Genomic DNA, 114,667 nt, shown 5'->3' with positions numbered 1-114,667 from the left:
ACATTCTTGATGTGGGTGTTGACTGTATGGATGCTCAGGTTGCAGGCCGAAGCTACCATCTTACGCGTATAACCTTTTACCAGCAGGTTGAGGATTTCCTTTTCCCTGCCCGTAAGCTCCACCTCCTCATTGTTTTCAAAGAAGACATTCTTTTGAAAAGCAGTCAGCACTTTTTTGGCAATAGAAGCAGTCATAGCTGCGTCCCCATTATATACATCTTCAATAGCCTGAAGCAACTGGGCCGGAGGCGATTTTTTTAAAATATAGCCGGATGCCCCGGCGCAAATGGATGCAAAGATCTTATTATCGTCTTCATAAACGGTTTGCATCAGCACCTGGATCTTTGGAAAATTAACCTTAATGATTTTTACCCCTTCAATGCCATTCACATTGGGCATATCAATATCCATCAATACCACGTCCGGATCTGCCTTTCTTACATCCGTGATCACATTGCTGCAATCAAAAAAAGTACCTGTGCAGATCATATGGGGTGATGCATTGATGAGCATACATAAACTATCCCTCCGGTACGCGTTATCATCAAAAACAGCCACGCGTATGGTTGTCATATTCATATTATAAAATTACGGTATTAAAAATTGCAGCGTATCGCCAATTTGTGTGATATTTTTCGGAGAATGAAGCTCCCGGATTTCAGAATCGGGCATTGAGCGTCCAGAGGCGGGCATTTAGCAGTCAGTGTTATGCGTTTGGCCTTACGGTCGGCTATCGGCAAAAAGCTGAATGCTGAACGCTAAGCCCTCAAATCTCCGGTCAGAACGTAGAAGTTTACATTTTTTTACCGTACTTTGCCGTACCTTTTAAAAAGCGGTTTTTTTATGGCAATTGATATAAAAGTTCCCACGGTAGGGGAATCGATTAGTGAAGTAACCTTATTGAAATGGGTGAAAAATACAGGGGAATATGTGGAGCGGGACGAAGTGATCGCGGAACTGGAAAGTGAGAAGGCAACCTTTGAAGTGAATGCGGAAAAATCAGGCGTGCTTACCACCAATGCAGCCGAGGGCGATACATTGAACATCGGTGATATCATTGCCTCTATTGATGATACTGCTGTAAAACCCGAGTCTGCCCCCGGAGCGGAACAGGCTCCGGCAGATAAAGTACCCGTTGAAGCTAAAAAACCGGCACCCGATCCTGAAAAAGAAAAGCCGGTGGCAACTTCCGGGAACAGCACTGCTGCTGTAAAAGCCACACCGGTAGCTTCGGCCATTATTGCGGACAAAGGTGTGAATCCTAAAGATGTAACCCCTTCCGGATTTTCTGGTAAAATTGTAAAGGAAGACGTACTGGCGGCCCTGGCAAACCCGGGACGGAAAGCGTTCTCCGGCGGTGAATTATATAGCCGCAACGAACGGCCCCAGAAAATGACCAGCCTTCGTAAAACCATCAGCCGCCGGTTGGTGGAGGCAAAAAACACCACGGCCATGCTGACCACTTTTAACGAAGTGAACATGAAGCCGATCATGGATATCCGGGCTAAATACAAAGACAAGTTTAAAGAAATACATGGCGTGGGACTGGGCTTTATGAGCTTTTTTGCAAAGGCCTGTGCCATCGCCCTTGCTGAATGGCCTTCAGTAAACGCCTATATCGATGGTGACCAGATCCTGTTTCACGATTATGCCGATATCAGCATTGCGGTAAGCACCCCTCGCGGACTTACTGTTCCGGTGATCCGTAATGTGGAAAGCCTGAGCATGGCCGGTGTAGAGAAAGCCGTACTGGATCTGGCTAAAAAAGCACGTGACAGTAAGTTAACAGCAGAAGATCTTACCGGGGGAACCTTTACCATCACCAATGGAGGTGTATTCGGCTCCCTGATCAGTACACCGATCATCAACCTGCCGCAGAGTGCCATCCTGGGTATGCACAATATTGTGGAGCGCCCCATCGCAGAAAACGGGCAGGTGGTAATCCGGCCGATGATGTATATCGCGTTAAGTTATGATCACCGGATCGTGGACGGACGCGAGTCAGTAAGCTTCCTTGTGCGTGTAAAAGAATTACTGGAAAACCCAACCCTGCTGCTGATACAGCAGGATCCGATTAAAACGTTACTGGAATTATAAAAACCTGCTAACCTGTGAGGTCTTAAGATCTCATAGGTATAGTTATGTTATACGAACCTCCAAAAGGGTTAGGGCGCTTTTACTCTTACCTGAACAGCGCTGTAAAGATTATTGTCGAATATAAAGGCAATGAGCCCTTATCGCATTTCCTTAAAAACTATTTTTCCCGGGAAAAAAAATATGGTAGCAAAGACCGGAAAGAAGTAACACAATTGTGCTATGCGTATTACCGGCTGGGCAAGTCCTTTGCGGATCTTTCTTTTGAACAACGGATTTTATTAGGACTGCGCTGCTCTGCAAAAGAAATGGCAGCGCCCTGGAAGGAGTTGTTTGCCATTTATAAAGTACCGGAAACCTTTCCTGGTGCTGTCTTTCCCTGGAAGGACCGGCTCAGTGCGCACATGGATCCCATAGCCTTTGAACGCTCTTTTTGGGTGCAGCCCGACCTGTTTTTACGCATCCGTCCGGGAAATGAGACACAGGTGATCAAGAAACTGGAACAGGCTGCGCTTCCTTTTGAAAGGGAAGGGAATGCGTTGCGATTGTCTAATACGGCAAAGGTTAGCGAACTGCTTTCCATAAATTCGGAAGTGGTGATCCAGGACCTGAGTTCGCAAAAAATAGGAAGCTTTTTTGGCAGGTTAAAATCCCTAAACGGCGGGCAAACACCGGTGCGTACGATTTGGGATTGCTGTGCCGCCAGCGGCGGTAAATCGATTCTGACGGCCGACGAGCTGGGAGACATTGCCCTGACGGTTTCGGATATCCGTTCTTCCATTATTGCCAACTTAAAAAAGCGTTTTCATGAAGCCGGCATCAAAAATTTCCGCGCCCTGGTTGCGGATGCCGCTAATCCGAACGAACCGATTGTCCGCGAACGATTTGATCTGGTAATAGCCGATGTACCTTGTTCGGGAAGCGGAACCTGGAGCCGTACACCGGAACGGTTGCATTTTTTCAATACGGAAGAAATAAAGACCTATGCCACCTTACAGCGCAGGATCTTAAAAAATATAACACCGTCTGTAAAACCCGGAGGCTTCCTGCTTTATATTACCTGTTCCGTATTTAAAGCCGAGAATGAAGACCAGGTAAGCTGGCTGCAGCAGCAGGGATGGGATACGACGGAGCAGCAACTGCTGAAAGGATATGAATTGAAAGCAGACACGATGTTTGGGGCATTGCTGCAGAAAAAGAAAGCACTCTAAAATAGGTACCATCTATCAAAAAACAGGACAATGCATCAAGCCTTGAAATGGACCGTTCCCTGCCTTTTGTGCCTGCTGATTACAGTAGTAGCATCGGGTCAGCAAATGATTGTTTCAACCGTCATTTTCGACAGCAGTGCTGCCGTACGTATACGAGCACATCTGAACAACCTTTCAGACACCGGCTATCAAAAGAAAATATATACTAAAGACCAAGCCCGGCTGCCCTACCGGCTGCTGAAACCATTGCGCCCTGAGGTGCATCAAAAATATCCACTGGTGATTACACTGCATAATTCCAGCAGGATCGGTAGCGATAATGAAAAACAACTGGAACCCCTGGCGCGTATATGGCTGCGGAAGGAGATCCGGGAAAAATACCCAGCATTTGTGGTGGCACCGCAATTTGCCGTTCGCTCGTCCAATTATTCCATCGACTCATCAAAAGGAGCTCTGGCCGCCGCTCCTTCCGCGGATGTAGCCCTGGTGCTGAGCCTGGTGAAGGACCTGATAAAAGACCATCCAGAAATTGACCGCCGGTGCATCTATATTGTAGGGTATTCCATGGGCGCTTCAACCGGGCAGCATCTGTTCAGCATGGAGCCGGATCTGTTTGCAGCCCTGGTTTCCATCGCTGGTGTACCGGATCTTTCAAACATCCGGGGAGTGGCCCACAAACCAATCTGGTTGATCCATGGTGAAGCAGATGATGAAAATCCTTATTCCGGAAGCGTGCTGCTGTTTAACCTGCTGAAGAAAAACCAGCGGCTTTTGTTTACAACATACCGTCATTTCAATCACAACTCCATTCCGGTTCCTTTTCTTTGCAATGACGCTATACCTGAATGGCTGTTTAAGCAAAAGCGATAGGCTGCGATATCATCACATTTTTTAAAACAGATGCATCTGTTTCTATTCGCGGAACAGCGCGTGTGCTTCATCTGAAAAATGTTATGCACCACCCAAAAACAGCGGCAGCACAACTATCACTATTTTCCCTTAATTTCAATTAATAAAACAGCAACCTCATGGGATTATTTGACTTTATTAAGAATGAATTTATTGAAGTTATTGAATGGGTAGATACCTCCAGTAACACCCTGGTTTGGAAATTCCAGGATAAAGGAAACAATATAAAAAGCGGAGCAAAGCTGACCGTCCGGGAAAGTCAGCTGGTGGTATTAATGAATGAAGGCGAATTCGGTGATGTATATCAGCCGGGCCTGCATACGCTGTCTACCAGCAATATGCCCATCACCACCACGTTAAAATCCTGGAAGTACGGCTTCGAATCGCCGTTTAAAGTAGATATCTATTTTGTCAATACCCGCCAGTTTACCGATCTGAAATGGGGTACATCCGGTCCGGTGCTGATAAGGGATGCGGAGCTGGGACAGGTGCGCCTGAAGGCTTTTGGTAATTTTGCCATCCGCATCAGCGATGCCAAAAAGTTTATTACCGAGTTTGCCGGAACCAATCCCTTTGTACGCGTGGATGGCGTGGAAGAAGTGTTGCAGGGCATTCTTTCCAGTCATTTTGCTGAAGTGCTGGCGAAGGCAAAGATCTCTGTGCTGGAACTGGCTGCCAATTACCAGGCGCTGGGCGCTCAGCTAAAACCGGAATTTCAGAAAGAGTTGGATAGCTATGGACTTTCTCTTGAAAAATTTTTCATCGAAAATATTTCATTGCCGGAAGAAGTAGAAAAGATCCTGGATAAGAAAACGGAACTGAATATCCTGAAAGGAAACCTGAACGAATTTAACCAGATGCAGGGCGGCATTGCATTGGAAAACCTTTCAAACAATGACGCTGCAGGTAATATGGGCGGTGTGGGGGCTGGTGTGGTGCTCACCAACCTGATGGCGCAGGCCGGTCAGCCGCAACAACCTGCTGCGGCAGCAAGCAAAACGGATCTGATGGATGTTTTAAAACAACTGGGCGAACTGAAAAGCCAGGGCATCATCACGGAAGAAGAGTTTGCAGAAAAGAAAAAAGAAATCCTGGCCCGGTTGTAATGAACATATTTTATGCAGGCATTTGAAGAATATCCCTGTCCGAATTGCGGATCAGAGCTGAATTATGATGCGTCCAAAAGCGCCCTGAAATGTCTCCATTGCGGAACGGCCTTTGCCATTCAGCAAAGCACGGAGGTGATCGAAGAACGAAAGATCAGCATTTTTAAAGACGCGGAACGCATTCCAATAGCGCCGGTACGGGTAGTGGTTTACCGCTGTAGTAAGTGCGGACAGGAAACCCCGGAAGAGGGAGACGTAGCATTTTTTGAATGCCGGAGCTGCGGCAACAATGTAGTAAACCCGGCGGCCTACGCTACACGCAATATCAGCCCTGCGGGCATCATTCCCTTTAAGCTCTCCAAGCAGGAAGCGCTGGACCGCTTTGCCAGCTGGATCGGCAAAGGATTCTGGAACGACAGTGATTTGAAAAAACTTTCACTAACGGATAAGCTGGAAGGGCATTATGTGCCTTTCTGGACCTTTGACTGTTGTACGGAAAACGATTGGAGCGGATACTCCGGGCGCTATTATTATGAAACCGTGCGCCGGCGAAACGCCAACGGCGAGGAGGTAACGGAGCAGGTACGGCATACAGACTGGAACTGGCGTTCGGGATCTTTCGAACGCTTTTTTGATGATGTACTGGTATGCGGAAATAAAGCCATTCCCCAGGACCGTATTAATGATATATATCCCTACCTGTTAAAGGATGTGGTGGTGTTTGATGAGGAATACCTGCTGGGGTGGAATGCCCGGGCTTATGATAAAGATCTTTCCGAAACCTACCGGGTGGCCCGCTCCGTTATGGACCGGAAGATTGAGGAAGACGCTATTTCCCGGCTGGTTGAAGATACCTATCGTGATCTCCGGGTAGAAACGCGGTACACAGGAGAAACATTTAAGCAGATCATCCTGCCGGTATGGCTATGTCAATACGTGTTCAAGGGAAAGACCTATCATTTCATCATCAACGGGCAAACGGGAGCTATCAGTGGTAGTAAACCCTTATCGGTATCGAAAATAGCAACGGCCGTTATTATCGGGATTCTGGTGCTGATTGCTTTATACTTTCTTTCAAAGCCGGGATAACAGCAGGAGAAAATTCCAGATTTGAGGTTTAAAGTTCTGGCTTCTCATTTCTGCTTCCAGAATTCCATAAGGATACGTAGCACCGAACAGGAATAAGGACTCTATTTCCACATTTTCAAATTTGCACAATCCCACTATTACACTTAATATTTTTCATTCGCTATTTTAAAATCCCGATTTGAATTGGGGAAGGTCACCGGTGCTGATAACCGGATGCTGACCGCAGGCTTATTCCGCTACAATGCGCACCGTCTTACTGTATTGCTTAACTCCGTTCTTATCTACCTGGGCAATCCGGATAAAGCGCGGCTGATCTCCGGCTTCGGTATCAGTTATCTCGTGTTTGTTACAGGTGATAAATAGACAAAGGAGCACGGCACTCACTACAAACAGCCATTTCCTGCGGTTGTGGCCGGGCTGTACCGAAAGGAGGAGGGCTATCAATCCAAATGCCAGTGCCAGTTGACCATTCCCCTCAACTGAAATATGGTATTGCAGCGAATGATCAGAGCTGCCGTTCCGGGCCTTACTTGCCACCCGGGCCAGGGGAAGAAAGTTAGTTCCGTCGGCAGAGGCTTCAATGATAAAATGGTCATTGTTGGTTTCTGTACTGGTATTCCATTCTACTTCCAGTAGCTGGTTCCGTATCCGGGCGTCAATCCGTTCAAAAACAACCGGCAGGGCCTGATCGATGTTTACCCAGAAATCTTCTGTTTGCCCATAGAATAACTGACTGCCGGCCGTAAAGTCATTATTAAAGGCCACATCTGCCATTACGCGCATGCGCAGTAGCGTGTTTTTAGCTGCACCATAGAGAAGGTCGACTGGTATGACAGTAGTGTGCGTATAGTTGGGGCTGGTAGCCGTACTGTTCAGAACCAGCTCGTCATTGCTGAACTGCCCATCATTGTTGGCGTCGATCCATGCCTTACAAACCTGGGTATTGGTTTGTGTGGTAACGCTGAGGTATTGGTTGGAAGCTACAAAGAGATTGGTTCCTATATTGCAGCTGTTGTCGGAATAATAATTGTAACCATCCTGGTTGTATCCGTAAGAGGCATAGGACATATTGCCAAGGGTAATGGTACAAGGCCCAATATTGTTGGTGTTGTTGATGTTCCGGATGTTGGGCGGTATTTGTATCGCAGCCTTTACCGGTGTTGGCGGCGGCGGCACTGTTGCCAGGGAATTAATAAGGCCACCTCTTGCTGTTAGAAGCGTGGCCATCATCCGGTCGCTCTGCCCCTGCGTAAACCGGTTCAGGCAGGCACCGTAGCCCATAATATTGTTTTGAGCGGTTCCGTATGGGGTATTGGTGCAGGGGTTGATATCTGTTGCGGCAGGGCAGGGAATGCTTAACAGATTCTTCACGGGATCTGTATCACACACTTTATCGCCGTCTTCACTACAGCTCCCGTTTACAGGGCAGGAAACTTCGTTGCCTCCTTCAAATGTATGATACAATCCAAATGCATGTCCCATTTCATGGGTGAGTGTAGGAGCGCCCGGGCTCATCTGTTGCCCGAGGATCACCATCCCTTCCGCAGGGAAAATATGGTAGTCGTCACCAATATAGGGCAAACTGGCATAGCCGGCCACAAAGCCCGATCCCGTTACATTGGAGCTGATCTTCCATACCACCCAGATATTATAATAAGACTTTTCGGACCAGGTGCTAAGGTTTTTTACCGCCGTTTCATTGGCCCCGGATGCACCCGATCCCGGAGCAGAAACCCCGTTTGCATCATATCCGCTGATGGAACCGCCGTTGATCCGCTCAATACCGCTGGTACTGCCACAATCCGGCCTTCTTTTAGCAAGGGCAAACCTTATGGGTATACTGGCCCCGATATTCCCCGAATTGGCGGCCGCAGCAAAGTTGGCGTTCAAGCGGTCGATAGCCGCCTGTATTTGCGCGTCTGTGGGATTGGATGATGATCCTGGAATGCCATCCCCGGTTTTATAAATAACATGTACTACTACCGGAATCTCGTAAAGCGCGCCGGCCAGTACATTCATGTTCCGCATCGCTTGTCGGTTTGCAGCAATCTCTGCTACCTTTTGCCGGATCTTGCTTTCCGTTAGCGTAATGCCGCTTAGGTATTCCGCATTTTGTTTTAAGCGCTGATTGATGCCGTCAAACCCGCAAATGGCTTTTTGCGCACTGGCGCTGATGCTGGACAGGATCAGGAAGGCAAACAGGAACAATAGTCTGGGGCTCATAATACAATAATTTGGTCTAAGGCTTATAGTATGGAGGCTGTATAAAGATAATGATAATTGCTATTCGTAAAAGGCCTTTTAAGGAGGAATTGTGTTGTTTAAAGCAGGTATATGAAAATTAAACGGCATCAATCAGGCAGGTATCCTGCCTAATGCATGAACCGGTACAAACGCCTTTTAATAGCAGGCAGCTATTTGGAGGAAGGGCGGTTAGGCCGTTCAGGATTCCGGTACCGATACTATATTAGAAACGTAATAATTCCAGCAGTCCGTTTTGGAAGGTATCATAATAGAGTTCCCAGAACATAATACCTCCCAGCTGCTGCTGCCGTATATAATCCAGTTTATATTGAAACGATTGTTGGTCGTCGCCGGTAACAAAAAGATTCCGTGCTGCATTGAACCAATAAGGAGCTTTTGCACGGTCATCCCAATAACGGACAAAACCATTGGCAACTGTCAGGGAATCCAGGTTACGCCGGTACCCGCGCATGTAGAGGAATCTGCCGGGCTGGAAAAGCCCGTTGTTATGGTTACTGGTTACTTCAAAGACCCGGATGTAAAACGGAACACCAACCACCACTTTCTGTAATGGGAACTGTATTTTTTTAAAGAACTGCACACAGCGGTCAACCGACGCTTCGTTAGCTGCTGCAGTGTAAAGGGAAGACTGGTGACCGGTCCTCTCAGAATAGCCATGCACCAGGTCATAAGTCATCAGGTTGACGAAGTCGACGTTTTTTTCGATCTTCTTCCATTCGACGGACTGATCCAGGTATTGCTGAAAGCCGCCGGCTGCAAAAGTGATCAGTTTCTTTGCGCCCAGTTTTTGCCGGAGGCGAAGGAGCAGGCGGGTAAAATTGGGACGGTCGCTTGCTGCAAAAGGGTGGCCGGGAACTCCCGGAATGGCAGGGTATTCCCAATCGAGATCAATGCCGTCAAGACGGAAACGCTGGAGAAATGTTTTTACAGAAGCTGCAAATGCATCGATGCTATCCGGGTGACTAAAGGTGCCGGAGCACGACCTGCAACCGCCCCATCCTCCCAGAGCGATAAGGGTTCGGATGTGCGGATATTGCTTCCGGATATCGTCAAAGGCTTTTAAAACGGCGGTGTCTTTAGCACGGAATACGGCCAGTTTTCCCAAACTGTCTATATGTGCAAAGCCGTAGATCAGGTGTGTAATATTTTTAAAATCGTATTGCAGCAGGCTGGCGCTGTCTCCGGAATAATACGCAACCACTTTATAATTGCTTTGCTGGGCGCTGATGGAGGCAGACGCCAAAACCATAAACAGGAGGAACAGCCAATTTTTCAAAATAGATGAATTGTTTGATCCTAAGTTAACGAATATCGGCAGAACCAATAAGCTGGTCTTGTTTCAACCGCTCGAAAAGTTGCAGGACACCCGGTACCTGGGCCGGTTGTTGTTTGTAAGATGGTTCATCAAAATAAGCCACAGCATCGATCTCACTGCCGGGTTCTATGGGCGCAGCAACCTGGTAAAGAAAGCATTCCTGTTCCATAAGAATATTTGCGGCCTCCCCGTAGGCGGGTGCTGTAATGTGGCCGTAATAGGTAAGCTCGGCCGGTTGAATATCGAGGTTCAGTTCTTCCTTTATTTCCCGTATCAGCGAGTGCACCGGAGTTTCGCCGGCCTCTATTTTTCCGCCGGGCAAATACCATGCGTGTTTATTTTTACTGTAGGCCAGTAATAATTTTCCTTCGCTGATAACCACCAAACCGGCCGTGGATAATTGTTTTATTTGCATGCCTATATTCTTCTGGTACTGTCAAAAATAATACATCCGGACCGGGCAGCACGACGGATTTTTTTTACAGTGCAACTGAATGGATAAAGTTTTTTTGCGAAGCTCTTACCGGATCTTTTCCCACCAGGGTTCAAAAGGAACAGCAGTGTGATTGAGATTCACCAACTCCCCGATAACCGGTGTGATGAGCGGAAGGGGATGTTCTTTGTTGAGCCGGGTGATCTCTTTCAGCGGCTCATCCCAGGGATGCTGTGCCAGCATGAATTTGGAGGAATGTACCGGGAATATCTGCCGGGCTTTCAGGTCTCTTCCTGCCTGTAACACTTCCGGGGGTAGCATATGGATCGCCTGCCAGGCTTTGTTGTACTGTCCGTTTTCAAGAATGGCAAGATCGATGGAATCGAATTTTTTTCCAATTTCGAAAAAATGTGAATCATAGCCGCTGTCTCCGCCCAGGTAAATGGTTTTGGATGGCGTTTGAAGAATATAAGACAGCCACAATGTATTGTTGCGGGTGAACCCTCTTCCGGAAAAATGCCGGGCGCAAGCTGAGTGCAGCAGGAAACCGCTGTCGAGCGGCAGGGCTTCATCCCAATCCATTTCCGTGATTCTTGATGTATCATAACCCCAATGTTCCAAATGAGCACCTACACCCAATCCACAAATCACCAATTTTACTTTATTGCGCAGGGCGGTGATGGTTTCGTAATCGAGATGATCATAATGATCGTGAGTGATCAACAGGTAATCAACAGGCGGAAAATCGTCGGCGGTGTAGGCATCGCTTCCCCTGAACGCCGTATTGGTACCGGGGATGGGTGATGCATTGCCACTAAATACGGGGTCGATGAGCAGCCGCTTCCCGTCGACCTGGATCCAATAGGAAGAGTGTCCGAACCAAACCAGCACATTACTATCTGCCGGCAGCTGCAGCAGGTCGGTTTTAATCGAGGGGATAGGGTCAACCGGCCTTCTGCGGGGTAATTTTTTAAACAACTGTTCTCTGAGGACGCCCACCATGCTATACCCTTCGGTAAGGGTAGGGGTAAAATGGCGGTTCTGGAATTTGCCGTCTTTATAATGCGGCGACTTCAGGATGCGCTCCAGGCGGGCTCCTGAGGGGGCTTTGCCAAATTTAGGTAACTGCATGTAGCAATAAATACTTAGGCTTAGCAGCAGCAAAAAGCTTAAAAGGAAGATCATAACCCGTTTGACTATTTTTAAAAAAGACCGCATAGAAATTGAACCGGCTGTTTAGTATTCGGACTGCCGGGGTTGTGTAACCTGTTTGACTGTCGGAATATTTGTATAAATCATGCGGCTGTTTTTGAAAAAACATTAATGATTACAACACCGGCAATGATCAGCAGGATGCCAATGATTGCGGGCAGATCGGGAACCTGTTTAAATACCAGGATGCCCACCAGTGTGATAAGTACGATGCCCACGGCCGACCAAAGCGCATATGCGATACCAACCGGAATGGTTTTTAAAGTGAGACTGAGAAAATAAAAAGCACCGGCATAGCAGGCAACCGTAATAATGCTGGGGACCGGCCGGGTAAACTGCTCGGAAGTTTTAAGCATGGATGTGGCAATGGTTTCAAAAATAATGGCCAGGAACAGGAAGATATAATTTTTCATTGCGAACTGTTTGCTTAACGAAACCCGGGTGCTTCAATCGTTTGCAGGATCATGATCATTTAAACGGTTTGCCAGATACCCGTTCCGGGCTTTAATTATGATCGATCATCCACATGGTAATACCAAAGCCGGCATAGGTTCCCTGCGGAACGCCCTGGTTTGGCGGCTGGAAATCATAGATCTGATAATTCCGGTAAACCAGGCCAATGCCCTTTGAATATTTTTCAGAAGATACTTCCATTGAACCGTATCCGGGGTTGGATGCCGGGGGCGGAAGGTTGCGTACCGTATTGGCCTGTTCAATGGTCCATACGTTTGTATACTGCTGCCCTTCGATGGTTTCATTACCCAGGCCCTTGTGCGTAAATTCCCAGGCATTCATTTCCGCACCTGCCTGTGTCCCAAATGCCGCTTCATAAGGCGATAGCGGCAGGTAGGTATTGCCTTTCCAGGTGCTGCCCACAAGCATTGGCCCCGCAATTTTAATAACGCGCAGGTTGTCTTCAATGACCTCCACTTTATGATCAAGCGGTGTGATATAATAGCGGCCATTATCGGTCCAGCTGCCACTGCCGTCTGCATTCCGGATCATGCGCTGTACAATATAAGTTAACCGTTTCTGATTATCCCTGGTGGTATCGGTAATGCTGTGCTTCACCTGGTACCGGTGTTTTTCCATTACGCTTCCGCTCCTGACAAATACAGTCGAATCAAGACGATAGGTGATCGATTTTCCGATCTGCACAGGGAAATAATCTTTTACCTGGGCTTCTGGAGAAAAAGCATCATTCTTTTCACCACAGGAAAACAGCAACAGGGTAGCCAGCAGCAAGGGAAGTTGGTTAAACAGTTTGTGCATCGATGGTTGAATTGTAAGTATTAGTTAAAGGAAGGATGTTTTCTTCCGGAGCGGATGATGCCGCCTCCGATCACATCATCTCCTTCATAAAATACTGCACTTTGCCCCGGAGCAATGCCCTTGGCATCCTGGTAGAACGCTACTTTTACATCATCCTCTTCCATATACAGGTTAGACAGTGTGCCACTGTCCTTGTAACGGATTTTTGTAACAGCTTCCATACCGGGTGTTATGGTGTCATATTTATATAGTTGATCCGCGTAACCAGCATTTCATTTTTTTCCAGGTCTTCTTCATCACCTAAAACAACCGTATTATTGTCCGGGTTGATTTCCGTTACAAAAACGGGACGCCCCAGCGCAATGTCGAGACCTTTCCGTTGCCCAATCGTATAAAACGGATAGCCTTTATGCTGGCCCAGCACTTTTCCGTTTTTGTCAATAAAGTTACCCCCGTTTACCCGCTCTTCCAAACCTTCAACCCTTCTTTTTAAAAAGCCCCGATAGTCGTTATCCGGAACAAAGCAGATCTCATAACTTTCGCTCTTTTTGGCCAGTTCGGGATAGCCATAGTCCATGGCCATTTGCCGGATCTCCGTCTTATGATAACCGCCCAGGGGTAAAATAGTGCGGGCCAGCAGCGCCTGGTCTACTCCCCAAAGCACATAGCTTTGATCCTTGGTATGGTCTACCGCTTTGCTGATCACAAACCGGTCGTTATCATGACGACGCACTTTGGCGTAATGCCCGGTTGCAATGAAATCACAACCCAACGCATCAGCCCGCTTCAGCAGCGCCTTCCATTTTATATGGGTATTGCAAAGCACACAGGGGTTGGGGGTACGCCCGGCCAGGTATTCTTCTACAAAATCGTTCACTACAAAATCACCAAATTCCTCCCGGATATCCAGGATGAAATGGGGAAAACCATGCTGCACCGCTGCCATGCGGGCATCATTAAAGCTGTCTACATTACAGCAGCCGGTTTCCTTTTTACCACCGCCGCTTCCGGTATAATCCCATGTTTTCATGGTAATGCCAATCACTTCATAGCCCTGGTCATTCAGCATCAGTGCCGCCACTGTGCTGTCGATACCACCGCTCATCGCCACTAAAACTTTTCCTTTCTTGCTCATAATTATAAGCTGCAAAGATAAACTAAGATTCCAGAATTGGGGAGCCTGGCAGAAGAGGGCTGTTTCTGTAACTCTTTTCCTGGGTATAAATGGGGGTAATGTGCTGTAAATCAGCGGTTGGTGCGATTATCACGGTTTCGTAAAATTTTAGGTGATTCTGCCCGAAAACATTATCTTGCTAAATTATTTTTTATAAATCAAAATTTGAGCACTATGTTAAAGATGCAGATCATTGGGAACCTGGGCCGGGATTGTGTGGTAAATAATGTGAACGGGAAAAGCGTTATCAATTTTACGGTAGCGCATACGGAACGTTTCCGGGATGCTCAGGGCAATAACCAGGAAAAAACAACCTGGGTGGATTGTGCCTGGTGGACAGACCGTACTGCAATATCACAATACCTGACAAAAGGAAAACAGGTGTATGCGGAAGGTACACCCGAGGTAAGAAGTTTTACCCGTACCGATGGAACCAATGGCGCCGTTTTATCATTGAGGGTAAGAGAGGTGCAATTACTGGGCGGACGCGGAGAAGGCGGGGTGCCTGTTGCGGGGGGCGGCTATAATGCCGGAACGACCGGTACAGCACCATCCGGGACCGGCAATGATGATACCGCCGATGATCTTCCGTTTTAAAATGTAGCATTATCTGAAAAAAAGCCCCATATACTGGGGCTTTTTTGAAACCTGTCAAAAGCCAAAACCAATGCGCCTGATTTTCTTTTTTTTATTTTTATGTTTGATGACCCGATGCGGGCCGGTAGTTACGGCACCGGGCGATATTAAAGCGCTTTCTCCAAACCAGATTGAAAAAAAAATACAGGGAAGCTGGCTGATCTATAAAGTAGGCACTAAGGAAGCTTCCGAAAAGCAGCTGGAGCCCTTGCTGGATACGCTTACCCGGCTAAAGAATCGTTTTGAACTGACAGCGCTTACCATTTTGCCGCATCAGCTGTTCCTGGAAGATAGTCTGGGCCGGCAGCAAAAACGAACCTGGAAATTGTTACCGCCCGATATGATCGGCATGCAGGAAGAAGATCTGGTATGGGAGATCGTTGGTTTATCTGACAGCATTCTTACGCTTTCAGTGAGGGTCGACTATAAGAAAAAGCATACCGATGCCTTACTGGCCTGTTACCGGGTAAATGCAGACCAGTATGAAGGTGTGGATCTTGGACATGCATCGCTGAACCAATGGCGGCAACCGCCACAGGGGCCTGAAACAAGGACGCAGGTAGCAGCGCGGGTTGCCAGCCTGCTGCGGTATGACGGAGTATACCTTCAGGCGCTTAGTAATTCCAGCAGTGATTACTTCGATACCCGCAAGTTCCACCTGCCTTTTTCTTATTACAATGGCGGCATCGGTTTAAAAGCTTTTGATCCGTCGTCTGCTTTTGCTGCTTTATTTTATAATGCCGGAGATGCAGAAACAGCATATTCCCTGCTGAAGGAGTATTTGAATACCCGTCCGTATCCCAATGAAAAAAATTATATGCTGGCCTATGCCGGGTTTATGAAAAATCTGGCTGAGGTTATTGAGTTAAATGTGGGGAAAGATGTTCACGATGCAGGCGTTAAAAAATAAAACAGGGTTGTATTCATCAATTCCTTGGTCCATCTATGATGCACGCTATGCAGTCTTACGCCATACCAGGCGTAAAGGGTACGCTCGGAAACATTTATAAAATAATTTAAGCCTTTATTGTTATTTTGTGCGTATGCAGGAAATAAATTATGCGTATCAGCAGTTACTTGATTTTACCATTCAGATTTTTAGAAAGATAGGCTGCCCGCAAACCGATGCGGTTACTGCGGCGGAAGTATTGCTTTCCGCAGACCTGCGGGGCGTCGATTCACACGGTGTGGCCCGGCTGGCGGGTTATGTGCGGCTTTGGGAGGCGAAGCGCGTCAATGCAACCCCTCAGATAAAGATCATTCATGAAACACCGTCAACTGCGGTCGTGGATGGTGACGGTGGATTAGGGCTTGTAGTAGCGCCCTTTGCCATGCAGCTGGCAATTGAAAAAGCCCGGCAGGTAGGTACCGGCTGGGTAAGCGTGCAGCACAGCAACCATTATGGTATTGCGGCTGCGCACGCCATGAAGGCATTAGCGCATGATATGATCGGTATTTCCATGACCAATGCCAGTCCGCTGGTGGCGCCTACCTTTTCCACGTCAAAAATGTTAGGCACCAATCCCATTTGTGTAGCAGCTCCTGCCGGTAGCGAACCGGCCTTTGTAGCAGACCTCGCCACAACCACTGCCGCAAATGGGAAGCTCGAAATATTGCAGCGTAAAAATGAAGCAGCTCCCCGCGGATGGGTGCAGGATGCCGAAGGAAATAGTAGCACCGATGCCAATATTCTTAAAAAAGGCGGCGCCTTGTTACCACTGGGCGGCGACCGGGAACATGGCAGTCATAAGGGCTATGCATTGGGAGCCGTGGTGGATATTTTTTCAGCCCTATTGAGCGGCGCCAATTATGCGCCCTGGGTTCCGCCTTTTCCAGCCTATGTAGCCATGCCTGAACGCCAGCCCGGAAAAGGGATCGGCCATTTCTTCGGTGCCCTGCGTGTGGATGCATTTCGTACAGTGGGGGATTACAAACGGGATATGGACGACTGGATCGGAGGGTTTCGCAAGGCCGCTCCTATACCCGGGCAGGAACGGGTGCTGGTACCGGGAGATCCGGAACGGGAAATGGAAGCCGAAAGAAGGCGTAACGGTATTCCGTTGCTGCCGGCTGTGGCAGAGGATTTGAAAACACTGGGAGCGAAGCTGGGAGTGCTATTTTAAAAAGGATGCTGTTTACTGGCAAATTTTTGCGAAATTCGCGGCCGGGCTGAACCCGGCTGCAGCATGTAAGCACAAACAGGGTTGGCCCGGATGCGTAATGAAAGAACTGCCGTAGTCCATTAGAGCGGAGAGGCCGGCAACCGATTGCAGACAATAAACTAAATAGTAAAAAGAAATAAATAAGAAGAGTCATGAAGGTAATGAAATTTGGAGGTACCAGTGTTGGTAAACCAGAACGGATGAAACATATTGCTTCGCTTTTGCAGAAAGAAGAGGAAACCGCTGTTGTGGTACTTTCCGCTCTTTCCGGTACTACAAATGCCCTGGTAGAAATCGGAAACGCCATTGCGCGCGGCGACCGTCATTCGGCACAGCAATCGATCAACAATCTGCAGGAACATTACAATACATTCCTTAAAGAACTTTTTACGAAAGAAACAGCCCTGGCAAAGGCACAGGCCATTGTAGATGAACATTTCGAATTCTTAAATATTATTTTGAAGATCTCCTTTTCCGAGGCGCTGAGCAAGGACATTCTTGCCCAGGGTGAACTGCTGTCCACTAAAATATTCGCTACCTATCTGGAAGAACAAGGTGAATCTTATGCCCTGCTCCCGGCGCTGGAGTTTATGAGCATCGATGAAAATGAGGAGCCGCAGATCGGTAGCATCCGCATCAAATTAACACAGCTGCTGGCCCAGCATGCAGATAAAAAAATACTGGTTACACAGGGATATATTTGCCGCAATGCAAGAGGGGAGGTAGATAACCTTAAGCGTGGAGGCAGTGATTATTCTGCGTCTCTGATTGCGGCAGCGATCAGCGCTTCCGTTTGCGAAATATGGACCGATATAGACGGTATGCATAACAACGATCCAAGGGTTGTAGGTACTACCCGTCCGGTGGAACAGCTTAGTTTTGAAGAAGCTGCCGAGCTGGCCTATTTTGGAGCAAAGATCCTGCACCCGGCATCGATATGGCCGGCCCAGCAATATAAGATACCGGTAAAGCTGCTCAATACCATGGAGCCAGAGGCTAAAGGAACGCTAATTACGCAGGAGGCTTCCGGCACCGGCGTGAAGGCCGTGGCTGCCAAAGACCATATTTATGCCATTCGCATAAAAAGCAGCCGCATGTTGCTGGCGTATGGATTCCTTCGGAAAGTATTTGAGGTGTTTGAAAAATACAAAACCTCTATCGATATGATCACGACATCGGAAGTGGCGGTGTCTTTGACCATCGACAATGCAGATCACCTGGAACAAATCATAAAAGAACTGGAGGTGCTGGGAACCGTAACGGTCGACACCGATCAAACTATTGTTTCCGTGGTAGGGTACCGTATCAGCGAAACGGAAGAGATCATCAAGAAACTGTTCGGTTCCATCCGCAATGTACCCATTCGCATGGTATCCTATGGAGGAAGTCCGCATAATATATCGTTGCTGGTAAGCGCCGACGAAAAAGTGCACCTGCTGAAGCAACTGAATAAGGGAATGTTTGGGCTGGATTAGCAGGGGGATTGTGAGCGGTGAGTTGTTGGGGATGGATAGTGAGAAGTGAATTGTGAATGGGAGATACTTTCTGGTGCCTGTGGTTTTTGGACTTCGGTTTTAGTGTTTAGTATTTAGCGTTTGGTCATTAAAGCTTAGTCTTTATATTTTATGATTTATTAAAGGGACAGGAACGCGCGCTGTTTATATCTTGAAATTTTAGAATTTAGGACTTAGTACTTAAAAGTGAACCTTTACTGCATACCGGGATTTGGGGTAGACGAGCGCATCTATAGTAACCTGGTTATTGATAAGGCTGAGCTATGCTTTCTAAACTGGCTTGATCCTGATCCGAAGGAGTCATTCAATGCTTATGCGCGGCGTATGGCAGCAGGCATTAAGGATGAAGATGCCATTTTGATGGGAATTTCATTTGGAGGAATGGTGGCGCTGGAAATTGCCGGCTTCCGGAATATTAAACAGGTGATCCTGATTTCCAGTATCAAGCAACGAGCTGAAATGCCGCTGGAAATGCGGCTTGCAGGGGCGCTTCGGTTGAACCGGATCTTTCCCGTAAGAAAGATCCAGCAAAGCGAGGCGGCATACCGGATTGCTAACCGGAGACTGGGCGCTTATACGCCCGAAGAACAGGAATTTGCAAATACCTATCGGAAAACAGCAAAGCTTAGTTATGTAAACTGGTCGTTTGATAAGATCCTCAACTGGAGAAACACCAATGGCTTTAAAAATGTTGTCCACATTCACGGTGACCGCGATCGGATCTTCCCCATAAAGTATATTACACCGGATTATGTCATCAAAGAGGGCACACATATGATGGTTTGGAACCGTGCCCCGGAGATCAGTGCCATTATCAACCGGGTATTGCCGTCTTAACCAGCAAATGTTTATCCTTTCAACCGCAGTATGGGTATCCTGGTATGCCAGGCGATTTGTTTACCGATACTTTTATGAAACAACTGTCCCAAAAAACTGCGTTCGTGATGAAGAAATACCAGCAGGGAAATCTGATGTTGGATAACAAACTCCTCCAGCCCGGCTTCCACGTTTGAAGCTTGCTGAAGATGCGTTACCACATTCAATCGATGCAATTGTGCTTTAATGGCGCTGACCCTTTCCTGGTTCACAGGGTCGGCAGGATTCATATTCACATTAATGACCTGCAGCTCATTTGCCGGTAAGCGCATTACAAACTGTTCCAGCTGCCGGATATTGGTATCGCTTAGTATTTCAAGATCAGATGCCAGCGCTATCTTTTTCGGAACGTTATCTGTCGCCTGTTCTGGTACGATCAGCAATGGGCCATCAATGCCTTCGATGGCTTTGATGGCATTGCTGCCGATGAGTACCTTCTCGAGTCCTGATTTTTCTCCGATCCCCATTACCACCAGGTCTGAACCAGTCGATTGGAGCCGCTCGTTTACCACATCGCCCAGTAGCCCTTCCACCACTTCTGCAGTGATGGAAATAGAGGAGTAGCGGGTCGAAAGCTGCTCCCTAAATGCGTTGATTTGCTGTCGGCTATTTGCTGCAAGTGCTTCGGATTGCTCGGCGATCAGGGCATAGTTAACCAAGCCTGGCGCGCCGTCTGGACTCATGCCGCCGGAGGGGTCTGGCTGAAAAATAACAGGTGCTTCATATACATGCAACAGGGTTAGGACTTCTGTTTGCCAAAGCGGTGCCAGGCTTAATGCATACTCAATAGCATGTGCTGCGTTTTTTGAAAAATCGGTAAGCGCCAGGATCTTTTTCATGTGCTTGTTTTTAGAAGCCACTACCGGTACTGTCTGCGCTTTTAATATTCGCTCGCAAACAAGGTAAAAGGACAGCCGGTTGAGATGGCGGGTTGTGCAGCATAAATATACAAAAAAAAGGCCGCCTGGGAAAGGAGATGCGGATTCGGAGGAATGACATAACTGTTTTGTAAAGAAGTGCTGAACCCAGCAGTTCCGGAACGACTGTTTCAAAAAAAGCGGCGGTCTCTGCTATTAAGACCGCCGCTTTTTTTGGGGATATATAAGAATATTTGCTAGAACGCACCGGAGTCATCATCCCCGTCCAGATTGATCTGGTAAGAATACAGTCCGCTGTAGCCGGGATAGATACCTTCCAGTTCCACTTTGCTGCTCCGGCTGCTGCTCAGGACCTTTGCCAGTTCTTCAATTGATTTTACCCGCTGACCGTTAGCCGCAGTGATGATAAAGCCTTTGTCGATTCTGCTCTTGCTCAGCAATCCATTGGGACGGATGTTTTTAATCTCAACACCCCCACCATTGATGCGCAATTGCTCAGCGCGTTTTGCCTCTACATTTGCCAGTTCCACACCCAACTGGTCGGCAATCTGATCGGCACTGGTCAGCTTGCTCACACTCGGCTTGTCGGAAAGCGTTACATCAGCATTCGCTTCTTTTCCACCCCTCAGGTAGGTGAGCCTTACCTTATCTCCCGGTTGTGCACTGGCAATGATTCCCGACATTTGCAGGCCCGAAGCAACCGGCGTACCATTCACCTTGGTGATGATGTCGCCTTTTTTGACACCGGCTTTGGACGCACCGCCGCCATCGGGAGCCTCTAGTACATACACTCCATCTCCGCCTTGCAGGCCGGCCTGTTTCAGACGGCGCTCATTTTCACCCGGGGTCTTTTGCTCATCAAAATAGCTGATGCCTAAGTAGCCACGCTTTACATCGCCATATTTGATGATGTCATTTACCACTTTTTTTACAATATTTACGGGAATCGCAAAGGAATAGCCAGCATAAGTACCGCTTGGTGCCAGTATGGCAGAGTTAATACCTACCAGCTGCCCGTTGGTATTGATCAGCGCACCACCACTGTTGCCCTGGTTTACCGCCGCATCTGTTTGTATAAATGATTCAACAGGCGACATGCTTTGTTGTCCGTTAATACCGATGCTGCGCCCTTTGGCACTAATGATACCGGCAGTAACCGTTGCTTCCAGGTTAAATGGATAACCTACTGCCAGCACCCATTGCCCCAGTTTTACGTCATCTACGTTACCATAGATCATATATGGAAGGTTATTTGCCTCAACTTTTAAAACAGCGATATCGCTGCTGGGGTCGCGTCCAACCACTTTTGCGGTATAGGTCTTGCGCCCTTCGTTCAGGGTTACTTTTATTTCCGAGGCCACTCCATCAGCGCCATCAGAAACCACGTGGTTATTGGTAACAATATAGCCGTCCTGGCTGATGATTACACCACTGCCGGATGCGCGTTGTTCCGGGCGAATCTGCGGGCCCAGGCCAAACATGTCGCCAAAAAAGTCTTCAAAAGGATCCCCCGTTCGGCCTCTGTTAGGCAGGTTATTATCGAGCTTTTTTGCGGGGATCTTTGTTTTGATATGCACCACAGCAGGAATCGCTGATTCCGCTGCTTTTGTAAAATCCGTAGGTTCCGCCGCATTGCCTTTATTGTCAAAGAAACTGGCATAGTTGGCCGGCAATTTTCCATCTACCGGTAACCCGGTAGTGCTGGCGCCATTGCGTGCAAATTTTCCATAAAGAAAAACGCCTGCAAAGGCAGAGAGCATACTTACCACAATCACCAAAAGAATTTGTTTCAATTTCATTTTACGATTCATTTAAAAATTTCGTTTTCAAAAATTATGCCTTGCAGGTACAAAGTAACAAACTGTGCCGCATATTCGGAAGTTCTGTCAGTCAGTTTAACAAACTTTTACTAAAGTCTTCGTACTTTGAAAATTCCCCGGGCACGCACTGTTGCCGGCAACTGCGTTGCCGTTGATCATCCGTTCAAAGAAAAGCAGGAATGCAAGCGTGTCTTCACCATCTGCATACTGGTTAATGGCCGGGCACTGGGCCTGTCCGAAGGGCATACAATCGTGGCCAACGATGCATTGAACAGATGGATTATTGACAAGCTCCCCAACCAGGTTGGACTTATTGCTGTAAAACGCATAGTTGAGCTGGCTTACGGGAGAAAACAATCCGGCGTCTTCTACCAGCAACAATGCCGGCGTGCTCATATAAAAACGCTTGTTAAGCAAGTGCAGGGCAAGGTTATAATCGTAGTTGTTCTTGTACTTATGCACTTCCGCCAGGTAATCGTATTTTAAACACCTGCAGCAGTGGCTCAAAGTCGTATTGCTCGGGCACATAGATCTTGGTTACGTTCCGGCATCCCATGCCGAAGTAAAGAAATACATCGTCTGCCAATGCATTCAGTTCTTCCGGTGTTTCCCTGCCTGTAAGTACCGCTGCAGAAGTGCGGTTACGACGGATGAGGTGCGGGTATTTTGCAAAGTAATAATCAAAATAGCCGGCTGTATTATCACTCCCTGTGGCAATATAGGCGTCGCAGCCTTTAGCAAGGTTCGAACCGGATCCATGAAGTCAGTTCCGGCTCCCAGCAATCATTTTTGCCACCAGGTGCTGAATAAGAATTTTCTTTTGAGGAGGCCTTGATCAGGCATTTGTGTCGGCAATAAACACACACAAAAGATCATGAAAGCCTACCAGGGGGATATTACCGGCCATTACCAAACCTACAAGCCTGGGAGTGTGCTGATCTGTTCCAGCTTCGGATAGCTGTTTGTCCATTTTTTAATACCGGCTCCTGTAAAAAAGCTACTGTAATATTTTGTACCGCCCGTCAATAAACTCCGGTAAAAACCAGCCGTTGTTGCGGAAGGCCCGTTCTTTTACCGCCTGCCATTCGTCGCTGTCCTCCTGCATATAAACACCCAATTTGGTTAATAAACGGATGCGTTGCAATAATGTCATCTTCAATGATTAATTTTGTACAAAATAAAGCGTTACAGCATACGTTCATTCAAATTATAATTATTCGAATATGGCTATAAAAATAACAGAAGAGTGCATTAATTGTGGAGCCTGTGAACCGGAGTGTCCGAACAATGCTATTTATGAGGGCGGGGTGGAATGGACCATCTCTGATGGAAAATACAGTTACAGGTGAATTTAAACTGTTAATGGGAATGTGGTGGATGCGCACTTTAAAAATGCACCCATCAGCGACGATACCTACTATATTGTTCCGGATAAATGTACCGAGTGCCAGGGGTTTCATGAAGAGCCGCAGTGCGCCTCGGTTTGCCCGGTAGACTGCTGTGTTCCCGATGAAATGTACCAGGAAACGGTAGAAGAGTTACTGGCTAAAAAAGAAAAATTACATTTATAATCTCCAAAAGAATGATACAGCAGGAGCGTTTGGCGTATCCTGTTCTTTAACGGATAATATGAAGAAAACGATCGCGTTGGTAACAGGAGGGCTTTCCGGGGAGTCGGTGATTTCCTATAAAAGCGCCGCTACGATTGAAAAGCACCTTGACCGTGAAAAGTACGAGGTGTATGTGATAGACATTAATCCGGAAGGATGGTTTTATACAGATCAGGCCGGACAAAAATCTGCCGTTGCAAAAGATGATTTTTCCATTGTGGAGAATGATCAAAAGATCCGGTTCGACGCCGTACTGATCGGAATGCATGGAACGCCCGGAGAAGACGGGAAACTCCAGGGGTACTTTGATATGCTGGGCATTCCTTATACAGGCTGTGATGCCGCCAGCTCTGCCATTACCTTTAATAAGCGGTATGCCGTAGCGGTGGCCAAAATGGCGGGAATTGGTGTGGCCAATTCCATGCACCTGTTTGCCCATACACCGGTACCGGCTGCCACGATACTGGAACAGCTAAAGCTGCCGGTGTTTGTAAAACCCAATAACGGGGGATCCAGTATCGGGATGAGTAAAGTACAGGAGGCTGCTGAACTGGAAGCCGCTGTTGCAAAAGCGTTCAGGGAAGACAGCCAGGTGCTGATAGAGCAAATGATCTCGGGGCGGGAATTTACCGTAGGCGTTTATAAGGCAAACGGCGCTATCCATGTACTTCCGCTGACGGAAGTAAAGGCGCATGACGGCCAGTCATTTTTCGATTTTGAAGCCAAGTATGAAGGTAAATCTACCGAGGTGACTCCGGCATTAGTCGATGAAGCGATTGCCGAAAAAGTACGGGCTGCTGCGAGGAAAGTATACGAGGTCTTTAACTGCCGGGGAGTGGTCCGGATCGATTTTATCTATAATGAAGCAGAAGCCCGGCCCTATATGCTGGAGGTAAATACCATTCCCGGTCAAAGCGCGGCCAGCATCGTACCGCAGCAGGTGGCCGCTGCGGGGGGAAGTCTTACCGATTTTTACAGTCTTCTGGTGGAGGAGTGTTTTTAAAGTCTGGATGATTCGGTTTCTCAGTCATCCCACATTTTCAAATTTCAAAGCCGATAGCCGAATTATCCTATATTTACCGAGAATAATCAACACATGTTTCGTTTTATAACAAGAAGACCACTTTGGATAAACATACTGGCGGGGATTGTTCTGGCGCTGGCGGTTTTTCAATCGTAATTCTTTCACTGGGATGGCTTACCCATCACAATGATGCTAAAACCGTTCCCCCGTTGCTGGGCAAAACCCTTGCCCAGGCGGAAAAAATACTGGCTGATGCGGGCTTTGAACTGGTGGTACAGGACAGCATCTTTAATGATACCTTAAAGCCATTGCAGATCGTGCGCCAGGTGCCCGATGAATATGAGGTAGTGAAGTCCAATAGAACCGTATACCTCACCATTAACCGGGCGGAACCTCCGTTAGTAGAAATGCCCAATATTGTTGGTTATAGCCTGAGAAGCGCTGAATTTACCCTGAATAATATGGGGCTGAAACTGGGCGATACTACTTTTAAACCTGATTTTGCAAAAAATACCGTGTTGCAACAGCTTTATAACGGTGTGGCCATCCAGCCGGGGGCCAAAATAAGACAGGGGTCAAGGGTTGACCTGGTGATCGGCAGCGGGCTGGGGGCCTCCTTCCTGGTGCCCAACCTGGTAGGGCTTACTTATGCGGACGCAAAAGCGCTGCTGGATGGCAAAGGGATCGGGGTTGGATCTGTGATTACCTCCGGGGGGATAACGGATACTGCGGCTGCATTTATATACCGGCAGAATCCGGAGCGCTTTGATGTAGATGGCAATGCGCAATCGATACGGCCGGGACAGATCGTGGATATATGGCTGAGCGTAGAACGCCCGGTGGTAGACTCTACCGGCGGTGGTAATAAGGGCGACTCGCTGCAAAAAGACACACCCGGAACACCGGAATAATCGTTTGATCACTTTAAAATACAGAAATATGAATACGATTACTGTTCAGGAGCTTAAAAAAAGACTCGACAATGGTGAAAAAATCAACCTGATCGATGTAAGAGAACCGGCAGAATACGAAGAATATAATATTGGCGGAAAACTGATTCCGCTGGGAAACATTCAAAACATGGAGTTGGATGAACTGGAATCTTTAAAAGAAGAGGAGGTGATCATTCACTGCCGTAGCGGAAAACGGAGTGCCGCGGCCTGCATCTTGCTGGACTCAATGGGTTTTAAGAATACCGTGAATGTAGAAGGCGGCGTGCTGGCCTGGCAGGATGCGTTCGGACAATAAAGCATTGTTTCGTTACTGATAAAACTAAAAAGTGCCAGGAGGCACTTTTTTTATAGGATCACTTTTTGCTTTTATCATTGTAGGGGATCAACCGGTACCCGGATTCCGGGAGATCGAATTTGGACATGGGCACGGCTCCGAAATCAATACTCGAAACGGTATTGGTCACTTTTGTTTTACCGTCAGTAGCTTCATACTCCATTACCAGGCCGGGCAGATTTTTATTCATATACAGGAATGCTGTATTTACCGGAATCAGGTCCTTAGTAAAATAAACGGTAAATGTGGTGCCGTCGCTCAATTTGCCAACAGCCTTCTGACAATTATAATTAGCGATGGTTTTGAACTCGTTTTCAATAGTGTAGGTGATGTTCTCGTACTTTTTGTTATGATCCTTCCAGTCGTCCGGGGTTAGCTGTTTCATAAACTTTTGCTCCCCGTAACTGGTTAAAATGGTAGCGCTGCCGGTTTTGCCGTCAAAAATAACGGACTGCGTGCCCAGCGAACTGATCATATCCGACCGGCCGGCATTTCCCTTCAGGTAAGTAACGCTGGTCGCTCCATCCATCATATCTGCCTTACCGGGTTTACTGCTGTTCGTATTGATCACAATATCGTAATAAATCGTAGCCTCAGTCAGTTTTTTCTGCCCCCAAATTGCGGTACTTAACAAGATTCCCGTCAATACTGTTAAAGCTGTTTTTTTCATTTCCATTCAATGCATTGTACAGACGAGCCAAATTAAGGAAATGGTTGCGTATGAAAAAATAGAATCTTGGCTGAGTGTCCGACAGAGCGGTGTAGTGTTCCTGCTTTACCCCTCTGCACTTCCATTAAAAGCTGGGGATCTTTTCCTGCAAATTCATCATTTTATCTTAATTTCGGCGAAAATAAAATAGGTAATGGCCGAGAAGATATTAATGCCCCGATTGAGTGATACCATGACTGAAGGAGTTATCGCAGATTGGCATAAAAAAGTAGGAGATCCCGTAAAAAAAGGCGATTTGCTGGCGGAGATTGAAACAGATAAAGCCACTATGGAGCTGGAAAGCTATAAAGATGGAGTGATCCTCCACTTAGGTGGCCCCAAAGGAAGTAAATTACAGGTAGATGACCTGTTGGCAATAGTAGGCGAGGCTGGTGAAGATATTTCCGGCCTGCTTGGAGGAAATGGTGGTAATGCCGCTCCTGCTGCAAAAAATACGGCCCCGGCTGCTGAGGCGCCCAACGAAACCCCGAAAGAATCACAGGCTGCGGCAACCCCGGCCCTGGATGTATCAAAAATGGAAGAAGTGGTGCTGATGCCCCGTTTGAGCGATACCATGACCGAAGGCGTGATCGCCAGCTGGGCAAAAAATATCGGAGATCCGGTTAAAAAAGGTGATTTGCTGGCGGAGATCGAAACCGATAAGGCCACTATGGAACTGGAAAGCTATAAGAACGGAACATTGCTTTACCAGGGAGCGGCTAAAGGGGAGAAGATCCAGGTGAACGACCTGCTGTGCATCATCGGGGACGCCGGTAAAGTAGATGTAAATGCGATCGTTGCTGCTGTAAAAGGTGGCGGCGCGGCGCCTGCGGCGACCGAAACGGCAAGTGCTGGCCCTGAGGCACAGGCCGCAGCACCGGCCCCTGAAGCCGCTGCAGTTCCGGTTGCTTCCGGTGACGGGCGTATAAAAGCATCGCCGCTGGCAAAAAAACTGGCAGCCGAAAAAGGTGTTGACCTGAGCCAGGTAAAAGGAAGCGGCGATAATGGAAGGATCATTAAATCCGATATTGATAACTATCAACCGGCGGCGGCACAAAGCAAGGCCTCATCGCCCGCAACTGCTCCTGCAGCGGCGGCAGCTCCCGCCGGACAGGAAAGCTTCGAAGACGTTCCGGTTTCGCAGATGCGTAAAACCATCAGCCGCCGGCTTTCTGAAGTGAAATTCTCCGCTCCGGAGTTTTACCTCACTATGGAAATCAATATGGATAAGGCTGTAGCCAGCCGTGCCCAGATGAATGAGGTTTCCACCAACAAAATCTCGTTTAACGACATGGTACTGAAAGCCTGTGCCCTGGCATTGAAAAAGCATCCTGCCATCAACAGCAGCTGGATGGGAGAATCCATCCGTGTAAACCATCATGTAAGCATTGGGGTAGCAGTAGCTGTGGAAGATGGTCTGTTGGTTCCAGTCGTGCGTTTCGCTGACACCAAATCGTTATCTCAGATTGCAGGTGAAGTGAAAGATTTTGCTCAAAGAGCAAAGAATAAAAAACTGCAACCCTCAGACTGGGAAGGAAATACCTTTACGATCTCTAACCTGGGGATGTTTGGAATAGAAGAATTTACAGCGATCATCAATCCTCCGGCCTCTTGTATCCTGGCTATAGGCGCGATCAATGAAGTGCCTGTTGTGAAAAACGGACAGATCGGGATTGGCAATATTATGAAAGTGACTCTTACCTGCGATCACCGGGTGGTGGACGGTGCTACCGGCGCCGCCTTCCTTCAAACCCTGAAGCAGTTGCTGGAAGAACCGCTCCGGATGCTGGTATAAGCAAAAGGATCGTCAAATAAACAGAACGGGCTGCAACCTTTAAAGGAGCAGCCTGTTCTATTATATGGAGAAGAAAACGTATGAACAAGAAAACAATTGTACTGGGGGCTTCTGAAAATCCGGCGCGCTACAGCAATATGGCTGTTAAACGGTTGCGGGCACATAACCATGAGGTGGTGGCCATCGGCAAGCGGGAGGGCCGGATTGGTGATGTGACAATACAAAAGGAGCAAACGGATGAAAAAGGGGTGGACACGGTAACGCTTTATCTGAATCCTGCGCATCAGCAGCAATATGAAGATTATATTTTGAAACTGCATCCCCGGCGGATCATTTTTAACCCGGGCGCGGAAAATGAGGCACTGGCCGCAAAAGCAAAACAACAGGGCATTGAACCGGTGGAAGCCTGTACCCTGGTATTGTTAACAACCAATCAATTTTAAATATAAAACTGGAAAGCTATGGGAAAAACGATGCTATTGCTGATTGCAGCGGTTATATGCAACAATGTGCTGCAGGCGCAATCTTTAAAACCGGTGGAAGCGGAAAGCAAGGTTGGATTTGTAATCAAGAATATGGGAGTGGATGTAGATGGCAGTTTTCAGGGATTAAAAGGAATGATCCATGTCAATACAGCCGACTGGAGCAAGAGCTCCTTTGACGTAACCGTAGATGTGAATACAGTTAATACCAATATCCAGCGACGCGACAATCACCTGAAACAGGCTGATTTTTTCGACGCGGCACAATATCCGGAGATTCGCATTCAATCTACCCGCATCCTGCCCAAACAGGGGAATATCTACTATGCGGAAGCAATGCTGACCATGCACGGCATTTCTAAAGCCATTAAATTCGATTTTATAGCCAAACCTGCCGACGGCGGATACTTATTTACTGCTAATTTTTCATTGAACCGGCTCGATTATAAGATCGGCAGGAGCAGTATTACCATGGCGGATAAAGTAACGGTGATGCTTTCGGTGCTTGCAAAAAAATAACGGGCGTTCTTTTCCTATGACAAGAATACTCCTGTGCTGGCTGTTGCTTTTCTCCATGGCTCCGGGTGTACGGGCGCAGACAGGCAGGACCAGCACTGCAAATGAGCGCTACAGGATCAGTGTGCTTACCTGCGGAACAGGAGCGGAGTTGTATTCCTCTTTTGGTCATACGGCCGTAAGGGTGACCGATAGCGTTAACGGCACTGATATCGTTTACAACTATGGTACCTTTGATTTCAACGATCCGGATTTCTATACCAAATTTACACTCGGTAAGCTGCTGTACTTCCTGGATGCTGAGGACTTCGACCGTTTTTTATACAGCTATGCCCGGGAGGGAAGAAGGGTTACGGAGCAGGTATTGCAACTGGATCCGGCCGGTAATAAAAGGGTTCGGATGTTTTTAGAAAGAAACCTCCTGCCTGCCAACCGGGCATACCGGTATGATTTTCTTTTTGACAATTGTGCTACAAGAGTACGCGATATTTTCCCGGCTACGCTGGATACCTCCTTTCATTTTGGAGTGGTGCTGGGCGGAAAGCAGCACAGTTACCGGGAGGTAATCGATCGGTACCTGGCAGCAAAACCATGGCAGCGTTTGGGAATTGATATTATATTGGGGCGGCCGGTGGATGCTCAAATGAATGAGTTGCATTCCATGTTCCTGCCGGATTACCTGTATGCCGCGTTGCAGCAGGCGCGGCATGGAGACCGGCCCTTTGTTACCAGCAAGGTATTGCTGAAAGAAAAAATTGCTGCGCCAACACAGGCTGTTAATACGCCACTCCTGATTTTTTTGCTGTTGTTATTACTGGTATTCGCCGTTTATTTTATACCCGTGTTGCGGAGATGCCGGAAAATGGTGCGTGCGGCGATCCTTTTTATTACAGGACTGATTGGGATGCAACTGTTGTTTATGTGGTTTTTTACCAACCATCAGTCCTGTGCCGATAACTGGAATGTTCTATGGGCCCTGCCGCTGAATACGGTTGTTGTTTTTATCAGGAGTAAGCGGGTGAAGAAGTATTATTTCGGTTTTGCCATCGCTGCACTTGTGGCAGCACTCCTGGTGCATTTTTCGGGGATCCAGCATTTACCGCTGAAAGAGATCGCTCCCTTGCTGGCGGCTTTATCCGTCATTTACGGGTATCAATTAAAACGAAGTGCGGCATGAAACCAGGATCATGGAGTAACAGCATTCCGGTTCTGCATTTCTGATGTCTTACTTCAATATTTACTATTTACATTGAATATTTTAAATTCCCGCAGGGTCATAAGCCCATTCCACCAGTGTAGCACCCCAGGTAAAACCACCGCCAAAGGCTGCCAGAACGATCTTGTCTCCGGTTCTTAATTGATTTTCCCATTCCCAAAGACAAAGTGGAATGGTAGCTGCAGTGGTATTGCCAAATTTCTGAATATTGATCATTACTTTTTCGCGGGGAAGACCGATGCGTTGCGCTGTAGCATCAATGATCCGGAGATTAGCCTGATGCGGTGCCAGCCAGGCAATGTCGTCACCGGTCAAATGGTTGCGTTCAAGAAGTTGGGCGCTAACATCTGCCATACCGGTAACCGCGAATTTGAAAACCGTCTTTCCTTCCTGGTAGGCATAGTGCTCGCGCGCGGCAACGGTTTCAGCACTGGCAGGATACCTCGACCCGCCTGCTTTCATTCTCAGGTACTGGGCACCACTTCCGTCGCTTTTTAAAATGCTGTCTTTTATGCCGTAGCCGTTCTGGCTGGGCTCCAGCAAAACCGCGGCGGCGCCGTCACCAAAAATAATACAGGTCGCGCGGTCTGTATAGTCGATGATCGAACTCATTTTATCAGCTCCCACCACTACTACTTTTTTATAGCGTCCGCTTTCAATAAGTGATGCACCCAGGGTTAGCGTATATAAGAAACCGGAACAGGCTGCAGATACATCAAAGCCCCAGGCGTTTTTTGCGCCGATCTTGTCGCAAACAATATTAGCGGTGGCCGGAAATACCATGTCTGGAGTAACGGTGGCTACAATCAGGCAATCGATCTCCATTGGGTCGATCCCTCGTTTTTCACAAAGTTGTTTTACAGCAGGCACAATCATTTCGGAGGTTCCTTTTCCTTCTCCTTTCAGGATCCTGCGTTCAGTGATCCCCGTTCGGGTGCGGATCCATTCGTCGGTGGTATCTACAATCTTCTCCAGGTCAAAATTGGTTAATTTGTCTTCAGGAACATATCCGCCCACTGCCGTGATGGCTGCTGTAACTTTGTTGCTCATCTGGTAAAAAAAATTTAGCGCCAAAGTTAGGGTGAATGTATGGGAATCAGAAATCATAAATTAGAAATGAAAATCCGGAATTAGAAATTTAAATTCGCGACATGTATGCATATCTGAAAGGGAAATTCACTTATAAAACGCCATCTGCTGTAATCGTAGATGTGAATGGTGTAGGCTATGAGGTAAACATCAGTTTGAACACCTACTCGGCGATTGAGGCCCTCGACGAGGGGTTGCTTTTTACACATCTGCTTATACGGGAGGATGCCCAGTTATTATATGGATTTGCAGGAACCCATGAAAAAGAAATTTTCCTTGGTTTGATCAGTGTTTCGGGAATCGGGGCAGGTACGGCCCGGTTAATCCTGTCTTATATGAAGCCGGATGAGGTGGTAAAAGCCATCACTTACGGGGATGCAAAAAGCCTGGAGCGGATAAAAGGCATCGGGAAAAAAACTGCAGAGCGGGCTGTGCTGGAATTAAAGGATAAGCTGGGTAAGCTACATATCGATCTGCCGGCAGAGCAGGCATTAACAGTGGTGCCTTCCGTAAGGCAGGATGCAGTAGAGGCATTACTTGCCCTCGGTATTCAACGGGTACCGGCAGAACAGGCAGTGCAGAAAGTGCTGGCACAGGAGCCTGAGACCGGTTTGGAACAATTGGTTAAAAAAGCGTTGAAGGGAATCTGAATAAAGGTTTGATGTACAGATGGGATCTGAATACAATTGCTAAAGTCCAAATCTTAAATCCTAAATCTCAAAAACCAAAAATCAAAAAACAGGGATCAGTATTGCAGGGCACCGCCCGTTAGCATCTGATGGCTGATAACTGGTAGCTCAAAGCGAACCGCCTACTCAAACATCGACGGATCATTATTGATCTCGATCCAGTAATTGTCGGGGTCACGGAGCCAGATCTGTTTTACCCCATCTACGCGTGTTGTAACGGATGATAATTTGCCGCTTACATCTTCATAAGGTACTTTATGCTGGTCGAGCTTGCGGACGAATGCTTCCAGGGAGGCCACGGTAAAGCACATATGGTTGTTCTTGAAATACTCCTTGGGTTTGTCGGCGCCCAGGATAATGTGCAGCGTGGTTTTGGGACCGGTTTTGAACCAGGCATGTTTGCCTATTTTAAAAGGCTCATCTACTTGCTCCAGGCCAATAATATCCGCGTAAAAAGCCGCGGCTTTTTTAAGGTCGGTTACGTAAATGGCCTGGTGATTGGATAAAACAACCGGCCGGTCGTTTTTTTGCTGGGCGAATAACTTCATAACGGAAACAACGGTGAAAATAAGAATGAACGGAACTCTTTTCATGACAGGAAATATACGTTTATAAGATCAAATGTATTGATTTTATAAACGAGAACCTGCAGCACCGCTGCCGAATTTGAAGATCATTGTAATATCTCTTATATGCGGGGCTGCTAAAAGAGTAGTGATTAAGTCCGTGCGTATTCCTGTATGCAGGTTGGAGTACAACCAATTGCCAAAGCTAAAAAGCAGCGCACCCGGCACCTTAATGGTGGTGATGCATACTGCCAGGCCGGCTCAGCTCCTTTAAATAAGACACATGCGAAGCAAATGCATTGTGTACCCGCCGGTATTCGATGTATTGCACGTTGAACTCGGCGCAGGTGCTTTTAATGATCTTGTTGATCCGGGGATAATGGATATGCGATATCTTGGGAAAAAGATGGTGCTCTACCTGGAAATTCAATCCACCCATAAACCAGCAGGCCAGCCGGTTCCGGGTAGCAAAATTAGCCGTGGTTTTCAACTGGTGAATGGCCCACTCATCGTCTACCTTATTGTTTTGCGCATTTACCACCGGAAAATGGGTGTGCTCTACGGTATGCGCCAATTGAAATACCACGCTCAATACAAAGCCAGCAAAAAGTGTATACACCAGGAAGCCGATCAGCCAGTTTTCAAAGCCCAGTACATAAATAGGCAGTGCTACAAATAAAAAAATATGCAGCAACTTGAATCCCCAGAAAGTGATGTGATCCTTTGTTTTCATCTTCTTCAACGGAATTTCACCGACTTTACCGGTAAAGTATTTTTTATAATCAGAAAAAAAGATCCAGAAAAGATACAAAAAGGAATAAGCCAGCCAGAAGTAAAAATGCTGGTAACGATGCATTTTGTGGTATTTCTGGGTTTCGCACAATCTTAAAAAGGGTTTGGCATCCAGGTCGTCGTCAATGCCATCAATGTTGGTATAGGCATGGTGAATGACATTGTGCTTCATCTTCCACATAAATGTGTTAGCTCCCAAAAAGTTTAATGAAGAAGCGGCAAGTGTATTTACCCAGGGTTTGCTGCTAAAGCTTCCGTGCGCACCATCGTGCATAATATTAAAGCCAATAGCCGAGGTAAATAATCCCAGCAGCAGGCATTCAATAATGGCCCAGACTGTGGGTGGCGTAAAAAAGACCAGGTGTATATAAACGGCCAGAAACCCGGCCACCAGGAACAAGGCTTTTGAGTACAGGCGGAAATTGCCGGTGCTGCGTACGCCTTTCGATTCAAAATAATCGTGTATGCGATTTTTAAGAACCGTATGGAACGAAGGAGGAGGGGGCGTTGCAAACTTGGGAAAAGCCATTGTTAGAAATTATATTTTATTGGGGTGCAAAGGTAGCTAAAATACGTCAGCCCCGCACATCTAATTCTGGTAAAATATTCGCCTTTATTTTAACATTTACACTTAGGTTTCGTTAAGGATCACCGATGAAAGGTTTTCCATGCCGATAATCTTGGTAGTCATCAGCCCTTCAGCATGTTTTACCCCGATACGTTTACCCAGCATCCGGCTCCGGGCCAGGATACTTTCCCGGAAATCCGGTGTGGAAATATAGGTTTGGGGTTCGGTGTCGCCGGGGTTGGAAGTTCCTGTATAAAACTGTGTGCTGTAGGCCTCAATGGCTTTCATCTTCATGTCGATCACCGATGAGATATCGATGAGCACACTGGGTTCATGATACCAGTCCTGCATATACTGGAAAAAATAGGAGGGCCGCCATTTCTGTTGGGGAGTGCCGTTATCATCTGTTGTTTCAATTTTCGAAAGGCCCGATAAAAAGCAGGCATCATTGATCAGGTGTCCGGCACGCCCGTGATCCGGATGGCGGTCTTCCAGCACATTACCTAAAATGATATCGGGTTGGTATTTGCGGATCACTTTGATCAGTCGGAGCTGGTGCTCCTCGTCGTTGCGGAAAAAGCCATCCCGCATTTTCAGGTTCTCCCGTACGGAAACCCCCATGATCCGGGCTGCATCAACTGCCTCCGCGTGACGGGTTTCTTTGGTTCCCCTGGTTCCCAGTTCGCCCTGGGTGAGATCAACAATGCCGGCTTTTTTACCGGCCTGGATTTCTTTCAACAATGTTCCGGAACAACAAAGCTCTACATCATCCGGATGAACGCCAATAGCGAGTATATCTAATTTCATGAACGATTGTTTGTTTTTGTAACAGGCATGAAGCCTGTTTGCTCTATATTGGCAAAGAAACAAAAGAAAAAGCAGAATGTTCGGGGCCAGGGGTGGAGAATGACGATTGACGCCTTTCAACGGGAAGCAAGCCTCCTCGAGAGTTCAATTTCAATCACGGGGTGCAATGAAACTGCCGGGAGCCTTGGACGTGTTTAAGGGGTTGCCTGTACCAGGGTGCGTATTTCCCGCAAGCTTCCGTCTTTAAAGAGCAGCGTGTTTCTCGTCACTGTTTTTTTATCGGGTTGCCGGTAATTCAAATACCATTCTGCAGAAGCCGACATCCGGGTATCATAAGGCTTGCTGATGAACTTTGCAAACGCAGATATGGCAGAGAAATAGGCCTTATACCGGGCATTGGACTGTAGTTGCAGCAGTTTGGGATAAAGCACTCCAACGGAATCACCGATACTGATCGTATAACCGTATTGCCTGCCTTCTGGCCATTTGGGAAGCTGCCGGCCCTCCGGGTTATAAATGGTCTTTACCCGGTCGCCCTCAATTTGAAAGAGTACATATTCCGACGGCTGCGATTGATTGCTCAGCCGCAGGTCGGAATAATAACCCAGTTTTCCCTTTAACACTTCAATCCCAGAGAACTGCGGGTTGGTTACCCAAAGCATGTCAATGTTTTTTTCCAGCGCAATGCCCTTGATTTTTTCATACACCGCTTCATGTGCATCGCCGATCTGCATTCCCAAAAAGCTGCCAGACCGTAATGTGTCTGCTGCAAGGATGCGTCCCTCAATGGGATCGATCACCATGGGCGGCTGCAGGTCTTCCTTCTGGCAGGAGGAAAAGATAAGACTGAAAATGAGGCCGATGATTCCCAGGCTACAGATTCGTTTATACAGTTGCTTCATATGGTTGATTCCGGTCATTAATAAAGATTAGTCTACCCTATAAGACGTGCGGCGACAGCCGTTCGCAACAACACCAGCCGCGATGTTTTACAGAAGATGTAGCCAAGCGCAACCGGGGATTACTGGATCTTCGCCTTGATCTCCTGCAATTTCAGCAATGCTTCCACAGGTGTGAGACGGTTAATGTCAATATCGGCAAGCGCTTTGCGGATCGAATCAAAGGTTTCGCTGTGGGCGTCAAAGATCGACAACTGGAACTGAGGCGCATTTACATCCCTGATCTTTTCCTGGATGTTTTTTCCGGCCCCGTCTTCATGCATGTGCTTATTTTCCAGCTGGGCAAGAATCTCGTTTGCCCGCTGGATCAATGCGGGCGGCATACCAGCCATTTTGGCCACATGGATCCCGAAACTGTGGGTACTGCCGCCCCGGGCCAGTTTGCGGAGAAAAATGATTTTATTACCGATCTCTTTATTGGTAACATGGTAATTCTTTACCCGTTCCAGCTTTTCTTCCAGTTCGTTAAGCTCATGGTAATGGGTGGCAAACAGGGTCTTGGGCTGATGGGGCGACTGATGGAGATACTCTGCAATGCTCCAGGCAATAGAGATTCCGTCGTAAGTGGAAGTACCCCGGCCGATCTCATCCAGCAGTACCAGGCTTCGGTCGGTAATATTATTAATGATAGAGGCGGTTTCATTCATTTCCACCATAAAAGTGCTCTCTCCGCCGCTTAAATTGTCAGAGGCGCCAACCCGGGTAAAAATCTTATCGGTCAGCGAAATATGTGCTTCCGTGGCCGGAACGAAGCTGCCCATATGCGCCATAAGTGTTATGAGCGCGGTTTGGCGCAGCAAGGCCGATTTACCGCTCATATTAGGTCCCGTAAGAATGATGATCTGCTGATCGGCCTTATTGAGCTCCAGATCGTTGTGTATATAACTTTCGCCAACGGCCAGGTTCCGCTCAATTACGGGGTGCCGGCCTTCTTTCACGCTCCATACCGAATCCTCGTAAACCTTTGGTTTTTTGTACTGGTAATGAATGGCGTTGTGGGCAAAACAGGCCAAACAATCGAGTATTGCAATTAAATTACCGTTGGCCTGTACGGGCGCCAGGTATTCGAACAACTCGTTGAGCAGCTGGTCGTATAACTGTTGTTCCAGCAATAATATTTTTTCTTCGGCTCCTGTGATCTTTTCTTCATACTCTTTTAATTCCGGGGTGATATAACGCTCGGCATTGGCCAGGGTTTGTTTCCGGATCCAGTTTTCCGGTACTTTATTCTTGTGAACATTGGTTACTTCAAGGTAGTATCCGAATACATTATTAAATCCAACTTTAAGCGAACTGATTCCGGTTGCTTCCGCCTCCTTTACCTGTAATTTGGTAAGGTAGGCCTTTCCATCGCTGGAAATGATGCGCAGCTCATCCAGTTCTTCCAGTATCCCGCTTTGGATTACGCCTCCTTTGGCAATGGTAGCCGGTGGCTGCTCAACGATTTCGCGGCTGATTTTTTCCGCAATAACGGGGCAGGGATTGAGTGCGTCACCCACCCGTTGCAGGTAGGTGTTCGATTGGGCCAGGCAGGTCTCTTTGATGATGGCCACCTGCTGCAGGCCCCGGGCCAGTTGCAGTATTTCCCGGGGATTGATCTTTTTGGTGGGAATCTTGGCCACCAGCCGCTCAATATCTCCGCAAAGTTTAATGGATTGGGTCAGCAGCTGCCGGAGCTCAGGATCCTTGATCATGGTTTCCACCACATCCAGCCGTTCGTTGATCTTGTGAAGATCGATCAGGGGAAAGATGATCCACCGTTTTAACAGGCGAGCGCCCATGGGCGATACGGTATTGTCGAGCACTTTTAAAAGTGTATGTCCATCTGCCGGTCCGCCTGCCAGTTCCAGGTTGCGGATGGTGAATTTATCCATCCACAGAAACTCGTTCTTATGAATACTACCGATGGAGGTAATATGTTGCAGGTTGGGATGCTCGGTATCTTTCAGGTAATGGATAACAGCGCCGGCGGCCGTGATGCCTTTTTCCATTTCGCCGATTCCAAAACCTTTCAGCGAGTGGGTCTGGAAATGTTTTAACAGCACGTCCTGCGCATACTGCTTGTCGAAGATCCACTCATCCAGGGTGTAGATATAGGTCTTACTGGCAAAGTATTCCTTGTATTTTTTTTGCTGATGGCGTTGGAACACCACTTCCGCCGGCCGGAAACTTTGTAACAGTTTATCGGCATATTCGCGGTCGCCCTCCGCTACAAAAAATTCCCCGGTGGAAAGATCAAGAAAAGCGAGGCCGAATTGTTCGTCGTCCGCAAAATGGATTCCCGCCAGGAAGTTGTTGCTATTGTGTTCGAGGAGTTTGTCGTTGATGGCAGTGCCGGGGGTCAGCATTTCTGTTACGCCCCGTTTTACGAGCCCTTTCGCCTGTTTGGGGTCTTCCAGCTGATCGCAGATGGCCACCCGGTAGCCTGCCTTTACAAGCTTATGCAGGTAGGTGTCCAGTGAATGGTGCGGAAAGCCGGCAAGGTCCAGCGAAGCGGCAGCCCCGTTGTTTCTTTTGGTAAGGGTTATGCCCAGTACCTGGGATGCGATAACGGCATCCTGGCCAAAGGTTTCATAAAAATCACCTACACGAAACAGCAATACAGCATCCGGATATTTTTGTTTAATCGCCTTGTGCTGCTGCATGAGCGGAGTGTCCTGCGGGTTGTTATTTTTTGCCTTTGCCATGGAGCGCAAAAATAGGGGAAAACGGCGTTTAATAACCGGAAGGCAGGCATCAAAAACGCTTGTTCAGAGATGCCGTTCATCAAGAAACAGCTTGATTTACAGGAAGATTGCTGGTTGTGGCATAATTGTTGAGTTTTATATTAGTAAAATTATAATTTATGAAGAAAATCATGCTTTCCGCCCTGATTTTAGCGGCTACAGCTTATGGGGCCAACGCGCAAACACAGAAAGGATATTATCTGATTGGTGGTAATCTTGCTTTGTTATCCGGAAGTACCAATGAAAAAAGCTTTCAGATGAATATTACGCCGAAAGTTGCGTGGTTTGTACAGGAGGATTTAGCCATCGGAGGTAAGGTTGACCTGGGGTTTAAGGCCGGAAGGGCACAGAAGCCGTCGATCAATTATTTTGTAGGACCAATGGCCCGTTACTATTTTGGAGAGCAGCAGGTAAATACACCCAAGCAAACCCGTGTTTTTGCAGAAGCGGATGCTGGTGTCAGTGGTAACAATGCCGGTGGTAAATCGACCAACGGTTTTGGGGCAGGTATTGGACCCGGACTGGCGTTTTTTGTAAATGAGAACATTGCCCTGGAAGCACTCGCAAAAGCGAATATTATTACCGGGGCAGGCAGCAACGGTGTATCGTTCCGCCCTGAACTGGGATTGGGTTTTCAGATTTATCTGCCTGGGTCCAAGCTCAAGCAAATGCGTAACGACATGAAATAGTTCCTGATATAGCAAAAAGTGCAGGGCTGTATCAAAGTTGGCAATTATTATCCCGGCGCCACGTAGCCCGGGGAAAGTGTTCAACGTTGATGCAGCCTTTTTATTGCAATTTCACTGGTATCCGTTTATTTTTGCGCCATGCGTAAGTTAAGCATGGAAGAGTTGGGGCGGATGTCGGTGGAGGCGTTCAAGGAGTCGGAAAAAATCCCGATCGTGGTTGTCCTGGAAAATATCCGCAGCGCCTATAACGTGGGTAGCGTGTTCCGGACCTCCGATGCGTTCCGGGTGGAAGCGATCTATATTACCGGTTACTCGGCAAAACCTCCTCATAAAGAAGTGAAGAAGACCGCCCTGGGAGCGGAGGAAACCGTAAGCTGGATGCATTTTGCAAATGCAGGGGAAGCCATTGCCGCATTGCGGGAATCGAATCACACCATACTGGCTGTAGAACAGGTTGAAGGGAGTACAAAGCTGCACCAGTTAAACTGGGATGGGCAAACCAAAATTGCCGTGGTATTTGGAAATGAAGTGAGCGGAGTAGAGCAATCGACGATTGCCTTATGCGACGGCTGCCTGGAAATTCCACAACTGGGCGTGAAACATTCCCTGAATATTGCTACGGCAGCGGGGGTGGTGCTGTGGGAACTGGTCAGGAAAAAGATACCTTGAGAAATTTGGGAATGGAATTGAACAGGCAGGTTTATGCCAGATGGACTTATTTATTTCACGTTTTAAAGTTTGAAGTTCCAGATCAGATTTCGCCTTACACTCAATGCCGGCCTGTGATCCGCTGCGTAATGGCCGAAAACTGATGACGGTTTCAGGTTTAAAATTCCAGTTATACCCTCCATGATCCGTTGATCATTCACGATTCAGATTTGAGGTTCTGATTTCTGACGTCTGATTGCTCGTTCTGATTGCGGATTGCTCATTGCTCACCCCGGTATTCCATCAGGATATCCGGCGCCCAACAGGAACGGGATCTTCATTTTCACATTTCTGCATTTTCCAATTCCCTTCCAAGTTTAAAAAGGGCATTTCAATAAATGGAAAGAACCCTACATTTGCTGAATGTCTGTTACAAAGAATTACCTAAGCCTCGTAAAGTTTTCCCATACCATTTTTGCCATGCCTTTTGCATTGATTGGCTTTTTCCTGGGGGTCCGCAACACGGATACCAGCGATCAGTCGCCCAATGCTACTGGTATTATGCCCACAATGTGGAATAAAACCATCTATTTTTTTCGTGAAAAAGGCTGGGTGTTTTTATTGGTGCTCCTTTGTATGATTTTTGCCCGCAATGCCGCCATGTCGTTTAACCGGTACCTCGACCGGAAATACGATGCGCTGAATCCACGTACGGCGGTCCGGGAAATACCTGCCGGTGTCTTGTCTGCCAGCAGTGTCTTGTGGTTTACCATTCTGAACAGCGTATTGTTTATTGTAGCTACCTATTTTATCAACCCCATTTGTTTTTATTTGTCGCCGGTGGCCTTACTGGTAGTGCTGGGCTATAGCTATACCAAACGGTTTACGGCGCTTTGCCACCTGGTATTGGGCCTGGGGCTTTCGCTGGCTCCAATAGGTGCGTATCTGGCGGTAACCGGAGTATTTGACACCCTGCCGATTCTTTTCTCTTTTGCCGTTCTTTTCTGGGTGAGCGGTTTTGATATTATTTACGCATTGCAGGATGAGGGCTTCGACCGGTCGAACCAGCTGTATTCGATACCATCTGTATTGGGCGGTAAACGGGCGCTTCGGGTATCCGAGCTGCTGCACCTGCTGAGCGCCACAGCTGTGATTGCCGCAGCTTTTAAGGGCGCTTTCGGGGGATGGTACTGGGCCGGGGTTTCCGTTTTTGTGGGCATGTTGGTTTATCAGCACAGTATCGTAAAGCCGAACGATCTTCGTCGGGTAAACCTTGCTTTTATGACCGCCAATGGTATTGCATCGGTGGTTTTTGCGGTGTTTGTAATCGCAGATATGTTTTTGCGGTAGCATGATCTTAAAAAATCTCAAATCTTAAGTCTGAAATCTGAAGTCTCAAATCTCAATGCTCCATGTCCAGAATCATCGCCATCGACTATGGTTTAAAACGTACAGGAATTGCTGTTACGGATCCCTTGCAAATCATTGCCACCGGATTAACGACCATCAATTCGCGGGAACTGATCCCGTTTTTGAAAACGTATTGCGCACAGGAGCAGGTGGAAAAAATCATTATCGGTGAACCCAAAAACTGGGACGATTCGGACACCCATGCCACTCCGCTGGTAAAAAAGGCCATTAAAGAGATAAAAAAGCACTTTCCCAACCTGCCACTGGAAACGGTTGATGAACGGTATACCTCGAAAATGGCAAAGGATGCCATGCTGGAAATGGGGCTGAAGAAGATGCAACGCCGGAATAAGGCCCTGGTAGATGAAATTGCCGCTACCATTATGCTGCAGGAGTATTTGGGACGGGTTTCTTAACGCTCAGTCTTCAGTTATCAGCTGTTGTTGTTAGCGGTTAGCTGTCGGTGATCTGTCATCCGCGGTAACCATCGGTGATCGATGGTTTGGTTTTAGATACGGAAATCGGAAGTAATAAGACAGCTGATTTGATAGCTGAACGCTGAATGCTAAAAGCTGACAGGCATTCCACCGTCAATTTTACTGCAAAATTCCTTTGTTTCGCTTGTCTCTCCGTCTCCCAAAACAAAGTAAGATGCTTTCCGGCAGCCTAATTTTTGGTAACTTTGCAAAATGATATTACCAATCGTTGCCTACGGCAACCCCGTTTTAAGAAAAGTAGCAGAAGATATTGATCCGCAGTATCCTGAGCTGGAATCGCTGATTGCGTCTATGTGGGAAACCATGTATGCCAGCAATGGGGTAGGGCTGGCTGCGCCGCAGGTAAACCGGCCGATTCGGCTTTTCGTAGTAGACAGCAAGCAGATCATCGAAAACCTGGAAGAAGATGAAGCGGATCTCTATCCCGGAGATGAAGGCATCGTGCAGACCTTTATTAATGCACATATCCAAACGCTTGAAGGCGAGCTATGGAGTTACAACGAGGGGTGCCTGAGCATCCCTAAAATACGGGAAGACGTGGCACGCAATCAAACAGTGACGCTTACCTACCAGGATGAAAATTTTCAACAGCACACGCGTACCTTCAGTGGTATCACGGCCCGCGTTATCTTACACGAATACGATCATATAGAGGGAAAACTATTTATTGATTACCTGCCCCCGTTGCGGAAAAAGCTGATCAAGGGGAAACTGAATGATATTTCCAACGGGAAAATCCGTGTAGACTATAAAATGTCTTTTAATTAGTACCATCCTTCGAATCAGAACTCCCTGTTATACTATATGTTATGAAGATTTGGATGTTTCTTCTTTGTTGCCTGATTGCGTCCGGAGCCAGTGCCCAGCAGCGGACCTATACCGTTCAGCAGGCACATTCTCATAATGATTATGAGCAAAAACGGCCTTTTGGGCTGGCCTATGACAACGGGTTTGGTTCCATTGAGGCCGATGTGTTTCTTGTAAATGGTACCCTGCCGGTGGCTCATAATGCCAGGGACATCCGCCCGGACAGGGATCTGAAAAGCCTTTACCTCGATCCGATAAAGGCATGTATCCGGAAGAACAACGGGACGGTTTACGCAGACCGGAGTAAAAAACTGCAGTTGCTGATCGATTGCAAAACGGAAGGTGTTGCTACGCTAAATGCCATTATTAGCACATTAAAACGGTACCCTGAGATCACGGGCAATAAAACGGTTCGGATCGTAATCACCGGCAACCGGCCCAATAAGGACTCCTTAATTTATTATCCCTCCTTCATCTGGTTTGATGGGGAACTAACCAATATATATACCCGGAAGAACCTGGCCCGGGTAGCGCTGTTCAGCGCCAATTTTAAAAATTATTCGGCGTGGAACGGTACGGGAAATCTGGATAGTGCCTCAAAAGTCACCCTTGAAGTAGCCATTCAGGTTGCCCGTAAGGCCGGCACGCCTATCCGTTTCTGGGGGGCACCGGACAATAAAGAAGCCTGGGAAATGTTCCGGAAACTGGGTGTCGGTTATATCAATACCGACAGGATCGCTGAATTGGCTACATTTCTCAAAGGGCCAGAACAGCTTCCCCGGTAACATATTGATTTATTGCCGCTTATGTTGGAACCGAATCCCTAAAAAGGGGTGTTGCTGCCCACAGGGAATGCCTGGTTTTAAGGAAAACTGATTGGAAGAACCACAATTGTTGATAAATTTTATGGTTTGCCGGTAAATAAAATACTAAAAATTAGTTTATTTAAAAAAATCAGTCTACATTTGCACTCCCAAATAAAATTGGGTTTATCCAATGTCACAGAGAATCAGAATTAAATTACAGTCTTACGATCACAACCTGGTTGACAAATCAGCAGAGAAAATCGTAAAAACAGTGCGCAGCACTGGTGCAGTTGTTACCGGGCCTATTCCTTTGCCCACTCACCGTAAAATTTTTACTGTGTTGCGTTCTCCACACGTAAATAAGAAGAGCCGTGAGCAGTTTCAGTTAGCTACTCATAAAAGATTATTGGATATCTATACTTCTTCTTCCCGTACGGTAGATGCGCTGTCGAAGCTGGATCTGCCCAGTGGCGTGGAAGTTGAGATCAAGGCCTAAGTCCCGGCCGGCGATAAGCCTGTGGCGTTAGTTCTTTTTTAAAGCATTTTTTTATCTCTCAATGGCACCGCAAGTGTCAGAAAAGAGCTCTGAAATTCAACTTCTTAAGTATCAAACGAAGTAAAACATAAAAACAAGCCATTCAGGGTTTGTTTACTATCGGTACTTCCCAATTCTGCAATAAGTGGAAAACAACGGAAAAGGTCGGTAGCAAACGGGGATCGATTCCGGCGTATTGTCGGAAGTCCCAATAATCCTGCAAGGCGTAAAACTACATAACAATGAAAGGTATTATTGGGAAAAAATTGGGAATGACCAGCATCTATGATCCCTCAGGTAAACAAACAGCCTGCACGATCATTGAAGCAGGTCCTTGTGTTGTAACGCAGGTAAAGACAACAGACTCAGATGGTTACAACGCCTTGCAAATCTCTTTCGGCGATAAAAAAGAAAGCCGCACTACACAACCAGAGAAAAATCACTTCGCTAAAGCTAACACTTCCGCAAAAAAATTCTCAAAAGAGTTCAGAGATTATTCCTTAGAAAAAAATCTTGGTGATACCATTACTGTAGACATCTTCGAAGAAGGTGAAAAAGTTGATGTTGTAGGTACAACAAAGGGTAAAGGTTTCCAGGGTGTTGTAAAACGTCATGGTTTCCACGGGGTAGGTGAGCAGTCACACGGTCAGCACGATCGCCAGCGCGCTCCCGGTTCTTTGGGTAACTCTTCCGATGCCAGCCGAGTAATGAAAGGTATGCGCATGGCCGGCCGTATGGGTGGCGACCGCGTAAAGCTGAAAGGTTTGAAAGTGGTAAAGATCTTCGCTGAAAAAAATTACATCCTGGTAAGCGGTTCTGTACCGGGCCATATCGGTTCCATTGTTTTCATTCAAAAATAAGATCCGGTATCCTGTAACACATAAAATTTTTTGAAAATGCAAATTGAAGTTTTAAATATAGAAGGTAAAAGCACCGGTCGTTCTGTTGAACTGCCTGATGATATTTTTGGAGCGGAGCCTAATGACCATGTAATTTATCTGGCTGTTAAGCAGTATTTAGCTGCACAGCGTCAGGGAACCCACAAAGTAAAAACCCGTGCGGAAGTACAGGGCGCCAGCCGGAAGCTGCACAAGCAAAAAGGAACCGGAGGCAGCCGTAAAGGTAATATCCGTAACCCTTTATACAAAGGTGGTGGTACCATTTTTGGACCCAAACCCCGCGACTATAGCTTTAAGCTGAATAAGAAAGTAAAAGACCTGGCAAAGATCTCTGCACTTTCCTATAAAGCAAAGGCAAACGCCATCCTGGTGGTAGAAGATATCAGCCTGGAAGCGCCTAAAACAAAAACATTGGCCACTGCTTTAAGCAAATGGAATGTAGGTGAAAAGAAGTCAATGTTCATTTTAGCCGAGCCCAATGAAAATATTGAATTGTCATTGCGCAATGTACCTTCTGTACTGGCGTTACCGCTGAGCGATATCAATACGTATGATATTGTAAATTCAGAGGTGCTGGTACTTTCTGAAGGTGCTGCAAAAATATTTTCTGAAGATTTAGAAGAGGCTGTAGAAGCTTAAGAGTTTAACCCCGAAAAAAAGATTTGGTCATGAAACCATCTGAGATATTAATCAAACCGATTTTAACCGAAAAAGCAAATGCTCAGCAGGAGAAACTGCGCCGGTACGCTTTTAAGGTAGCAAAAAAATCAAATAAGCTGGAAATTAAAAAAGCAATTGAAACTTTTTACGGTGTTACCGTTACCAGCGTGAATACAGTTGTGGCTCCCGCAAAAAATAAAACCCGCTATACAAAAGCAGGATTTATCCAGGGACGGAAGGCTGGTTACAAAAAGGCATATGTAACCGTTGCCGAAGGTGAAGAGATTGACCTGTATGCAAATATTTAATTTCTGAACAGAAGGGCAATCAACCGCCGCGAAGTGTTGAATTTATAAAAATAACAAGAGCCAAATAACAAAAGCAAATAGTAAGCGATCTGAAGTTGAGATTTGACTTTTGAAATTTGAAATTTTTAACAAGATGTCAGTAAGAAAATTTAAGCCGGTAACTGCCGGTACGCGTTGGAGAATCGGGAATTCATATTCCGAGGTGACTACCAACAAGCCTGAAAAAAGCCTGCTGGAAACCAAAAAGAGCACCGGTGGACGGAACTCTTCAGGTCATTTAACCATGCGTTACAGAGGTGGTGGTCATAAGAAGAAATATCGTATTGTTGATTTTAAGAGAGATAAGCATGATGTGGCCGCTAAAGTGGTAAGCATCGAATACGATCCAAACCGTACAGCGTTCATCGCGCTTTTGGAATATGCTGATGGCGAAAAGCGTTATATCATTGCTCCACAGGGATTGGTTGTAGGTACAGAAGTGATCAGCGGTAATGCTGTGGCTCCTGAAATTGGAAATGCGCTGCAATTGAAAAATATGCCCCTGGGTACCAATGTGCACAACATTGAGCTGAACCCGGGTCAGGGTGGAAAGATCTCCCGTAGCGCCGGTGCTTCTGCACAGTTAACCAACAAGGAAGAAAAATACGCTGTATTGAAAATGCCTTCCGGTGAGCTGAGAAAAGTACTGATCAATTGTTTTGCAACCGTTGGAGTGGTAAGCAACAGCGACCACAGTCTTCAGAGCATGGGTAAAGCCGGTAGAAACCGCTGGAAGGGTATCCGCCCCAGAAACCGTGGTGTGGCCATGAACCCAGTAGATCACCCGATGGGTGGTGGTGAAGGACGTGCTTCCGGAGGTCATCCGCGCAGCCGTACCGGTAAATACGCAAAAGGTGAGAAGACAAGAACAGTGGGTAAATCAAGTGATAAGCTCATCCTTCAGCGTAAAAACGGTAGCAAACTGGCTAAGTAATTTGACATTTAGTATTTGAACTTTAGAATTTAAAAAATAAATATGGCTCGTTCGATAAAAAAAGGTCCTTATGTAGCAACTCACTTGGAAAAAAAAGTGTTGGCTATTAACGAAGGAAAAGGAAAAAAGGCTGTAATTAAAACCTGGAGCCGCCGCTCTACAATTACACCCGATTTTGTAGGCCACACATTTGCCGTGCATAATGGAAATAAATTCATCCCCGTATATGTTACGGAGTTTATGGTAGGCCATAAACTGGGTGAATTTGCACCTACCCGCAACTTTAAAGGACACGCGGGCGATAAAAAATAAATCATCAACAGAACGCATACGTTAAGAAATTAATATAATGGAAGCAGTAGCAAAACTTAGAAATTATCCGACTTCGCCTCGTAAAATGAGGTTGTTGGCTGATTTGATTCGTGGCCAAAGAGTGGATTTGGTGTTGGCCGAACTGGAGCACAACCCCAAACACCCCGCAGTACCTTTGCGCAAGCTGGTATTAAGCGCCATTGTAAACTGGAAGCAGGCCAATGAAGGAGCAGATGAATCAGGCTTAGTGGTAAAAACCATTTATGTAGACGGTGGCCGTACATTAAAGCGCATGCGCCCCGCTCCGCAAGGCCGTGGCTACCGTGTTCGTAAACGCAGCAACCATGTAACCCTCGTGGTAGATGTGGCTGGTGAAGATAAAAAAGCCGCAAAAAAGGTAAAGGCCGCCGCTAAAGCAGCGCCTGTTGAAGAAGTGAAGGAAGCAAGTGCAAAAGCCCCGGCTAAGAAGAAGGCTGCTGCAAAAAAGTCAACTAAAGAATCTAAAAAAGCATAACCAATAAATATGGGTCAAAAAGCAAATCCAATTGGTAACAGGTTAGGCATCATCCGTGGATGGGAATCTAACTGGTATGGAAGCAAAAAAGATTTTGCTTCTAAGTTAATCGAAGACAATAAAATCAGAACATACCTGAACGCCCGTATCAATAAGGGAGGTATCTCTAAAATTGTTATCGAAAGAACCTTAGGGAAATTAATTATTACCATTCATACTTCCAAGCCCGGCATTATCATCGGTAAAGGTGGTGGCGAGGTAGATCGCATCAAGGAAGAACTGAAGAAGCTGACTCAGAATGATGATGTACAGATCAATATCCTGGAAATCCGTCGTCCTGAAACCGATGCCATGATCGTTGGTGATACTATTGCCCGCCAGATCGAGAACCGGATCAACTTTAAGCGTGCCACCAAAATGGCCATTGCTTCTGCGCTGCGCATGGGTGCGGAAGGAATTAAGGTAAAGCTGAGCGGCCGTTTGGGTGGTGCTGAAATTGCCCGTAGCGAAGAATTCAAACAAGGTCGGGTGCCCCTGCACACGTTCCGGATGGACATCGATTACGCCAATGTATTTGCTCAAACCGTTTATGGAAAGATCGGTATCAAGGTTTGGATCTGTAAAGGTGAAGTGCTGGCAAAGCGTGATCTGAATCCCAACTTTATCTCCGGCAACGACAAAAATGTAGGCGGTGGTGAAAGAAGAGATCATCGCAGAGATGACCGCAGAGGCGATCGCCGTGGTGGTGGAAGAGACAAAAGGAATTAATAATATATAAAACAGTTTGAAATCTGAGATTCAATAAATCTCAAATCTCAAATCTCAAATCTCAATAGAATGTTACAACCGAAGAGAACAAAGCACAGGAAAATGCAAAAAGGTCGCATGAAAGGCGACGCGAAAAGAGGGACTACCATTTCGTTTGGTTCTTATGCTTTAAAAGCCCAGGATTCTCACTGGATTACGGACCGCCAGATTGAGGCTGCCCGTCAGGCACTTACCCGTAGCATGAAAAGGGAAGGGAACGTATGGATCCGCATTTTCCCTGATAAGCCCATCACCAAAAAGCCTGCAGAGGTTCGTATGGGTAAAGGTAAAGGTAACCTTGAATATTGGGCTGCTGTTGTACAACCCGGCCGTATCATTTTTGAAGTGGACGGTGTAAGCGAGGAAGTTGCACGCAGAGCACTGTCTTTAGCATCTGGTAAATTGCCGATCAAGACTAAGTTCACCATGCGTAGGGATTTAGTTACTAATTAATAAATCAAATTAAGATGTCAAAGAAACAAGAATTTATAGGCAGCATAAAAGGATTAAACGCGGAAGATTTAAAGGTTCAGCTGGAGCAGTCCAAGCAGCGCCTGAAGAAACTGGAGTTTGCACACGCGATCTCTCCGCTGGAAAATCCGATGTCTATCCGTGCACTGCGCAAAGATATCGCCCGGATTGAAACGTTTTTAAAACAAAGTCAAGGCAGCGAAGCTGCGAAAGCGTAACAGCAATTTTGTACAAGCCAAAAGGTAAATAAAATGTCTGAAAGAAATTTAAGAAAAACAAGAATAGGCGTGGTTACCAGCAACAAGATGACAAAAACCATCACCGTTGCTGTGGAAAGAAAAGTAAAGCACCCTATTTACGGTAAGTTCCTTAAAAAAACGACCAAGTTCCACGCGCACGATGAGAAGAATGAGTGCAGCATTGGGGATACCGTTAAAATTATGGAAACCCGCCCCTTGAGCAAATTGAAGCGCTGGAGACTGGTTGAGGTTATCGAAAAAGTAAAATAAGAATTGGGTATTGAGATATCAGTATTCAGAATTTAGAAAACAGATAATATTTTTTAAAATAGATTTTGGGGAATGAGCATCTCAACTCTCAACTCTCAAATCTCAAATCTTTAAGAAAATGATTCAGCAAGAAAGCCGGTTGAACGTGGCGGATAATAGTGGCGCAAAAGAAGTTCTTTGTATCCGCGTACTGGGTAACAGCGGACAACGCTATGCAAAAATTGGCGATAAAATCGTTGTAACAGTAAAAGACGCAGCTCCGGCAGGGGGTATCAAGAAAGGAACCGTAGCCAAAGCGGTGATCGTACGCACTACCAACAAATTGCGCCGTAAAGATGGTTCGTACATTCGTTTTGATGACAACGCTGTTGTTATTTTGAACGCATCTGATGAACCAAGAGGTACCCGTATCTTCGGACCTGTTGCCCGGGAGCTTCGTGATAAAGGATATATGAGGATCGTGTCATTAGCTCCGGAGGTGTTATAAATGAGCTAAATGCCTAATGCAAAGTGCTGAAGGCATTCCATCCATAAAAAATAGCGTTAAGCCTTGAGCCCGCGCATTAAGCATAAAGAAAGCATAAAAAAATGAGCAAAAGATTTAAACCCAAGTACAATATTAAAAAAGGCGATTTGGTTATTGTTATCAGCGGTGCTGCAAAACCCCGCAAGGATGATAACGGTAAGTTTGAATATAAACCACGGTTAGTGAAAGAGGTATTGGTTGAAGAAGGAAAAGTGCTGGTTGAGGGTGTGAACATCAAAACCAAACATACCAAACCCTCCGCCCAGAATACAAAGGGTGGTATTGTAAAAGTAGAAGCTCCGATTCATATCAGCAATGTGATGCTGTGGGATGCGAAAGCCAAAGCGCCTTCTAAAGTAAAGCGCCAGCGCGAAGAGGGTAAAACACTGCGCATCTTTAAAAAATCAGGAGAAAAAATCTAATCTTTTGTGTATCGCAAATAAAGTAATAGACCATGAGTACTAAAACATATATCCCCAGGCTGGCCACAAAATATAAAAATGAAGTGGTTCCGGCATTAGTGAAGAAGTTTGCTTACAAATCTGTAATGCAGGCTCCTAAACTGGAAAAGATCTGCATCAACCGTGGTGTAAATGGTGCCGTAACCGACAAAAAGCTGGTTGACGTGGCGGTAGATGAGCTGACCACCATCACAGGCCAGAAAGCGGTGGTAACCAACTCTAAAAAAGATATTTCAAACTTTAAACTGCGTAAGAGCATGCCGATTGGTGCGCGTGTTACCCTGCGCGGAGAAAAGATGTACGAATTCCTGGATCGCCTGATTGCGGTGGCTTTACCCCGTGTGCGTGATTTTAAAGGGATCAATGAAAAATCTTTCGACGGTCGCGGAAACTATACCATGGGTGTTACCGAGCAGATCATCTTCCCTGAAATCGATATCGATAAAGTGAATAAGATCACGGGTATGGACATCACGTTTGTGACTACCGCCCAAACAGATGAAGAGGCATACGAACTGTTGAAGGAACTGGGAATGCCCTTTAAAAACGCTAAAAAGTAATATTATAAAATCACAAATCACAAGTTCTTAAGCTTGCTACGGTAATCGCCCGGAAACTTAGAATTTGGAATTTAGAATTTAAAGAAACATGGCAAAAACTTCAATTAAAGCCCGTCAGTTAAAAAGAGAAAAAATGGTGGAGCAATACGCCGCTAAAAGAGAGGAGCTGAAAAAAGCAGGTGATTATGCCGCTTTGGACAAGCTGCCTAAAAACTCTTCTAAAGTGCGTTTGAAAAACCGTTGCCAATTAACAGGACGTCCTAAAGGTTATGTACGTTACTTTGGAATTTCCCGGGTAGCATTAAGAGACATGGCTTTGAATGGTAAAATTCCGGGCTTAAAGAAAGCAAGCTGGTAATTTTCAGCAGCACAAAGCCGTAAGACAGGGTATGGGCTTTTAAAACAATCCACCCACTAAATTTTGAACTGATATAATTCATATATACAATGGTAACAGATCCAATTGCAGACTTTTTAACGAGAATACGTAACGCTCAGATGGCAGGTCACCGGATTGTGGACATTCCTGCTTCTAACCTGAAAAAACGTATGACCGAGATCTTATATAATCAGGGCTATATCCTGAAGTATAAGTTTGAGGAAGACAACAAGCAAGGGGTAATTAAAATCGCTTTGAAATACGATGCTACTACCAAGCAGCCCGCTATTCAGAGCCTGGAAAGAGTAAGCCGCCCGGGATTGCGTCAATACGCTAAGCCCGCGGATATCCGCCGTGTGAAAAACGGTCTGGGAATTGCTATCCTATCTACTTCCAAAGGAGTAATGACTGATAAGGATGCGCGGTCTCAGAATGTAGGCGGTGAAGTTCTGTGCCACATTTATTAATGTGCAGCCGGAATATTTGAAAATTTGAAAATGGTTTTCAAATAGCCTCAAGGGATGAATGGGAATCTAAGTTTTTTATACGGTAACTGAAAACATTCATACCTACATTTTCTTTCGGGGTTTTCCCGGATTAATTATATAATCTTCAAATTTTCAAATTAATATTATGTCTCGTATAGGTAAACAAGTGATCGCCATTCCGGAAGGAGTTACTGTAGCAGTAGGCAGCGACAATGTTGTTACTGTTAAAGGTAAAAAAGGGGAGTTGAAACAAGCCGTAAATGCGGATATTAAAGTAGAAGTAAAAGACGGTCAGATCGCGATCACCCGTCCTTCAGACCAGATCCAGCACCGCGCCCTGCATGGGTTAACCCGCGCATTGGTGGCCAACCTGGTGGAAGGCGTTACAAAAGGATTTGAGAAAAAGATGGAATTGGTGGGTGTAGGTTATAAAGCCACCAACCAGGGAAACCAGCTGGATCTTTCTCTGGGATATTCTCACAATATCATCTTTGATATTCCTAAAGAATTGACCGTTGCAACAGAAACCGTAAAGGGACAAAACCCTACCATTACCATCAGCGGCAGCGACAAACAGCTGGTGGGTGCGGTATGCGCTAAAATCCGTAGCCTGCGTAAGCCCGAGCCTTATAAAGGAAAAGGGGTACGCTTTGTAGGTGAAATCGTACGGAAGAAAGCAGGTAAGTCTGCAGGTAAATAATTGAAGTTTCAGGTTTCAGGTTTTAAGTTTCATGTTAGAACTAAAACCTGAAACCTCGAACTTGAAACATGAAACATAAAAAGCCCTGGCAGTATCAGGGAAATAAATAAAGAAACAATGTCAAACGCAAAAGTTAAAAGAAGAACCAGCATCCGCCGTATCATTCGTCAGAAAGTGAGCGGTACATCACAAAAGCCGAGACTGGCTGTGTTTCGGAGCAATACGGATATTTACGCACAATTGATCGACGACGTGCAGGGACTTACAATTGCAGCTGCGTCTACAAAAGACAAGGATATTAAAGCCCAATCCGGTACCAAATCTGAGCTGAGCAAGCTGGTGGGGGCTGCTATTGCCCGCAAAGCTGCGGATCTGAAAGTTACAACAGTGGTTTTTGACAGAGGTGGTTATTTATACCACGGACGGGTGAAGGCAGTTGCGGAAGGTGCAAGAGAAGGTGGTTTGCAATTTTAAAAAGTTATTCAATCTAAAACGAAATAATGTCAACAGTTAATTTCAACAATGTTAAGGCCGGCGATCTTGAATTAAAAGACAAGGTTGTTGCTATTAATCGTGTAGTAAAAACAACCAAAGGAGGCCGTGCATTCAGCTTTTCTGCATTAGTTGTTGTAGGAGATGGCAATGGTGTTGTAGGGCATGGTTTAGGAAAGGCGAAAGAGGTTCAGGAAGCCATTACCAAAGGGATCGAAGATGCGAAGAAAAACCTCATTAAAGTTCCCATCATGAAGGGAACCATCCCTCACGATCAGTGGGCGAAAGAGGGCGCTGCAAAAGTAATGGTGAAGCCGGCTTCTGCGGGTACCGGTGTAATCGCCGGAGGCTCTATGCGCGCTGTACTGGAGGCTGCAGGTCTTACAGATGTGTTGGCGAAGAACCTGGGGTCAGCAAATCCGCATAATGTGGTAAAAGCGACCTTTAAAGCCCTGGCAATGATGCGGGAGCCTGTACATGTAGCTAAAACCCGCTCTTTAGGTTTAAAGAAAGTATTTAACGGATAAGAAATATTTATGGTTTGAGATTTACGATTTGAGGTTTCAAAAAAATCTCAAATCTCAAGTCTCATCCCGATAGTTATCGGGACTAAATCTGAGATTATGAAAAAGATAAAAGTTACGTTAGTAAAAAGCCCGATCGACCGCCCGGAACGGCAAAAACTTACACTAAAGGCTTTAGGATTGAATAAAACCAACAGCAGCAAAGAAGTAGAAGCCACTCCGCAAATCCTGGGTATGATCCGTAAGGTGGAGCATATGGTTAAAGTAGAAGAATTGTAATTTTTCGCCCCGAGGCGTTATATTTGCAACTTTCCGGCTATTACGAACCGTTTTAAACCGGCATTATTAAACAAGCGAGCTCCCGCTTTTGGAGCGTAAGTAAAAAATAAAGCAATGAAATTACATGAATTAAAACCTGCAAAAGGTGCTGTACACAAAGAAAAAAGAATTGGTCGTGGTGAAGGTAGCGGTTATGGCGGCACTTCTACAAAAGGTAACAAGGGGGGGCAAAGCCGCGCCGGTTACAAACGTAAAATAGGACATGAGGGTGGCCAGATGCCGATCCAGCGCCGTACTCCGAAAAGAGGGTTTAAGAATCCGGATAAGATCGTTTACAAGATTATTAACATCGGCCAGGTAGATCAGTGGGCCGAAACACATAATATTTCTGATTTTTCTGCTGAGAACCTTTACGCAATGGGCTTTATCGGTAAAACGGATAAAGTAAAGGTTTTGGGTAATGGTGAAATTAAGGGTAAATTCACTTTCAAGGTTCACGCTATCAGCGAAAAAGCGAAGGCCGCAATTGAAAGTGCTGGTGGATCCGTTGAGGTTTTAAAATGATTTCTCAAAAATAAATTTTGACGCACGTAGTGCGTCTTTTAATTTTGGAGAATTGACTAATTTAAGAAGAATCAGGTGAAAAAACTAATTACTACACTTAAGAATATATGGAGCATCGAAGAGCTAAGGAGTAAAATTCTTTTCACTTTATTGCTTGTCTTTATTTACCGGATCGGTAAATACATACCATTGCCTGGTATCAACCCGGTTACACTGGAGGCGCTGCAAAAGAACAACGCACAAAACGGCATCCTTGACCTGATCAATACATTTGCCGGTGGTGCGTTTGAACAGGCTTCTATTTTTGCATTGGGTGTGATGCCGTATATTACAGCATCAATCTTTATGCAGCTGATGACCGTTCTGGTACCTTCTTTCCAGAAAATGCAGAAGGAAGGGGAAAGCGGCCGTAAAAAGATCAACCAGATCACCCGGTACCTTACCGTAGTGGTTACTTTCGTACAGGCATTTGCCTACCTGGCTTACCTGCAGCAAACCTCCGGGCCGGCCATTATGCCCGGATACGGCAGTTTCTATTTCTCATTAACAACAATTATCCTGCTCACTACAGGAACCTTGTTTGTAATGTGGCTGGGTGAAAAGATCACGGATAAAGGTTTAGGTAATGGTACTTCCCTTATTATTATGGTTGGGATTCTGGGACGTTTGCCGCAGTCGGTGGCACAGGAGCTTACCTTCCGCTCCACCCGTACCGGTGATATCCTGATTTTTATTATTGAGATCGCGCTGTTTGTGGGTATTATTATGGGATCCATCCTGCTGGTACAGGGTGTACGCAAAGTACCGGTAAACTATGCAAAGCAGATTGTTGGCAACCGTCAGTTCGGCGGTGCGCGCCAGTTCCTGCCGCTGAAAGTAAACAGTGCCGGTGTAATGCCCATCATTTTTGCGCAGGCCATCATGTTTGTGCCTACCCTGTTTACAATGGGCAGCAAGAATGCCGACCTGGGAAGAATGTTCACCGATCATACGAATGGTTGGTACATGCTCATTTATGCTACCGTGGTGATCGGCTTTACATTTCTGTATACAGCATTGATCTTTAACCCCAAGCAGATATCCGACAACCTGAAGCAGAATAACGGCTTTATACCCGGTGTAAAACCTGGTCAGCCTACAACGGACTATATTGGTACCATTATGGACCGGATCACGTTCCCGGGGGCTGTGTTACTGGCTTTTGTAGGCATCCTGCCTGGTTTGATCCAGAAAATGTTTGGTATGACGCAGGGTTTCTCTATGTTCTTTGGAGGTACATCACTGCTGATCATGGTGGGTGTGGTGCTGGATACTTTACAGCAGATCGAAACACAACTGATGATGCGTCAGTACGATGGATTGATGAAGAGCGGCCGGATCCAGGGACGCCAAAGTTCTTCTGCGATTCAGATTTAATTCGTTATAAGAAATTCAATAACTTTGCAGTCCCGCAGCGTAAGTTGCGGGACTTTTTTAATAAATAATATGGTAAAAATCAAATCAGATGACCAGGTGGCATTGATGCGCAGGAGTGCACTGCTGGTAAGCAAAACACTGACTGAAATTGCAAAGATCCTGAAACCCGGCATCACAACACTGAGCCTGGATAAGATGATCGGTGAATTTATAGCCGATCATAAGGCGATCCCTTCCTTTCTCAACTATAATGGTTATCCCTTCAATTCCTGTATATCGGTTAATGATGTGGTGGTGCATGGCTTCCCTAATAAAACGGAGTTAAAACCGGGAGATATTGTTTCGATCGATGTAGGAGTGATCCTGGATAAGTGGCATGGCGATCATGCATATACCTTCGCCATCGGTGAGCCAACGCCGGAGGCACAGCAACTGATTGCGGTTACCAAGGAGTCGTTGTATAAGGGAATCGAAAAAGCCACCACCGGGCATCGCATCGGGGATATTGGTTTTGCAATTCAGCATTATACTGAAAAAGAACATGGTTATGGTGTGGTAAGAGAACTGGTGGGACATGGACTGGGGCAGAAAATGCACGAGGATCCGCAGGTACCCAACTATGGAAAACGAGGTACGGGTATGAAGCTGCAAAGCGGAATGGTACTGGCTATTGAACCAATGATTAACCTTGGAAAGAAGGAGGTGTTTACGGAAAGTGATGGCTGGACGGTGCGTACAAAGGATGGAAGTCCTTCTGTGCATTTCGAACATGATGTATGTGTGCGTCCGGGAAAGGCAGATGTGCTTTCCAACTACGCAACCATCGAGGAAGCAGAACAACAGAACCCCGAATTATTTGTCTGCACACTTAAAGCCTGATTTATCGTATTAAACGCGGAAGGTTTTAATTTTTAATCTTTAAGGAAAACATATGAAAATAGCGGTTATTGGAACAGGATATGTGGGACTGGTAACAGGCACCTGCTTTGCGGAAACGGGCAACCAGGTGGTTTGCGTGGACGTGGACCAGAAGAAGATCGCTGCATTGCAAAACGGTAAAACACCTATTTACGAACCGGGACTGGATGTATTGCTGGCCCGGAATATCCGGGAAGAGCGAATCCGCTTTACGGATGATCTGGCCAATGCGGTGAAAGACGCGCTGGTGGTGTTCCTGGCCCTTCCAACGCCTTCCGGCGCCGATGGTGCAGCGGATCTGAAGTATGTATTAAAGGTAGCCGGAGAGCTCGGAGACCTGATTACCTCTTATAAAATTATTGTTAATAAAAGTACAGTGCCTGTTGGTACTGCCGAAAAAGTAGCCGCTATTTTATCAGAGAAACTGCCTTCGTCCTTGTTTGATGTGGTTTCCAACCCTGAATTTTTGAGGGAGGGCGTTGCGGTAGACGATTTTCTGAAGCCGGAGCGGGTTGTTGTCGGCACAGCGTCGGAACGGGCGGTCAAAATTATGAGCGACCTGTACAATCCTTTTGTACGGCAGGGAAACCCCATTTATTTTATGGATGCCCGTAGCGCCGAGATGACCAAGTATGCGGCTAATTCCTTCCTTGCGATGAAGATCTCCTTTATGAATGAGATTGCCAACCTTTGCGAGCGGACGGGTGCGAACGTGGATTGGGTACGTATTGGCATCGGCAGTGATCAGCGCATTGGTAAACGGTTTCTTTTTCCCGGCATCGGTTATGGCGGCAGCTGCTTTCCGAAAGATGTACTGGCATTGAACCTTACCGCACAGGAGCATAAATACGATTTTAAATTACTGCAATCGGTACTCACGGTGAACGCACTACAAAAAAAACGATTGGTTCAAAAGCTCAGCCAGTATTTTGATCACAATCTGCAAGGCAAACAGTTAGCATTATGGGGACTGGCCTTTAAACCGGAAACCGACGACATCCGGGATGCGCCTTCCATAGAGATTATCGGGGAATTACTGGCTGCAGGAGCGCATATAAAAGTATATGACCCGGTGGCTACTGAAAATGTACGCCAGCTGTTTGGCGACCAGCTGGATTACTCCGGAAACCAGTACGAAGCATTACGGGATGCAGATGCCTTGCTTATTTTGACAGAATGGAGTGAGTTCCGTAACCCGGATTTCGAAAAAATAAAACAACACCTGAAGGCCCCGGTTATTTTTGACGGGAGGAACGTATACACGCTTGAAAAAATGAAAGAGCTGGGCTTCCATTATGAAAGCATTGGGCGGAGCAAGGTGAATTAGTGGGATTTTCCTTTGGGAATGTGAGCATTTGGAAATGTGAAAATGTGGGAATGAAGATTCCGCTCCCGTTCAGTGCTGCGTATGTTGATGGGAATACCGGGTTGGGATGAGCAATCAGAAATCACGAAAGTCTATCAAGCATAAAAATGGGTCAACGATCCGAAAGACAAATTTCAAATCCCTGCATCATCAACTGACAACTGTTGACTGATCACCGAGTGTAAAACGGGTCCAACCTCAAACGGTAAACCCGCTCCCTGCTCAGGATCTTCCAAAACGGTACAGTGGCAGTAATGGGTCCGTTTCATCACGAAGCAACTTGAGGAGCAGTTTCATGCCCTGAACCGAAAACGTAATGCCATTTCCGCCAAATCCCAGTACAAAATAGGCATTGGGATATTTTTCATGCTGGCCAATATAGGGCAATCCATCAGCTGTAGATCCAAAGCAACCGGCCCAGGAAAAATCGTCGATAAACGACGTGCCTGGCATAAAGCGGTTCAGTTTTTCCATCAGTAGCTTTGTTTTTTTATCCTTAACGCGCTCCCGGAAAGAGCCGGAGTTAAACGGACTGTCTGCACCGCCAATTAGCAGCCGGTTGTCGTCGGTGGTACGCATGTAGGTATAGGGTTTTTCGGTATTCCAAATCAACAATTGCTTCAACTCTGATGAAAGCTGCGCATCCGCTTCGCTGATGCAGGCAAAAGTGCTGAACAGCCGGGCCGTCTTTTCGGGGAACATGGCCACCGTTTCATAACCGGAGCAAAACACGATCTTCTTGCCGCGTACCACGCAGCCATTGGTGAGCTCAAGCTGCACGCCGGAAGCCTGGTAGCTGATGTTGCTGATTTCGGTTTGATCATAAATGCGTAATCCCCGCTGCTGGTTTTTTTGAAACAGTTCATGTGTAAACCGGTAGGCATCCATACTGGCTGCTGTATCAGAAAGGATACCACCAGATGTTTGCAGCTGGTACTGTTGTGCAATGGTTGCCGGTGACAGCCAGCTTACGCCTAACCCATATTGCCGGCGGATCGCATACTCCTGCCGGAGTGTTGTTGCGGCTTTTTCATCATGCGCAAAGTAAAGCGATTGTTTTTGGGTAAATCCGCAATCGATTTGTTCATCGGAAACAAGTACGGCAAGGTCTTCAATGGCCCGGATGCCGGCCTGATAACAGCGCACGGCGTTTTCTGTTCCGATACGGTCGGCCAGCTGGTACAACGGTACATCGATTTCATATTGCAACATGGAGGTGGTGGCCGCCGTACTACCTTGTGCGATATCTCTCTTGTCCAGAACCGTTACCTCGTAACCGGCTTGCAGTAATGCATGACTGATCAACGCACCGGTAATGCCACCACCGATAACGACGATATCCGAACCGAGATCTTCCTGCAGGGAAGGATAGCTGTAAAGCAATCCGTTTTTGAGTAACCAAAAGGATTCAAAAGTTCTTAACCGCATTTTTCATCTGTTTATTTTTATTGATGGACTGGAATACATCCTAAAAATACCATCGTTTTGGGTATAAATTACCCGGTCATTTTTATGGCTCATTTCATGTAATTTTACCTGTTTCGTCCTCAATTTAAGATGAATTGAGAGCACTTGGAACATCCGGTAAAAAGAATATGTTGTGGCGCGTTTTGAAAGCTCCGATGGATATCAGATTGTCAGGGAATGGATGCAGCAGGCTTCCAGGAGCCCCTTTCATTTTCAAAAACAGACCTGGAAGAAATTCCAGGAAGGATATTCCGGCCTGGTGATTGCCCCAACGGGTTTTGGTAAAACCTTTTCTGTATTCCTGGCCCTGGTGATTCACTATCTGAATCATCCGGAGCGCTATGGAAACGGACTGAAATTGCTGTGGGTGACACCATTGCGTTCCCTGGCAAAAGACCTGGGCAGGGCCATGAAAACCGCCCTGGAAGAAATCGGACTCGATTGGGAAGTAGGTGTCCGGAGCGGAGATACCCCGGTGGCGGAGCGCCAGCGCCAGAAGAAGAAAATGCCGGAGGTACTCATCATTACCCCGGAAAGCATGCACCTGTTGTTTGCGCAGAAAAATAATACGGCACTCTTCAGATCCCTGCAATGCATCGCTGTAGACGAATGGCATGAACTACTGGGAAGTAAAAGAGGCGTATTAACAGAGCTGGCCATCGCCCGGCTGAAACGGATAGCGCCGGGAGTTAAGATATGGGGTATATCGGCCACCATCGGCAATACAGACGAAGCGCTGGATGTATTGCTGCCGGATAAGACAACACGCCGGGTCATGATCCGGGCTAAAGAAGAAAAAAGAACGGAAATCATTTCCATTATCCCGGACAAAATTGAGGAGTTGCCCTGGGCTGGCCATCTGGGAACCCGGTTGGCAGACCGCTTGTTGCCGGTGATCGCGGAAAGTAAGACCACCCTTATTTTTACCAATACCCGGGGACAATCGGAATTATGGTACCAGGTATTACTGAGTGCGGCGCCCGATCTGGCCGGACAGCTGGCATTGCACCACGGTTCCGTGGATGCGGAATTGCGTTCCTGGATCGAAGAGCGGCTGCATACCGGCCAGCTAAAAGTAGTAATCTGCACTTCGTCACTGGACCTCGGCGTGGATTTTAAGCCGGTGGATACCGTGATACAGATCGGCTCTCCTAAAGGCGTGGCGCGGTTTTTACAAAGAGCTGGGCGCAGCGGCCATTCTCCCTTTGAAACTTCAAAAATCTATTTTTTGCCAACACATTCCCTGGAGCTGGTGGAGGCAGCCGCCCTTAAGGAGGCGGCCAGAGAAAAGATCATTGAAAGCCGTGTACCGCTTTTGCTCACGTTTGATGTATTGGTGCAATATCTGGTAACATTGGCCGTAGGAGAGGGTTTCAGGGAAAAGGAGCTGTTTGAAGAAGTACGGCAGACCTATTGTTTTGCCGGTTTGGAACCGGAGGAGTGGCGCTGGATGCTGCAGTTTGTAACCAGGGGTGGGGAAGTACTGCACGCGTATGATGAGTTTCAGAAAGTAGTGATAGAACAGGGGCTCTATGTGGTTAAAAGCCGTAAGATCGCCATGATGCACCGTATGAACCTGGGGGTGATCGTTAGCGACCCCATGCTGAAGGTAAAATATGTGTCGGGGGGGTATATCGGTATGGTTGAGGAGTATTTTGTAGCCCGCCTGTTGCCCGGCGATACCTTCGGTTTGGCCGGTAAGGTCGTGGAATTTGTAATGATCCGCGACCTTACCGTTCTTGTGCGCCACAGCAAGGCCAAGCGGGCCATTACACCCAGCTGGATGGGCGGACGCCTGCCGCTTTCTTCTAATTTAAGTGCGTTATTGCGGCATAAGTATAGCAGTGCGCTGAACCCCACCGCTGGTGATAAAGAACTTAAAGCATTGCATCCGTTGTTTGTACAACAACAGGCCGTTTCGCATGTACCCCGGGAAGATGAATTCCTGGTGGAACAGATCGAAACAAAAGACGGCCATCACATTTATATGTACCCTTTTGAAGGACGGTTGGTGCATGAGGTGATGGCGGCATTGGTGGCGTACCGCTTTAGCAGGGTACAACCCATTAGCTTTTCCATGGCGATGAATGATTATGGCTTTGAGCTGCTGAGCGACCAGCCACTGGAACTTACCGGTGAACAACTTAAAACAATCTTTTCAACAGAAAACCTGACGGCGGATATCAGCAAAAGCATCAATGCTGCAGAGATGGCGGGTCGTAAATTCCGCGATATTTCGGTTATTGCTGGACTGGTGATGCGCAATTATGCAGGGCATTTAAAGAATAACAAAAATCTTCAGTCTTCTTCAGGATTGATCTTCCGAATTTTTGAACAATATGACCCGCAGAACCTGTTATTAAGACAGGCGTTTGACGAAGTGTTTTATCAGCAACTGGAAGAACCACGGCTGATGGCCGCCCTGCAGCGGATACTGAGAAGTCGGATCGTGATTGTGAAGGCAGGGGCGTTTACACCGTTAAGCTTTCCAATAAAAGTAGACAGCTTGCGTCAGAACCTGAGCAGCGAAGAGCTGGATGCAAAGATCCGGCGGATGCAGGAAGAAGCAAATAAAACAAAGAAAAAGCATGCCGGGAAGGAATACAATAACAATACATTATAAAGACGAAATCATTATCCTGTCGGCGGCCAGGGCTGCATACTGGCCCGCCCAAAAAATGTTGATACTGGCCGATCTGCATCTTGGTAAAACCGGTTACTTCAGGGCACATGGTATTCCGGTTTCTACAGGGGTAATGGAAGATGACCTGAAACGCCTTGCAGGGTTAATTGAACAGTTTAAGCCGGAACAGGTATTGGTGGCTGGAGATATGTTTCATCATCAGTTTAATAAGGATGTGCTTATTTTTAAAAACTGGCGGCAATCGTATAAGGAATTAGCGTTTGTATTGGTTCCGGGAAATCATGACCGGCATATGCCTGTTGATTACGGCGACCTGGCGATACGGGTTACCGATCCGGAACATGTTGTAGCTCCTTTTCATTTTGTGCATGCCATGGACAAACTGCAGAACGAGCGGCTTATAATATCCGGCCATATACACCCCGGTTATCAGCTCTCCGGAAAAGCCCGGCAATCACTCTGTCTTCCCTGTTTTGTATATGATACCTGTCATTTATTGCTGCCGGCATTTAGTGCGTTTACGGGCCTCTGTACAACATTTGAAAAGCGGATGGGGGCGGATTATTTTGTGATCAGCGACGACAAAATATTTGCATTTAAATAGGGGTTAATCAGTTGTTTGGCATCATATTTAACCGTATTATAAAAACAGTAATATGACGACCCTTAAAAAACATAAGCACCCCGGCCCGATCGATAAAAAGGAAGAGGTAGAAAAAAGTAATGACCCGAGGATTGATCAGGATATGCCCGGCTTTCCGCATCCTCCTTCTTCTGAGGAAGATCTGAAAAAGAAGCATGGAAAAGATGTAAAGCGGAAACATAAATAAAAAGGACCGCAGCCTTGCGATCCTTTTATTATATATGAGGATCTGCTTTTATTCAAACAGTTCCTGTTCTTCCCGTTCGGCCATGGGGATCTTTTTAATAAAGTCGTCAAACTCCGGTCCTTCATGATTGCTGTAGGGGCCGTATACATCCAATATATAGGCCCGGGAGCCCTGTGGGTCCTGGGTTACATAAAGCACCGTGTTGTTATCCGGATCTGATTCATCCTCGAAGCGGAAAGTGCGGATAATAAGCAGATCTTCCGGCTGATACACCCGCTGGTTTTTTTCTGAAACCATCTGTTTCTGATCATTCATGGTAATCTCCTGGTCGATTCCGCGTTGCTTTAATTTTTCTAACACCTTGGTGAGGGTGGTCATTTCTGTTTTTTGTTCCATAAGACAATAATTTGGAGAGCGAAAATTGGAATATCAACACTATAAAAACAGAAACTGCGCCAAAAACGGCCAAGACGAAGTTAATGGAATTAATTTCGGTTGGAGATTTCCACATCGGCTTTTGCCTAAATTTCAAGATCTGTGGCCTGTATACGACATTCTATGTTCTCCTTCCGGATCCCTACGCTCAAATCTTAAAATTCCGGGAAATCGTTTTATTATATTGCGTCTGTTGCAAACCTAAAGCTGGGTGAAAAACGGAATGAGTCTGAGGGATAAAAGCTAAAAAGACAGGGTTAGTAAATCCCAGGCAATGTGTAAAATATTCCATTCTTTACTCCTGATAATGGGAGTTCTTTGCCACGATAAAACGACTGGCCAGTTGTTCCTGAGCCACGTATTCAAACTGGTTTTTAATGATCAGAGTCCTGGTTGACCGATGCGGGACAGTAGGGTTTTTAGTGATTTTTAACGATTGCCCTGGAAGGTAAGTAGCTGGCTCCTGTTATTTCTTCTTTTGCGTTCTTAAACCCAATCTCCGGGGCTGGGTTTTGGGTTTGAGAATTTAAAATTTCGCGTTGCTATTTAGAATGTAGTGCTTAACCGCCGCTATTTTAAACGATATTTACGTTGTACCCGGGGACTGTCAAAGTATTTATTGATCTGCTCCTCCGACATGGTTTCGGCTATTTCAGTAGGAACTTCTGCTAACTGAGTCTGGCTTTGCCGCAACTCTTTTTTTAGCGTTTCAGTTTTAACAGCAATATTTGGATCGCGATCACTCGACAGCTTATTGTCGAAAAGCACATATTCCAGGCGTTTGATGTTAGCACGAAGGAGGGTGGCCTGGTTCTGTTCTACATTTTTTACAGGGGCCGCGGCTTCTTTTACCGGCAGGGCGACCACACCAATGCTGGGAAGAATTTTGCCTGTATTGGCCTTACCTTTATCCTTGTCATTTTTTGGATCAGCCGTAGTGGCCAGCACTGTTCCCGTTAAGGTAGTAGTGGCAGTGGTAATATCAAATCCAGATCTCCAGCTTTTGGTATTCTTCAACTTTTTGTCCAGTTGCAGGAAGGTATATTTGTACCGCAATAACCAGCGGTTCATATTTTCGGCAGCGTCGTTATATTCTCTGGTAGCAATATCAAAGTTCAGGGCATTCCGCACCACTACCCGTACCCGGGCAGTATCGGTAAAATTGAACTGTGTGGTACCGATAAACATCAGGTTCACGATCTTGACCTGCGCTGAGTCTTTTTCACTTACAAAATCATAACCGGGAGCCCATTCAAAAGTGTCGTCGCAGGATTTGGGTAGTTTAAAGTTTCCGATTGATATATTGCTGGATACCAGAATCCGCTCAATTGAAAAGTTTCCGTTGTCACAAAGGATATTAAATGCCAGCTTATTTCCTTCTTCTACATATACAGGGCTTACCACCGATGGTTTTACGCGAGGAAAAATAATATCCGTACTGTAAAAGGAAATAGTAAACGAGGTATCTACGCGGTCATTGGGATCCGAAAGGCTCTGCACGCCAATCTGTACGGGGTACTTGGTATCATATTTTAGCCGCCCCGCCATAAATAACGACTTATTGGCTTTAAAGGAAAGCGTGCCGTTATCCTTATCGATTCTTAACCCGGTAGGTGCGTCTTTCAGGAACCAGTAGTAACTTTTAACCGGTTTATTGATCTGGAGTTTATAAGAAAGACTGGAGTCTACATGCAATGAAAAAAATGGATTGAGGTTGATGATCCTCAAAGCAGTGTCTGCATGACGGTAAATATTGGTGTTGATAGATGGAAGATTTACCGAGTCATTTGTAACCTGGGCATTGAGCGCTCCAAATGCGGAAAGCATAAATGCTGTAAAAAATATTATTTTTTTGAGCATGATCATAATGGGCGGTTAAAATGATTTGCGAATTTACTGGATTATGACGAACTGGAAGGAAATAAGGTTCATTTTCAGTGCGAAATAAAAAAAGCCCATTGTAGAAACAACGGGCTCTAAACCAAAACTAACTGCTTATGAGAAAAATTTTTATACTTTTTTGATCATTAAAGAACTTCTATATCTTTTGACGCTGTTTTTATGTTTTCCTTTTTCTGAATGGTAACTATTAAGATACCGTTAACATATTTAGCTTCTATTTTATCTGTATCCACTTTGTCATCAACTGTAAAGGTTCTTTTAAAAGACCGGGTCCAGAATTCTTTGCGGATATTCTTGTCTGTTGTGGCTGTGGTTTCTTCGCTTTTATCAACAGAAATCGAAAGGATTTGTTGATCAATATTGATTTTAAAATCTGTTTTTTCAAACCCGGGAGCTACTACTTCAATCTGGTATTCGTTTTCTTTTTCTTTGATATTTACCGGTACAAAGCCGCGGGTGTTGGGGTTTTTAACTTCTGCCTTAAAAATGGCGGGTATTTCAGTTATAAAATCATCCACCAGACTGGTCAATGTTTTTTCGAAGGGAGTTCCGTTGAATTTTACGTTTGTCATTGCTATTCGTTTTAATAAGTTTTAAAATTTTGATTTGTATATGCAGGGATCAAATTCAACACCAACTGGATGATTCGGAAATAATGGCATAATTTGTTGAATTAATTTGACATAATGTCATTTATATAATTTTCGAAAGTGCTTATTGTCAGGCACTCAATCGAAAGTTAAAGTCGGCAAACAATCAACGCATCAGCTTTTAAAACCTGCCGGAGATTCGCTGATTCAAGGAACCGGGCGCATCCGCCACCCTTGGTTTTAACTTTTTATCTATTTTTGTGTTATCGTTTTAAAATCTATATAAATTATGTATCCACAGGAAATAGTGATCCCGATGATGGAGGAATTAACCGATAATGGTTTTGAAAATCTCTCCACCCCGGAAGCGGTAGAGGCCTCATTGGCGCAAAAAGGCACCAATCTATTGGTAATTAACTCAGTATGCGGATGTTCCGCTGGTACGGCGCGTCCCGGTGTATTGATGGCGGTGGCCAATACCGATAAAAAGCCGGATCATCTTACCACCAGTTTTGCAGGATTTGATATTGATGCGGTAAGCAAAGTGCGGGAGCACCTGCTGCCTTATCCGCCGTCTTCACCTGCTATTGCCTTGTTTAAGGATGGTGAGCTCGTACATTTTATCGAGCGTCATCAGATCGAGGGCCGCTCCGCACAGATGATTGCCCAGAACCTAATCGCTGCTTTTGACGAGTACTGCAACTGATCCCCTAAGGTTTAACGAATAAAGGTCCTACATGGCACATGCAGGACCTTTTCTTTTGCGCCTATTGAAGATTCTAATCCTCTGAATGGAAAACTTTTAAGCGTTTAAACCTGAAACCTGCCTTATATTTGTAATATTGCGCTCAACTTTAACACATGTATCCAAACCTGTATTACGTTTTTAAAGACTTTTTCGGTATTGAGTGGAACTTTCTGCATTTTGTAAATTCCTTTGGTTTTTTTGTTGCACTGGCCTTTATCATCTGCTCCGTTGTGTTAGCGAAGGAATTGCGGCGTAAAGGAAAGGAGGGACTGCTAGGGCCGGTGGAGGAAAAGGTAATAGTTGGAAAACCGGCATCGGCTACAGAACTGGCCACCAACTTCGGTCTTGGTTTTTTACTTGGATACAAGATTCTTGGGTTGTTCCTGACCAGGGGCAGCATGGTAAACCCACAGGAATATATTTTTTCATCCCAGGGCAACCTGCTGGCCGGCATCGGGCTGGGAGCCGTGTTTGCTTTTATTAAATGGCGCGAGAAGAACCGGCAGAAACTGGCTACGCCTGAAACCCGCACCATCCGGGTTTGGCCGCACGACAGGGTGGGGGAGATTACGATGATCGCCATTATCTTCGGATTGCTGGGCGCTAAATTGTTCGATACTTTTGAAAACTGGGATTCTTTTCTTAAGGATCCTTCGTCTATCTTCTCTATGTCGGGGCTTACCTTTTACGGCGGGCTTATCTGTGCCGGCATTGCGCTTTGGTGGTATACCCGCAAACACCAGATCCCATTCCTGCATTTTCTTGACGTAATGGCTCCGGTCATGCTGCTGGCCTATGGCCTGGGACGTATCGGTTGCCAGGTTTCGGGCGACGGAGACTGGGGCATTTACAACGCGGCGTTTAAAACCACTGCTAACGGAGGCGTTCTTCCAGCCACTATGAGCGATTTCCAGGCAACGGTAGCCCAGCAAGCCGGTTTTTTTGCACACAATTCCACACATCATGCATTCTTTCCCAAACCGGGTTTCCTGAGTTTCCTGCCCGATTGGTTTTTTGCCTATGATTTTCCGCACAATGTAAATGAAGCCGGGGTGCCGCTGGCCGGTTGCACCGGCAAGTACTGCAATCACCTGCCCGTTCCGGTATTTCCCACCTCGCTTTATGAAATCATCATGGGCCTGATTCTTTTCGGACTGATCTGGGCCATTCGCAAGCGTTTTGGAATACCTGGCGTGCTTTTTGGTATTTATTTGATATTAAATGGGTTGGAGCGGTTCTTTATTGAAAAGATCCGGGTGAATGTAAAAATGAACTTCCTGGGGATGCATATTACCCAGGCTGAATTGATCTCTTTTTTGATGATCATTGCAGGAGTAGCAATGATTGTATGGTTAAAACGCCGGTATCCCGAAGGAAAAACTGTTGAAAAAACGTCCTAATCAATTGTAACTAACTTTCTAAAAAACTGTTATATTACAAGGAAGTTTCGGGGAACCGAATGGTTTTTCGCAAATTCTGTTGTATCTTTGAATGTTTTTAAAAAACTGTTAATATTGTTCTATCGGAAATCCGGCCCTCTCAGGGGACGGTTCTTATAATTTAATTCTATTATGCGCCAGCTAAAAATTGCTACACAAATTACTAACCGTGACTCTCAGGCGGTGGAAAAATATCTCCAGGAGATTTCAAAAATCTCCATGATCACGCCCGAAGAAGAAACAACACTGGCCCAGAAGATCAAAATGGGCGATCAGCGTGCGCTGGATAAGCTGGTTCAGGCGAACCTGCGTTTTGTAGTGTCCGTGGCAAAGCAATATCAGCACCAGGGCCTTTCCCTGAGCGACCTGATTAACGAAGGAAACCTGGGATTGATTAAGGCTGCGCAGCGTTTCGACGAAACCAAGGGTTTAAATTTATCTCCTATGCAGTTTGGTGGATCCGTCAGTCCATCCTGCAGGCGTTGGCCGAGCAGGGCCGGCTGGTGCGTTTACCTCAGAACAAGATCGGTACCTATAACAAGGCCAATAAGGCGTATATGGCATTTGAGCAGGAGCACGAGCGGGAACCTTCTACCGAAGAGCTTTCTGAATTGCTGGAAATGAGTGAGACCGAAATCAATAATATCTTCCAGAGCAATACCCGTCACACGTCATTAGATGCTCCGGTACACGAAGCAGAGGATGTGGCCATGGGTGATCTGCTGGAAGGAGGCTCAGATACCGATGATGATGTAATGAAGGATTCGCTGCGCAATGAGATCCGTCGTGTATTAAAATCCCTTTCTCCGAGAGAAGCTGAAATTGTTAATGCCTATTTCGGACTGGATGGTGAAAACGGTGTTACCATTGAGCAAATTGGTCAGAAATATGACCTGACCAAGGAGCGCATCCGTCAAATAAAGGAACGCGCTATTAAAAGATTACAAAAAGCACGGTATAGCAGTGCGCTGAAATCCTACCTGGGATAAGCAGCATACAATAACAAAGAGATAAAAGCTCCGGGATGCCGGGGCTTTTTTTGTTTAAGTGCATGTTCTATGTTCCAGGTTAAAGTTTCAGGTTAGATTCGTTTCATACTCGATGGCCTGGACACGACACTAAACGCTGATTGCTGACAGCTCAAGTCTCAAATCCCGGATTTCAATTCTCAAATCCCAATCAAGGTTGTATTTCCATTTTATGTTGCTATTATTGTATTATGAAAATCTTGGTAACAGGTTCCAATGGTCTGGTAGGTAGCTATGTGGTAAAACAATTACTGGAGGAGGGGCATCAGGTGTTTGCGTCTTCCAGAACGCCGGATCTTTCGGCCTTTAGCGAACATCCCGGCTACCGGTTTGTTCAGCTGGATTTTACGGACCCGTATATGCTGGATGCCGTTTTTGAAGCGATAAAGCCGGAAGTGGTGGTGCACAGCGGAGCCATGAGTAAACCAGACGATTGTGAGCAAAACCAGTCGGAAGCTTATACTATAAACACCGCAGGAACCCTGCAATTGCTGTTGAACGCCGCCGACTATAAAAGTTTTTTTATTTTCCTTTCCACCGATTTTATTTTTAACGGGAAGCAGGGTATGCACCGCGAGGATGATCCGGCAGACCCGATCAGTTATTACGGGTGTACCAAGCTGGAAGCAGAAGAAGCCGTAAAAACCTATGCGTACGAATGGGCCATTGTGCGCACGGTATTTGTTTACGGAAAGCCGCTGTATGGCCGGGATTGCTTTATTACGATGATCGCAAAAAAGCTCCGGAATCATGAGGCCTATGCTGTTACAGATGACCAGGAACGTACACCTACCTATGCGCCCGACCTGGCCAAAGGCATTGCAGCAATCATTGAGAAAAAGGCTACCGGTGTATTTCATCTTTGCGGGAAAGAAATCTGTTCCCCGTTTCAGATGGCGATGGAGACGGCAGATTTTTTGGGGATCCGTTCGCATCAGCTGAAACCCGTACACACGGCCGACCTGCCGGCGCTGGCACAACGTCCGCTAAAAAGCGGATTGGATATATCTAAGGCGCAGCAGCAACTGGACTATGCGCCATTGTCGTTGCGGGAGGGAGTACGCCGGACGCTGGAAGGCACTGCGGGCGTTTAATGTGCCCGGGCAAATTGTTTTTCGCCAGCATTGACCGCAATCTTTAAATGATTTTCCCGGGGCGGAATGGGACAGCTGTAACCAGTGCTTACATAAGCGCAATAAGGGTTATAAGCCTTGTTAAAATCCAGCACTATTGCATCGTTTTTGATATCGGTTGTTTTCAGATCCAGGTAACGGCCGGTTTCATAACTTTCTTTGCCATTGGTGGCGTCTTTAAACGGCAGAAACAGGTAGTCGTAATATTCTTCTTTCTGCAGAAGAAACTGCGACTGGTAAACGGCCAGTTTCTGCGGGCTCCCGTTCAGCGTAAACAGCAGCCATCCGTAAACGCGGTATTGTTTGGGTTTGCCGCTGGAAGTGGGAACAGGAAACCAATCGCCCCTGGCTTCTTTTTGAAAACGAGCGGTCACCCGGTAACGTTCATCTACCGGAAAAAAACGGAAGTATTGTTTGTCGGCGCCCGTAACCACCTGGTGGTTCTTTACGTAATCCGCTATAAAATGATCGACGCTGTCTTTGTAGAGATCCTGCGCATTGGCGGCAATGGTTGTGAATAATACCGCGAGATAAAGAAATACTTGTTTCATAGATGTGTTTTTTAATGAGCATGCGGTGCCGGTTGCCGGGGTAAAAATATTTCGGCGATCATACAACGGGCACTGCCGCCTCCGTTCTGCTCAATGGTGGTCAGCGGCGTATGCAAAATAGGGTTATAGGTTTCCAGTTGTTGCTTTTGTGTTTCAGAAAGGGATTGGTATGCGGCAGAAGACATCACCAGGAACCGCTGACCTTCCGTATTTCTTACCTGCAGGGCATTGCCGGCAAAATGCTCCATTTGTTCCAGGCTGATCCGTACAATTTCCTTACCGGTTTCCTTCAGCGCCTGTAATACCTGTGTCCGCTCGGTTTTGTCGGTAATCGCATCTGCAGCAATGATCGCATAATCTTCTGCCACGCTCATCATTACATTGGTATGGTAGATTGGGGTGCCGTTACCATCTGTTGCATGAAAGATCACCGGCGTAAAATCGAGCACACCGCAAAAATCAAGTAAGACCTGTTCATCCGTACGGGGCGAGAGACAGGCATAAGCCTTCTGATGCACACGGTCCAGTACCATACTACCTGTGCCCTCCAGGAAGCGATGCTCTTTTTCATAGCCGGTAAGATCTACCCTCGAATAAATAATGAACTGTTCTGTTAACTGATGAATGATGCCCTTGGTCCGCTCTGTTCTCCGGTTGGCGGCAAACATCGGGTAAAGGACGATTTGCCCGTCGCTATGCATGGAGATCCAGTTATTGGGAAAAACCGAATCCGGTGTATAAGGCTGGGGCTGGTCCTGTATCACGTGTACGTCAACCTGGTGACGGCTGAGAAGGGTCGCCAGCTGGTCAAACTCTTGCTGGGCCTTTTCATTTACATCCCAGTCGTCGGTGGCTTTTTGAAAAGCGTTATTTACGGCCGTTTCGGCATTAAAGCCAAAGGCAATGGGCCGGATCATCAATAAGTGGGAGGTTGTTTGCATATTAAAAAATATTTTAAGATCGCAGCTGCGATCACATAGCGGGCGCTTTGCGTTGCATGCCTAAATCGTATCGCGCAACAGGGGCATGCTCATACAATGAAAGCCGCCGCGGGCTCTGGAAAGTTCCGCCGAAGGAATAGTTATAAATGTATTTTTCAGCGTTGCTGGATCTACTGCTCCGCTTTCCAGTTGCGGAAGCAGTGTCTTAATGTCTACAATGGCAAAACCCTCATCCCGGAAGGCTTCCAGTGTTTTATCATTCCGGTCATAGCCCACCACTACACCATCTTTCAGGGCCAGCAGGTTACAGCTGTCGGTCCATTGCTCACGGAGATCAAAAGGGAACTCGTCGTTACCGGAGTGAATGATCGTCACCTTTCCCCTTACTTTCAGGTCTTTTTTGCTGATATCTACCAGCAGGTCTTCCAGGTGGGCAAAACGCACCGGCTTTGAAATATTATTCTTGTGGAACTGGATAATGGAAACAGCTGTTTCCGGTTTCTGATCCTCAATGGCCCTTAAGATCAGGTCGCTCATTTCTTTTTTAGCCTGTTTTTTTGAAAAGGCACCCAGCATTACCCAGGTGTCTTTTTTTACCTGTGTAAAGATCGTGTCGATATGCATATACTCCCGTTTCTGGGGGATCTGCACCAGGGTTACTTTGCTTACAATATTCTTTTTAAAAAGTGTGGTAGCTACCTGGTGGGCCGCGGCCATACTGGTACGTTCGCTGATACCGATCACTACATGCTCACTGCTCACCACCATTACATCGCCGCCTTCCAGTGTCACATTGTATTCATCGGCATCTACGGGCAGCAGGAAATGATAAGGACTGTCTGAAAGCTCAATGATTTTGTTCCGGTAATCTTTAAAAAGCGGATGGTTGAAGAAAATATATTTCATCAGCAGCGCCTCGCGCAGGCGTGCCTTTTTGGCTGGCTTATTTAAAAGGATATGATCCTTTATCACAATACCGATATCCCGGGTGAAAATGAAATTCGGCACGGGCGGAAACAGCATTTCCAGGTTGGAGCCGGTACCGCTGATAAAGATCCGGGCCAACTCCTCCGGTTTTTGTGTCAGCAGCATTTCCTGCGTCTGGTAGGAGCAATTCTCAATGGCGCAAACCGAAGCCACCAGTTTTTGCCGGATCGCGGCGTTGCGGAGTATCTCCGCCAGCAGTACCTCGATCTCGATCACATTTTTTGAGTGATGGAAGCCCGCACTACCTGGTTTAAAAAAGCGGTAATCATTTTTTGGATCGTCTATCGATTTTAAGCGCCCCTTTATCAGCATGGGGTCCAGGAAATACAATAATAGTTTTGTATAATAATCATATTCCTTACGCCGGATCGTATCCAGGTGCACAATGTCTTCAAATAACCAGTCCTGCGCTTTCGAGGGAATCACTTTTCCGATGCCGCTGTCGGGGCTGTGTACCAGTAATTTTTTTAATAAACCAATTTCCGATGTTACATTTATTTGCATATAAGGTTATTGAAACGCTAACGTCTGTTATTAACAAAAATAAGGCAATGAATGTTTGTGATCAAAGTTCTGTAATTTAATTAGCTTGCAGGCGGATGAGGAAAGCGTTTTTACAATTGCATATTGCAGTACTGCTGGCGGGTTTTACGGGTATTTTGGGCGAGTTGATTACTCTCAACGAAGGATTGCTGGTATGGTACCGGCTGATGATTGCGGCGGTAACGTTATGGGTACTGATGTGGGCCACCGGTAAATTGCAGCGACTATCCGTCAAAGAGGCGCTGAAGATCTGCGGTATCGGTTTTTTGTCGGCTCTGCACTGGGTGTTTTTTTACGCCTCCATTAAGTATGGGAATGTTTCCATCGGGCTGGTCTGTCTTTCGGCCGTTGGTTTTTTCTCCGCCATTCTCGAGCCCCTTTTCAACCGGGAGCCTATTAAGAAAACCGAACTGATACTGGGACTTTGTTCTGTTTTTGGAATTTATCTTATTTTCCATTTTGATGCGCAATACAAGCTGGGGATCATATTGGGATTTATTTCCTCTTTTTTTGCAGCCCTTTTTCCGATCCTGCTCAAATCTTCCATGAAGCGCACCAACATGCAAACGGTGCTTACCTGGCAGATGACCGGCGGGTTCATCACGCTTTCCCTGGTGATGCCGTTGTATTTACACCTGTTTCCCGTGACTACCTTGTTGCCATCACTGCCCGATTTTTTATGGCTGCTGGTGCTGGCCTGGCTTTGTTCGGTTGTGGCGTTCCAGTTTTCTATGAGCGCACTCAAAAAGCTTTCGGCTTTTACGGTAAGCTTGTCCTACAACCTGGAGCCATTGTATGGGATTCTGATGGCGTTCATCATCCTTAAAGAAAATAAAGCGCTGAACAGCGGGTTTTACCTCGGTTTTACGATCATCAGCCTTACATTGATCCTGCATGCGGTGATCCTGAAGCGGAATAACCGGCGGAAAGATTTGGTTTGATATTCCAGGTTCAAGTTTCGCGTTGGGTCCGTTTTACGCTTCATGATGATCGGCTAAATGCTGAAAGCTAAAAGCTGAACGCCTGTTCCCTGTTAAAATTTGTATTTAGAATTTCGATTGTCGTATCTTCCCGTATTCAAAGAAATGCATATGAAAACAGGCTTCGCAAAACAATTCAGCGTGTCGGACAATTTTAAACTGGCCGATCACCCTACCGATATTTCCCATAAGATCAACGCGGCCGATGCAAAAGATGCATTGAAAGAAATCCGCAAAGAGCTGAGTGCCTTCCAGGAAAAACTGTACGCCCACAACCGGTACAGTGTATTGGTATGTTTACAGGGAATGGATACTGCAGGTAAAGACAGCCTGATCCGGCAGGTGTTTAAGGCGTTCAATGTAAGAGGGGTGGTGGTAAACAGTTTTAAAACCCCTTCGGTACTGGAATTGCAGCACGACTATCTGTGGCGCCATGTCATAGCATTGCCGGAAAAGGGAAAGTTTGGCGTATTTAACCGGACTCATTATGAAAATGTACTGGTTACAAGGGTGCATCCGGAATATTTGCTCAAGGAAAATATGCCGGGAATCGAGGCGGTAAAAGATCTTCCCAAGGATTTCTGGAAGAAGCGCTTCGAACAGATCAATCATTTTGAGGAGCAGCTGATCGGTAATGGCACCATCCTGTTTAAATTCTTCCTTCATCTCAGCAAGGAAGAACAAAAGGCGCGGCTTCTGCGACGACTGGAAAAGGAAAAGCATCAGTGGAAATTTTCCCCGGGTGACCTTGCAGAGCGGGAACTGTGGAACCGGTATATGGGCTGCTATGAAGATGCCATCCGGCATACAAGCCCGGCAAAAGCGCCCTGGTATGCGATTCCCGCGGACGACAAAGATATCTGCCGCTATCTTGTAGCTTCGATTCTTTTGGAACGCCTGAAAACCTATCAAGAAATCCGGTATCCCGAACCGGGGCCTGAAGTAACCGAACATGTACAGCAATACCGGACGCAGCTGGAGCAGCAATAACCTAAAAATTCGGTTAATAAACGGCGCTCCCCTGGTTCTATAATATCCTATCGGAATAGTAGATTGATGCAGCTATAACTTTAAGTTATGGCCGATTGTCTTTATTCATTTCTGCCTTTTTGTGTGGCTGCTTAGTTTTGTTTCATAAAACAAGGCAGTACATGAAAGCGTTTTGGATACCGGCAGCGATATTTCTGGCAATGATCATAACATTGTTTGCAGAAGACGGGTGCGCCGGAAAAGCGAATGAGGCGGCGCCTTTGCAGCCAGAGGCTGCGGCAAAGCGTCCGGAGGGCGGCGTGTGGACGGGCTGGAATCATTACCAGATCCCGGATTACACAGAAGCGGGGCGGGAAATTCAATATGGTTATGAACTGATCGCCAACACGGCGCATTATCTGGGACCAAAAGGGACCGTTGCCGCATTAACCAATGGTATGAATTGTCAGAACTGTCATCTTAAAGGCGGTACCGTGCCTTATGGAAATAATTTTGGAAAAGTGTTTGCAACCTATCCGTTGTACCGGGCACGCAATAACGGTGTTCAGGATATTTACGAGCGGGTGAATGATTGTTTTCAGCGGAGTTTGAACGGAGAAAAGCTGGATACAGCTTCCCGCGAAATGCGGGCGATCTATGCCTATATTCAATGGGTTGGGGAGGAGGTGCCCAAAGGCAAAGTATTGCCCGGTACTTCCATTATGAAACTACCGTACATGAACCGGGCGGCTGATCCCCGGCGAGGGGAGTCTGTATACCAGATAAAATGCGTAAGTTGTCATGGAGCAGATGGGAGCGGAACCCTAAACCCGGAAGGCACCGGTTACCTGTATCCGCCTTTATGGGGGGATCATAGTTTTAATGACGGGGCCGGGTTGTTCCGGCTGAGCCGCATGGCTGGCTTTATAAAAAACAATATGCCATGGGGAACTACCTACCGCAATCCGCAGCTTACGGATGAGGAGGCCTGGGATATTGCAGCGTATATCAATAGCCATGCGCGCCCCCGGTTTGATCAGCATGAAGACTGGCAGATCCTAAGTAAAAAGCCGCTGGATGCGCCTTACGGCCCTTATGTCGACAGCTTTTCTGAACAGCAGCACAAATACGGTCCCTATGGTCCGATCGAGATCGCACAGGCGGCTGTAAAAAAACAGATAGGGCAAACTAAATGAGCGTAGAATAAAAATTAAAAATATGAAGCAGATTTTAATGGTCGTTGGCGGCCTGTTACTAACCGTAATGGTGGAGGCGCAGCAACTGACAAGAGCAGAGGAGCAGAACCGGAACTTTACCGGTGCGGTGGCCGTAGAAAAGCAATACCGGGTCATTTATCAGATGGATAACGGAGATCCGAAGATCATCGAAAAGGTAATCCGGAACCTGAACAATGCTTTAAACGATCCCCGGTTGAAAGGAAAACTAAAGGCCGAACTGGTGGCATTCAGCGGAGGAACAGATGCCTTCCTGAAGGGGGGGAAATATGAAGAAGCACTGAAAAGCCTGGTAGAAAAGGGCGTGATCGTGGCCCAGTGCGCCAATACCCTTCACGAACGGAATATAGAGCGGGGAAAGATCTACGATTTTATCGGTATTGTACCCAGCGGCAACGGTGAACTGATCCTGCGTCAGGCCGAAGGCTGGTCTGTGATCAAGCCCTGACGGAAGGATGGGGATTGAAACTCTTTAAAACCGGGTACAGCTACCTGGTAGCGGAAACCATTGCTTTATTGCTGTGCAAGGAAACCTGAAGCGCGGACGGTACCTCGCTATTTTACTAAACAATTACCAATGAAAAAAAAATGGATCATGATGCTGGCAGCCTGCCAGCTGTTTATAGAAGCTGCAGTGGCGCAGGAACATCGTTTTGACCCACCCTGGAATACACCACCCCCGAGTGGGGTTATGTTTACTGTACCCGGTGTGGATAATGTACCGGATCTGTTTGGAGATATTCATGACCCGCAGCTGGTTGTATTTTTTGCGGGCAACCAGTTTATGTGTATCGATGAATTGATTGCGGCATTTAAGAAGGCGTATCCCCGTTACACACGGGTTTTTGCAGAAACACTGCCGCCCGGTATCCTGGCAAAACAGATTGAAACCGGCTCTTTAACCATGGGTAACCTGCGTATTACCCTGAAGCCGGATGTATACACGGCCGGTAAAAGCCGGATCGATATAATGACACCCTTGTTCAGCGATACCGCAGCCTATGCGTATAATAAACTGGCCATTATGGTACAGAAAGGAAACCCGAAAAACATAAAAGGACTGAAAGACCTGGGAAGAAAGGATGTGCAGGTCGTGATGCCCAACCCGGAGTTTGAAGGAATCGGCAAGCGGATAGAGGCGGCCTATGTAAAGGCCGGCGGCGAGGCGCTAAAACAGGTAATTATGGAGAATAAAGTAAAGGACGGCAGCACCTGGCTCACCCAGATCCATCACCGGCAAACGCCCATGCAGATCCTTTATCAGAAAAGTGACGCAGGGCCGGTTTGGTATTCTGAAGCCTATTACCAAACCTTGTTACAGCATCCGGTAGAGCTGATTCCCATCCCGGACGAGGAAAATATCCAGGCAACCTATATGGCGGGCCGGCTGAAGACAGCGCCGCATCCGCAGGCAGCAAAAGACTTTATGCAGTTCCTGCAAAGTGCAGCAGCAAAAAGGATTTATAAGAAATACGGGTTTACCACTCCCTGAACAACCCGCTAACAAACATACCACACAAGTTGTAACAGCGTAAAGACGTTGGGTACAGCTGCTCCTGCAGGTAAGTACAGGACAGTTATATCCCGCAAGTTTTATTTATTCGTGCATCCTGCAGCTTTAATCAAGTGTTTGCCATTCCCGTTGTGTGCAGGGTTCTTTCTAATCAGCAGGAATGCTTTGATCGTGTGCTCAACCGCGGCGTATACTTCAGTCGTTTATTAACCGATTGCTTACTGGAGTACCCTCGATCTGCGCGACGGAGCGTAACTGAAAAAATGAATACCGGTGATACGACTGTTTATTTGTATTGGTTTTTTATGTTGTTGGGGGACTACTTCCCGGTGCCAGGTTTTTAGCGGCGTGGATGATCTGGGACGTGTGTTGCCACAGCAGAACACCGTTGGTGAAGTCAATCACAAAAAGCAGGTTGGCCTGTTTTATTTCCTGTGGCAGGGCGACGTGCATTCACCTACCTCGGAGCGCGTTTGGGACTTAAGTGAAGTCTATTTGAAGACGCCCGATGTTTTCCAGGACTTTAATCATCCCGGCTGGGGTGGCGGTGCGGGCATTGCCGGGCGGTATTATTTCTGGGGCGCGCCTGTGTATGGATACTACAGGGGCGATGATTATTGGGTGCAGTTGAAAAATATACAACTATTAACCGATGCCGGTGTCGATTTTTTAGTGATTGACGCCACCAACCGGCTGATTTATCCAACACAATCAGCGGCGCTCTTTAAGGCAATAGAGGCCGTTCGTTTACAGGGGAAAAAGCCTCCAAAAGTAGTGTATTATACAAATACCGCATCCGGTGCTGCAATGCAGGAAATTTTCGATACTTATTATAAAGAGGGCGCGCGGTACCGTTATCCGAACTGTTGGTTTTATCTTGACGGGAAACCATTGATCATCGGATTATCTGCAGAAGCAAAGGGGAAAGATTATGAACATTTTTTTACCTTCCGTGAGTCGCAGTGGCCAAATGAGGCCAAGAAGGCAAATGGCTGGCCCTGGATTGAGTTTCAGCGTCCCCAACAGGTTTATTATAATCAAAAAGGACAAAAAGAAATCATTAATGTTTCCACCGCACAACATCCCAACCTGGATGCATCCATGGGTGGTTCTGCTTTTTATGGCGCTTCCGGCAACTGGGGCCGCAGTTACCGGAAGGGTACCCCCGGTAACCCAGAGCAGGACTTACACTATGGGTACAATATACAGGAACAGTGGGATTTTGCAATCAGCCAGGATGTGCCGTTTGTATTTGTTACAGGATGGAATGAATGGATTGCCGGTAAATGGAAACGGCAATCCGGAAATAAAAACCAGGCATTGTTTGTAGATCAGGCCAGTCCTGAATACAGCAGAGATATCGAACCTTCACTAACGGCCGGGTTGCGCGACCACTATTACATGCAGCTGGTGGCAAATATCCGGAGGTATAAAGGATCACCCGGTATTCCGCCGGTATTCAAAAAAGAAGTGATCCGCAACTGGAACGATTGGGAGACCGTACCGGTGGTGTACGAAGATTATACGGGGGATACACTGCATCGTTCCCACCCGGGGGCACAAACAGAACCTGCGGTTATTTATACAAATACAACCGGAAGAAATGATTTAAAAACGGTAAAGGTTGCAGCCGGAAAGGAACGGCTTTATTTTTATATAAGTACCATGAACCCATTAACAACTGTTTCGGGTGAGAACTGGATGACGCTTTGGTTGAACACCGATCAGTCCTATACATCGGGCTGGTTGGGATATGATTACCGGGTCATTGCCGGAAATCAGTTGCAGCGGTTCATCAATCAAACATGGAAAACAATAGCTACGGTAAGCTTCACCATGCGGGAGCACCAGTTGATGACAGAGATCCCTTATGCCCTGATTGGCATTCCTGGTAAAGATGCCCTGCTGGAATTTAAATGGTCCGATAATATGCAGAAAGCAGATCCGTTGGATTGGTACACCAGCGGGGATGCAGCGCCCGGTGGCCGGATGAATCTGCTGCTACGTTTGAAGTAGCTGTTATTCATAAAGCAATAATGTATCTCAGGAATCGGAGCCGTTACCGGAACCGTTTAAGAGGTCGTTGCCGGTAAGCTGGCCATGGATGCGGTTGGTTTTTATGCAGGGAAGAGCAGGACGGTTGTCTGCTTTTAATGCGCTTTATTTGTAAGCGCCGGAAAAATATTCATTATGAGAGTTTGCCATTTATACCTGACGGGTTTTTGTTTTTTGCTGTTAGGCGCGTGCAGCATTACCAGAAAGAGCAGCGACTGGAATCGTATGGAACGCGTATTTACACATGCCCCGGATTCCATTCAAACCAGTGTGTACTGGTATTGGATATCCGACCATCTTTCAAAAGAGGGTGTTATCAAAGACCTACAGGCGATGAAAGCGGTGGGGATCAACCGGGCATTTATCGGAAATATTGGGTTAAACGACCTGCCGGGGAATGTTTATGGCAAAGTGAAAATCTTTACAGATGAATGGTGGGATATTTTGCATACGGCTTTAAAAACAGCAACCGAACTTAATATTGATATCGGGTTGTTTAATAGCCCGGGTTGGAGCCAGTCCGGAGGTCCCTGGGTGAAGCCGGCCCAGGCCATGCGCTATCTGGCAATCACAGACACCCTCGTGAAGGGGGGCGGCCGGTTTCAGGCAAAGTTAACGGCTCCGGATAAAGATTTTCAACCCGTGCATGTGCTGGCGTTTCGAGCTCCCAAAGACTATGGCTCAACCATTACAGCCCTGCATCCCCGGATAGAATCAAATCTGCAGGGGCCGGTGCTACAAAATCTCATCGACAACGATGTGAATACCGAGGTGGCCTTGGCGAAAGACAAGTTGAATGAACTGACCATTACTGCCGCCCAAACATTTACAGCAAGGAGCGTTACCCTGTATCCCGCCAAGCGCAATATGAGTTTTGATGTGGTACTGGAGGCAAAAAAGGGCAACCGGTTTGTGCCGGTAAAATCATTCCGGCTGGACCGGAGCAATAACAATCTGAATGTAGGATTTGAGCCATTTGCCCCAGTAACGGTTTCTTTTGAGGCCGTTGAAGCGAATGCCTATAAGATTTCAATAAAGAACGTGCACGGCGATGGAGGAATTGCTGAAGTGGAAATTGCTGCAACACCGCGGGTGGAACGATTTAAAGAAAAAACGCTGGTACGTATGCATCCCACACCACTTCCTTACTGGCACGATTATCAATGGGCGCCGCAGGCAGCGGTAAGGGATGCCGGCTATGTAATAAAGCCACAGGATGTACTGAATCTTACCAGTTATGTGGATCAGAGCGGTGTGCTTACATGGAATGTTCCGGAAGGGGCTTGGGTGATCTTAAATGCAGGAATGGTGCCTACCGGCGTAACAAATGGTCCGGCAAGTCCGGAAGGCGTAGGACTTGAAATTGATAAAATGAACCAGGAACATGTGCTGGCGCATTTTGATGCGTTCCTTGGTGAAATTTTAAGAAGAATACCGGAGCAGGATCGTAAATCCTTTAAAGTGGCCGTACAGGACAGTTATGAAACCGGTGGCCAAAACTGGACCGATGCATTTGCATCAAAATTCAAAAAAGTATACGGCTACGATCCCATACCTTTTACGCCCGTGTTTCATGGTTTTGTAATCGGTAGCCAGGAACAGTCGGACCGTTTTCTGTGGGATGTGCGCCGGCTGATTGCAGATATGGTGGCCTATGAGTATGTAGGGGGCCTGCGTGATATTAGTCATAAGCACGGCTTAACGATATGGCTGGAAAATTATGGGCATTGGGGATTTCCAGGGGAGTTTTTACAGTATGGCGGACAATCTGATGAAATTGGCGGGGAGTTTTGGAGCGAAGGAGAGCTGGGAAATATAGAGAACCGCGCCGCATCCTCTGCTGCGCATATTTATGGAAAAACAAAAGTATCGGCCGAATCATTTACAGCGGCCGGCAACACATTTGGCCGTTATCCGGCCATGTTTAAAGAGAGGGGCGACCGCTTCTTTGCAGAAGGGATCAATAATACCTTACTGCATGTATACATCCATCAGCCTTACGAAGGGAAGATGCCGGGGGTAAACGCCTGGTTTGGAAATGAGTTTAACCGCTACAATACCTGGTTCTATGATATGGGGGGCTTTATACGCTATATCAAAAGAAGCAACTACCTGTTGCAGCAGGGGCGCTATGTAGCAGATGTGGCTTATTTTATCGGAGAAGATGCGCCTAAAATGACCGGTGTGCAGGATCCGGCAATGCCAAGGGGCTACGCCTTTGATTATATAAATGCCGAAGTACTGCTAAACCGGGTTACTGTGAAGAACGGGCGCTTTACGCTTCCTGATGGACTTTCATACAAAATATTGGTGTTGCCAAAACTGGAGACCATCCGGCCCGAGGTGCTGCGCAAAATTGAAACATTGGTTAAAGAAGGCGGCGTGGTGTTGGGGCCACAACCGAAGCGCTCGCCCAGCTTGGCAAATTATGAAAAGGCCGATGAAGAAGTGCAGCGCATTGCGGCAGCCATGTGGAATGGGGTTGATGGTAAGGTTAAGACGGAAAATAAATACCAGAAAGGGATCGTACTGGACGGGCTGACACTGGGTGCAGTTATGGATCGTCTTTCGATGATTCCGGATGTGAAACTGAAACAGGAAGATCCTGTTGTATACCTGCATCGTACTTTAAAAGATGGCGAGCTCTACTTTATCGCCAACCAATCTGATAAAAAGATCCGTGTAGCACCCGCATTCCGTGTTTCCGGCAACGTGCCGGAGCTCTGGGATGGTGTAAAAGGAACGATGCGGCCATTGCCGGAATTTTCGGATAATGGTACGCAAACCACTGTGCCGCTGGAGCTGGACAGGTTCGAAAGCGCGTTTATAGTTTTCCGGAAATCCAGGCCTGCAAAAAGCAACGGGAACCGCAATTTTTCGGAACCTCAAAAAGTGATACCGGTCTCCGGAACCTGGGCGGTAACTTTTGAAAGCCCTGTTACAGGTAGTTTCGAGGTTAAAATGGATGCGCTGACAGACTGGTCTCAACACAAAGATTCAGCCATCCGATATTTTTCCGGTGCAGCTACTTATAAAATTGTCCTGCCTGAGTTAACGACAACAAAAGCGCAGCAGGTGTTGTTGAATCTGGGTGAACTGGTGGCCATCGGAACCGTTTCAATAAACGGGAAGGAAATAGGTAATTTATGGACGCCTCCTTATAAACTGGATATCACCGGTTATTTAACCAATGGTGAAAACACCTTGCAGGTGAAAGTGGTCAATACCTGGGTCAACCGTTTGATCGGAGATCTGCGACTGCCTAAGGAAAAACGAAGCACATGGTCTATCGTAAATCCTTACGATGGCAACAGTCCGTTACATAAAGCCGGGTTAACCGGACCGGTCACATTGGAGCTATATTAACTGGTAAATAAACAGGAATGCGGACAATCGTAAAATGGTAATAATGAAAAAAAGAATATTGTTTTTTGCTCTTTGGATATGTGGCTCTTTGCCATCGGGGATTGCTTTAGCCCAGCAGCCGGCAAACAGTAAACTGAAAAGTCCGTTAGTGCGGGAGTATGTATATCCAACGCGGATTGTTTGGCAGCAAGGCCAGGTTACAGGAACGGAACAGTTATTAAAGAAAGGCATCGGCCAGGCCAGTCTGAATAATTCCGATGTGATTGTGTTAAAAACAACCGAGAAAGGGCTGGCCAGCGTTTTGCTGGATTTTGGCAGAGAAATGAATGGGGCGCTGGAAATCATCACAGGCATGTGGCCTGCTCCCAATGGTCCAAGAAAAGTAAGGATTCGCTTTGGAGAATCAGTTAGCGAGGCAATGGCGGAACTGGGTGTGCATGGATCCACCAATGATCACGCGATCCGGGATTTTAACCTGATGCTGCCCTGGCTGGGAAAAGTACAAAGCGGGGAATCGGGTTTCCGTTTTGCAAGAATTGATTTGCTGGATGTAAATGCTGAAGCGCAATTGAAAGAAGTAAGGGTGATTTCCACCTACCGGGACATTCCTTACCTAGGTTCCTTTAAAAGCAGCAACGAACGGTTGAATAAGATCTGGGAAGTGGGCGCATATACGGTTCATCTGAATATGCAGGATTATCTGTGGGATGGGATCAAGCGCGACCGGTTGGTATGGGTGGGCGATCTGCATCCGGAAGTGTCTACCGTAAATACGGTTTTTGGTTATAATGAAGTGGTGCCCAGAAGCCTCGATCTGGCCCGTAACACCACACCGCTGCCCGGATGGATGAGTGGAATCAGTACCTATTCGATGTGGTGGATCATCATTCAGCATGACTGGTATATGCATCATGGCGACCTTCGGTACCTTAAGGAACAACAAGCTTATCTGAAGGGATTATTGCAACAGATTATGGGAAAGGTTGTGAATGGTAAAGAACAAATGGATGGGAACCGTTTCCTGGATTGGCCTTCCAGTAAGGATTCCGTTGCCATTCATGCCGGGTTACAGGCAATGACAATATGGAGCCTCGAGCGGGGAGGCGCATTATGTACTGTTCTAGGGGATATGGAAACCGCGAAACGATGCAGGGAAACCGTGACCGAAATGCGAAAGATCGTTCCACCGCATAATAATAGCAAACAGGCAGCTGCCCTGCTTTCCCTGGTAGGAATGATGGATGCCGGCAAGGCTTATTCGGCTGTCTTGTCTTTGGGCGGAGCAAAAGGCTTTTCTACCTTCTATGGATATTATATGCTGGAGGCAATGGCCAGGGCTGGAAAATACCAGGAAGCGATGGATCTTATTTCGGAGTATTGGGGGGGTATGCTGGATCTGGGCGCTACTACTTTTTGGGAAGATTTTGATATTGGCTGGATGAAAAATGCAGCCCGTATCGATGAGCTGGTGCCGGCCGGAAAAACAGATGTACATGCTGCGTATGGCGATTATTGCTATGTAGGTCATCGTCATAGTTTTTGTCATGGATGGGCGTCCGGTCCAACGGTATGGTTGTCGGAACATGTTTTGGGGTTGAAAGCTGTGGAACCGGGAGGGAAGGTATTCCGGTTGAAACCCAACCTGGGCGATCTTTCTTACGCAGAGGGAACTTTTCCAACTGCACTGGGTGTGATACGGGTAAAACACACAAAGGGTAAAACCGGCAAAGTGATCACTACGGTACAGGCGCCAAAAGGGATCCGTATTTTAAGATAAAAATGCAGGACGTTGTCCCGGATGCGGGGCTCCGTGATGATACATCAGCAGACTGCAAAAGGCGGACGGTAGGAATATCATAAATTCGTCGGCTGTAAAAACCACCCGGCCGGCTCCTAAACCCGCTCTGTACGGTCTTGCTTTAGTGTTATTGTAAAAATCGCTCCTTTGCCTTGTTCGGAGGTAACGGACAACGTTCCGTTAATCTTATCAAGCATTTCCAAAATGATAGCGCTTCCCATTCTGCCGTTTTTTACGGCTTTATCTCTATTCAGGAAATTTTCAATCTGGAACGCGTTGAGTCCCCTTCCTGTGTCGGAGATCTCTATTTGTAAACCTTCCGGTGCCGGTGCTGCTGCTATACTGATGGTGCCATTTTCCGTATTCTTGTTGGCGTTATCCACCAGGTTCCTTAGAATCAGTATCAATATATCTTTATCTGTATAGACCTGTATCGCTGTTTTGTGTATGGCAAATTTATTGTTATTGGTCTGCAGGATTTCCCGGAATAACGCCTCAATATCGCCGAAAAGTTGTTGCAGCGGAAAATAGGTCTTTTTTACATTGAAATGCTCCTGCTGACTTACCGCCCAGGAGAAAAACTGGTCGGTGAAGCGGCTTAATTCGCCAATTAATTGATTCAGGCCGATCACCTGGTTTAAATTATCCTCGTTGTTGCTTCCCCAATTCCTGATCAACGATTTTCCGGTAATTCTCATGGAAAATAACGGCGACCGGATATCATGTAATACTGTTGAAATGATCTGCTCTTTAACTTCATTACTCTTCTTTAGCGCTATTTCTGAATCCTCCAGCTGTTGTACGGCCGTAAGCAACTTCTCTGTCCGGAGTGCTACTACTTTTTCGATTTTCAATTTCTCTTTTTCCAGTTTGGCCAGGCGTCTTCTCAGGAATACATATCCCAGGCCAATAACCAGCAACACGATACCTACAAAGAACCAGCCTGTTTTATAGAAAAAGGGCGTAACGGTTATATGGATGGCAATATGGCCATTCGACGCATGGTCATCGCTTCCGGCCTTCCGGAACATTAATGTGTAGTCTCCGGCTGGCAATGTATTTATAGAAACAATCCCGGAAGAAGGAACCAAAATCCACGCTCCAGAACCTATTTTGTATTCCAGTTTCAGATCTTCCTTATTACCGAAAAAGGGACAAGCTATTTTAATATGCAGGGTCTGAAATACGGGTTTTAACCGGATCGGGCCATTGATGCTGTCCAGAGAAAGCTGCTGTCCGTCGATGCTTATTTCATCAATAAAAATTTTTTCCCGGGGAAAATCAGTTACAAGCCGGTTAGGATAAAATTTTATCAGGCCATCGATCGAAGGCAATACCAGCGTGCTGTCTTTTAGCCATTGAAAATTAGGATTTGCTCCGCCATTAAATTCATTCGTTCTTAATCCATTTCCTTTATTAAACGTAAACCAAAAAACAGAATTGGTTTTACCGGTTACGAAATCGGCCAATGCCTGAACGGGTACTTTATATAACCCGTTATTGGTAGGCAGCCAGAAATTCCCGTGATTGTCTTCTATAAACGCGTGAATGGAGCTAAACGCCCTCCTGGGACCAGGCGGTAGCGGATACAATGCATTATTTGTGTATAAAAAAGAACCTTTGCCATCCGTGCCAATCCATAGCCTGTTTTGTTTGTCCGGATAGACGGTCCGGATAGAAAGGGAATCAAGTACAGACCTGAAAATCGTATGAGTTTTAAGATCATACCATTTCAGCCCGGTAGCGGTTGCCAGCAGGTACATCCCGTTTTTTAACGGCACCAATGCCGTTGCTATGATGCCTGAAGGGAATTTTCTCTGGTAGATTAGTTTTCCTTCTGCCGTTGTTTTGTATAAAGAAGAATGTGTGCATAATAATAAGGTGCTATCTTCCTTAACCGGTATAATTACCATCAGGCGGTTATCAAGCTGGAGAAGGTTTCTGTCTATGATCCCGGTTCTCGAATGATACCGGGATAACTGATAGCCATTTTCAAAAAAAATCCTGTCCGCACTATCGGTGTAGGTTGCCCTGCTATCGCTGTTATACAACGGTACATACGAGGACGTATTATCGCGGTGCACGCGCGCGTTGTTTACAACGATGTCGTCTTCGGATGTCTTCGCGATGGTATAGTAGTTTTCCGGGCCTGATTTTTCGGGCATTTCAGGATAAATAAAATCCGACACTTTTATAGTGTACAACCCTTGTGTACCGGTTCCGATAAAATAAGTCTTGATATCCGGCCGGTAGGCGATGCAAAGCGGCATTTCCAGGTTTAAATTACTTAAAACACATTTGCTGTCTACTGCGCCATTCCTGTAAAAGAGTTCATAAAGATTTCCCCCGGCGTATATAAAAGCTCCCTGCTCGCACCATAAGGCTTTGAAATCGCCGTTAAGGAAGGGTTTATTGCGGGCAATTACTCCCTGAATACGTCCTGTATGATCCATGCCATTATTCCAGCATCTGGTCTGGTTGCCTGCCCATACCTGTAGGAAATAATGATCATTCAGTATTAAACTACCCAACGGTTCCATTTCGTTTGGCGTTAATTTCTTTATATGGTTTTTTTGGAAAAAATAAGCATCACTTCCCTGGAAAAAATAAATATCTCCGTTTCTCAATCCTCCCGACTTTTTTACAAGAGGAATTGTGGTACTACTATATATGCGCTGCCAAACACTATCGAATTTGAGATTTTTTGCAATGTAGCCGGTAGTAACAAAGCTAAGACTGTCGGTGCCAGCCAATTCGGGTATGTGCATATATATGGATGTGCTTCCCGCTATTTTAATATTTTGAAAATCAATAGTCTGCGCAAATATCGTTCCTGCCGTATCGGCTATCATGGCGACTATCCTTTCTCCTTTAAGGCCCTTTATAAGGTCACTTCCATACTGCCTGAAGTTGTTGTTGTCAAACCGGACAATGCCTGCTTCTGTAGCCAGCCAGCAGAATCCACTTTTATCGAATTGAATCGCTTTGACACTATTTTGGGGTAAGCCGTTTTCCGAGTTGTACTGTTTTATTACGTAATGATCTGCCTGTGGATATACCACGCTTTGAAAAAGGAAACATAAAAGAAGTAATCCGAATTTTATCGCTCCTTTCAAATAAAAGCGACAATAGTCATTAGCCATAGCATGTAGTAAAAGCCGGGCAAAATTACAGGATAATTTATGAGAATATGCAGACAGAGCCAATAGAGCTAAGCCGCAACATGCAATAGACCCGCAAAGGAAATTCGTAAAGCTGAAAAGATCGTTGATCATGGCGTTCTAATAATCAGCAGCATTGAATAGAAATCGGAACGTCCAGAACTGGCTGTGCTGCCTATTCGTACTTTCCCTTAAAGGTTATTCAAGTTCTACTATACTTTTTTATTGCGTTTTTAACAGCCAGTATATTGCAGCGATAGTACTTCAATAAGTGCCATTTACTTATGAGAATTATTTATCAGAAGCCGCTATCCATCTTATAAACTAAAAGTTGAACTCTTAAGAACCAAATCCTGAATTCACGACAAAGCCTAATATCAAACTAAAAAACATGAAAACAATGCGTACAGCAACAATCCTATTGCTAACATTCATTAGCATTTGGTCTGCCAATTCTTCTTATGGACAGACTTGCTATAGCAGCAGCGGATGCCAGGACTATAGTAATTTTGGAATCAATTCCTCTTCTGCAGCCACTTTGGAGTATGACAATTTTGTGTCTGCCTTTCACCAAAGTGTAGTCCGGGACGCTTCGGGCGACCTTAAAATATGGGGAGAGAGAACAGCTGCAAATGGCACCGGGAACCTGTTATCTCCTACCATTGTCAATAGCATTAACTTTCCGGGTCTTACCGGCACACCCCTAAAGGCGTCAATCGGAAGTTATTATGTCAATGCTTTCCAGAATGTTTTGTTGACAACTGACGGGCTATGGGCCTGGGGAAGCGCAGGGGGAGTAATTCCGGCGGCCGTAAAGAGCGATTCGAAGTTTGGTAAAGTGAGCCTTGGGCTGCCATCCGGCGTTTCGCCCTCGGATGTAAAAATGCTGTTCGCCACCTATCAAACACTGGCCATTACTACCTGTAGCGGAGGTGTTTGGGTACTTACCGGTCATACAGGGGCCATGCGCGGGGATGGAACCACGGGAACCCCCGCCAACTGGAATACAACCTGGGCACGCGTTCAAAAAACCGATGGCACACCTCTTACAAATGTAGTTGCCACCAGAGGTGCATGGGGCGTACTTATGGCACTTACCAGCACTGGAGAAATTTACACCTGGGGCAACAGAACCTGGTTAGGCTCCGGAGATCAGGCAGCAGCCTCAAGGACACAGGCCACGCTGATGCAGGCTCCTTCCACAACCAATGGCCCTATAAAAATGATAGGAGCAACAGCTGCTGTTAATTTGCCTCAAGCAACCTATTATGTACTATATGAGAATGGAAAATTGCTTTCTACCGGCGACAATGTTTCCAGGCAAAAAGGCGATTTTACAACGACCAGCAACGGCAACTGGGTAACACCTTCTTACCCGAGTACCGCAAATGCAAATGTTGCAGGAGCACCAATGGACAATATCCTTTGGATTTCGCCGAACGAGCATGATCCCACTTATCCGAGCATGAATGTTATTACCAGTGATAATAACCGTGTGTTTGCCTGGGGCATACAAAATGGAGGTAATCTGGGACGGTCTGCGGATGGAGCGCTCAACCCCGGTGAACCTGCAGATTTGGTAGCCGGAGGTATATCGATTGTGGAAACCGGTGGACACACAACCATGGTACTGAATAAATGCCAGGCCAATTTCGGTTACGTGGGACATAAAAGGGCAGGAAGCATGGGAGATGGAACATCAGCTGATGGCTACCAGAGCAACTATAGCTACGGAACCAATGGTCTCAAGGTTTGCGGTGCCGAGCAGCCCAATTTGCCGGAAATAAAGCTGGCCAATGCTCCCTCTGTTAACAGCAATGGGGAATACTGCCGCGGCACTTCGGTACAACTATTGCCTACGCCTGCCGGCGGCACCCTTGCCATAAAATCCGGGGCTGCTTATGCAACCCTGGCGGATAGCATTTTAAGTTTTACAGGCGCCGGATTGGTAACCGTAAGTTATACGGTTAACAGCGCGGGCTGTCCCAACCCGGTTGAAGTTGTGCGTACTTTTAACGTAGTTACCTGTACCCCAACCGTCACCATCAGTGGAAAGGTCTGGAATGACAGCGATGGGGATGCCAAAACCGAAACCGGGGAAAATGGTATTGCCAATAATATGTGGGCCAACCTGGTAGGACCTGATGGTGCTGTGATAGCCTCAGTAAAAATTAATGCAGACGGCACTTATACGTTTATAGTAAGTAAATCGTTGCTTACGGAGACCGGAACTTATTCAGTAGTGTTGACCAACAGCAGCAGGCAACAGGGCGTGCAACTTCAAAGTGCTGACACTCCCGCTAATGGTTATGGCTATACGGGAACCAACCGGGGCGCCGATAACACCGCAGATGCTACCAACCGTACCGGGAAAGCCAGTTTAGGGGATCTAAGCACCGCGGCAGATAATAGTACTGTTGCAAACGTAAACTTTGGAATTAGCAATGATCCATTGGTGTTGCCAGTGACATTCGGAGCCATTTCTGCGAAGATCGTTAATGGAAAGCTTGTTGTAAACTGGAGTACAATGAGTGAAACCAATAATGACCATTTTGATATCGAGATTTCAAAGGATGGTACCAGTTTCACTAAAATAGCAACTGTAAAAAGCAGCGCGCCAAACGGAACTTCAACCGGCACAACTGACTATAAATATGAAATGGACTTAACGAGCAGTACGGCCATTTTAGGCATTGGTATCCTTACGCTTGGAGGGTTGGCGCTTTGTTTCAGACGCAAGCGCAAGGGGCTGGTTGTTTTGGCGATGATTGTTGGCAGTACACTTACCATTGCTGGTTGTAAAAAGGTGTCTGCGGATCAGGTTAATAAAGGGCCACTTTTCCTGCGGATTGTACAGGTGGATGTGGATGGCACACAGTCATTTAGTAAAGTAGTAAAAGTGACCGCAGAATAAATTTTAAACAGGCAATAGCTGCATATTTGTCCAAAGTAGAAGAGGGGTAAGTCTTTACACCCTCTTTTGCTTTGTGCGCATACCATGTAGCTTCCCCTGATTATATATATGCCCGGAGATGTATTTTCAAATCGTTTTACGCTTATGCGTCAACTTTATCCGATCGGCATATCACTTTAAATGCAAGGTGAAATCGGGCCGCTCAGCCCCGACGAACCTGTGCGGAATTACTTTAAGCTGTATCCGGAGCGCATCAAGCCCGGTGTTCAACTAGAGTTCATCAAGCATTACCACCCCATTCTGAATGGCAAACTTGATAACGCCTGCAAGTGTTTTGGCATTTAATTTACGCATGATATTGCTTCGGTATTGTTCTATGGTACGTTCTGAAAGGCTTAGGTAATGACCGATCTCTTTCGTGGTCATCTGCTTGCATAACAGACGGATCAGCTCCAGTTCTTTTCCGGAAAATTTAGTATTACCAATAAGGTGTTTAACGGTGAAATCGTCGGTGGCCGTGGAAAAACGATTTACTATATGCGCTCGGGCCTCTTTGCAGAAATAGTCTCGGCCCCGCATTAGCATATGAATCGCTTTTATAAATTCTTCATCATCCTCGCGTTTGATAATATAACCATCAATCCCGGCCTTTAGCATTTTTATAATGATGTCAGGACTATAGGAAAACGAATAGGCCATTATCCTTGCGGATGGTAATTTCTCTTTTAGCTGCCGCACAAGCGAATCGCCCGGGATATCGGGAAGATAAAAATCTACGATGATTAGCTCCGGAAAATTCTGAAGCGCCTGGCTCATGCCCGATGCCCCGCTATGTGCCATATAGAACGATTCAAACAACCGGCCTGCTATCAGTTTTATACCATTAGCAACCATTTTATGGTCATCAATAACCAATATCGACTTGTATGATAAATGAGTGGTTTCCATTAAAATTTGCTAAACGGATTACACAATATAAGATGTCTTTTATATGATTTTAACTATGCAATAAGTGCAAGAAAACAAGTATCTGCCAGGATACTGATTTGAGATCACCTGTGCTCCTTTAAAGCCATGGCGGCTTTGTATAATATTCTTCAAATTCATGTCTCGTTTTTTTTATCCTGCCGTCCTTTACCCTGGTATGGTAAATGATCGCAACCTGGTTGTGTTTCTTAGGTGTTCATTGCAGCTCCGGAGATGGGTTCATTTGCGGTGTCATTATATTCATCGAACGTCGATTGGCCAACGTAAATGATTGAATTAAAATGATTCAAATGACTGTACAAAGAAAAGGAATAATGATGAAAAGGACGTTTTAAAAAATAACCGTTGGCGCTATCTGATCTGATATCCGTATATTTTCAATAAACTTATAGTAAAAATACTTAAGCGATTGCCCGGCTTTAGCAATATCTATAACTTGCGGTTGTCTATTAATATAGAGTAAATCATATAATCGTGAACAATACTGACATATTCCCAGGGTTTAATTTTTCTTATTCTGAACTTGAAAAGTATATTGAAGCAGCCGGAATTTTCACCATAATGCTCAAAAATGGCCGCATTATTCATTTTAAACCGGAGTATATACAAAAGTTCCATGAATGGCTGGCGTTCCACTGTATTACAAACCTGAAATCTTCTGTTTAACACAGGCGGGTGGAAAGGACTGTTACAGCCGGATCGGGCACTGGAAAACCAACTCAAAGGCAAGCTTCAAATTGTTTGCCCGTCCGTTACCAGTAAACTATTTAGAAGGAGCTATTTTATTGCAATTTTTCGAAACCGGGAACACCGGAGATCGGAGCAGTTGCTTGAACGGAAGAATCTGTATCCCATCCGGCAACGATGCAAGACTGAAATAAGCATTTCCTTTGAAATGCATCAGCCAAATGTGAAAACAGATTTTTTGGGATGAGCGGAAGCGGGCATGCTGGTATAGTGAAGTTGAGGATCCCGGGTTCAACCTGTTCCGAACTATGGGCTAAATTCGCTGGGTTCTCCAAGCCGGTAATTGTTTTGACAACCGGAGCGTCAATATCCCGGTAACATCTTAATGTAAAAATAAGGTGTTCTAAAGCGGAATCCTGGGGTGTAACAGGTATTTCGTTTTTCCTATTTAAGGTTCGCTAATTTTTATGCCCAATTTGGGCAATCCCCCCAATATCCTACATGGCCCTTTTGAACGATCTGGAGTTATTGTTCGTCAGGGGTGATGCTAGCCACTGAAGCATTCAGTAAAACAGAAAGCGCTGTTTCAGCGCTTTCTGTTTCTGGCGGAGAGAGAGGGATTCGAACCCCCGGACCTGTTACAGTCAACGGTTTTCAAGACCGCCGCATTCGACCACTCTGCCATCTCTCCGCGGCAAAAGTAAGGGTTGGTAATTTGATGACAAAAAAATGTTGCTTTTTTTTTGCTGCGCAAGCCTTCTGGACGCTCTGTTTCATCCGGTTCTTCTTTGCCGGCTATAAATAAAAATGCACCCTTTTAAATACCGGATGTGTCCGGGATTTTAGCGAAATTGCTGATACGGCTTTTCCAAACTTAGCGATGCTGTAGTTTATCTTCGATCTTCCTGATCAAATTCTTTCCGTTCTGGTTCTGGGGATTTAACAATACCGATTTTCTATAATTTTTTAGTGCGCTCTTCAAATCTCCTTTTAAATAGTAGGCTTCACCCAAACTATCATAGGCGTTTGACGAGCCGGGATGATTTTCGACATTCCGGGCAAATATTTCAATGGCCTGATCTACATGTCCTCCATTGAGCCGCTGATAACCACATTCATTCATGAAATCTTCCGGAGCTTGTATGGTGTATCCGTATTGTTTTGAAAGGCGCGCGAAGTGTAACGCTATATCCTGGTAAGATCTTACTGAGGCAGTATCCTGTGGATTAATAAACCAGTCTCCAAAAATGAACCGTAACCCATCGTACATACTCTTGTATCCTACAGAAAAATGATCTTCATTCATATACGTGTTATATTGCCATTTAAGGAATTTTGGGGCGAACTGCTTTAACTGAGTAACAAGCGAATCTGCAGCCAACTTCCCACCTGGTTCATTTCCCAGCGATAAAGATAGGTAGCCAGTGAGCTCAGAATGCGTTCTCAGGAAACCGGAAAACCGGCCGAGGATTTCCATATTCCCGCCATAGATCGCCGGGCTGATCACAATCTCCGATTGGAAGAGGCCGGGGTCTGCTTCTTTGCAGTACACTGCAAACAGACCGCCCAGGGAATGTCCTGAAAGTATGCGGTAAGGCTGGGTTCTGTAGTTCCTGTCTACATAAGGAATGAGTTCGTTTTTGATAAAGTTGAGAAAATCTTTCCCGCCGCCGGTAGTTGCCAGGCTACTGTCTATCCGGCCATTAAAGATTAGGGAGTGTATAGGAGTGAAATCTTTCTTGCGGTCGTTGTTTACAATGCCAACAACGATCAACTGGGGAATGCGGTACCTGTCCGATAAAAAGCGCTCCAGTTCTGTTACATAAGCGAAGTTCTGATCCGGATCCAACAAATACAGCACCGGATATTTTTCACGGGATGATTGATAGTTCGCAGGCGTATAGATCCATAAGGACCGTTGCTCGTTCAGGATTTTTGATGTGAACACTACCTTCTTTTGATCTCTTTGGGGAAGGTTATCATCCTGGGCCTGTAACGGCATTGATGAATGGATGAAAACAAATGCAAAGATCAGCCAGTTAAAGCGAGCATTTGAGCTTGGTCTGCGGGTGTCGTCAGCGGTTTTTAAGTGATTTTCAACCATATTATATGCATTTATGGTAAAAGTACTAAAGCTGCCTGAAACGAGGAATATGCGATTGATGGAAACGATCCTACTGATGCAGGGATTTTGAGCTGCTTTTATAAGCATGCACACTGTAAGACGCATCGTAAAAGCCTGGTTAAAATATTTGCCGCAAAGAGTATCGCGATCCTTATTAAGCTCATTCGCCGGGAAATTGTATAAGGCCTGCCGGAAGCTGATCTGAATTGTCCGTTTCGGGAGCTATTGGTTGTATCTGAAAGGTGCGTACGCTAAAGAGAGATTTTTTGAAGAGTGGAGGCCGGACAAGTCTGTTAGGATAATAAAAGATATTTTTGTCTTTTATTATTTTTTTGTTCCTATCTTTGTATAGGGTTCATAAAAGTGCTTCAGGAATAAAGAAGCAGCGCCGCTGATAGTTAGGTATGGATATCTGGAATAGGAAGCACAAACGCGTTTTATAGCCGCGTCGCTACCGGCGATAAGCGAACGGCGGATGCGCATGGCAAAGTATAACATTCAAATAAATAATTGTATGGATATTAATGAACAAACCGTTATCGGAGCGCTGGTGGCTGAAGACTACCGCACCGCCACTGTTTTTAAGACCTATGGCATCGATTTCTGCTGCAATGGTAACCGCACTATTGCGGAAGCCTGTGCAAAAAAAGGGCAGGGGCCGGAGATTCTGATCGGCGCATTGGAACAGGCGCGGAGCCAGCAGGGAACGGAGGGGCTGGCATATACCAGCTGGCCGGCGGATTTACTGGCGGACTATATTGAAAAAAAACATCACCGTTATGTGACCGCGAAAATTGCGGAGATTACTCCCTTTCTTGAAAAAGTGGCAACAGTACACGGGAGCCGGCATCCTGAGTTGAAAGCAGTGGAAGCGCTGTTTAAAGACAGTGCTGCTGAACTATCGGCGCATATGCAAAAAGAGGAAATGATACTGTTTCCCTATATCAGGAGCCTGGCGTCAAACGGAACTACCCGTGCACCTTTTGAAACGGTAGAGGACCCGATCAGCGTGATGATGCATGAACATCATATGGAAGGCGAACGTTTTGAGAAGATCGCGGCCCTTACAGGCAACTATACTCCCCCGGAGGATGCCTGCAGTACCTGCCGGGTTACCTTTTCTTTACTAAAGGAATTTGAAGAAGATCTGCACCTGCATGTACACCTGGAAAACAATATCCTGTTTCCCAAGGCGGTTAAAATGGAACAGGAAAAAGTCAATTAATCCAGATTCTGACGTGGCATCAAGATGCAGATCGACTATAATATACTAATCGCTTATGGGGGTGTTGCACGGAAGGTAGAGAAAGGTGCGATCCTTTTCCACGAAGGAAACATGCCGTATTTTTTTTACCAGTTGGTGGAGGGTACCGTAAAGCTGTATACAACAAATGCAGAGGGAAAGGATCTGACGCAGGGCATTTTCGGGTCGGGGCAGAGTTTTGGAGAGCCCCCGTTATTACTGGATAAAGCGTATCCCAGCACGGCGCAGGCAGTTACACCCTGTGTGCTGGTTAAGATCCGGAAGGAAAAATACTGCAAGATCCTGCAAGACTATCCAGAGATTGCGAATGCCTTACTTTACACATTTGCCAGGAGGATTTATAGCAAGGCGATGGCGGCCCAGATTTGGGTACGGCAAACGCCCGAGGAAAAGATCGTTCATTTTCTGGAGCAGGGCCGGAGCGCGGCAACAATAGAAAAACCGCTGCAAGTGCCTTATACCCGGCAACAAATCGCTGACTTCACCGGCCTTCGCGTGGAAACAGTGATCCGGACGCTGATCCGGATGAGCAACGACGGAAAAGTAAAGATCCTGAGGCATAAATTGTATTATTGATTATCGATGGAAGACAACAGATCGAAAAAATGGCTGCGGTGGGGATTGCTGAACCTGGCCCTGGTAGCCTTGTACGGTACCCTGATGCGCTATAAGATTGCATTTAATTTTCCGTATCTGGAGCAAAAAAACCTGTTGCATGCACATTCACATTTTGCTTTTAGCGGGTGGATCAGTCACCTGTTATATGCCGGTTTGGCACTTATAGCCAAACCCTATCTTACAGCTCCAAGGCGAAAGTACTATGATCGCCTTATCGCAGTGAATCTTGTCTGTGCCTTTGGTATGCTGGTGGCATTTACCCTGCAGGGTTATCAGGTCCTGTCCATTGCCTTTTCCACGCTGTCGGTTTTTGTTGCCATGGGGTTTGCAGTGCTTTTTATCGGAGACCGCAAGCGACTGCCCGCAATGCACCCCTCTGTGCCCTGGGCAACCGGGGGCTTACTATTCAATATCCTTTCGTCGGCGGGTCCTTTTTTTCTTGGCTATATGATGGCCACCGGCAATACAAACGCCCAGTACTACATGGGCGCTATATATTTTTATTTGCATTTTCAATACAACGGATGGTTTTTCTTTGGCAGTATGGCGCTTGCGGCCGCCTTAATGCCCGCTTTTTTCGCCCCGTCGGTAAAATATTTCCGGATATTTATCATAGCAGCTGTGCCCACTTTTTTCCTGTCGATACTTTGGGCTGGTCTTCCCGGATGGTTATATCTGGCAGCAGTTGCCGGCGCTCTGTTACAGCTGGGTGCATGGTTGGTATTGCTGGTACGTGCATACCTGCTGCGACAACAAAACAGATGCCGGTTATTTGTACCTCAGGCGCGGATCTTTTTTTATATGGCTGCGCTGGCCCTAACGTTAAAGTTCCTGTTACAGGTCATTTCCGTAATTCCTTCGGTCAGTCGCCTTGTATTTGGTTTTCGCCCGGTTGTTATCGCTTATTTGCATTTAGTATTGTTGGGTGTATACAGTATATTTTTAACCGGCTTTTATATTGTGCAGCGGGCAATCAGTTATACACTGCCAGCGAAAGTGGCAGCCTTTGTTTTTGTGTCAGGTGTCGTACTGAACGAGCTTCTCCTGGCCGTACAGGGCTTTGCCGCCTTTGGATATATCCCGGTTCCTTTTATGAATGAAATGTTGCTGGTTGCAGCCCTGCTGTTGCTGACCGGAGCTGGTGGACTGTTTTTTTCGCAAAGAACCCGAAGCTGAGCAAGGTTGCTGGCCAACATTCATGCCGGATGCTTATGAATGTTGACAATAGGGCGGAACTGGTCGGGCCTTAATCATTACAGATCTTTCTTCCTGAATTTTTTGAGTGAAAGACGAAAGGGGAGCAGTATCCACAAGCCCAAAAGAAGACCGGAAAGCACCAGGCCACCGGTGTCACCAAAAAAAATCCGGAAGACGGCCCCGGTATATCCCATCATGGCCGATTCATCCAGCCGGAGCAAAACAAGGATACGGCAAAGGTCTACCGGGCTTAGTGCGCAAAGCAGCACTGTCGGTTTTTCTATGGGGTAGTCGGCAAACTGAAGATAGAGGAAGAGGATCAGACCGTCAAACAACAGGGTGAAATACAGCCAAAGGAGGATGGAGATGCCTACCCCCTTGGCTTTATCACGGGTGAGCATGCTGCCAAGAAAAGCGATGGCCACAAATATCATTGAAAGCAGCACTCCGGCCGTGATCATGATACCGGCCGTAGCGGCATCCGCAAAAACAAGCAACGGGATTCCTACTCCCAGAAGGTAGGCGACCGTCATGCTAAGCGAAAGCCCGGCGAATAACGCTTTCCAGATCATACTGCGTTTTACGGGGTGGCTAACCAGCAGTTCTATAAACTCGTTATTATTGTAAACATAAATGGTGGCGAATAATACAGCAACCAGGGGTACGGCCAGTAACACGATATGGAGCACGGTTAGTAAACCTTTTGAAGCATTGCCTTCCAGACCAAAAGCGCTCCAGGAGAAGAGTGCCAGTATTACCGTATACACGATGATGATCCGGTTTTTTAAGATGTCGAGGGTTACGTATTTCAGGATTCGGATCATGCGGTTCCGTTTTTTAAAAGATGAACGAGCGCTGCTTTGATGGAGTTTTGGCCGGTGGACGTTTTGAGTGCTGCAATATCCTGGTGGAGTAATAACTTGCCTTCCTGCATAAAGATGATCTGGGTGACCAGGTCTTCCAGTTCGCTCAGTAAATGAGAGGTGATGAGTATGAGACTTCCTTTATGTTTTGCCTCCGTTATTTTGCGTTTGAGTATTTCGGCGGCTACAGGATCCAGGCCTGCCGTCGGTTCATCCAGGATCAATACGGGAGGACGAAACAGGAATGCCAGCGTAGCACTTACTTTTTGCGTGGTTCCCCCACTGAGGGTACGCATTTTCTTTTGAAGCATTCCGGCAATGTTAAAATGATGAAACAATTCGTAATCGGCCGGCTCACTGCAATTGCGGATGTGTTGAATCATGTCCAGTATCTGCCCGATAGTCATATTTTCGGGGTATCGGCCAATCTGAGGCATGTAGCCGATTTGTTGACGGTACAAGGTGTCATTTTTTATATCCCTGCCATTAAATACGATGCTCCCTTTGTCGGGCAGTACCATGCCAAGTATAGACTTTATCAGTGTGGTTTTGCCACAGCCGTTTGGGCCTGTAAGAGCGATGCAGGCCCCGCGTTCCAGGTGGAGATTCAGGTTGTCCAGTACCTGCAGTCTTCCAAAACGTTTACTGATATTTTGTATCGAGATCATAAATTATAGGGGATCATGTGTGGTTTGTTGTCAATAAAGTGCTCTGGTGTCAGTGTCGGGATTATTTTTTCAGACCGGTCGAGTAGTGTGGCCATAAAACTCCGGTACAATAACATCACGGGGGGATTCTGCTCCACGATCATGGAATACAGGCTGAGCGGACGGTAAGGTATATCTCCGGTCTGATCCCGGTTGAGGTCATAGCCTTCATACTTGTCCCAGTAGTTTTCCGAAAAGCTGTTCAGCGTAAGGGTTCCGTTGGTGGCAAGGTCAAATGTATTGCCGGTGAAATTGTTACACCGGATTGTATTATCTATACAGTTTGCCTGTAAGCGCATGCCCCATCCGTTTGCCTGGAATAGATTATGCTCGGTAAGGATGCGGTTGCTGCCATCAAAGAAAATGCCGGTGGTGTTTTTGAGGAACCGGTTACCGGAAAGGTAACAATCCGATAGCTCCTTAAACAATACTCCATAAGCAGCATCACCCCAGCTGCCTTCGAAGGTATTGTTCATCATCACTACATTTTTTGTGAACATCACCGCTACTCCGGCGCCGTTATTTTTAAAATAATTGGTGATGTATGCATTGTTGTGCGAAAACATAAAGTGTAATCCGTAGCGGAGATTGTTTGCTGCAATATTCCGCCAGATGACTGAGTGTGTTACAAACTCAAAATAGATTCCATCCCTGTGGCCACTGATCCGGTTGCCGGTTACTTGGATGCTGTCGCTTTTCCAGCAATGAATGCCATTCCCGGAAAGATGTTCTTCTTTTTGTGACGCAGCCAGTACATTGTTTCTGATAATACAGTTTGCTGCATACTGCAGATAAATGCCAAAATAGTTATTGAGTAGTATATTCTGTTCGATAACCACACGATTGGCATCGTATACCTTAATGGCCCCGGGGTCTGTCATTGCCGACCGCCCGGAATTCCGAAGTGTTAACCCTTTTATGGTCACATCGTCGCTTTTCACAGAAAGGATTTCACACCGGAGTGCACCATCCAGTACGGGCCTTCCATTGCCGGCTATATATACTGGTTTGTCGATAATGAGGTTGCCTTCTTTATAAATTCCATGATCAATGATGATGCTGTCACCTTTTTTACTGGCTGCCAGTGCTGCCCGGATACTTGCAAACGGCCGGCCCTTGCCCACGTGCAGGGTGCTGGCGAAGGTTCCCGCGCCGGGTACCCATATCAGGAAGAATAACAGCAGACGAGGAAGATGCTTAGTGCAGCCCATCATGATTATTGCTTTTTTGAGATTGCAGGCTCCGGCACACATCCGGCCAGCTTATCGGGGTTGTTTGATAAGCGGTTGCGCGAGCAACCGCTGCGTTACGGTTTGCAAACGCGGCACTGTTTCCACCCATCGGGCTACGCAGTAACTCGTGTTGCAGGTACCATGCTGTGGCAGCCTCGGTAAGCCGGTTCTCTTCTGTAAAATCACTGATGTAATAGTGTGTTTTTTCCGATAGTTGCGCTGAGGCGGCATAGCGGATCATACAGGCCAGGTCATCAAATTTATAAACGCGGCCTTTTACGGTAACGAGTTCTGCGGCGAACCTTCCGTCGGATATGGTCATTTTACAGAAATCGCAGGCATCCCGGTGTAAGGTAATCGGAACGGGAGCGGCGCTGTTGCAGGATATACCGCATACGCAGATAAGAGTGATGATGAAGGCAGGTTGGGGCATGCGGTGCCGCCTGCTCAGGAGCCGGCCTTCGGTCAATACGGCGGCAAGCGCCAGGATGCCTGCACCTATAAAGAGCCAGCCGCCAATAGCGGGGATGGAGTAGGCATAAAAGTTGAGCAATTGCTTGGCCCCGATAAGCGGTGGCTGATAGGCCATGCCCGGAACCTTTATTGCCGCACTGGGATCGAGGTTGCGGCCATAATCGAATTCCCATTTCCAAAAATCGGCCATTGCCACAATGCCAAACAATAAAAAAGCAGCTAAAAGTATATAAAGCCCCTTTTTGCGACCGGTAAGCGCCACAAGGAGAAAGCAGGCGGCATAAGCAACAATGATATAGGGAAGAACGGCGAACTCGGTGAAGTCCTTACTGTGTAAGGTTTTCATGCCGATATAATGGTTGAGGCCATTAATGATGTCAATGTCGCCGGCGATTTTATAAGCCCATATTTGCAGTTCCAGCCCTTCCGGGTATTGTGGAGCGTTAAGGTAAATACTCCACAGTGGCACAAAAAGCGACGCAATCAGCATCAGGGCTGCCAGTACCAGAAGGGCTTTGGATAAGGATGAAATCTTTGGATGCATTACAATGATATTTATATACACGAACAATGAAGCGCCGGAAGATAAGGCGTGTTGTTTTGAAATAAAAAAGGGCATTACGTGTTAAACGCGCCGCCCTTTTCCTGAACATGGCTGATGTTCATTTTATTGGACGGCCGGTTCTGCTTTCTTCGGCTTGTCGCCCAGGCTAAAGCTCAGTGGTACATTGCTGCCCTTGGGGGAAACTCTTACATAGCCCGACATTTCCTGGTGAAGCGCAGAACAGAAATCGGTGCAATAGATCGGGAACATGCCGGTACGATCGGGGATCCATTTAAGCGTAAGGGTTTCGCCGGGCATAATAAGCAGCTCTCCGTTGGCAGCCCCTTTTACCCCAAATCCGTGTGGAACATCCCAGTCCTGCTCCAGGTTGGTGACATGGAAATACACTTCATCTCCCAATTGTACGCCCTCGATATTATCGGGGGCAAAGTGCGAGCGGACCGCGGTAATATATACATGTATTTGGTTGCCCCGGCGTATCACTTTTGTTTCGGCCTCCCCTTTTGCAGCATAAGGATGTCTGTTGGCATTGATGTCGAAGATCTTTAATTGTTTCGGCAGCAGCAATGAAGCCGGTACTGCCTGTGCGTAGTGAGGTTCGCCAATAGTGGGAAAGTCAAGGATCAGTTCCATTTTGTCGCCGCTTATATCATAGAGCTGCGCACTTTGCGATAATTCCGGTCCCGTGGGCAGGTAACGGTCTTTAGTAATCTTATTATACGCCACCAGGTATTTGCCGAAAGGCTTTTTGGTATTGCCGCCCGGTATCATCAGGTGCCCTACAGAATAGTAAGTTGGTTGCCGGTCAAGTACTTTAAGATCTTTTATATTCCATTTTACCACTTCGGAAGATACAAAGAAGGAAGTATAGGCATTACCGTTGGCGTCAAACTCAGTATGTAGTGGTCCCAGTCCCGGTTTTTGTACTTCGCCGTACAGTGCTGCTTCGTATTTGATCACAGGCAGACCGGAATATTTTTCCGGTTCGAAGTTTTTTTCAGCGATGGCTTTTTGGATTTTGTCATAACTGAATACGGGTAATAGTGCGGCCAGCTTACCGCTGCCTACGATATACTCTCCGGTGGGATCCACATCACAACCGTGAGGTGATTTAGGGCAGGGGATGAAATAAACGATGTCGGGGAACTCGGTAACGTCCAGTACGGTTACTTCTGTTTTGATTTCAGATGTAGCGGTATGTGTTTGTTCGTCATATTTATTATGCGCATATTTCACGGCTTGTTTTTTCCCTTTCCCGGCCTTTATGTACTCCTCCGCTTTTTTCCAGTTAACCGCCATAATAAAGTCTTTATCTCTTTTCGAGGCGTTTACTTCCAGCAGGGTGTTGGCCTGTTCAGAATTATAACAGCTGAAAAAGAACCAGCCGTTTGATTTTCCCTTTCCGCTGCGGGCCAGGTCGAAGTTCACTCCCGGCGTTTTTAGCTGGAAGGCAATATTCATATCGCCGGTTTCCTTATTAACGCTTACAAAACTGATATGACCTTTGAAATTTTCTTTATAGGTGCTGATGGGTACATCTCCGGCTTCGCCGTCTTCGGGAACGCTAAACCGGGTGCCGGCAACAATATATTCCGAATTTTCGGTGCCGAAGGGAGAACTGTGATTGCCGGCGCTATTGGGAAGCTCAATGATTTCGGCCGTGCGAAACGTTTTCAAATCGACGCGTGCAAGCCTTGGCGTATTGTTTCCGTTTACGAATACCCATTTCCCGTCGGCCTGGCCATCGGTCATCGACATTTCCACGTGGTGCAGGTCGTCCCAGGGTACAAAACCATGTGAGGTATTGAGCATCGGTTTTGTTTCTTCGCTATAACCCCAGCCTTTTTCAGGATCGACAGAAAAAACGGGGATCACGCGCAGCAGCCGCCCGCTGGGCAAACCATAAACGCTGAGCTGCCCGCTAAATCCACCGGAAACAAAATTGTAGAATTCATCATATTTGCCCGGGGGAACATATACCTTTGAAGCAGCATCCTTACTCACGGCATTGCCGGCGCTTTTGGGTTTGCATGAAGCTGCAGATAGCAGGACTAGGCTCAATATCAGCAGTGAAGGTTTATTTATTTTTGTAAACATAATATATATACGTTTTAGGTAAAGGTTATGGAAGGATGCAACATCTGAAAATGAACAGTACCGGAACAATCCTTTGTTTCGCTGTTTTATATTGTTCGGGTTTTATTTGGCACCGTCATTCTGGCGCATGAATTCAAGAATACTTCTGGCTTCATCCTCCGAAAGGTTTTGGTTCGGCATACGCACCAGGCAAAGCTCCAATTGTGCCTGAACCTGGGGGTCTTTGTCAATCATCGGATCGGGATTGGTAATAAAGTTCAGGATCCAGTGCGGCGCTCTGCGCTCGGTCACTCCTTTCCATCCGGGACCAACCAGCTTTTCTGTGGTTGTTTTGTGGCAGGAAAAACACTTGGTTTGAGCAATGGCTTTACCCTGTCCCGCTCTTGCGGCATCCGGGGCTTCCAGCTTTACGTTGGTTTCGTCAAATTTTCCTTCTCCGCGTTTGGGATCATATGCAGCAGGCTCCTGTGCCGCATTTTGAGCGGGTGAGGCAATTGCTTTTTCCGTTACCGCTCCGGTATTCCCGGAGTTGCCACAGGAGCTTAAAACAATCATAAATGCCAGGCTGAGGATGGGCGCAATTTTCTTCTTCATTTTATCATTGATTTTGATTCGGGTTCAAAAGTAGTTTGTGAAGGGGTGCTTGTTTTATGATCTGGATCATAGAAAGTGATGACTTTAGGCAGATGATCAGGCAATTTATAGGGATTACTTGGGGTTTTATGGGGGCGTAAGGGCTACCGGCCAGGGGCACGGCTGTAAAACAGCGTCGTTTGAATACCACCCACCATTGATATGCGCTCTTTTCTTATTTAAATCAGTTAAACACGTTGGTCTATTTTTCTTTCCTGGATGATCATTTCCGGAAAGAATCACCAGGCCGGTGAAACAGGGGGTGTAGTGGAAGGGAAGGGGCATGCTAAGGGCTCGGGTATGATTGGGAGCGGCACGGGAGATGTAAAGTAGGTTAGCGGTGTGTAAATGGTAAGAAACATGTAATGTTAGCATGCACAGGTACAAAAAAATGGACATACTAAGCATACGAGCATATCCATTATCAACCTGTAGCTACCATGCGTCTCAAAAGCACCTCAGTTGGCTTGTTTTAACTAGCAACGGCACATTTGCATCAAAAAAACAGGAATCGTAAATTTTTTACAGGTTCTGCAATTTTGAATGAAGCAAAGGTATATCTTTAATCATTATAAGTCACCGGCCGTTGACTTAAAACGATTAAGCAGTTCCGGATAATTGAAAAAATATACTTACTTGCTGAGAATTGCGTGTTGTGTGCAAAAGCCGGGTCTATTTTTTGTAAATATTTAGTTTTTTGTTGAAAATATTTCTAATATATCTAATGCGGGTCCCGGGGGCCTGCTTCCCAACCATCATGGCCTTTGAAGTTTGTTACCATGAAAACAAAACAAAAAAATACACAGGAGCCGAAGCGGGATAAGCAGAAATCCATGCAAAAATTGCTGCATTCGGTAGGGGCAATCCTTGAGAAAGACGGGTACAAGGCGTTAAAAGCACATCGTATTGCGGCGCATGCAAAGCTTGATAAAAAACTCATCTATAATTATTACGGAAGTTTGAGTGGCCTGATTGACGCGTATCTGAAAGAAAATGATTTCTGGAAGCGCACGGAGTTAATAACGGAGCAGTCGCCGCTTACCGACCTGCCGGCAGAAACGGTAATAGAGATTTTAAAAGGGCAGTTTACATTCCTGGAGCATTCGCCGGAGATGCAGCACATCATCCTGTGGGAATTGAGTGAAAAGAACCCGCTGCTACAGGATATTCTGGGTGAGCGCGAACGCTTTGGTGAACAGCTGTTCAAGCTGTCTGATAAGTATTTTAAAGGATCTTCGGTAAACTTCCGGGCGGTGAACGCGCTCCTCGTGTCGGCGATTTACTACATTACCCTGCATTCCCGGTATCATAACAATACGATCTGCGGTATTGATGCTACTGCCAAAAAGGGGCGGGAACAGATTTTTAAAGCGATAGAGCAGATCATCCGCTGGTGCTACCGGGAAGCGGAAGGTTCCCGGAATGCATAGGGCAGGCCGGCCGGAAATCACCAATCCTCAATCTGGTTATGTCAACCGGCGGTTCGCGGCTTCCGGAATTCAAAAAGAAACTCCGGGTATTGCTGGCTTAGCCGCCGGTTCTTTTCTGCTGCAACTGTAATGCAGCATCTACCAATGCGGTCTGGCCCAGCTGTTGCTCTACTTCCACAATGGATTTAAACAGGTTGTTCCGTGTATCGGTTACCTGTGTAATGGCCTGCACCAGCAATGTCCATACCGGCTGCATTTTTGCTACCAGTAACTGCCCCTGGGAAGAAAGGCTCAGGAGGCGTTTTCGCTCGTCGGCCGGGTGTTTTTTTGAACGGATCAGCTTTTTTTTCTCCAGCTCCTTTAAAAGACTGATGGTAGAAGGGTGGGTGTATCCGATTTCCCCCGCCAGCTCCATTACACCCAGCACGCTTTTTTTATGAAGCGCGTAAATCACGGGAAACCATTTGGGGTCAAAGTCAATGCCGCAGGCCTGGTATACTTCATGTCCCTGTTTGCGGATGCGCTCGCTCAGTCGCTGTAGCCGGGTGGCCAGTGCCAGGATGCCCGCTTCGTCAATTATATGCATCTCTTTATGGGTTTTTAAGTGAAAGGGTATAAAACCGGTTGTCAACCGGCATCCTTGGAAAAAAGGAGGGAAGTTCCGTCTCGGCTACCGGGGTAAAGCCCTGCTTTTCATAAAACCGCATTGCAGCTTTTAGCAGGTGAACCGTGCCCAGGTAAAGGGTTTTAATCTGCTGTTGCCGGCAATAGCGGATCAGGGTATCCAGCAGTTCCCGGGCTATTCCTGGCTGCGCACCCCGGTATTCTTTTTTTACAAACATTTTCCGGATCACACCGGTTTGTGCTTCGGCGCGGATCAGGGCAATGGTGCCGGCCAGGGTGCTGCCGGAAAAAGCACCCCAGAAATTTCCGCCGGGTTCTATATAGAAGCGTTCAATATCCTGCAGATCAGGCTGGCCTTCCAGCGTAACGGGTACATTGAATTCTACCTGCTGGATGTGTAAGATCAATTCGATAACCTGCGGTATATCGGCGTTGTTCAGTTGCCGGATTGTAAACATGGTAAAATGTGTTTTAAAATGCAAATATAGGTAGTTAGCTACGTATTTGACTACCGGATCAGTTTTTTTACGGCCTGCAATCTTGTCCGCGATGCCAGGGGCGGCTCCCGAACGCCATCGCATTGCAACAGGGGGGCTTGGCCGCCGGTGGTAAATACGCTTCAACGCTTCTGTTGTAAAAAGCAATCAAAACGTAGCTATATTTGTACCTATGTTAAGGCGCCCACTGGAAATCATAAGCAGTAGTTTTCGTATGGCCATGCAGGAGTTATGGAAAAACAAGCTGCGTACCTTCCTGTCGCTTTTCGGTATCACCATTGGTATCTTTTGCATCATCGGGGTTCTGGCTACAGTAAACAGCCTGCAACAAAACATACAGAATGAAATAAAGACTCTGGGATCCAATACGATCTATGTGGATAAATGGGATTATGGGGGCGGACCGGACTATCCCTGGTGGAAATATGTGAACCGGCCGGTTCCCCGTTACGATGAAGTAAAGCCGATTAAAGAGCGGACGCCTAATGCCCGGTATGTGGCTTTTACCCTGCAGGGGAAGGGTAACGTGGAGTTTTCGGGGTACCTGTTAAACGGAGTGAACGTGTATAGTGTGAGCGAAGAATACATCAAGATCCAGCCGCTGACCATGGGATTTGGTCGATTTATTTCTGATGCTGAGTTTAACTATGGTACCAATGTGGCTGTGATCGGCTACGAGATCGCTGAAAAGTTGTTTAATGAACCGGAACTGGCGGTTAATAAAATCATCACCATTGCCGGAAAAAAGATCATGGTGGCCGGGGTGATCGAGAAACAGGGGAAGCAGATGATCGGTGGCTGGGGATTTGATCAAAGCGTGATCCTGCCTTTTCTGTTTGGGCGTACCATCTACAATGAAGAAAAGACGGACCCGGTGATTATGGTGCAGGGCCGGGAGCAGATCACCAGTAAGGGGTTGAAGGATGAGCTGATGGTAACCATGCGAAGCCTTCATAAACTTAGCCCGAAGCAGGAGGATAATTTTGCGTTGAATGATATCAATGATATCGGCGACCAGGTGGAAGAGGCATTTGCGGGATTGAATATCGGAGGGGCCGTGATCGGAGGAATCAGTTTGATCGTTGGGTTGTTTGGCGTGGCCAATATCATGTTTGTTACCGTAAAAGAACGAACTTCGCAGATCGGTTTAAAAAAAGCCCTCGGGGCCAAGCGTCAGATCATCCTCACAGAGTTTTTGCTGGAATCGGCCTTTCTCTGTATGCTGGGCGGGTTGATCGGTTTGTTCCTGGTATACCTGCTGGCACAGATCCTGAGCAGGGCGCTCGATTTCCCGGTATTTATATCCATTGGAAATATGATCTGGACCTTTCTGATCTGCGTAATCGTGGGCGTGGTTGCGGGCATTGTTCCGGCGGTGCAGGCGGCAAAAATGAACCCGGTGGTGGCGATCCGGAGTTGAGGGTAGCAGGCAATAGTCAATGGTTAATAGTTAATGGTGAATCAATGTCGTTTCCAAGGAACACGAAGGGGATTTTTAACATCCAGGCTCCCATTGCGGCCGTTGTAGAAACTTTGCGTCCATCGCGTTAAATCTGAACTTCAGATTTGGCAGCAGCTTTGGTCGTATTCAACAATATATTATACGGCACTGTAGACGCAATCAGCGCAACTTGTCGCGCCCGGAGGTGATCTGCAGCAGCTATAAAAAACGGTAAAGAAACCGGCATTGAATGTGAATAGATATCGAATAAAATAAAACAATGAGCAAGATCAATATACTGGCAATTGAATCGAGTTGTGACGAAACTTCTGCTGCAGTTTGCAGCGATGGAAAAATATTATCCAACCGGATCGCCACACAGGCGGTACATGCCGAGCATGGGGGCGTCGTTCCGGAGCTGGCATCGCGGGCACATATGCAACACATCGTACCGGTGGTGGATGTAGCCTTAAAGCAAAGCGGTTTGCAGCTGGAGGAGATGAACGCGATCGCCTTTACCCAGGCCCCGGGGCTGATCGGGAGTTTGCTGGTGGGCGGGCAGTTTGCCAAATCGCTGTCGCTGGCATTAAATAAACCATTGATTGCGGTAAACCATATGCAGGCGCATGTACTGGCAAACCTGATTCCTGACGATAAACCATCGTTCCCTTTTCTTTGCTTAACGGTAAGCGGCGGCCATACACAAATCGTAAAATGTGTTTCACCGACTCAACTGGAAATTATCGGAGAAACCATTGATGACGCAGCAGGTGAGGCTTTCGATAAGGCTGCAAAAATGCTGGGGCTGCCTTACCCGGGCGGACCCCTGGTAGATAAATATGCAAAAGAGGGTAACCCGGAGCGCTTTCAGTTTCCCGAGCCAAAAATACCGGGGTACAATTTCAGCTTCAGCGGACTGAAGACCGCTATTCTTTATTTCCTGAGAAACGCAGGTACTGCCCAGGTGTATAAAGAAGCGTTTGCTGCCACCACGGAGGAACGCCAACGTTTTATAGATGAAAACCTGCGGGATATCTGTGCTTCCATTCAGAACCGGATCATCTCAATCTTGTTGAACAAATTGAGCAAGGCTGCAAAAGACCTGGGGATAAAAGATCTTTGTATCGCTGGCGGCGTATCTGCCAATAGCGGGCTGCGCAAGGCTTTCAAGGAAATGGGCGAACAGAAAGGCTGGAATACCTTTATTCCCGATTTTCAGTATTGCACCGACAATGCCGGTATGATCGCCATCACCGGGTACTATAAATACCTGGTGCATGATTTTGCAGATCTGTCGGTGCCCTCTATGGCGCGGGGATTTTAGTTCAGCGTTCCTGGTTCAATGTTTAGACCAAACCTGAACTTTGAACCAGGAACTTGAAACCAGGAACCTGGAACTTATAGCAGCCCTGCCAGCTCCAGGCTTTTCTTCTTTAACTTCCGTTCCTCGATATCTTCAATAATGCCATCGGCTTCCACAATTAAGGAAGTGCTGTTCTCTTTCCACCAGGAATTTTGTTTTAATTTCTGTAATGCAATTACGCCGGATAAATATTTGCGGCTCTCCTGGGCATGCCATTCCTCGATCCATTCGAAGTCTTCTTTGGGAATATTCGCCAGGTCGGTGAAGCTTACAAATACTTTGAGGTAAATGGCATCGTTGAGTTGATGCGGCTTGTGATGGTAGAGTTTTTTATACTCGTAGCGGTATTCATAACGCAGGGCAGAGATATCGCTGAGTACTGCAGAAGCGGTAGGAAAGCTGCCTGCACCTTTACCATAAAAGAACTGCTGATCTGCAAACCCGCTTTCGATGACCACACCGTTGTACTCATTTTTTACAAAGGACAGCGGACTGTCGGTATTTACAAACTGGGGCAGTACATAAGCGCCCACGCCGCCGTTGATCAGTTTTTTAGCTTGTGCTACCAGCTTGATCTGCTGTCCGCGTGCCTTGGCTACCGCTGCGTCGGTTTTGGCAATATTCTGAATGCCGTTAAACAGGATATGATCCGGGTGCGCCACAATTCCATAGGCATGAAGCAGCAGGATGGTCCATTTATTGAGGGCATCGTATCCTTCTACATCCAGGGTGGGATCGCTTTCTGCAAAGCCCAGCTGTTGCGCCAGGAGCAACGCGTCTTTAAACGCCAGGTTCTCTTCAAAGATCTTGGTAAGTATAAAGTTGGTGCTTCCGTTTACGATGGCACGGATACTGTGTAAAAGATCATTGTCGTAATATTCCTCCAGGTTCCGGATAACGGGTATGGAGGCGCAGGCAGAGGATTCGTACAACAGGGACCTCCCGGTTTTTTGTTGCAGCTGCAGCAACGCCGGCAGGTTTTCCGCGATCATTTTTTTGGAAGAGCTAACTACGTCCTTTCCATTTTTTAATGCAGTGCTTACAATTTCAAAGCCGGCAACAGCGTCGTCGATCACCTCTACGATCAGGTTGATGGAGGTGTCGTTTAACAGCTCATTGCGGTCGGTTGTAAACAGGTCTTCCGGAGCATTTCTTTTTTTTCCGGGATGCTTGATGCAGACTTTTTTGATCGAGGCTTTCAAAGAAGGCGTTTGCTGCAATACCTTATACAATCCTTCTCCTACAACACCAAAGCCAAATAGCCCGATCACTAATTCTCTATGTTCGCCCATTATTTTTATTTTATCGCCACGCTCTTGGCATGACGGGTTGTGAATTTTTTTATTGCCTCTGATATCTGGTCAAATTCCAGCAGGAATCCGTCGTGCCCGTAGTCGGAGCGGATCAGTTTCTCAATCGCTCCGGGAATATGTTCGGCTAAAAATTCCTGTTCTTCCGGGGGAAATAACAGATCGCCTTCCAGGGCCAGCGCCAGGGTTTTTGCCTTAATGGTTTCCAGTGCCTTAATCACGCCGCCACGGCCGCGGCCCAGGTTATGGCTGTCCATACTTTTACTAAGGGCATAATAGCTGAACGCATTGAACCGTGCTGCTAGCTTGGTGCCCTGGTAGCGCTGGTAACTTTCACTCCGGAAAGCTTCCAGTTGTTCATCAGAATGTTCGGATTGCGTTTTATTATAGGCCGTAGCATTACGATAGGAAAGCAGGGCAATACCCCGTGCTACTTCCATGCCTTTCAATCCTGCTTCCGGATTTTTCGTTTGCCAGGTTTGATCGGCTTCAATGGCAAACCGCTGGGAAGCGTTAAAGGCTTTCCCCCAGGGCGAATGTACCGCGTTGGTGGCCAGCGGAACGATGTATTCAAAGAGCTCAGGGTCCAGTACCGCCCATTCCAGGAGTTGTTGACCACCGGTGCTGCCGCCAATACCGATCTTGATTTTTTGAATGCCCAGCTCTTTTTGTAACAGCTGGTAGGCGCGTGCCATGTCGCGGATCGTGAAGAACGGAAAGTCATGATAGTACGGCTCTCCGGTTGCCGGGTTCAGATCCAGCGGACTGCTGCTTCCGTAACAGCTGCCCGGCATATTTACGCAAATAATAAAATCCTTTGCGGGATCAAAAGCCCTTCCTGCACCAATCATTTCGGGCCACCATTCATGCGGGTTGCTGTTGGCCGTCAGCGCATGAAAAATCCATACAATATTGGATTGTTCTTCATTGATGCTGCCATAGGTTGTATACGCCAGCCGCAGGTTCTGAAAGCGGACACCGCTTTCCAATACAAAGGGAGCTGAATATGTAAATACGTGTTGTTGCATTCTTTTTGAAAGACCTGCAAGATGTTCACCGATCTGAATAAGGGGAAATCTTGCAGGTCTTGTTTTTTACTTGTTAAAAACAGCCGCAAAAGCCTGCTCAAAATCTGCTTTAATGTCTTCGATATGCTCAATACCAAGGCTGATGCGGATCAGGTTGTCTAATACACCGGCACTGGCTCTTTCGGCTTCACTGAGCTGCTCGTGTGTGGTAGAGGCGGGATGAATGGCCAGTGTTTTGGAATCGCCCACGTTTGCCAGGTGGCTTACCAGCTTCAGGTTATTGATAAAGGACCTTCCGTTTTCAATTCCGCCTTTGATGCCAAATTGCAACACACCGCCAAAGCCGTTAGTAAGATATTTTTTGGCCAGGTTGTGATAAGGACTACTTTCCAGACCCGGGTACCATACAAACTCAACTTTATCGTGCTGTTCCAGCCATTCTGCAAGAGCAAGGGCATTGTCTACTGTGCGTTGTACACGCAGGGAAAGCGTTTCCAGGCCCTGAAGCAGCAGGAAAGAATTGAAAGGGCTCAACGCAGGTCCGAAATCGCGGAGGCCTTCTACCCGGGCGCGGATGGCAAAAGCGATATTGGGCAGTCCCAGCGGGTTGCCTTCTCCAAATACCTGCCAGAAATTAAGCCCATGATAACCTTCCGACGGCTCGGAAAACTGCGGGAATTTACCGTTCCCCCAATTATAATTGCCTCCGTCTACAATGATGCCGCCGATGCTGTTGCCGTGCCCGCCGATCCATTTGGTGGCTGCTTCCACTACAATGTTCGCGCCATGCTTAAGAGGTTGGAACAGGTAACCGCCGGCACCGAAGGTATTGTCTACGATCAGCGGCAGATCATATTCTTTTGCCAGTGCGGCAAATTTTTCAAAGTCGGGCACATTCAGCCGCGGGTTACCCAGCGTTTCAATATAGATGGCTTTTGTTTTATCGTCGATCAGCGGACGGAAGCTGTCTATATTGTCATCAGCCGCAAACCGTACGTCAATACCCAGCCGTTTAAAAGAAACTTTAAACTGGTTAAATGTGCCCCCGTATAAGAAAGGAGAAGTGACAAAATTTTCGCCGGCCTGCAACAGGTTGGTGATGGCCAGGAATTGTGCGGCCTGCCCGGATGAGGTAGCCAGCGCAGCAACGCCTCCTTCCAGTGCGGCAACCCGCTGCTCAAATACATCGGTGGTCGGATTCATGATCCGTGTATAGATATTGCCAAATTCCTTTAAACCAAAAAGATTGGCAGCATGATCTGCATTTTTAAAAACATAAGAAGTAGTCTGGTAAATCGGTACGGCACGGCTTCCGGTTGTAGGATCCGGTTGCTGGCCGGCATGCACTTGCAAGGTGTCGAAATGTAGTTGGTTACTCATAAAAAATGATGCATTTAATAAAGTGAAGAATGATGTTGAAATATGTAAGGGTCGTTAAAGAACACCTGTTGGGGTATAAGGTAGAAGGTATGCCGGCTAGGGCATACAGCAGATGCAGCAACACATTACGGGCGTAATGTACAAAATAGGATATGTTGCGTTTTGTTTCATGCAGACTACGAATTTAGTAGAGTTTTGTTTCATATTCAAAAAAATTACAGGCAGCAGTTCGCCGTTGCATAAAAAAAGCCCACCCGGATAAACCAGATGAGCTGTTCTATTAAGTTTTTTAATATGCTACGATCCGACTTATCTTCCTCCCGTTTTGCGGGAGCTGGAATTGGCACCTTGTTATCCTCATAACAGGTTGCCAAGGCTTCACAGGGCCAAACCCTCTGCCTTTCTTGATAAGGTTTCCCGCCGGGGCGGGAAAATAAAAAGAACTATAAATAACCTTTACCAGGCCGGCGCAAAGGTAGGAAACAAAAAGGAAAGAAAAAAGCCCAGGATCAATCCCGGGCTAAGAAATTGTATTTCAGACAGAAATGCAAACAATTGTTAGCTTAATAATTAAATGTTGAAAATTATTCTTTATTTA

Annotated in this window: 115 protein-coding genes, 1 tRNA gene, 1 pseudogene and 1 riboswitch (1 of these 118 cut by a window edge); of the genes and pseudogenes, 73 read left to right on the top strand and 44 right to left on the bottom strand. The window is 46.6% G+C overall.

The window, feature by feature from the left end:
* A protein-coding gene (locus LL912_RS09825; RefSeq protein WP_235553399.1) for a response regulator crosses the window boundary here: on the bottom strand, positions 1-572 show its 5' portion. 70 nt of this gene lie to the left of the window's left edge; 572 of the gene's 642 nt are visible here — the first part of the coding sequence; its start codon is at positions 570-572; the stop codon falls past the left edge of the window.
* Positions 573-842: 270 nt separating this feature from the next.
* Here LL912_RS09825 and odhB point away from each other — a divergent pair, with 270 nt between their 5' ends.
* The 5 genes from odhB (at position 843) to LL912_RS09800 (ending at position 6,408) form a co-directional block, all read left to right on the top strand.
* A complete protein-coding gene (gene odhB, locus LL912_RS09820) occupies positions 843-2,096 on the top strand; it encodes a 2-oxoglutarate dehydrogenase complex dihydrolipoyllysine-residue succinyltransferase (RefSeq protein ID WP_235553398.1) in 1,254 nt (417 codons plus the stop codon).
* Positions 2,097-2,140: 44 nt separating this feature from the next.
* Complete coding sequence (locus tag LL912_RS09815) at positions 2,141-3,304, top strand: RsmB/NOP family class I SAM-dependent RNA methyltransferase (protein ID WP_235553397.1); 1,164 nt, start codon at positions 2,141-2,143, stop codon at positions 3,302-3,304.
* A gap of 30 nt (positions 3,305-3,334) precedes the next feature.
* Positions 3,335-4,174, top strand: coding sequence for a carboxylesterase family protein (locus tag LL912_RS09810; RefSeq protein ID WP_235553396.1), 840 nt, complete (start codon positions 3,335-3,337; stop codon positions 4,172-4,174).
* A gap of 158 nt (positions 4,175-4,332) precedes the next feature.
* Positions 4,333-5,319 (top strand): SPFH domain-containing protein, encoded by a 987-nt coding sequence (locus LL912_RS09805; RefSeq protein ID WP_235553395.1) that lies wholly within the window; start codon positions 4,333-4,335, stop codon positions 5,317-5,319.
* 12 nt (positions 5,320-5,331) lie between these two features.
* Entirely contained in the window at positions 5,332-6,408 is a 1,077-nt protein-coding gene (locus tag LL912_RS09800; RefSeq protein ID WP_235553394.1) for a hypothetical protein, read from the top strand.
* Between the two features lie 228 nt (positions 6,409-6,636).
* Here LL912_RS09800 and LL912_RS09795 read toward each other — a convergent pair whose 3' ends face one another.
* The 8 genes from LL912_RS09795 to mnmA form a co-directional block, all read right to left on the bottom strand.
* Complete coding sequence (locus LL912_RS09795; RefSeq protein ID WP_235553393.1) at positions 6,637-8,631, bottom strand: M43 family zinc metalloprotease; 1,995 nt, start codon at positions 8,629-8,631, stop codon at positions 6,637-6,639.
* 244 nt (positions 8,632-8,875) lie between these two features.
* Positions 8,876-9,949, bottom strand: a complete 1,074-nt coding sequence (locus LL912_RS09790) for a glycoside hydrolase family 18 protein (RefSeq protein WP_235553392.1) — start codon at positions 9,947-9,949, stop codon at positions 8,876-8,878.
* Between the two features lie 25 nt (positions 9,950-9,974).
* Positions 9,975-10,403, bottom strand: coding sequence for an NUDIX hydrolase (locus tag LL912_RS09785; RefSeq protein WP_235553391.1), 429 nt, complete (start codon positions 10,401-10,403; stop codon positions 9,975-9,977).
* Positions 10,404-10,508: 105 nt separating this feature from the next.
* Positions 10,509-11,552 (bottom strand): MBL fold metallo-hydrolase, encoded by a 1,044-nt coding sequence (locus LL912_RS09780; protein ID WP_235553390.1) that lies wholly within the window; start codon positions 11,550-11,552, stop codon positions 10,509-10,511.
* A gap of 164 nt (positions 11,553-11,716) precedes the next feature.
* A complete protein-coding gene (locus LL912_RS09775) occupies positions 11,717-12,046 on the bottom strand; it encodes a DMT family transporter (RefSeq protein WP_231004187.1) in 330 nt (109 codons plus the stop codon).
* A gap of 91 nt (positions 12,047-12,137) precedes the next feature.
* Positions 12,138-12,905, bottom strand: a complete 768-nt coding sequence (locus LL912_RS09770) for a hypothetical protein (RefSeq protein WP_235553389.1) — start codon at positions 12,903-12,905, stop codon at positions 12,138-12,140.
* Positions 12,906-12,925: 20 nt separating this feature from the next.
* Positions 12,926-13,126: an aminomethyltransferase beta-barrel domain-containing protein gene (locus tag LL912_RS25935; protein WP_255785646.1), complete on the bottom strand. Its 201-nt coding sequence runs from the start codon at positions 13,124-13,126 to the stop codon at positions 12,926-12,928.
* An 8-nt stretch (positions 13,127-13,134) separates the two neighbouring features.
* Entirely contained in the window at positions 13,135-14,040 is a 906-nt protein-coding gene (mnmA, locus tag LL912_RS09765) for a tRNA 2-thiouridine(34) synthase MnmA (protein ID WP_255785645.1), read from the bottom strand.
* A 213-nt stretch (positions 14,041-14,253) separates the two neighbouring features.
* Between mnmA and LL912_RS09760 the strand changes: the two genes are divergently transcribed.
* The 5 genes from LL912_RS09760 to LL912_RS09740 all read left to right on the top strand — a co-directional run bounded on the left by LL912_RS09760 (position 14,254) and on the right by LL912_RS09740 (position 19,228).
* Positions 14,254-14,676, top strand: coding sequence for a single-stranded DNA-binding protein (locus LL912_RS09760; protein ID WP_235553388.1), 423 nt, complete (start codon positions 14,254-14,256; stop codon positions 14,674-14,676).
* A gap of 106 nt (positions 14,677-14,782) precedes the next feature.
* The gene (locus tag LL912_RS09755; protein ID WP_235553387.1) at positions 14,783-15,625 is read left to right on the top strand and encodes a hypothetical protein; all 843 of its coding nucleotides are present in this window, start codon (positions 14,783-14,785) and stop codon (positions 15,623-15,625) included.
* A gap of 133 nt (positions 15,626-15,758) precedes the next feature.
* Positions 15,759-16,838 (top strand): Ldh family oxidoreductase, encoded by a 1,080-nt coding sequence (locus LL912_RS09750; protein ID WP_235553386.1) that lies wholly within the window; start codon positions 15,759-15,761, stop codon positions 16,836-16,838.
* A gap of 191 nt (positions 16,839-17,029) precedes the next feature.
* Complete coding sequence (locus LL912_RS09745; RefSeq protein ID WP_235553385.1) at positions 17,030-18,352, top strand: aspartate kinase; 1,323 nt, start codon at positions 17,030-17,032, stop codon at positions 18,350-18,352.
* Positions 18,353-18,577: 225 nt separating this feature from the next.
* Positions 18,578-19,228: an alpha/beta fold hydrolase gene (locus tag LL912_RS09740; protein WP_235553384.1), complete on the top strand. Its 651-nt coding sequence runs from the start codon at positions 18,578-18,580 to the stop codon at positions 19,226-19,228.
* An 11-nt stretch (positions 19,229-19,239) separates the two neighbouring features.
* Here LL912_RS09740 and LL912_RS09735 read toward each other — a convergent pair whose 3' ends face one another.
* From LL912_RS09735 to LL912_RS09720, 6 genes are all read right to left on the bottom strand, one after another.
* Positions 19,240-20,106 (bottom strand): universal stress protein, encoded by an 867-nt coding sequence (locus LL912_RS09735; RefSeq protein WP_235553383.1) that lies wholly within the window; start codon positions 20,104-20,106, stop codon positions 19,240-19,242.
* 275 nt (positions 20,107-20,381) lie between these two features.
* Complete coding sequence (locus tag LL912_RS09730; RefSeq protein ID WP_235553382.1) at positions 20,382-21,944, bottom strand: trypsin-like peptidase domain-containing protein; 1,563 nt, start codon at positions 21,942-21,944, stop codon at positions 20,382-20,384.
* Positions 21,945-22,040: 96 nt separating this feature from the next.
* Positions 22,041-22,427: a hypothetical protein gene (locus LL912_RS09725; RefSeq protein WP_235553381.1), complete on the bottom strand. Its 387-nt coding sequence runs from the start codon at positions 22,425-22,427 to the stop codon at positions 22,041-22,043.
* Positions 22,420-22,551, bottom strand: a complete 132-nt coding sequence (locus tag LL912_RS25930) for a hypothetical protein (protein ID WP_255785644.1) — start codon at positions 22,549-22,551, stop codon at positions 22,420-22,422. The genes LL912_RS09725 and LL912_RS25930 overlap by 8 nt, the downstream gene beginning before the upstream one ends.
* A gap of 249 nt (positions 22,552-22,800) precedes the next feature.
* Entirely contained in the window at positions 22,801-22,935 is a 135-nt protein-coding gene (locus tag LL912_RS25925) for a hypothetical protein (protein WP_255785643.1), read from the bottom strand.
* Between the two features lie 27 nt (positions 22,936-22,962).
* The gene (locus LL912_RS09720) at positions 22,963-23,118 is read right to left on the bottom strand and encodes a hypothetical protein (RefSeq protein WP_235553380.1); all 156 of its coding nucleotides are present in this window, start codon (positions 23,116-23,118) and stop codon (positions 22,963-22,965) included.
* Between the two features lie 70 nt (positions 23,119-23,188).
* Between LL912_RS09720 and LL912_RS09715 the strand changes: the two genes are divergently transcribed.
* From LL912_RS09715 to LL912_RS09695, 5 genes are all read left to right on the top strand, one after another.
* Positions 23,189-23,314, top strand: coding sequence for a 4Fe-4S binding protein (locus tag LL912_RS09715; RefSeq protein ID WP_235553379.1), 126 nt, complete (start codon positions 23,189-23,191; stop codon positions 23,312-23,314).
* 21 nt (positions 23,315-23,335) lie between these two features.
* On the top strand, positions 23,336-23,536 hold the full coding sequence (locus tag LL912_RS09710; protein WP_235553378.1) for a 4Fe-4S dicluster domain-containing protein: 201 nt from the start codon (positions 23,336-23,338) through the stop codon (positions 23,534-23,536).
* Positions 23,537-23,594: 58 nt separating this feature from the next.
* Positions 23,595-24,578: a D-alanine--D-alanine ligase gene (locus LL912_RS09705; RefSeq protein WP_235553377.1), complete on the top strand. Its 984-nt coding sequence runs from the start codon at positions 23,595-23,597 to the stop codon at positions 24,576-24,578.
* A gap of 122 nt (positions 24,579-24,700) precedes the next feature.
* On the top strand, positions 24,701-25,510 hold the full coding sequence (locus LL912_RS09700; protein WP_235553376.1) for a PASTA domain-containing protein: 810 nt from the start codon (positions 24,701-24,703) through the stop codon (positions 25,508-25,510).
* A gap of 28 nt (positions 25,511-25,538) precedes the next feature.
* Positions 25,539-25,847, top strand: coding sequence for a rhodanese-like domain-containing protein (locus LL912_RS09695; protein WP_235553375.1), 309 nt, complete (start codon positions 25,539-25,541; stop codon positions 25,845-25,847).
* A 58-nt stretch (positions 25,848-25,905) separates the two neighbouring features.
* Here the strand turns inward: LL912_RS09695 and LL912_RS09690 are convergent, their stop codons facing one another.
* Complete coding sequence (locus LL912_RS09690; protein WP_235553374.1) at positions 25,906-26,562, bottom strand: hypothetical protein; 657 nt, start codon at positions 26,560-26,562, stop codon at positions 25,906-25,908.
* Between the two features lie 187 nt (positions 26,563-26,749).
* Between LL912_RS09690 and LL912_RS09685 the strand changes: the two genes are divergently transcribed.
* From LL912_RS09685 to LL912_RS09670, 4 genes are all read left to right on the top strand, one after another.
* Complete coding sequence (locus tag LL912_RS09685) at positions 26,750-28,390, top strand: pyruvate dehydrogenase complex dihydrolipoamide acetyltransferase (RefSeq protein ID WP_235553373.1); 1,641 nt, start codon at positions 26,750-26,752, stop codon at positions 28,388-28,390.
* A gap of 80 nt (positions 28,391-28,470) precedes the next feature.
* Positions 28,471-28,833: a CoA-binding protein gene (locus tag LL912_RS09680; protein WP_235553372.1), complete on the top strand. Its 363-nt coding sequence runs from the start codon at positions 28,471-28,473 to the stop codon at positions 28,831-28,833.
* A gap of 18 nt (positions 28,834-28,851) precedes the next feature.
* A complete protein-coding gene (locus LL912_RS09675) occupies positions 28,852-29,391 on the top strand; it encodes a YceI family protein (protein WP_235553371.1) in 540 nt (179 codons plus the stop codon).
* Positions 29,392-29,407: 16 nt separating this feature from the next.
* Complete coding sequence (locus LL912_RS09670) at positions 29,408-30,565, top strand: Lnb N-terminal periplasmic domain-containing protein (protein ID WP_235553370.1); 1,158 nt, start codon at positions 29,408-29,410, stop codon at positions 30,563-30,565.
* An 81-nt stretch (positions 30,566-30,646) separates the two neighbouring features.
* Here the strand turns inward: LL912_RS09670 and LL912_RS09665 are convergent, their stop codons facing one another.
* Positions 30,647-31,654, bottom strand: a complete 1,008-nt coding sequence (locus LL912_RS09665) for a beta-ketoacyl-ACP synthase III (RefSeq protein WP_235553369.1) — start codon at positions 31,652-31,654, stop codon at positions 30,647-30,649.
* Positions 31,655-31,755: 101 nt separating this feature from the next.
* Between LL912_RS09665 and ruvA the strand changes: the two genes are divergently transcribed.
* The gene (gene ruvA / locus LL912_RS09660) at positions 31,756-32,343 is read left to right on the top strand and encodes a Holliday junction branch migration protein RuvA (protein WP_235553368.1); all 588 of its coding nucleotides are present in this window, start codon (positions 31,756-31,758) and stop codon (positions 32,341-32,343) included.
* A 161-nt stretch (positions 32,344-32,504) separates the two neighbouring features.
* Here ruvA and LL912_RS09655 read toward each other — a convergent pair whose 3' ends face one another.
* From LL912_RS09655 to mutS, 5 genes are all read right to left on the bottom strand, one after another.
* Complete coding sequence (locus tag LL912_RS09655; RefSeq protein WP_235553367.1) at positions 32,505-32,975, bottom strand: VOC family protein; 471 nt, start codon at positions 32,973-32,975, stop codon at positions 32,505-32,507.
* Positions 32,976-33,177: 202 nt separating this feature from the next.
* Complete coding sequence (locus LL912_RS09650) at positions 33,178-34,269, bottom strand: fatty acid desaturase family protein (protein ID WP_235553366.1); 1,092 nt, start codon at positions 34,267-34,269, stop codon at positions 33,178-33,180.
* Between the two features lie 102 nt (positions 34,270-34,371).
* Positions 34,372-35,115, bottom strand: coding sequence for a bacillithiol biosynthesis deacetylase BshB1 (gene bshB1 / locus LL912_RS09645; RefSeq protein WP_235553365.1), 744 nt, complete (start codon positions 35,113-35,115; stop codon positions 34,372-34,374).
* A 194-nt stretch (positions 35,116-35,309) separates the two neighbouring features.
* A complete protein-coding gene (locus tag LL912_RS09640) occupies positions 35,310-36,035 on the bottom strand; it encodes a hypothetical protein (RefSeq protein WP_235553364.1) in 726 nt (241 codons plus the stop codon).
* 101 nt (positions 36,036-36,136) lie between these two features.
* A complete protein-coding gene (mutS, locus tag LL912_RS09635; protein ID WP_235553363.1) occupies positions 36,137-38,761 on the bottom strand; it encodes a DNA mismatch repair protein MutS in 2,625 nt (874 codons plus the stop codon).
* A 158-nt stretch (positions 38,762-38,919) separates the two neighbouring features.
* Here mutS and LL912_RS09630 point away from each other — a divergent pair, with 158 nt between their 5' ends.
* The 30 genes from LL912_RS09630 (at position 38,920) to LL912_RS09485 (ending at position 58,279) form a co-directional block, all read left to right on the top strand.
* On the top strand, positions 38,920-39,489 hold the full coding sequence (locus tag LL912_RS09630; RefSeq protein WP_235553362.1) for a hypothetical protein: 570 nt from the start codon (positions 38,920-38,922) through the stop codon (positions 39,487-39,489).
* 138 nt (positions 39,490-39,627) lie between these two features.
* Positions 39,628-40,158 (top strand): RNA methyltransferase, encoded by a 531-nt coding sequence (locus tag LL912_RS09625; RefSeq protein WP_235553361.1) that lies wholly within the window; start codon positions 39,628-39,630, stop codon positions 40,156-40,158.
* Positions 40,159-40,560: 402 nt separating this feature from the next.
* The gene (locus LL912_RS09620) at positions 40,561-41,487 is read left to right on the top strand and encodes a UbiA-like polyprenyltransferase (protein ID WP_235553360.1); all 927 of its coding nucleotides are present in this window, start codon (positions 40,561-40,563) and stop codon (positions 41,485-41,487) included.
* A gap of 62 nt (positions 41,488-41,549) precedes the next feature.
* The gene (gene ruvX / locus LL912_RS09615; RefSeq protein ID WP_235553359.1) at positions 41,550-41,963 is read left to right on the top strand and encodes a Holliday junction resolvase RuvX; all 414 of its coding nucleotides are present in this window, start codon (positions 41,550-41,552) and stop codon (positions 41,961-41,963) included.
* Positions 41,964-42,236: 273 nt separating this feature from the next.
* A complete protein-coding gene (def, locus tag LL912_RS09610; RefSeq protein WP_235553358.1) occupies positions 42,237-42,812 on the top strand; it encodes a peptide deformylase in 576 nt (191 codons plus the stop codon).
* Between the two features lie 41 nt (positions 42,813-42,853).
* Positions 42,854-43,636, top strand: coding sequence for a phosphatidylinositol-specific phospholipase C/glycerophosphodiester phosphodiesterase family protein (locus tag LL912_RS09605; protein ID WP_235553357.1), 783 nt, complete (start codon positions 42,854-42,856; stop codon positions 43,634-43,636).
* 211 nt (positions 43,637-43,847) lie between these two features.
* A complete protein-coding gene (gene rpsJ / locus LL912_RS09600) occupies positions 43,848-44,153 on the top strand; it encodes a 30S ribosomal protein S10 (protein WP_008584585.1) in 306 nt (101 codons plus the stop codon).
* Between the two features lie 281 nt (positions 44,154-44,434).
* Entirely contained in the window at positions 44,435-45,052 is a 618-nt protein-coding gene (gene rplC / locus LL912_RS09595) for a 50S ribosomal protein L3 (protein ID WP_090388146.1), read from the top strand.
* A gap of 36 nt (positions 45,053-45,088) precedes the next feature.
* Complete coding sequence (rplD, locus tag LL912_RS09590; RefSeq protein ID WP_235553356.1) at positions 45,089-45,730, top strand: 50S ribosomal protein L4; 642 nt, start codon at positions 45,089-45,091, stop codon at positions 45,728-45,730.
* 29 nt (positions 45,731-45,759) lie between these two features.
* Positions 45,760-46,059 (top strand): 50S ribosomal protein L23, encoded by a 300-nt coding sequence (gene rplW, locus LL912_RS09585; RefSeq protein ID WP_235553355.1) that lies wholly within the window; start codon positions 45,760-45,762, stop codon positions 46,057-46,059.
* Between the two features lie 133 nt (positions 46,060-46,192).
* Positions 46,193-47,032: a 50S ribosomal protein L2 gene (rplB, locus tag LL912_RS09580; RefSeq protein WP_235553354.1), complete on the top strand. Its 840-nt coding sequence runs from the start codon at positions 46,193-46,195 to the stop codon at positions 47,030-47,032.
* Positions 47,033-47,074: 42 nt separating this feature from the next.
* On the top strand, positions 47,075-47,344 hold the full coding sequence (rpsS, locus tag LL912_RS09575) for a 30S ribosomal protein S19 (protein WP_018630051.1): 270 nt from the start codon (positions 47,075-47,077) through the stop codon (positions 47,342-47,344).
* 37 nt (positions 47,345-47,381) lie between these two features.
* Positions 47,382-47,858, top strand: a complete 477-nt coding sequence (gene rplV / locus LL912_RS09570; RefSeq protein WP_235553353.1) for a 50S ribosomal protein L22 — start codon at positions 47,382-47,384, stop codon at positions 47,856-47,858.
* Positions 47,859-47,867: 9 nt separating this feature from the next.
* Positions 47,868-48,626 carry a 30S ribosomal protein S3 gene (gene rpsC, locus LL912_RS09565; protein WP_231004149.1) on the top strand — a complete coding sequence of 253 codons (759 nt, stop codon included), beginning with the start codon at positions 47,868-47,870 and terminating at the stop codon, positions 48,624-48,626.
* 69 nt (positions 48,627-48,695) lie between these two features.
* Positions 48,696-49,118 carry a 50S ribosomal protein L16 gene (gene rplP / locus LL912_RS09560; RefSeq protein ID WP_231004148.1) on the top strand — a complete coding sequence of 141 codons (423 nt, stop codon included), beginning with the start codon at positions 48,696-48,698 and terminating at the stop codon, positions 49,116-49,118.
* 14 nt (positions 49,119-49,132) lie between these two features.
* Positions 49,133-49,354: a 50S ribosomal protein L29 gene (gene rpmC / locus LL912_RS09555; protein ID WP_235553352.1), complete on the top strand. Its 222-nt coding sequence runs from the start codon at positions 49,133-49,135 to the stop codon at positions 49,352-49,354.
* A 33-nt stretch (positions 49,355-49,387) separates the two neighbouring features.
* The gene (gene rpsQ / locus LL912_RS09550; RefSeq protein ID WP_231004146.1) at positions 49,388-49,645 is read left to right on the top strand and encodes a 30S ribosomal protein S17; all 258 of its coding nucleotides are present in this window, start codon (positions 49,388-49,390) and stop codon (positions 49,643-49,645) included.
* A gap of 118 nt (positions 49,646-49,763) precedes the next feature.
* Positions 49,764-50,132: a 50S ribosomal protein L14 gene (gene rplN / locus LL912_RS09545; RefSeq protein ID WP_231004145.1), complete on the top strand. Its 369-nt coding sequence runs from the start codon at positions 49,764-49,766 to the stop codon at positions 50,130-50,132.
* Between the two features lie 101 nt (positions 50,133-50,233).
* Positions 50,234-50,593, top strand: coding sequence for a 50S ribosomal protein L24 (rplX, locus tag LL912_RS09540; protein ID WP_235553351.1), 360 nt, complete (start codon positions 50,234-50,236; stop codon positions 50,591-50,593).
* Between the two features lie 32 nt (positions 50,594-50,625).
* Positions 50,626-51,192: a 50S ribosomal protein L5 gene (rplE, locus tag LL912_RS09535; RefSeq protein ID WP_255785638.1), complete on the top strand. Its 567-nt coding sequence runs from the start codon at positions 50,626-50,628 to the stop codon at positions 51,190-51,192.
* A gap of 88 nt (positions 51,193-51,280) precedes the next feature.
* Positions 51,281-51,550: a 30S ribosomal protein S14 gene (gene rpsN, locus LL912_RS09530; protein ID WP_018630060.1), complete on the top strand. Its 270-nt coding sequence runs from the start codon at positions 51,281-51,283 to the stop codon at positions 51,548-51,550.
* Positions 51,551-51,639: 89 nt separating this feature from the next.
* The gene (gene rpsH, locus LL912_RS09525; protein ID WP_235553350.1) at positions 51,640-52,038 is read left to right on the top strand and encodes a 30S ribosomal protein S8; all 399 of its coding nucleotides are present in this window, start codon (positions 51,640-51,642) and stop codon (positions 52,036-52,038) included.
* A 166-nt stretch (positions 52,039-52,204) separates the two neighbouring features.
* Positions 52,205-52,759: a 50S ribosomal protein L6 gene (gene rplF, locus LL912_RS09520; protein WP_235553349.1), complete on the top strand. Its 555-nt coding sequence runs from the start codon at positions 52,205-52,207 to the stop codon at positions 52,757-52,759.
* 117 nt (positions 52,760-52,876) lie between these two features.
* The gene (gene rplR / locus LL912_RS09515) at positions 52,877-53,233 is read left to right on the top strand and encodes a 50S ribosomal protein L18 (protein ID WP_231004140.1); all 357 of its coding nucleotides are present in this window, start codon (positions 52,877-52,879) and stop codon (positions 53,231-53,233) included.
* 26 nt (positions 53,234-53,259) lie between these two features.
* A complete protein-coding gene (gene rpsE, locus LL912_RS09510; RefSeq protein WP_018630064.1) occupies positions 53,260-53,778 on the top strand; it encodes a 30S ribosomal protein S5 in 519 nt (172 codons plus the stop codon).
* Positions 53,779-53,874: 96 nt separating this feature from the next.
* Complete coding sequence (rpmD, locus tag LL912_RS09505) at positions 53,875-54,054, top strand: 50S ribosomal protein L30 (protein WP_067752876.1); 180 nt, start codon at positions 53,875-53,877, stop codon at positions 54,052-54,054.
* 114 nt (positions 54,055-54,168) lie between these two features.
* Positions 54,169-54,618, top strand: a complete 450-nt coding sequence (gene rplO / locus LL912_RS09500) for a 50S ribosomal protein L15 (protein WP_235553348.1) — start codon at positions 54,169-54,171, stop codon at positions 54,616-54,618.
* A gap of 75 nt (positions 54,619-54,693) precedes the next feature.
* The gene (gene secY / locus LL912_RS09495) at positions 54,694-56,034 is read left to right on the top strand and encodes a preprotein translocase subunit SecY (RefSeq protein ID WP_235553347.1); all 1,341 of its coding nucleotides are present in this window, start codon (positions 54,694-54,696) and stop codon (positions 56,032-56,034) included.
* 69 nt (positions 56,035-56,103) lie between these two features.
* On the top strand, positions 56,104-56,913 hold the full coding sequence (gene map, locus LL912_RS09490; protein WP_235553346.1) for a type I methionyl aminopeptidase: 810 nt from the start codon (positions 56,104-56,106) through the stop codon (positions 56,911-56,913).
* 52 nt (positions 56,914-56,965) lie between these two features.
* A complete protein-coding gene (locus LL912_RS09485) occupies positions 56,966-58,279 on the top strand; it encodes a UDP-glucose dehydrogenase family protein (RefSeq protein WP_235553345.1) in 1,314 nt (437 codons plus the stop codon).
* A 261-nt stretch (positions 58,280-58,540) separates the two neighbouring features.
* Here the strand turns inward: LL912_RS09485 and LL912_RS09480 are convergent, their stop codons facing one another.
* Positions 58,541-59,746, bottom strand: a complete 1,206-nt coding sequence (locus LL912_RS09480) for an NAD(P)/FAD-dependent oxidoreductase (RefSeq protein ID WP_235553344.1) — start codon at positions 59,744-59,746, stop codon at positions 58,541-58,543.
* Positions 59,747-59,918: 172 nt separating this feature from the next.
* Here LL912_RS09480 and LL912_RS09475 point away from each other — a divergent pair, with 172 nt between their 5' ends.
* From LL912_RS09475 to LL912_RS09465, 3 genes are read left to right on the top strand one after another with little or no spacing between them, the layout of a single operon-like run.
* The gene (locus tag LL912_RS09475) at positions 59,919-62,408 is read left to right on the top strand and encodes a ligase-associated DNA damage response DEXH box helicase (RefSeq protein ID WP_235553343.1); all 2,490 of its coding nucleotides are present in this window, start codon (positions 59,919-59,921) and stop codon (positions 62,406-62,408) included.
* A complete protein-coding gene (gene pdeM / locus LL912_RS09470; RefSeq protein ID WP_235553342.1) occupies positions 62,374-63,033 on the top strand; it encodes a ligase-associated DNA damage response endonuclease PdeM in 660 nt (219 codons plus the stop codon). The genes LL912_RS09475 and pdeM overlap by 35 nt, the downstream gene beginning before the upstream one ends.
* A gap of 52 nt (positions 63,034-63,085) precedes the next feature.
* Positions 63,086-63,259: a hypothetical protein gene (locus tag LL912_RS09465; RefSeq protein WP_235553341.1), complete on the top strand. Its 174-nt coding sequence runs from the start codon at positions 63,086-63,088 to the stop codon at positions 63,257-63,259.
* Between the two features lie 48 nt (positions 63,260-63,307).
* Here LL912_RS09465 and LL912_RS09460 read toward each other — a convergent pair whose 3' ends face one another.
* The 3 genes from LL912_RS09460 to LL912_RS09450 all read right to left on the bottom strand — a co-directional run bounded on the left by LL912_RS09460 (position 63,308) and on the right by LL912_RS09450 (position 66,168).
* Positions 63,308-63,655 (bottom strand): hypothetical protein, encoded by a 348-nt coding sequence (locus LL912_RS09460; protein WP_235553340.1) that lies wholly within the window; start codon positions 63,653-63,655, stop codon positions 63,308-63,310.
* A gap of 609 nt (positions 63,656-64,264) precedes the next feature.
* A complete protein-coding gene (locus LL912_RS09455) occupies positions 64,265-65,560 on the bottom strand; it encodes a hypothetical protein (protein WP_235553339.1) in 1,296 nt (431 codons plus the stop codon).
* 161 nt (positions 65,561-65,721) lie between these two features.
* Positions 65,722-66,168: an Hsp20/alpha crystallin family protein gene (locus LL912_RS09450; protein WP_235553338.1), complete on the bottom strand. Its 447-nt coding sequence runs from the start codon at positions 66,166-66,168 to the stop codon at positions 65,722-65,724.
* A 307-nt stretch (positions 66,169-66,475) separates the two neighbouring features.
* Between LL912_RS09450 and LL912_RS09445 the strand changes: the two genes are divergently transcribed.
* The 5 genes and pseudogenes from LL912_RS09445 to LL912_RS09425 all read left to right on the top strand — a co-directional run bounded on the left by LL912_RS09445 (position 66,476) and on the right by LL912_RS09425 (position 70,495).
* Positions 66,476-66,892: a BrxA/BrxB family bacilliredoxin gene (locus LL912_RS09445; RefSeq protein WP_235553337.1), complete on the top strand. Its 417-nt coding sequence runs from the start codon at positions 66,476-66,478 to the stop codon at positions 66,890-66,892.
* A 155-nt stretch (positions 66,893-67,047) separates the two neighbouring features.
* Complete coding sequence (locus LL912_RS09440; RefSeq protein WP_235553336.1) at positions 67,048-68,334, top strand: prolipoprotein diacylglyceryl transferase; 1,287 nt, start codon at positions 67,048-67,050, stop codon at positions 68,332-68,334.
* Positions 68,335-68,505: 171 nt separating this feature from the next.
* Positions 68,506-68,751: pseudogene (locus LL912_RS26210) on the top strand (sigma-70 factor domain-containing protein); the annotation flags it as partial.
* A gap of 104 nt (positions 68,752-68,855) precedes the next feature.
* Complete coding sequence (locus LL912_RS26205; RefSeq protein ID WP_235553335.1) at positions 68,856-69,362, top strand: sigma-70 family RNA polymerase sigma factor; 507 nt, start codon at positions 68,856-68,858, stop codon at positions 69,360-69,362.
* Between the two features lie 230 nt (positions 69,363-69,592).
* Positions 69,593-70,495, top strand: a complete 903-nt coding sequence (locus LL912_RS09425) for an SDR family oxidoreductase (protein ID WP_235553334.1) — start codon at positions 69,593-69,595, stop codon at positions 70,493-70,495.
* Here the strand turns inward: LL912_RS09425 and LL912_RS09420 are convergent.
* The 3 genes from LL912_RS09420 to LL912_RS09410 are packed head-to-tail and all read right to left on the bottom strand — an operon-like array spanning position 70,492 to position 73,517.
* Positions 70,492-71,085, bottom strand: a complete 594-nt coding sequence (locus tag LL912_RS09420) for a DUF1684 domain-containing protein (protein WP_235553333.1) — start codon at positions 71,083-71,085, stop codon at positions 70,492-70,494. The genes LL912_RS09425 and LL912_RS09420 overlap by 4 nt on opposite strands.
* An 11-nt stretch (positions 71,086-71,096) precedes the next feature.
* Positions 71,097-72,026: a citrulline utilization hydrolase CtlX gene (gene ctlX, locus LL912_RS09415; RefSeq protein ID WP_235553332.1), complete on the bottom strand. Its 930-nt coding sequence runs from the start codon at positions 72,024-72,026 to the stop codon at positions 71,097-71,099.
* Positions 72,027-72,086: 60 nt separating this feature from the next.
* Positions 72,087-73,517, bottom strand: a complete 1,431-nt coding sequence (locus LL912_RS09410; protein WP_235553331.1) for an arginine deiminase family protein — start codon at positions 73,515-73,517, stop codon at positions 72,087-72,089.
* A 95-nt stretch (positions 73,518-73,612) separates the two neighbouring features.
* Between LL912_RS09410 and LL912_RS09405 the strand changes: the two genes are divergently transcribed.
* From LL912_RS09405 to LL912_RS09370, 8 genes are all read left to right on the top strand, one after another.
* A complete protein-coding gene (locus LL912_RS09405) occupies positions 73,613-74,497 on the top strand; it encodes a DMT family transporter (protein ID WP_235553330.1) in 885 nt (294 codons plus the stop codon).
* Positions 74,498-74,647: 150 nt separating this feature from the next.
* The gene (locus tag LL912_RS09400; RefSeq protein WP_235553329.1) at positions 74,648-75,526 is read left to right on the top strand and encodes a PPK2 family polyphosphate kinase; all 879 of its coding nucleotides are present in this window, start codon (positions 74,648-74,650) and stop codon (positions 75,524-75,526) included.
* Between the two features lie 161 nt (positions 75,527-75,687).
* Positions 75,688-76,701: a c-type cytochrome gene (locus LL912_RS09395; protein WP_235553328.1), complete on the top strand. Its 1,014-nt coding sequence runs from the start codon at positions 75,688-75,690 to the stop codon at positions 76,699-76,701.
* A gap of 22 nt (positions 76,702-76,723) precedes the next feature.
* The gene (locus LL912_RS09390) at positions 76,724-77,188 is read left to right on the top strand and encodes a DsrE family protein (protein WP_235553327.1); all 465 of its coding nucleotides are present in this window, start codon (positions 76,724-76,726) and stop codon (positions 77,186-77,188) included.
* A 129-nt stretch (positions 77,189-77,317) separates the two neighbouring features.
* Entirely contained in the window at positions 77,318-78,232 is a 915-nt protein-coding gene (locus tag LL912_RS09385; RefSeq protein WP_235553326.1) for a molybdate ABC transporter substrate-binding protein, read from the top strand.
* A gap of 294 nt (positions 78,233-78,526) precedes the next feature.
* Positions 78,527-80,269, top strand: coding sequence for a hypothetical protein (locus LL912_RS09380; RefSeq protein WP_235553325.1), 1,743 nt, complete (start codon positions 78,527-78,529; stop codon positions 80,267-80,269).
* 174 nt (positions 80,270-80,443) lie between these two features.
* The gene (locus tag LL912_RS09375; RefSeq protein ID WP_235553324.1) at positions 80,444-83,674 is read left to right on the top strand and encodes a glycosyl hydrolase; all 3,231 of its coding nucleotides are present in this window, start codon (positions 80,444-80,446) and stop codon (positions 83,672-83,674) included.
* A 43-nt stretch (positions 83,675-83,717) separates the two neighbouring features.
* The gene (locus LL912_RS09370) at positions 83,718-85,451 is read left to right on the top strand and encodes an alpha-L-rhamnosidase-related protein (RefSeq protein WP_235553323.1); all 1,734 of its coding nucleotides are present in this window, start codon (positions 83,718-83,720) and stop codon (positions 85,449-85,451) included.
* A 116-nt stretch (positions 85,452-85,567) separates the two neighbouring features.
* Here the strand turns inward: LL912_RS09370 and LL912_RS09365 are convergent, their stop codons facing one another.
* On the bottom strand, positions 85,568-88,615 hold the full coding sequence (locus LL912_RS09365) for a sensor histidine kinase (protein WP_235553322.1): 3,048 nt from the start codon (positions 88,613-88,615) through the stop codon (positions 85,568-85,570).
* Between the two features lie 418 nt (positions 88,616-89,033).
* On the opposite strand from LL912_RS09365, the gene LL912_RS09360 reads away from it, so the two are divergent.
* Positions 89,034-91,547: a hypothetical protein gene (locus LL912_RS09360; RefSeq protein ID WP_235553321.1), complete on the top strand. Its 2,514-nt coding sequence runs from the start codon at positions 89,034-89,036 to the stop codon at positions 91,545-91,547.
* 270 nt (positions 91,548-91,817) lie between these two features.
* On the opposite strand, the gene LL912_RS09355 is transcribed toward LL912_RS09360, so the two are convergent.
* The 3 genes from LL912_RS09355 to LL912_RS09345 form a co-directional block, all read right to left on the bottom strand.
* Positions 91,818-92,495, bottom strand: a complete 678-nt coding sequence (locus LL912_RS09355; protein WP_235553320.1) for a response regulator — start codon at positions 92,493-92,495, stop codon at positions 91,818-91,820.
* Positions 92,496-93,824: 1,329 nt separating this feature from the next.
* Positions 93,825-93,912: transfer RNA gene (locus LL912_RS09350), tRNA-Ser, on the bottom strand.
* Between the two features lie 183 nt (positions 93,913-94,095).
* The gene (locus tag LL912_RS09345) at positions 94,096-95,223 is read right to left on the bottom strand and encodes an alpha/beta hydrolase-fold protein (RefSeq protein WP_235553319.1); all 1,128 of its coding nucleotides are present in this window, start codon (positions 95,221-95,223) and stop codon (positions 94,096-94,098) included.
* Between the two features lie 637 nt (positions 95,224-95,860).
* Here LL912_RS09345 and ric point away from each other — a divergent pair.
* From ric to LL912_RS09330, 3 genes are read left to right on the top strand one after another with little or no spacing between them, the layout of a single operon-like run.
* Positions 95,861-96,571, top strand: a complete 711-nt coding sequence (gene ric / locus LL912_RS09340) for an iron-sulfur cluster repair di-iron protein (RefSeq protein ID WP_235553318.1) — start codon at positions 95,861-95,863, stop codon at positions 96,569-96,571.
* Positions 96,572-96,595: 24 nt separating this feature from the next.
* Positions 96,596-97,186 carry a Crp/Fnr family transcriptional regulator gene (locus LL912_RS09335; protein WP_235553317.1) on the top strand — a complete coding sequence of 197 codons (591 nt, stop codon included), beginning with the start codon at positions 96,596-96,598 and terminating at the stop codon, positions 97,184-97,186.
* A 6-nt stretch (positions 97,187-97,192) separates the two neighbouring features.
* Positions 97,193-98,404 carry a hypothetical protein gene (locus LL912_RS09330; RefSeq protein WP_235553316.1) on the top strand — a complete coding sequence of 404 codons (1,212 nt, stop codon included), beginning with the start codon at positions 97,193-97,195 and terminating at the stop codon, positions 98,402-98,404.
* A gap of 77 nt (positions 98,405-98,481) precedes the next feature.
* Here LL912_RS09330 and LL912_RS09325 read toward each other — a convergent pair whose 3' ends face one another.
* The 6 genes from LL912_RS09325 to LL912_RS09300 form a co-directional block, all read right to left on the bottom strand.
* On the bottom strand, positions 98,482-99,249 hold the full coding sequence (locus LL912_RS09325; protein WP_235553315.1) for an ABC transporter permease: 768 nt from the start codon (positions 99,247-99,249) through the stop codon (positions 98,482-98,484).
* Positions 99,246-99,956, bottom strand: a complete 711-nt coding sequence (locus LL912_RS09320) for an ABC transporter ATP-binding protein (protein ID WP_235553314.1) — start codon at positions 99,954-99,956, stop codon at positions 99,246-99,248. The genes LL912_RS09325 and LL912_RS09320 overlap by 4 nt, the downstream gene beginning before the upstream one ends.
* The gene (locus LL912_RS09315) at positions 99,953-101,209 is read right to left on the bottom strand and encodes a nitrous oxide reductase family maturation protein NosD (protein ID WP_235553313.1); all 1,257 of its coding nucleotides are present in this window, start codon (positions 101,207-101,209) and stop codon (positions 99,953-99,955) included. Before LL912_RS09315 ends, LL912_RS09320 begins: the two co-directional genes overlap by 4 nt.
* Entirely contained in the window at positions 101,193-102,245 is a 1,053-nt protein-coding gene (locus LL912_RS09310) for a nitrous oxide reductase accessory protein NosL (protein WP_235553312.1), read from the bottom strand. The genes LL912_RS09315 and LL912_RS09310 overlap by 17 nt, the downstream gene beginning before the upstream one ends.
* 123 nt (positions 102,246-102,368) lie before the next feature.
* Positions 102,369-104,363, bottom strand: a complete 1,995-nt coding sequence (gene nosZ / locus LL912_RS09305; protein WP_235553311.1) for a Sec-dependent nitrous-oxide reductase — start codon at positions 104,361-104,363, stop codon at positions 102,369-102,371.
* Positions 104,364-104,465: 102 nt separating this feature from the next.
* Complete coding sequence (locus LL912_RS09300) at positions 104,466-104,957, bottom strand: c-type cytochrome (protein WP_235553310.1); 492 nt, start codon at positions 104,955-104,957, stop codon at positions 104,466-104,468.
* An 818-nt stretch (positions 104,958-105,775) separates the two neighbouring features.
* Here LL912_RS09300 and LL912_RS09295 point away from each other — a divergent pair.
* Entirely contained in the window at positions 105,776-106,426 is a 651-nt protein-coding gene (locus LL912_RS09295) for a TetR/AcrR family transcriptional regulator (RefSeq protein WP_235553309.1), read from the top strand.
* 97 nt (positions 106,427-106,523) lie between these two features.
* On the opposite strand, the gene LL912_RS09290 is transcribed toward LL912_RS09295, so the two are convergent.
* Together LL912_RS09290 and LL912_RS09285 are read right to left on the bottom strand one after the other, a co-directional pair.
* Positions 106,524-107,012: a MarR family transcriptional regulator gene (locus tag LL912_RS09290; protein WP_235553308.1), complete on the bottom strand. Its 489-nt coding sequence runs from the start codon at positions 107,010-107,012 to the stop codon at positions 106,524-106,526.
* Positions 107,013-107,016: 4 nt separating this feature from the next.
* Positions 107,017-107,508: a GNAT family N-acetyltransferase gene (locus tag LL912_RS09285; RefSeq protein WP_235553307.1), complete on the bottom strand. Its 492-nt coding sequence runs from the start codon at positions 107,506-107,508 to the stop codon at positions 107,017-107,019.
* 211 nt (positions 107,509-107,719) lie between these two features.
* On the opposite strand from LL912_RS09285, the gene LL912_RS09280 reads away from it, so the two are divergent.
* Positions 107,720-108,967, top strand: a complete 1,248-nt coding sequence (locus LL912_RS09280) for an ABC transporter permease (RefSeq protein WP_235553306.1) — start codon at positions 107,720-107,722, stop codon at positions 108,965-108,967.
* 301 nt (positions 108,968-109,268) lie between these two features.
* Positions 109,269-110,312: a tRNA (adenosine(37)-N6)-threonylcarbamoyltransferase complex transferase subunit TsaD gene (tsaD, locus tag LL912_RS09275; RefSeq protein WP_235553305.1), complete on the top strand. Its 1,044-nt coding sequence runs from the start codon at positions 109,269-109,271 to the stop codon at positions 110,310-110,312.
* 74 nt (positions 110,313-110,386) lie between these two features.
* On the opposite strand, the gene LL912_RS09270 is transcribed toward tsaD, so the two are convergent.
* The 3 genes from LL912_RS09270 to LL912_RS09260 all read right to left on the bottom strand — a co-directional run bounded on the left by LL912_RS09270 (position 110,387) and on the right by LL912_RS09260 (position 114,069).
* Positions 110,387-111,643: a homoserine dehydrogenase gene (locus LL912_RS09270; protein WP_235553304.1), complete on the bottom strand. Its 1,257-nt coding sequence runs from the start codon at positions 111,641-111,643 to the stop codon at positions 110,387-110,389.
* Positions 111,644-111,648: 5 nt separating this feature from the next.
* Positions 111,649-112,689 (bottom strand): homoserine O-acetyltransferase family protein, encoded by a 1,041-nt coding sequence (locus LL912_RS09265; RefSeq protein WP_235553303.1) that lies wholly within the window; start codon positions 112,687-112,689, stop codon positions 111,649-111,651.
* A gap of 66 nt (positions 112,690-112,755) precedes the next feature.
* The gene (locus LL912_RS09260) at positions 112,756-114,069 is read right to left on the bottom strand and encodes an O-acetylhomoserine aminocarboxypropyltransferase/cysteine synthase family protein (RefSeq protein WP_235553302.1); all 1,314 of its coding nucleotides are present in this window, start codon (positions 114,067-114,069) and stop codon (positions 112,756-112,758) included.
* A 306-nt stretch (positions 114,070-114,375) separates the two neighbouring features.
* A riboswitch (SAM riboswitch) is annotated at positions 114,376-114,483 on the bottom strand.
* Between the last annotated feature and the right edge of the window lie 184 nt (positions 114,484-114,667).

It is taken from the genome of Niabella agricola (assembly GCF_021538615.1).
GTDB classification, from domain to species: Bacteria; Bacteroidota; Bacteroidia; order Chitinophagales; family Chitinophagaceae; genus Niabella; species Niabella agricola.
This window is presented reverse-complemented; position numbering and strand designations above follow the sequence as displayed.

Excerpts from the sequence above, each read along its gene's own strand:
- odhB (WP_235553398.1), top strand. The coding sequence starts at position 843 with ATGGCAATTGATATAAAAGTTCCCACGGTAGGGGAATCGATTAGTGAA.
- LL912_RS09815 (WP_235553397.1), top strand. The coding sequence starts at position 2,141 with ATGTTATACGAACCTCCAAAAGGGTTAGGGCGCTTTTACTCTTACCTG.
- LL912_RS09810 (WP_235553396.1), top strand. The coding sequence starts at position 3,335 with ATGCATCAAGCCTTGAAATGGACCGTTCCCTGCCTTTTGTGCCTGCTG.
- LL912_RS09805 (WP_235553395.1), top strand. The coding sequence starts at position 4,333 with ATGGGATTATTTGACTTTATTAAGAATGAATTTATTGAAGTTATTGAA.
- LL912_RS09800 (WP_235553394.1), top strand. The coding sequence starts at position 5,332 with ATGCAGGCATTTGAAGAATATCCCTGTCCGAATTGCGGATCAGAGCTG.
- LL912_RS09795 (WP_235553393.1), bottom strand. The coding sequence starts at position 8,631 with ATGAGCCCCAGACTATTGTTCCTGTTTGCCTTCCTGATCCTGTCCAGC.
- LL912_RS09785 (WP_235553391.1), bottom strand. The coding sequence starts at position 10,403 with ATGCAAATAAAACAATTATCCACGGCCGGTTTGGTGGTTATCAGCGAA.
- LL912_RS09780 (WP_235553390.1), bottom strand. The coding sequence starts at position 11,552 with ATGCAGTTACCTAAATTTGGCAAAGCCCCCTCAGGAGCCCGCCTGGAG.
- LL912_RS09775 (WP_231004187.1), bottom strand. The coding sequence starts at position 12,046 with ATGAAAAATTATATCTTCCTGTTCCTGGCCATTATTTTTGAAACCATT.
- LL912_RS09770 (WP_235553389.1), bottom strand. The coding sequence starts at position 12,905 with ATGCACAAACTGTTTAACCAACTTCCCTTGCTGCTGGCTACCCTGTTG.
- LL912_RS25935 (WP_255785646.1), bottom strand. The coding sequence starts at position 13,126 with ATGGAAGCTGTTACAAAAATCCGTTACAAGGACAGTGGCACACTGTCT.
- mnmA (WP_255785645.1), bottom strand. The coding sequence starts at position 14,040 with ATGAGCAAGAAAGGAAAAGTTTTAGTGGCGATGAGCGGTGGTATCGAC.
- LL912_RS09760 (WP_235553388.1), top strand. The coding sequence starts at position 14,254 with ATGTTAAAGATGCAGATCATTGGGAACCTGGGCCGGGATTGTGTGGTA.
- LL912_RS09755 (WP_235553387.1), top strand. The coding sequence starts at position 14,783 with ATGACCCGATGCGGGCCGGTAGTTACGGCACCGGGCGATATTAAAGCG.
- LL912_RS09750 (WP_235553386.1), top strand. The coding sequence starts at position 15,759 with ATGCAGGAAATAAATTATGCGTATCAGCAGTTACTTGATTTTACCATT.
- LL912_RS09745 (WP_235553385.1), top strand. The coding sequence starts at position 17,030 with ATGAAGGTAATGAAATTTGGAGGTACCAGTGTTGGTAAACCAGAACGG.
- LL912_RS09735 (WP_235553383.1), bottom strand. The coding sequence starts at position 20,106 with ATGAAAAAGATCCTGGCGCTTACCGATTTTTCAAAAAACGCAGCACAT.
- LL912_RS09730 (WP_235553382.1), bottom strand. The coding sequence starts at position 21,944 with ATGAAATTGAAACAAATTCTTTTGGTGATTGTGGTAAGTATGCTCTCT.
- LL912_RS25925 (WP_255785643.1), bottom strand. The coding sequence starts at position 22,935 with ATGGACAAACAGCTATCCGAAGCTGGAACAGATCAGCACACTCCCAGG.
- LL912_RS09720 (WP_235553380.1), bottom strand. The coding sequence starts at position 23,118 with ATGACATTATTGCAACGCATCCGTTTATTAACCAAATTGGGTGTTTAT.
- LL912_RS09715 (WP_235553379.1), top strand. The coding sequence starts at position 23,189 with ATGGCTATAAAAATAACAGAAGAGTGCATTAATTGTGGAGCCTGTGAA.
- LL912_RS09705 (WP_235553377.1), top strand. The coding sequence starts at position 23,595 with ATGAAGAAAACGATCGCGTTGGTAACAGGAGGGCTTTCCGGGGAGTCG.
- LL912_RS09695 (WP_235553375.1), top strand. The coding sequence starts at position 25,539 with ATGAATACGATTACTGTTCAGGAGCTTAAAAAAAGACTCGACAATGGT.
- LL912_RS09690 (WP_235553374.1), bottom strand. The coding sequence starts at position 26,562 with ATGGAAATGAAAAAAACAGCTTTAACAGTATTGACGGGAATCTTGTTA.
- LL912_RS09685 (WP_235553373.1), top strand. The coding sequence starts at position 26,750 with ATGGCCGAGAAGATATTAATGCCCCGATTGAGTGATACCATGACTGAA.
- LL912_RS09680 (WP_235553372.1), top strand. The coding sequence starts at position 28,471 with ATGAACAAGAAAACAATTGTACTGGGGGCTTCTGAAAATCCGGCGCGC.
- LL912_RS09675 (WP_235553371.1), top strand. The coding sequence starts at position 28,852 with ATGGGAAAAACGATGCTATTGCTGATTGCAGCGGTTATATGCAACAAT.
- LL912_RS09670 (WP_235553370.1), top strand. The coding sequence starts at position 29,408 with ATGACAAGAATACTCCTGTGCTGGCTGTTGCTTTTCTCCATGGCTCCG.
- LL912_RS09665 (WP_235553369.1), bottom strand. The coding sequence starts at position 31,654 with ATGAGCAACAAAGTTACAGCAGCCATCACGGCAGTGGGCGGATATGTT.
- ruvA (WP_235553368.1), top strand. The coding sequence starts at position 31,756 with ATGTATGCATATCTGAAAGGGAAATTCACTTATAAAACGCCATCTGCT.
- LL912_RS09655 (WP_235553367.1), bottom strand. The coding sequence starts at position 32,975 with ATGAAAAGAGTTCCGTTCATTCTTATTTTCACCGTTGTTTCCGTTATG.
- LL912_RS09650 (WP_235553366.1), bottom strand. The coding sequence starts at position 34,269 with ATGGCTTTTCCCAAGTTTGCAACGCCCCCTCCTCCTTCGTTCCATACG.
- bshB1 (WP_235553365.1), bottom strand. The coding sequence starts at position 35,115 with ATGAAATTAGATATACTCGCTATTGGCGTTCATCCGGATGATGTAGAG.
- LL912_RS09640 (WP_235553364.1), bottom strand. The coding sequence starts at position 36,035 with ATGACCGGAATCAACCATATGAAGCAACTGTATAAACGAATCTGTAGC.
- mutS (WP_235553363.1), bottom strand. The coding sequence starts at position 38,761 with ATGGCAAAGGCAAAAAATAACAACCCGCAGGACACTCCGCTCATGCAG.
- LL912_RS09630 (WP_235553362.1), top strand. The coding sequence starts at position 38,920 with ATGAAGAAAATCATGCTTTCCGCCCTGATTTTAGCGGCTACAGCTTAT.
- LL912_RS09625 (WP_235553361.1), top strand. The coding sequence starts at position 39,628 with ATGCGTAAGTTAAGCATGGAAGAGTTGGGGCGGATGTCGGTGGAGGCG.
- LL912_RS09620 (WP_235553360.1), top strand. The coding sequence starts at position 40,561 with ATGTCTGTTACAAAGAATTACCTAAGCCTCGTAAAGTTTTCCCATACC.
- ruvX (WP_235553359.1), top strand. The coding sequence starts at position 41,550 with ATGTCCAGAATCATCGCCATCGACTATGGTTTAAAACGTACAGGAATT.
- def (WP_235553358.1), top strand. The coding sequence starts at position 42,237 with ATGATATTACCAATCGTTGCCTACGGCAACCCCGTTTTAAGAAAAGTA.
- LL912_RS09605 (WP_235553357.1), top strand. The coding sequence starts at position 42,854 with ATGAAGATTTGGATGTTTCTTCTTTGTTGCCTGATTGCGTCCGGAGCC.
- rpsJ (WP_008584585.1), top strand. The coding sequence starts at position 43,848 with ATGTCACAGAGAATCAGAATTAAATTACAGTCTTACGATCACAACCTG.
- rplC (WP_090388146.1), top strand. The coding sequence starts at position 44,435 with ATGAAAGGTATTATTGGGAAAAAATTGGGAATGACCAGCATCTATGAT.
- rplD (WP_235553356.1), top strand. The coding sequence starts at position 45,089 with ATGCAAATTGAAGTTTTAAATATAGAAGGTAAAAGCACCGGTCGTTCT.
- rplW (WP_235553355.1), top strand. The coding sequence starts at position 45,760 with ATGAAACCATCTGAGATATTAATCAAACCGATTTTAACCGAAAAAGCA.
- rplB (WP_235553354.1), top strand. The coding sequence starts at position 46,193 with ATGTCAGTAAGAAAATTTAAGCCGGTAACTGCCGGTACGCGTTGGAGA.
- rpsS (WP_018630051.1), top strand. The coding sequence starts at position 47,075 with ATGGCTCGTTCGATAAAAAAAGGTCCTTATGTAGCAACTCACTTGGAA.
- rplV (WP_235553353.1), top strand. The coding sequence starts at position 47,382 with ATGGAAGCAGTAGCAAAACTTAGAAATTATCCGACTTCGCCTCGTAAA.
- rpsC (WP_231004149.1), top strand. The coding sequence starts at position 47,868 with ATGGGTCAAAAAGCAAATCCAATTGGTAACAGGTTAGGCATCATCCGT.
- rplP (WP_231004148.1), top strand. The coding sequence starts at position 48,696 with ATGTTACAACCGAAGAGAACAAAGCACAGGAAAATGCAAAAAGGTCGC.
- rpmC (WP_235553352.1), top strand. The coding sequence starts at position 49,133 with ATGTCAAAGAAACAAGAATTTATAGGCAGCATAAAAGGATTAAACGCG.
- rpsQ (WP_231004146.1), top strand. The coding sequence starts at position 49,388 with ATGTCTGAAAGAAATTTAAGAAAAACAAGAATAGGCGTGGTTACCAGC.
- rplN (WP_231004145.1), top strand. The coding sequence starts at position 49,764 with ATGATTCAGCAAGAAAGCCGGTTGAACGTGGCGGATAATAGTGGCGCA.
- rplX (WP_235553351.1), top strand. The coding sequence starts at position 50,234 with ATGAGCAAAAGATTTAAACCCAAGTACAATATTAAAAAAGGCGATTTG.
- rplE (WP_255785638.1), top strand. The coding sequence starts at position 50,626 with ATGAGTACTAAAACATATATCCCCAGGCTGGCCACAAAATATAAAAAT.
- rpsN (WP_018630060.1), top strand. The coding sequence starts at position 51,281 with ATGGCAAAAACTTCAATTAAAGCCCGTCAGTTAAAAAGAGAAAAAATG.
- rpsH (WP_235553350.1), top strand. The coding sequence starts at position 51,640 with ATGGTAACAGATCCAATTGCAGACTTTTTAACGAGAATACGTAACGCT.
- rplF (WP_235553349.1), top strand. The coding sequence starts at position 52,205 with ATGTCTCGTATAGGTAAACAAGTGATCGCCATTCCGGAAGGAGTTACT.
- rplR (WP_231004140.1), top strand. The coding sequence starts at position 52,877 with ATGTCAAACGCAAAAGTTAAAAGAAGAACCAGCATCCGCCGTATCATT.
- rpsE (WP_018630064.1), top strand. The coding sequence starts at position 53,260 with ATGTCAACAGTTAATTTCAACAATGTTAAGGCCGGCGATCTTGAATTA.
- rpmD (WP_067752876.1), top strand. The coding sequence starts at position 53,875 with ATGAAAAAGATAAAAGTTACGTTAGTAAAAAGCCCGATCGACCGCCCG.
- rplO (WP_235553348.1), top strand. The coding sequence starts at position 54,169 with ATGAAATTACATGAATTAAAACCTGCAAAAGGTGCTGTACACAAAGAA.
- map (WP_235553346.1), top strand. The coding sequence starts at position 56,104 with ATGGTAAAAATCAAATCAGATGACCAGGTGGCATTGATGCGCAGGAGT.
- LL912_RS09485 (WP_235553345.1), top strand. The coding sequence starts at position 56,966 with ATGAAAATAGCGGTTATTGGAACAGGATATGTGGGACTGGTAACAGGC.
- LL912_RS09480 (WP_235553344.1), bottom strand. The coding sequence starts at position 59,746 with ATGCGGTTAAGAACTTTTGAATCCTTTTGGTTACTCAAAAACGGATTG.
- pdeM (WP_235553342.1), top strand. The coding sequence starts at position 62,374 with ATGCCGGGAAGGAATACAATAACAATACATTATAAAGACGAAATCATT.
- LL912_RS09465 (WP_235553341.1), top strand. The coding sequence starts at position 63,086 with ATGACGACCCTTAAAAAACATAAGCACCCCGGCCCGATCGATAAAAAG.
- LL912_RS09460 (WP_235553340.1), bottom strand. The coding sequence starts at position 63,655 with ATGGAACAAAAAACAGAAATGACCACCCTCACCAAGGTGTTAGAAAAA.
- LL912_RS09455 (WP_235553339.1), bottom strand. The coding sequence starts at position 65,560 with ATGATCATGCTCAAAAAAATAATATTTTTTACAGCATTTATGCTTTCC.
- LL912_RS09450 (WP_235553338.1), bottom strand. The coding sequence starts at position 66,168 with ATGACAAACGTAAAATTCAACGGAACTCCCTTCGAAAAAACATTGACC.
- LL912_RS09445 (WP_235553337.1), top strand. The coding sequence starts at position 66,476 with ATGTATCCACAGGAAATAGTGATCCCGATGATGGAGGAATTAACCGAT.
- LL912_RS09440 (WP_235553336.1), top strand. The coding sequence starts at position 67,048 with ATGTATCCAAACCTGTATTACGTTTTTAAAGACTTTTTCGGTATTGAG.
- LL912_RS09425 (WP_235553334.1), top strand. The coding sequence starts at position 69,593 with ATGAAAATCTTGGTAACAGGTTCCAATGGTCTGGTAGGTAGCTATGTG.
- LL912_RS09420 (WP_235553333.1), bottom strand. The coding sequence starts at position 71,085 with ATGAAACAAGTATTTCTTTATCTCGCGGTATTATTCACAACCATTGCC.
- ctlX (WP_235553332.1), bottom strand. The coding sequence starts at position 72,026 with ATGCAAACAACCTCCCACTTATTGATGATCCGGCCCATTGCCTTTGGC.
- LL912_RS09410 (WP_235553331.1), bottom strand. The coding sequence starts at position 73,517 with ATGCAAATAAATGTAACATCGGAAATTGGTTTATTAAAAAAATTACTG.
- LL912_RS09405 (WP_235553330.1), top strand. The coding sequence starts at position 73,613 with ATGAGGAAAGCGTTTTTACAATTGCATATTGCAGTACTGCTGGCGGGT.
- LL912_RS09400 (WP_235553329.1), top strand. The coding sequence starts at position 74,648 with ATGAAAACAGGCTTCGCAAAACAATTCAGCGTGTCGGACAATTTTAAA.
- LL912_RS09395 (WP_235553328.1), top strand. The coding sequence starts at position 75,688 with ATGAAAGCGTTTTGGATACCGGCAGCGATATTTCTGGCAATGATCATA.
- LL912_RS09390 (WP_235553327.1), top strand. The coding sequence starts at position 76,724 with ATGAAGCAGATTTTAATGGTCGTTGGCGGCCTGTTACTAACCGTAATG.
- LL912_RS09385 (WP_235553326.1), top strand. The coding sequence starts at position 77,318 with ATGAAAAAAAAATGGATCATGATGCTGGCAGCCTGCCAGCTGTTTATA.
- LL912_RS09375 (WP_235553324.1), top strand. The coding sequence starts at position 80,444 with ATGAGAGTTTGCCATTTATACCTGACGGGTTTTTGTTTTTTGCTGTTA.
- LL912_RS09370 (WP_235553323.1), top strand. The coding sequence starts at position 83,718 with ATGAAAAAAAGAATATTGTTTTTTGCTCTTTGGATATGTGGCTCTTTG.
- LL912_RS09365 (WP_235553322.1), bottom strand. The coding sequence starts at position 88,615 with ATGGCTAATGACTATTGTCGCTTTTATTTGAAAGGAGCGATAAAATTC.
- LL912_RS09360 (WP_235553321.1), top strand. The coding sequence starts at position 89,034 with ATGCGTACAGCAACAATCCTATTGCTAACATTCATTAGCATTTGGTCT.
- LL912_RS09355 (WP_235553320.1), bottom strand. The coding sequence starts at position 92,495 with ATGGAAACCACTCATTTATCATACAAGTCGATATTGGTTATTGATGAC.
- LL912_RS09345 (WP_235553319.1), bottom strand. The coding sequence starts at position 95,223 with ATGCCGTTACAGGCCCAGGATGATAACCTTCCCCAAAGAGATCAAAAG.
- ric (WP_235553318.1), top strand. The coding sequence starts at position 95,861 with ATGGATATTAATGAACAAACCGTTATCGGAGCGCTGGTGGCTGAAGAC.
- LL912_RS09335 (WP_235553317.1), top strand. The coding sequence starts at position 96,596 with ATGCAGATCGACTATAATATACTAATCGCTTATGGGGGTGTTGCACGG.
- LL912_RS09330 (WP_235553316.1), top strand. The coding sequence starts at position 97,193 with ATGGAAGACAACAGATCGAAAAAATGGCTGCGGTGGGGATTGCTGAAC.
- LL912_RS09325 (WP_235553315.1), bottom strand. The coding sequence starts at position 99,249 with ATGATCCGAATCCTGAAATACGTAACCCTCGACATCTTAAAAAACCGG.
- LL912_RS09320 (WP_235553314.1), bottom strand. The coding sequence starts at position 99,956 with ATGATCTCGATACAAAATATCAGTAAACGTTTTGGAAGACTGCAGGTA.
- LL912_RS09315 (WP_235553313.1), bottom strand. The coding sequence starts at position 101,209 with ATGATGGGCTGCACTAAGCATCTTCCTCGTCTGCTGTTATTCTTCCTG.
- LL912_RS09310 (WP_235553312.1), bottom strand. The coding sequence starts at position 102,245 with ATGCATCCAAAGATTTCATCCTTATCCAAAGCCCTTCTGGTACTGGCA.
- nosZ (WP_235553311.1), bottom strand. The coding sequence starts at position 104,363 with ATGTTTACAAAAATAAATAAACCTTCACTGCTGATATTGAGCCTAGTC.
- LL912_RS09300 (WP_235553310.1), bottom strand. The coding sequence starts at position 104,957 with ATGAAGAAGAAAATTGCGCCCATCCTCAGCCTGGCATTTATGATTGTT.
- LL912_RS09295 (WP_235553309.1), top strand. The coding sequence starts at position 105,776 with ATGAAAACAAAACAAAAAAATACACAGGAGCCGAAGCGGGATAAGCAG.
- LL912_RS09290 (WP_235553308.1), bottom strand. The coding sequence starts at position 107,012 with ATGCATATAATTGACGAAGCGGGCATCCTGGCACTGGCCACCCGGCTA.
- LL912_RS09285 (WP_235553307.1), bottom strand. The coding sequence starts at position 107,508 with ATGTTTACAATCCGGCAACTGAACAACGCCGATATACCGCAGGTTATC.
- LL912_RS09280 (WP_235553306.1), top strand. The coding sequence starts at position 107,720 with ATGTTAAGGCGCCCACTGGAAATCATAAGCAGTAGTTTTCGTATGGCC.
- tsaD (WP_235553305.1), top strand. The coding sequence starts at position 109,269 with ATGAGCAAGATCAATATACTGGCAATTGAATCGAGTTGTGACGAAACT.
- LL912_RS09270 (WP_235553304.1), bottom strand. The coding sequence starts at position 111,643 with ATGGGCGAACATAGAGAATTAGTGATCGGGCTATTTGGCTTTGGTGTT.
- LL912_RS09265 (WP_235553303.1), bottom strand. The coding sequence starts at position 112,689 with ATGCAACAACACGTATTTACATATTCAGCTCCCTTTGTATTGGAAAGC.
- LL912_RS09260 (WP_235553302.1), bottom strand. The coding sequence starts at position 114,069 with ATGAGTAACCAACTACATTTCGACACCTTGCAAGTGCATGCCGGCCAG.